The sequence below is a fragment of the Streptomyces sp. NPDC005728 genome, assembly GCF_040630895.1.
GTDB lineage: Bacteria > Actinomycetota > Actinomycetes > Streptomycetales > Streptomycetaceae > Streptomyces.
Genome location: NZ_JBEXYL010000011.1, coordinates 56,292 through 141,294, shown reverse-complemented (window position 1 = coordinate 141,294; position 85,003 = coordinate 56,292). Strand labels below are relative to the sequence as shown.

Annotated in this window: 68 protein-coding genes and 3 pseudogenes (1 of these 71 running past the window's edge); 18 read left to right on the top strand and 53 right to left on the bottom strand. The window is 70.5% G+C overall.

Features of this window, described 5'->3' with window-relative positions; genetic code table 11:
- Positions 1–346 precede the first annotated feature (346 nt).
- Both ABZ471_RS11150 and ABZ471_RS11145 read right to left on the bottom strand, forming a co-directional pair.
- The gene (locus ABZ471_RS11150) at positions 347–5,710 is read right to left on the bottom strand and encodes an amino acid adenylation domain-containing protein (protein ID WP_359064830.1); all 5,364 of its coding nucleotides are present in this window, start codon (positions 5,708–5,710) and stop codon (positions 347–349) included.
- A 39-nt stretch (positions 5,711–5,749) separates the two neighbouring features.
- The gene (locus ABZ471_RS11145; RefSeq protein WP_359064828.1) at positions 5,750–13,009 is read right to left on the bottom strand and encodes an amino acid adenylation domain-containing protein; all 7,260 of its coding nucleotides are present in this window, start codon (positions 13,007–13,009) and stop codon (positions 5,750–5,752) included.
- 139 nt (positions 13,010–13,148) lie between these two features.
- Here ABZ471_RS11145 and ABZ471_RS11140 point away from each other — a divergent pair, with 139 nt between their 5' ends.
- Together ABZ471_RS11140 and ABZ471_RS11135 are read left to right on the top strand one after the other, a co-directional pair.
- Positions 13,149–15,458, top strand: a complete 2,310-nt coding sequence (locus ABZ471_RS11140; protein ID WP_359064826.1) for a M20/M25/M40 family metallo-hydrolase — start codon at positions 13,149–13,151, stop codon at positions 15,456–15,458.
- Between the two features lie 10 nt (positions 15,459–15,468).
- Positions 15,469–16,200 (top strand): sulfotransferase family protein, encoded by a 732-nt coding sequence (locus ABZ471_RS11135; RefSeq protein WP_359064824.1) that lies wholly within the window; start codon positions 15,469–15,471, stop codon positions 16,198–16,200.
- A 7-nt stretch (positions 16,201–16,207) separates the two neighbouring features.
- On the opposite strand, the gene ABZ471_RS11130 is transcribed toward ABZ471_RS11135, so the two are convergent.
- Positions 16,208–17,794, bottom strand: a complete 1,587-nt coding sequence (locus ABZ471_RS11130; protein ID WP_359064822.1) for an amino acid adenylation domain-containing protein — start codon at positions 17,792–17,794, stop codon at positions 16,208–16,210.
- Between the two features lie 172 nt (positions 17,795–17,966).
- Between ABZ471_RS11130 and gntD the strand changes: the two genes are divergently transcribed.
- Together gntD and ABZ471_RS11120 are read left to right on the top strand one after the other, a co-directional pair.
- Positions 17,967–19,058 carry a guanitoxin biosynthesis L-enduracididine beta-hydroxylase GntD gene (gene gntD / locus ABZ471_RS11125; RefSeq protein WP_359064820.1) on the top strand — a complete coding sequence of 364 codons (1,092 nt, stop codon included), beginning with the start codon at positions 17,967–17,969 and terminating at the stop codon, positions 19,056–19,058.
- 183 nt (positions 19,059–19,241) lie between these two features.
- Entirely contained in the window at positions 19,242–20,483 is a 1,242-nt protein-coding gene (locus tag ABZ471_RS11120; RefSeq protein WP_359064818.1) for an MFS transporter, read from the top strand.
- Positions 20,484–20,543: 60 nt separating this feature from the next.
- On the opposite strand, the gene ABZ471_RS11115 is transcribed toward ABZ471_RS11120, so the two are convergent.
- Genes ABZ471_RS11115 through ABZ471_RS11070 form a run of 10 tightly spaced genes read right to left on the bottom strand, consistent with a single transcriptional unit; the run spans position 20,544 to position 32,724 of the window.
- The gene (locus ABZ471_RS11115; RefSeq protein ID WP_359064816.1) at positions 20,544–22,157 is read right to left on the bottom strand and encodes a condensation domain-containing protein; all 1,614 of its coding nucleotides are present in this window, start codon (positions 22,155–22,157) and stop codon (positions 20,544–20,546) included.
- 45 nt (positions 22,158–22,202) lie between these two features.
- Complete coding sequence (locus ABZ471_RS11110) at positions 22,203–23,537, bottom strand: M20/M25/M40 family metallo-hydrolase (protein ID WP_359064814.1); 1,335 nt, start codon at positions 23,535–23,537, stop codon at positions 22,203–22,205.
- 3 nt (positions 23,538–23,540) lie between these two features.
- Entirely contained in the window at positions 23,541–24,629 is a 1,089-nt protein-coding gene (locus ABZ471_RS11105; RefSeq protein ID WP_359064812.1) for an acyl-CoA dehydrogenase family protein, read from the bottom strand.
- On the bottom strand, positions 24,626–25,789 hold the full coding sequence (locus ABZ471_RS11100; RefSeq protein WP_359064810.1) for an acyl-CoA dehydrogenase family protein: 1,164 nt from the start codon (positions 25,787–25,789) through the stop codon (positions 24,626–24,628). Before ABZ471_RS11100 ends, ABZ471_RS11105 begins: the two co-directional genes overlap by 4 nt.
- Positions 25,786–29,061 (bottom strand): amino acid adenylation domain-containing protein, encoded by a 3,276-nt coding sequence (locus ABZ471_RS11095; RefSeq protein ID WP_359064808.1) that lies wholly within the window; start codon positions 29,059–29,061, stop codon positions 25,786–25,788. The genes ABZ471_RS11100 and ABZ471_RS11095 overlap by 4 nt, the downstream gene beginning before the upstream one ends.
- Before the next feature lies 1 nt (position 29,062).
- Positions 29,063–29,902 (bottom strand): [LysW]-aminoadipate kinase, encoded by an 840-nt coding sequence (locus ABZ471_RS11090; protein WP_359064806.1) that lies wholly within the window; start codon positions 29,900–29,902, stop codon positions 29,063–29,065.
- Between the two features lie 9 nt (positions 29,903–29,911).
- Positions 29,912–30,934, bottom strand: a complete 1,023-nt coding sequence (gene argC, locus ABZ471_RS11085) for an N-acetyl-gamma-glutamyl-phosphate reductase (RefSeq protein WP_359064804.1) — start codon at positions 30,932–30,934, stop codon at positions 29,912–29,914.
- Positions 30,931–31,098, bottom strand: a complete 168-nt coding sequence (gene lysW, locus ABZ471_RS11080) for a lysine biosynthesis protein LysW (protein WP_359064802.1) — start codon at positions 31,096–31,098, stop codon at positions 30,931–30,933. The genes argC and lysW overlap by 4 nt, the downstream gene beginning before the upstream one ends.
- A gap of 26 nt (positions 31,099–31,124) precedes the next feature.
- Positions 31,125–32,180 (bottom strand): BtrH N-terminal domain-containing protein, encoded by a 1,056-nt coding sequence (locus ABZ471_RS11075; RefSeq protein WP_359064800.1) that lies wholly within the window; start codon positions 32,178–32,180, stop codon positions 31,125–31,127.
- Positions 32,170–32,724: a hypothetical protein gene (locus ABZ471_RS11070; RefSeq protein ID WP_359064798.1), complete on the bottom strand. Its 555-nt coding sequence runs from the start codon at positions 32,722–32,724 to the stop codon at positions 32,170–32,172. Before ABZ471_RS11070 ends, ABZ471_RS11075 begins: the two co-directional genes overlap by 11 nt.
- A gap of 27 nt (positions 32,725–32,751) precedes the next feature.
- Here ABZ471_RS11070 and ABZ471_RS11065 point away from each other — a divergent pair, with 27 nt between their 5' ends.
- Positions 32,752–33,588 (top strand): GNAT family N-acetyltransferase, encoded by an 837-nt coding sequence (locus ABZ471_RS11065; RefSeq protein ID WP_359064796.1) that lies wholly within the window; start codon positions 32,752–32,754, stop codon positions 33,586–33,588.
- 5 nt (positions 33,589–33,593) lie between these two features.
- On the opposite strand, the gene ABZ471_RS11060 is transcribed toward ABZ471_RS11065, so the two are convergent.
- The 12 genes and pseudogenes from ABZ471_RS11060 to ABZ471_RS11005 form a co-directional block, all read right to left on the bottom strand.
- Positions 33,594–34,586, bottom strand: coding sequence for a transketolase C-terminal domain-containing protein (locus ABZ471_RS11060; RefSeq protein WP_359064794.1), 993 nt, complete (start codon positions 34,584–34,586; stop codon positions 33,594–33,596).
- Entirely contained in the window at positions 34,583–35,434 is an 852-nt protein-coding gene (locus ABZ471_RS11055; protein WP_359064792.1) for a transketolase, read from the bottom strand. The genes ABZ471_RS11060 and ABZ471_RS11055 overlap by 4 nt, the downstream gene beginning before the upstream one ends.
- Entirely contained in the window at positions 35,431–36,738 is a 1,308-nt protein-coding gene (locus ABZ471_RS11050; RefSeq protein WP_359064790.1) for a DegT/DnrJ/EryC1/StrS family aminotransferase, read from the bottom strand. Before ABZ471_RS11050 ends, ABZ471_RS11055 begins: the two co-directional genes overlap by 4 nt.
- Entirely contained in the window at positions 36,735–37,070 is a 336-nt protein-coding gene (locus ABZ471_RS11045) for a hypothetical protein (protein ID WP_359064788.1), read from the bottom strand. The genes ABZ471_RS11050 and ABZ471_RS11045 overlap by 4 nt, the downstream gene beginning before the upstream one ends.
- Positions 37,067–37,948: a lysine biosynthesis protein LysX gene (gene lysX / locus ABZ471_RS11040; protein ID WP_359064786.1), complete on the bottom strand. Its 882-nt coding sequence runs from the start codon at positions 37,946–37,948 to the stop codon at positions 37,067–37,069. Before lysX ends, ABZ471_RS11045 begins: the two co-directional genes overlap by 4 nt.
- The gene (locus ABZ471_RS11035) at positions 37,875–39,047 is read right to left on the bottom strand and encodes a M20/M25/M40 family metallo-hydrolase (protein ID WP_359064784.1); all 1,173 of its coding nucleotides are present in this window, start codon (positions 39,045–39,047) and stop codon (positions 37,875–37,877) included. The genes lysX and ABZ471_RS11035 overlap by 74 nt, the downstream gene beginning before the upstream one ends.
- Positions 39,044–39,850: a 2OG-Fe dioxygenase family protein gene (locus ABZ471_RS11030; RefSeq protein WP_359064782.1), complete on the bottom strand. Its 807-nt coding sequence runs from the start codon at positions 39,848–39,850 to the stop codon at positions 39,044–39,046. Before ABZ471_RS11030 ends, ABZ471_RS11035 begins: the two co-directional genes overlap by 4 nt.
- A 173-nt stretch (positions 39,851–40,023) precedes the next feature.
- Positions 40,024–42,747: a LuxR C-terminal-related transcriptional regulator gene (locus ABZ471_RS11025; protein ID WP_359064780.1), complete on the bottom strand. Its 2,724-nt coding sequence runs from the start codon at positions 42,745–42,747 to the stop codon at positions 40,024–40,026.
- 272 nt (positions 42,748–43,019) lie between these two features.
- Entirely contained in the window at positions 43,020–43,223 is a 204-nt protein-coding gene (locus ABZ471_RS11020) for an MbtH family NRPS accessory protein (protein ID WP_359064778.1), read from the bottom strand.
- 402 nt (positions 43,224–43,625) lie between these two features.
- The gene (locus tag ABZ471_RS11015; protein WP_359064775.1) at positions 43,626–44,018 is read right to left on the bottom strand and encodes a VOC family protein; all 393 of its coding nucleotides are present in this window, start codon (positions 44,016–44,018) and stop codon (positions 43,626–43,628) included.
- Between the two features lie 99 nt (positions 44,019–44,117).
- Positions 44,118–44,984, bottom strand: a complete 867-nt coding sequence (locus tag ABZ471_RS11010; RefSeq protein WP_359064773.1) for a GNAT family N-acetyltransferase — start codon at positions 44,982–44,984, stop codon at positions 44,118–44,120.
- 101 nt (positions 44,985–45,085) lie between these two features.
- A pseudogene (locus ABZ471_RS11005) lies at positions 45,086–45,694 on the bottom strand (DJ-1/PfpI family protein).
- A 117-nt stretch (positions 45,695–45,811) separates the two neighbouring features.
- Between ABZ471_RS11005 and ABZ471_RS11000 the strand changes: the two are divergent.
- Positions 45,812–46,531 (top strand): hypothetical protein, encoded by a 720-nt coding sequence (locus ABZ471_RS11000; protein WP_359064771.1) that lies wholly within the window; start codon positions 45,812–45,814, stop codon positions 46,529–46,531.
- 78 nt (positions 46,532–46,609) lie between these two features.
- The gene (locus tag ABZ471_RS10995) at positions 46,610–48,277 is read left to right on the top strand and encodes a hypothetical protein (RefSeq protein ID WP_359064769.1); all 1,668 of its coding nucleotides are present in this window, start codon (positions 46,610–46,612) and stop codon (positions 48,275–48,277) included.
- A 55-nt stretch (positions 48,278–48,332) separates the two neighbouring features.
- Here ABZ471_RS10995 and ABZ471_RS10990 read toward each other — a convergent pair whose 3' ends face one another.
- On the bottom strand, positions 48,333–50,291 hold the full coding sequence (locus tag ABZ471_RS10990; protein ID WP_359064767.1) for a glycoside hydrolase family 15 protein: 1,959 nt from the start codon (positions 50,289–50,291) through the stop codon (positions 48,333–48,335).
- A gap of 217 nt (positions 50,292–50,508) precedes the next feature.
- Here ABZ471_RS10990 and ABZ471_RS10985 point away from each other — a divergent pair.
- Positions 50,509–50,823: pseudogene (locus ABZ471_RS10985) on the top strand (FAD-dependent oxidoreductase); the annotation flags it as partial.
- Between the two features lie 16 nt (positions 50,824–50,839).
- Here ABZ471_RS10985 and ABZ471_RS10980 read toward each other — a convergent pair.
- The 5 genes from ABZ471_RS10980 to ABZ471_RS10960 form a co-directional block, all read right to left on the bottom strand.
- Positions 50,840–51,745, bottom strand: a complete 906-nt coding sequence (locus tag ABZ471_RS10980) for a 3-hydroxyacyl-CoA dehydrogenase (RefSeq protein ID WP_359064765.1) — start codon at positions 51,743–51,745, stop codon at positions 50,840–50,842.
- Positions 51,746–51,747: 2 nt separating this feature from the next.
- Positions 51,748–52,710, bottom strand: coding sequence for a 3-hydroxyacyl-CoA dehydrogenase NAD-binding domain-containing protein (locus ABZ471_RS10975; protein WP_359064763.1), 963 nt, complete (start codon positions 52,708–52,710; stop codon positions 51,748–51,750).
- Positions 52,711–52,777: 67 nt separating this feature from the next.
- Positions 52,778–53,548, bottom strand: a complete 771-nt coding sequence (locus ABZ471_RS10970; RefSeq protein WP_359064761.1) for a crotonase/enoyl-CoA hydratase family protein — start codon at positions 53,546–53,548, stop codon at positions 52,778–52,780.
- On the bottom strand, positions 53,545–54,777 hold the full coding sequence (locus ABZ471_RS10965) for a CoA transferase (RefSeq protein ID WP_359064759.1): 1,233 nt from the start codon (positions 54,775–54,777) through the stop codon (positions 53,545–53,547). The genes ABZ471_RS10970 and ABZ471_RS10965 overlap by 4 nt, the downstream gene beginning before the upstream one ends.
- A 5-nt stretch (positions 54,778–54,782) precedes the next feature.
- Complete coding sequence (locus ABZ471_RS10960) at positions 54,783–56,009, bottom strand: acyl-CoA dehydrogenase family protein (protein WP_359064757.1); 1,227 nt, start codon at positions 56,007–56,009, stop codon at positions 54,783–54,785.
- A gap of 357 nt (positions 56,010–56,366) precedes the next feature.
- Here ABZ471_RS10960 and ABZ471_RS10955 point away from each other — a divergent pair, with 357 nt between their 5' ends.
- Entirely contained in the window at positions 56,367–57,065 is a 699-nt protein-coding gene (locus ABZ471_RS10955) for a GAF and ANTAR domain-containing protein (protein ID WP_359064755.1), read from the top strand.
- Positions 57,066–57,088: 23 nt separating this feature from the next.
- On the opposite strand, the gene ABZ471_RS10950 is transcribed toward ABZ471_RS10955, so the two are convergent.
- Genes ABZ471_RS10950 through ABZ471_RS10915 form a run of 8 tightly spaced genes read right to left on the bottom strand, consistent with a single transcriptional unit; the run spans position 57,089 to position 60,865 of the window.
- Positions 57,089–57,499, bottom strand: coding sequence for a gas vesicle protein K (locus tag ABZ471_RS10950; RefSeq protein WP_359064753.1), 411 nt, complete (start codon positions 57,497–57,499; stop codon positions 57,089–57,091).
- Positions 57,489–57,728: a gas vesicle protein gene (locus ABZ471_RS10945; RefSeq protein ID WP_359064751.1), complete on the bottom strand. Its 240-nt coding sequence runs from the start codon at positions 57,726–57,728 to the stop codon at positions 57,489–57,491. The genes ABZ471_RS10950 and ABZ471_RS10945 overlap by 11 nt, the downstream gene beginning before the upstream one ends.
- Positions 57,725–58,537: a GvpL/GvpF family gas vesicle protein gene (locus ABZ471_RS10940; protein WP_359064749.1), complete on the bottom strand. Its 813-nt coding sequence runs from the start codon at positions 58,535–58,537 to the stop codon at positions 57,725–57,727. Before ABZ471_RS10940 ends, ABZ471_RS10945 begins: the two co-directional genes overlap by 4 nt.
- Positions 58,530–58,940, bottom strand: a complete 411-nt coding sequence (locus ABZ471_RS10935; protein WP_359064747.1) for a gas vesicle protein — start codon at positions 58,938–58,940, stop codon at positions 58,530–58,532. Before ABZ471_RS10935 ends, ABZ471_RS10940 begins: the two co-directional genes overlap by 8 nt.
- A 30-nt stretch (positions 58,941–58,970) precedes the next feature.
- A complete protein-coding gene (locus ABZ471_RS10930; RefSeq protein WP_359064745.1) occupies positions 58,971–59,231 on the bottom strand; it encodes a gas vesicle protein GvpG in 261 nt (86 codons plus the stop codon).
- 27 nt (positions 59,232–59,258) lie between these two features.
- The gene (locus ABZ471_RS10925) at positions 59,259–59,972 is read right to left on the bottom strand and encodes a GvpL/GvpF family gas vesicle protein (RefSeq protein ID WP_359064743.1); all 714 of its coding nucleotides are present in this window, start codon (positions 59,970–59,972) and stop codon (positions 59,259–59,261) included.
- Between the two features lie 3 nt (positions 59,973–59,975).
- Positions 59,976–60,485, bottom strand: coding sequence for a gas vesicle protein GvpJ (gene gvpJ, locus ABZ471_RS10920; RefSeq protein WP_359064741.1), 510 nt, complete (start codon positions 60,483–60,485; stop codon positions 59,976–59,978).
- Between the two features lie 29 nt (positions 60,486–60,514).
- Positions 60,515–60,865 (bottom strand): gas vesicle protein, encoded by a 351-nt coding sequence (locus ABZ471_RS10915; RefSeq protein WP_359064739.1) that lies wholly within the window; start codon positions 60,863–60,865, stop codon positions 60,515–60,517.
- 246 nt (positions 60,866–61,111) lie between these two features.
- Between ABZ471_RS10915 and ABZ471_RS10910 the strand changes: the two genes are divergently transcribed.
- From ABZ471_RS10910 to ABZ471_RS10880, 7 genes are all read left to right on the top strand, one after another.
- The gene (locus ABZ471_RS10910; RefSeq protein ID WP_359064737.1) at positions 61,112–61,879 is read left to right on the top strand and encodes a histone protein; all 768 of its coding nucleotides are present in this window, start codon (positions 61,112–61,114) and stop codon (positions 61,877–61,879) included.
- A gap of 3 nt (positions 61,880–61,882) precedes the next feature.
- Positions 61,883–62,827, top strand: a complete 945-nt coding sequence (locus ABZ471_RS10905; protein WP_359064735.1) for an SRPBCC family protein — start codon at positions 61,883–61,885, stop codon at positions 62,825–62,827.
- A 122-nt stretch (positions 62,828–62,949) separates the two neighbouring features.
- On the top strand, positions 62,950–63,144 hold the full coding sequence (locus ABZ471_RS10900; RefSeq protein ID WP_359064838.1) for a CsbD family protein: 195 nt from the start codon (positions 62,950–62,952) through the stop codon (positions 63,142–63,144).
- Positions 63,145–63,293: 149 nt separating this feature from the next.
- Positions 63,294–63,632 carry an acyl carrier protein gene (locus ABZ471_RS10895; protein WP_359064733.1) on the top strand — a complete coding sequence of 113 codons (339 nt, stop codon included), beginning with the start codon at positions 63,294–63,296 and terminating at the stop codon, positions 63,630–63,632.
- A 442-nt stretch (positions 63,633–64,074) separates the two neighbouring features.
- Entirely contained in the window at positions 64,075–65,934 is a 1,860-nt protein-coding gene (locus tag ABZ471_RS10890; RefSeq protein WP_359064731.1) for a SpoIIE family protein phosphatase, read from the top strand.
- 104 nt (positions 65,935–66,038) lie between these two features.
- Positions 66,039–66,596 (top strand): hypothetical protein, encoded by a 558-nt coding sequence (locus ABZ471_RS10885; protein ID WP_359064729.1) that lies wholly within the window; start codon positions 66,039–66,041, stop codon positions 66,594–66,596.
- A 31-nt stretch (positions 66,597–66,627) separates the two neighbouring features.
- Positions 66,628–67,170, top strand: coding sequence for a hypothetical protein (locus ABZ471_RS10880; RefSeq protein WP_359064727.1), 543 nt, complete (start codon positions 66,628–66,630; stop codon positions 67,168–67,170).
- Here ABZ471_RS10880 and ABZ471_RS10875 read toward each other — a convergent pair.
- The 12 genes from ABZ471_RS10875 to ABZ471_RS10820 all read right to left on the bottom strand — a co-directional run bounded on the left by ABZ471_RS10875 (position 67,126) and on the right by ABZ471_RS10820 (position 81,357).
- Entirely contained in the window at positions 67,126–67,944 is an 819-nt protein-coding gene (locus tag ABZ471_RS10875; RefSeq protein ID WP_359064725.1) for an ABC transporter ATP-binding protein, read from the bottom strand. The two genes, ABZ471_RS10880 and ABZ471_RS10875, sit on opposite strands and share 45 nt — an antisense overlap.
- Before the next feature lie 3 nt (positions 67,945–67,947).
- Positions 67,948–68,910, bottom strand: coding sequence for an iron ABC transporter permease (locus ABZ471_RS10870; RefSeq protein ID WP_359064723.1), 963 nt, complete (start codon positions 68,908–68,910; stop codon positions 67,948–67,950).
- Between the two features lie 65 nt (positions 68,911–68,975).
- Positions 68,976–70,016 carry an ABC transporter substrate-binding protein gene (locus tag ABZ471_RS10865; RefSeq protein WP_359064721.1) on the bottom strand — a complete coding sequence of 347 codons (1,041 nt, stop codon included), beginning with the start codon at positions 70,014–70,016 and terminating at the stop codon, positions 68,976–68,978.
- Between the two features lie 83 nt (positions 70,017–70,099).
- Positions 70,100–74,353, bottom strand: a complete 4,254-nt coding sequence (locus tag ABZ471_RS10860; protein WP_359064719.1) for an amino acid adenylation domain-containing protein — start codon at positions 74,351–74,353, stop codon at positions 70,100–70,102.
- Positions 74,340–74,597 (bottom strand): phosphopantetheine-binding protein, encoded by a 258-nt coding sequence (locus ABZ471_RS10855; RefSeq protein WP_359064716.1) that lies wholly within the window; start codon positions 74,595–74,597, stop codon positions 74,340–74,342. Before ABZ471_RS10855 ends, ABZ471_RS10860 begins: the two co-directional genes overlap by 14 nt.
- A 44-nt stretch (positions 74,598–74,641) precedes the next feature.
- Positions 74,642–76,174: a fatty acid--CoA ligase gene (locus tag ABZ471_RS10850; protein WP_359064714.1), complete on the bottom strand. Its 1,533-nt coding sequence runs from the start codon at positions 76,172–76,174 to the stop codon at positions 74,642–74,644.
- Positions 76,175–76,193: 19 nt separating this feature from the next.
- The gene (locus tag ABZ471_RS10845; RefSeq protein WP_359064712.1) at positions 76,194–76,718 is read right to left on the bottom strand and encodes an FcoT family thioesterase; all 525 of its coding nucleotides are present in this window, start codon (positions 76,716–76,718) and stop codon (positions 76,194–76,196) included.
- Entirely contained in the window at positions 76,715–77,605 is an 891-nt protein-coding gene (locus tag ABZ471_RS10840) for a TauD/TfdA family dioxygenase (RefSeq protein ID WP_359064710.1), read from the bottom strand. Before ABZ471_RS10840 ends, ABZ471_RS10845 begins: the two co-directional genes overlap by 4 nt.
- Positions 77,606–77,627: 22 nt before the next feature.
- On the bottom strand, positions 77,628–77,867 hold the full coding sequence (locus ABZ471_RS10835; RefSeq protein ID WP_359064708.1) for an acyl carrier protein: 240 nt from the start codon (positions 77,865–77,867) through the stop codon (positions 77,628–77,630).
- Positions 77,864–78,922: a beta-ketoacyl-ACP synthase III gene (locus ABZ471_RS10830; protein WP_359064706.1), complete on the bottom strand. Its 1,059-nt coding sequence runs from the start codon at positions 78,920–78,922 to the stop codon at positions 77,864–77,866. The genes ABZ471_RS10835 and ABZ471_RS10830 overlap by 4 nt, the downstream gene beginning before the upstream one ends.
- Before the next feature lie 67 nt (positions 78,923–78,989).
- Positions 78,990–80,396, bottom strand: coding sequence for an MFS transporter (locus ABZ471_RS10825; protein WP_359064704.1), 1,407 nt, complete (start codon positions 80,394–80,396; stop codon positions 78,990–78,992).
- Between the two features lie 208 nt (positions 80,397–80,604).
- A complete protein-coding gene (locus tag ABZ471_RS10820) occupies positions 80,605–81,357 on the bottom strand; it encodes an aspartyl/asparaginyl beta-hydroxylase domain-containing protein (RefSeq protein ID WP_359064702.1) in 753 nt (250 codons plus the stop codon).
- A gap of 253 nt (positions 81,358–81,610) precedes the next feature.
- Here ABZ471_RS10820 and ABZ471_RS10815 point away from each other — a divergent pair, with 253 nt between their 5' ends.
- Complete coding sequence (locus ABZ471_RS10815; protein WP_359064700.1) at positions 81,611–82,018, top strand: copper chaperone PCu(A)C; 408 nt, start codon at positions 81,611–81,613, stop codon at positions 82,016–82,018.
- A gap of 228 nt (positions 82,019–82,246) precedes the next feature.
- Here the strand turns inward: ABZ471_RS10815 and ABZ471_RS10810 are convergent, their stop codons facing one another.
- Positions 82,247–82,471 (bottom strand): hypothetical protein, encoded by a 225-nt coding sequence (locus tag ABZ471_RS10810; RefSeq protein WP_359064840.1) that lies wholly within the window; start codon positions 82,469–82,471, stop codon positions 82,247–82,249.
- Between the two features lie 36 nt (positions 82,472–82,507).
- On the opposite strand from ABZ471_RS10810, the pseudogene ABZ471_RS10805 reads away from it, so the two are divergent.
- Positions 82,508–82,879, top strand: a pseudogene (locus ABZ471_RS10805) (transposase family protein); the annotation flags it as partial.
- A gap of 588 nt (positions 82,880–83,467) precedes the next feature.
- Here ABZ471_RS10805 and ABZ471_RS10800 read toward each other — a convergent pair.
- Positions 83,468–85,003 carry the 3' portion of a hypothetical protein gene (locus ABZ471_RS10800; protein ID WP_359064698.1) on the bottom strand. 735 nt of this gene lie beyond the right edge of the window, so only the last 1,536 of its 2,271 coding nucleotides appear in the window; its start codon lies off the right edge, out of view — the gene reads right to left on this strand; it ends in the stop codon at positions 83,468–83,470.

Sequence of the window (85,003 nt, the reverse complement as noted above, 5' to 3'; positions counted from 1 at the left end):
CCCTCCGGCTGAGTGTGGACCCCCGCCCGGTGCGGGACACCGGGCGGCGGAACTGCGGTCAGGCGCAGGTGGGGATCAGACAGTGCTGCGGGGCCTCGTACTCGTCATCCACGAGGATTTCGAAGGCGAGGTCCTGTGTCTCGTTGCTCTGCATATTCACTCCTCAGATAAGTGCCCGAAACAGGGCACGGACCGAATTGCCCAGTCATCTAAACACGACGACCGCAGACATTCAAGAAGGAATTTCGGGTTGCTTCGATTCCTGTTTCAAGGCAGCACGAATTACGCCCACGCACTCCGCAAAATAGAGGCGTGCGACACAATTACCGCCCTCTGAACTGGTGATTTATGGTTCAGCGCGGCGCGTACGGCGACCTCCGACCGGAACTCTGGAAATCCGACCGATCGGCGTCTGAGGCCGCGACCTGGGTTTCGCCCGACGCACCACGTCGACGAATTCATTCAGCGTCGGATTGGTGAATATCGCTTCGATCTCCAGGTCGACCGAGAGCTTCTGGCCCACCTTGTCGATCATTCTCAGCGCAAGCAGCGAGTGGCCGCCGAGCAGGAAGAAGTTGTCCTGCCAGGCCACCCCCTCGTACTCGAGGAGTTCGCCCCAGATCGACCGGACCGCGGCGACCACCGGGTCTCTCAGCAACTCGGCGCTCACCTCGCCGGCGGAACCGACGGGCCGGTAGTCGAGAGCGCCGTAGTCGGTCTTCCCGTTGCTCAGTCGAGGCAGCTCCGTGCGGCGCACGAAGACCGTGGGGATCATGTGCCGTGGCAGCCGGTCGGCGAGCGTCCGCCTGATGTGCTCGTACTCGCCGGCCACGAGTTGCCGTGGTTCCCCCTCCCCCGCCATCACCAGATGGCCGACCAAGGACATGCCCTGCCGGGTGTGGTGCACCTTGGCCACCGCGTCGAGCACGTCCGGGATCTCGCGCAGGGCCTCCTCCACCTCGCCGGGCTCGATGCGCAGTCCGCGCATCTTCAACTGCCGGTCGACCCGGCCCATGTACTCGAGGTCGCCGTCGGCCGTGAACCGTACGAGATCCCCGGTGCGGTAGAGCCGCGCCCCCGGCTCGCCGAAGGGATCGGGGATGAAAGCCTCGGCGGTGCGGCCCGGGTTCCCCAGGTAGCCACGCCCGACGCCCATCCCGCCGACCCACAGGGCGCCCACCATGCCTCGGGGCACCCACTGCAACTCGGGGTCGAGCACATGGACCGTCATGTTGGCCAGCGGCTTGCCGATCGGCACCGGCCGGGACTGGTCGGACTCCTCGGTCACCCGGTGGATGCTGACGTCGTCGGCACACTCGGTGGGGCCGTAGGCGTTGTACAGCTCGACCCCGGGGCACTGCGCGAGCCAGTCCCGCGCGGTGTCCCAGCTCAGCGCCTCGCCACCGGAGATCATCGCCCGCAGGGCGTGCGGTCGCTGCTGGACACCGGCCTCCAGCAGTGCGGCCACCATGACGGGTACGACTTCCATGAGGGTCGTCCCGCTCTCCACGACGGCGTCCCGGAGCCTCGAGGGAGACATCGCGTGCGTGTCGTCGACGATCCTCAGCCGTCCACCCACCATGAGCGGCGTGAGGAACTGCCACAGCGAGACGTCGAAGGTGGCCGGAGCGGTCTGGCCGACGCAGTCCTCGGGCCCGACGCCGAAGTGCTCGATCATCTGCCACTGGTGGTTGGTCAGTCCGCCCATCGTCACGACCGCGGCCTTGGGCACACCGGTGGAGCCGGACGTGTGGATGATGTAGGCGCTGCCGGCCATCGGCGTCGGGCAGGGCGGGTTCTGCTCGACATGGCCGTCACCCACCTCGTCGATGTCGAACATCCGGGGGCGCGCGATGTCGTCCGCCGCGCCGAGCGCCCGGTCGAACAGTTCCCGGCCCGTCCGGTCCGCGATCACTGCGCGCGCGCCGAGCGTGGCCGCCATCTCCGCGACCCGTCGCGGTGCCTCCGTGGGGCTGATCGGCACATAGCAGGCACCCGCCTTGTGGATGCCCAGCAGGGCCACCAGGAAGCCGGTCGTGCGCGCGGCGCACACGACGACCTGGGTCTCGGGGCCGACGCCGGCCGCTCGCAGCCGCTGCGCCACGTGATTGGCGCGGCCGTTCAGCTCCGCGTACGTGAGCCGCTCGGTGCCGTCGTCGACGGCCTCGGCCCCGGGGGTGCGGGTCGCCTGCCGCTCGAACGTGGCCAGGTAGTGCTCCTCGCGTGGGACACGCGGCCCGGTTCCGGTCTCCAACAGGTCCCGTACGCCGTCGGCGTCCACGAGGGGCAGCCGGGTCACGTCGGTGCGCGGATCCGCCGCGACCGAGTCCAGCAGCGTCCGGTAGGCGTCCGCGATCCGCTCGGCCTGCTCCCGCGGCAGCAGCGCGGTGTCGTACTGCAGTCCGAACTGCAGCCGGTCCGGCAGCTCGACGACGTTCAGCGCGATGTCCGACTGCGCGGTCGGATCCTCGATGGCGAAGCCGCGCAGTACGGCCCCGCCCAGGTCCAGTTCGGCGGCGGGATCGCCGAGGACCACTCCGGCCACGGCACGGCCGCCGGGCAGTGCCGTGGAGTAGTGGCTGAACATCGCCTGGAAGACGGGCGGCGCGCCCGAGCTGCGGTCGGGGTTGAGCTGCTGTGTCAGCACCGGGAAGGGCAGCTCCTGGTGGTCCAGCGCATCCAGCATCCCGCGGTGCGCCGTCGCGGCGAACTCCATGAAGCCGGCGCCCCGGCCGAAGCGGGAGCGGATCGGCAGCACGTTGACCAGGTACCCCACGTGGGCGGCGAGTTCCTGGCGCGTCCGGCCGGCCACCGGGACGCCGGTCACCAGGTCCGGCTGTCCGGTCACACGGTGCAGCACCACCTGGAACCCGGCCAGGAGGACGTTGTGCAGGGTGTGGCCCTCCTGCCGCGCGACGCGTCGCAGGGCCCGCAGCAGTTCCGCGGAACCCTCGAAGGTCACGGTGCCGCCCGCATGGCCCCGCTGCCGGCCGGCGGAGGGAAGTTCCAGGACGGGCAGCTCTCCGGCGAGCTGTTCCTTCCAGAAGGCGGTGAGTTCGTCCCCCCGTTCGGCCAGCACCGTGCGCTCCCACACGGCCGGTACCAGAACGGGCGGCCGCTCCTGCCGGCCGTCCCGCGCAGGGCCGCCGGAGACGTAGGCCCGCTCCAGGTCGGCGACGACGAGGGCCAGTGACGTCAGGTCGCACACGATGTGGTGCAGGGACAGCACGAGCAGCAGGCGGTCCTCGCGACGCACGACCGCCGCCCGGATCAGCCGGTCCCGCTCCAGGTCGAAGGGCCGGGTGGCCAGCTCCCGGATCCACTCCCGTACTCGGCCGTCCGACCAGGACCGCGCGTCCACCGGTTCCGGCCGTACCTCGGCCGCGGGCTCGATGTGGGCACGCGGTTCGCCCTCGTGCGTGCGCAGAGCCAGTCGCAGCGTGGCGTGCCCGGCCACCACCGCGGTCAGTGCGGCGGACAGCCGCTCCACGTCGACGTCACCGGTCAGGCTGAAGGCCCGCGTGACGTTGTAGGCGTAACTCTCGGGCGAGGTCCGCTGCAGGAACCACAGGGCACGCTGTGTCTGCGTCAGTTCGTACTCCTGCGGCCCGTCGGCCGGGGCGGGTTCCGGTTCGAGGACGGCTCCGGCATCCGGTCCCCCCGTCTCCTCCGCGTGACCGAGCACGATCTCCGCCAGCTCCGCGAGCGATCCGGCCCGCAGCACGAGACTCGGCCGGAGCCTTATGTCGAGCAGGCTCTCCAACTCGTGCTGCAGCTGTACGGCTTTGAGCGAATCGAGTCCCAGCGAGGTGGGCGAGGCCGCGCTGTCCAGCAGCTCGTCCTCGCCGAGGGTCCGCTGGAGGTACCGGCACAGGGCGTCGGTGAGCAGGTCCCGGCGCTGCCGGCCGGTCGCCTCCCGCAGGCTCCGGGCGCTGACCAGGTCGGCCAGCCGCGCCGCCCCGGCCTGCCGGTCCCGGACCGTCCGCGACCACAGCACGGGCAGGTCACCGGAGAGGAACCGGGCGCGTGCCGCCTGGCGTTGCACCTTGCCGCTGGACGTCTTGGGGATCGCTCCCGGGGGCAGGAGTGCGATGGTCCGGGCGGCCACGCCGTACTGACGGGACAGCGCGTCCCTGATCCCCCGGGCCAGCTGCGGGTACCGGTCGTCCGTGAGGCCGGGGCGCACCTCCTGGCAGACGACGATCGCCTCCTCCCCGCCGTCGTCCACGCTGAAGACGGCACCGCAGCCGGGCCGCAGCGACGGGCTGCTCGCAGCCACGTCGATCTCCAGGTCCTCCGGGTGCAGGTTCCGGCCCCGGTGGATGACCAGGTCCTTCATCCGGCCGGTGACGTGCAGCCGGCCGGCGTGGACGAACCCGAGGTCTCCGGTGCGCACGTGGGAGGCCGCCACCGCACCCGGCGGTGTGGCGCCGAAGACGGCACGGGTGTCGTGGCCGCCGCCCCAGTAGCCCGCCCCGTTGCTCTCGCTGTGCACCTGGATCTCGCCGACGTGACCGTCGGACAGCGACCTTCCGTCGACCGGATCGACGATGCGCACGGCGGCGTGGTCGAGCAGCCGGTACGCGACCAGTTCCCGGACCGCGTCCCCGGTGCCGGGCGCGTCGTCGCCCGCCGCAGCGCTCCCTTCCACCGCCCGGCCCTGCTCCAGGGAGGCGACGGAGAAGGTGCGGCTCTCGCACTCGGCGTCCGCCTCGGCGCTCGCCACCAGCAGCGTGACCTCGGCGAGGCCGTAGCAGGGAGTGTGGGCCGAGGAACGGAAGCCCGTCCCCGCGAAGGCCTCGCTGAACGCGCGGAGGCTGCGCGGTGAGACCGGCGCCGCGCCGTTGAAGGCAAGCCGCCACGAGCTGAGGTCGAGGCGCGCCTTCTCCTCGTCGGTGACCTTGCGCACGCACAGGTCGTAGGCGAAGTTCGGGCCGCCGCTGATCTGCGCCCGCTCCCGTGAGATCTCCTCCAGCCAGGAGGCGGGGCGCTGCAGGAAGGAGAGCGGATCGAGGATGACGGCGCGGGCACCCGTGAACAGCGGTTGCAGCAGCCCGCCGATCAGCCCCATGTCGTGGTGGAGAGGAAGCCAGCTGACGCTCGTCGAGCCGGGCGTGACCTGGAAGGTCTTCCGGATGGCGATCTCGTTGTGCATCAGACTGCCGTGCGGGACGACGACGCCGCGAGGCGCCTTGGTCGAACCCGACGTGTACTGCAGGAACGCCGTGTCGTCCGCAGCGATGGGAACCGGGTGCCGGTCGCTGTCCTCGGCCTGCTCGACCAGGTCCACGTCGATCCACTCGACCGAGGCGCCGAGCTGCCGCACCACCGGGGCGTCGCCCAGGAAGCCGCGGACCAGGGACGTCGTCAGGACGGCGGCTGGAGAGCAGTCCTTGGCCACGTTCAGCACCCGCTGGGTGGCGGAGTCGTCGACCGGCACGGGCAGCGGAACGGCGACGACGCCGGCGGCGAGACAGCCGAGGAACGCCGCGGCGAACTCGGGCACCGTCGGCATGACGATCAGCACCCGGTCGCCGGGGCGCAGCCGTCGCTGCAGCATCCCCGCCACGGCGCGCGTGCGCAGGTCCACGTCCGCGTACGTCAGGTCGGTCCGCGGCGTCCCCAGCGTCGTCGCGGCGAAGGTCAGGGCCTGCCGGTCGCCTTGCTGCTCGGCGTGGCCGCGCACCAGGGCAGGAAGATCAGTGAACACGTACAACCCCGCTCCGTCCGTGGGTGAGGAATGCGATCGTCATGACATGAGCCGGGCGGCGAGCACCGGGCCGATCTCGGCCGCCGCGGCCGGGCCGGTCAGCGCCCCGTGGGCGGCGTCCACCGGGTGAACGTCGATGCCCCCGGTCACGTACGGCTGCCACTGGGCGGCGTCGGGCGCGCCGGGGAGGCGGTCCGCCGTGGCGGTGAAGAGGAGCACGTCGCCGTCGAACACCCCCGGAGCGAAGTGCCGTTGCACGTTCGCGTGGTCCGCGAAGACCTTGGCCATGGCGCGCAGGCCCGACGCCCCGAACTCGTCGAGCAGGTCGTCGTCGGCCGACGCATGACCGAGGGACTCGGCGACGGCGGTCAGGAGTCCCGGGTCGTCGTGGGCGAGGGGTCCGGCGTCGTCGGTGAAGGGGAAGCTGTCCAGCAGGGTGAGGGTGGCGACCTGCTGTCCCTCCTTCTGGAGCCGGGTCGCGATGTCGTGTGCGACGAGACCGCCGAAGGACCAGCCGAGCAGGTGGTACGGCCCCTCCGGCTGGACCCTGCGGATCTCCGTGAGGTACTCGGACGCCAGGTCGGCCGTGCTCGTCGGCTCGTGGTCCGGCTCGGTGAGCCCTCTGGACTGCAGCCCGTAGACGGCCTGGCCCGGTGGCAGGTGGGGCAGCAGTCCGCGATAGCCCCAGCTGATGCCGGCCGCCGGGTGGACGCAGAAGAGCGGTGTCCCCGTCTCGCTTTCGCGCAGCGGCAGAAGGACGGGAAAGCCCGCGCTCTCGCCGCCGGCCGACCGCTCCAGCAGCCCGGCGGCGGTCGGCGACTCGAACAGGTCGCGGATGGTGATCCGCAGGCCCAGCTCCCTGCGGGCCCGCCCGACCAGACGCGCTGCCAGCAGGGAGTGCCCGCCGAGGGCGAAGAAGTCGTCGTCGACGCCGGTCGCGGCGCGTCCCAGGACGTCCGCGTACAGGGCGCACAGGGCGCGCTCCGCCGCCGTGCGCGGAAGGCGGCCGCGCGAGGTGAACTCGGGTGCGGGCAGCGCCTTCCGGTCGATCTTGCGGTTGGGTGTCAGCGGCAGCTCGGGCAGGGGCACCAGGCTTGCCGGGACCATGTAGTCCGGCAGCTCCCGCCGGGCGTGGGCCCGCAGCCGGTCCAGGTCGATCTCGGCGCCGGGGGCCGCGACGACGTATCCCACCAGCTGGTGCAGGCCCGGTTGGTCCTCGCGCAGGATCACCGCGGCCTCGGCGACGCTCTCGTGGCGGCCGAGGACCGCCTCGATCTCGCCCGGTTCGATCCGGAAGCCGCGGAGCTTGACCTGCTGGTCGGCCCGGCCGGCGAAGCGCAGTTCGCCGTTCCTGGTCCAACTGGCCAGATCGCCGGTGTCGTACATCCGTGAACCGGCCGGTCCGAAGGGATCGGGCGCGAACCGCTCGGCGGTGAGGGCAGGTTGTCCGAGATAACCGAGGGCCACCCCGTCGCCCGCGATGTGCAGCCGCCCGGTGACGCCCACGGGCACCGGGCGCAGGGCCTCGTCGAGGACGTACATGCGGGTGTTGGCGAGGGGCCTGCCGATGGAGGGGATCCCCTCCTCGCCGGTCACCGTCTTGAGGGACGACCACACCGTCGTCTCGGTGGGGCCGTAGCAGTTGACGACACGCTCGGCCGTCTCCGCGAGACGGGTGGCCAGTTCGGCTCCCAGTGCCTCCCCGCCGACCAGCAGCGACAGCCCGCGCAGCGCGTCGGGGTCCGCGGACACCATCGCCCGGTAGAGCGAGGGAGTGGCCTGCATCATCGTGGCCTCACCGGTCACGAGGAGTCCGGAGAGGGCCGCCGGGTCCCTGACGGCCTCGGGCCCGGCGATGACGACGGTGGCGCCGGTCAGCAGCGGCAGGTACATCTCCACGGCTGCGATGTCGAAGGCGATGGTCGTCACCGCCACCAGGACGTCCTGCGGGCCGATCCGGGTCGCCTCCCCCATGGCGAGCAGCAGGTTCAGCAGTGCGCCGTGGGAGACCATCACGCCCTTGGGGCGGCCGGTCGATCCCGAGGTGAAGATGACGTACGCGGTGCGCCGGGGGTGCCGGGCGGCCGGGCGCTCCTCGTCCGTCAGGTCGCACGCCGGGAGCCGGGCGGCGTCGCGCTCCGCCTCGTCGATGCGGAGCACCGGCACGTCCGGTGGCAGCTGACCGGCGTACTCGGCCGTGGTCAGGACGAGCGCCGGCGTGGCATCGGTCAGCATGCGGTTGATGCGTTCCGCGGGGTACCCGGCGTCCAGCGGGATGTAGGCGGCCCCTGCCTTCAGCACGGCCAGCAGGGCGACCGGCAGGCTGGTGTCGCGCGGCAGGAGCAGGGCGATCATCGGGTCCGGGCCGGTCGCCGCCGTCGACAGCCTGCGCGCGAGCCGGTTGGCCCGGCTGTTCAGCTCCTCGTAGGTGAGGGAGGTGCCGTCGCTCCGGACGGCCGTCGCCGCCGGGGTCCGTGCGGCCTGCTCCTCGAACAGGTCGGTGAGCCACCGGGACGTCGGCCGGTCGGCCGCGGTGTCGTTCCACCGCACCAGCTGGGTCCGGCGCTCCTCGGGGTCGAGCAGGTCTACGGAGCCGATGGGCCGTCCGGGGTCGGCGGCCACCGCGTCCAGGAACCGGACCAGCCGTGCGGCCAGCGCCTCGATGCTCTCCCGGTCGAAGAGGTCGGTCGCGAAGTCGACCACGCCGGTGATGCCGCACGGGGCGCCCTCCAGGTCCCGGCGCTCGGACACGGAGAACGTCAGGTCGAACTTGGTGGTGCGCGTGCCGACCGGTGCGACATCGGCCCGCAGGCCCGGCAGGGCGAACTCCGGCTCCTCGTTGTTGTGCAGCATCAGGCTCACCTGGAACAGCGGGTGGCGGGCCAGCGACCGGGCCGGCTTGAGCAGTTCCACGAGCTGCTCGAAGGGCACGTCCTGATGCGCGTAGGCCTCCAGGTCGGTCTGCCGCACGCGGGCCAGCAGGTCGGCGAAGCTGGGGTCGGCCGAGGTGTCGGTGCGCAGCACCAGGGTGTTGAGGAAGAAGCCGACGAGATCGTCCAGCGCCTCGTCGGTCCGTCCGGCGACCGGAGTGCCGATGGGGATGTCGTCGCCCGCTCCCAGCCGGCTCAGCAGCGCCGCCACCGCCGCCTGCAGCACCATGAACAGGGTCACGTTGTGCGAGCGGGCCAGCTCCAGGAGCCTGCCGTGCAGTTGGGCGTCGAGGTCCAGGTCGACGAGCATGCCCTGGTAGCCGGTGGACGCGGGCCGGGGACGGTCGGTCGGCAGGTTCAGCTCGTCGGGCAGGCCGGCGAGCTGCCGGGACCAGTAGGCGAGTTGCCGGGCCGCCAGGGCGTCGTCGGGCAGGGTCCCTTCAGCGACGGCTTCCGCGGGTCCTGCCGCAGGCCCGGGAGCCGTCGCGGGCTCGGTCTCCTCCGTGCCGATCAGGCGGCGCTGCCACAGTGTGTAGTCGGCGTACTGCACCGGAAGCGGTGCCCGGTCCGGAGCCTCTCCGCCGAGGCGGGCCGCGTAGGCGGCCGAGAGATCACGGGCCAGCGGTACGGCCGACCAGGCGTCCCCCGCGATGTGGTGGAGCACGAGGAGCAGGACGTGCTCGTGCTCCCCGAGGCGGTACAGGTGCGCCCGCAGGGGCAGGTCGACGGTGAGGTCGAAGCCCTCGGCGGCGGCCTCCTCGAGCAGACCTGGAAGGTGCCCGGCGGTCGCCTCCCGTGTCCGCAGCAACGGTGCGCCCGTGTGCGCGTCCAGGATCCGCTGGTACGGCTCGCCGTCGGCCTGGGGCAGCACCGTGCGCAGCACCTCGTGCCGGGCCGTCAGGTCCGCGAGCGCGGCCCGCAGTGCGCGCTGGTCCAGTTCGCCGGAGAGCCGCAGCGCCGTCGGCATGTTGTAGACCGCGCTGCCGGTGTCCAGCTGGTTGAGCACCCACAGGCGCCGCTGCCCGTAGGAGAGCGGAACGCGCTCGGGGCGCGCCGTCCGGACGAGGGGGGCCCTGGCACCCGACGCGGCGTCGATCCGGGCGAGCAGACCGGACGGCGTCGAGGCTTCGAACAGGCTGCCCACCGGCAGTTCGACGCCGAACACCGAACGGACCTTGCTGACGAGCCGCGTGGCCAGCAGCGAGTGTCCGCCCAGCGCGAAGAAGTCGTCGTCCAGGCCCACGGCGGGCAGGCCGAGCAGGTCCGCGAACAGGTCGCAGAGCATGCGTTCCCGCTCGGTCCTCGGCGCCCGTGAGTGGGGTGCACGGGCGAAGTCCGGGGCCGGCAGGGCCTTGTGGTCCAGTTTGTCGTTGGCCGTCAGTGGCAGAGCGGCCAGTTCGACGAACGCGGCCGGGTGCATGTGGCCGGGGAGGATCCGTGCGATGTGGTCGCTCAGCGACTCCTGCGACAGATCCGCGTCCGGTCGCGGCACGACATAGGCGACCAGCCGCTCGCCGCCCGCGCCGGCCGCGGTGTACGGGATCACCACGGCCTGCGCGACGTCGGGGTGATCGGTCAACGCGCTCTCGATCTCGCCGGGTTCGATGCGGAATCCGCGGATCTTCACCTGGCTGTCGGTGCGGCCCAGGAACTCGAGGTGCCCGTCGGCGTTCCAGCGCGCCCGGTCCCCGGTGCGGTACATCCGTGCGCCGGGACCGCCCCAGGGGTCCGGCAGGAACCGGTCGGCGGTCAGGCCCGGCTGGTGCAGATAGCCGCGTGCCACCCCGGCCCCGGCCAGGCACAGTTCGCCCGGCACCCCGATGGGCGCCGGGTTCAGGTGCTCGTCGAGCACGTAGGTGCGTACGTTGTCGACGGGGCCGCCGATCACCGGGTGCTCGGAGTCCGTGAAGTCACCGATGGTGGCCAGTACGGTGGCCTCGGTGGGCCCGTACACGTTGCAGGCCCGTAGTCCCGGTGTCGTCCGCAGCCGCTGCCACATCCACTCGCTGATCTGCTCGCCGCCGAACGTGAGCACCGAGGGCCGGTACCGCTCGTCGTCCAGCACACCGCCGCTGATCAGCTGCTCGGCGAAGGACGGCGTACAGGTCATGGCGTCGATCCGCCGGTCGATCATCAGACGGGCCGTCGCCGCGGGATCGCGCCTGGTCTCGTCGTCCAGCAGGTGCAGCGCATGGCCGGCCAGCAGCCAGAGCAGGCCGTCCCACGATCCGTCGAAGGAGAGCGCGAGCACGTGCGCGACCCGCAGCGGACGGCCGAGGGCGGCCGCCGCCGGGTCGATGACCCGGCGGCGCTGGCTGTCCAGCAGGTTGACCAGGTTCCGGTGTTCGACGATCACGCCCTTGGGCTTGCCGCTGGAGCCCGACGTGTACAGCACGTAGGCGGGGTGCGCCGCGTCGAGCGGGGCGGTGCGGTCCGCGTCGGTGGGATCGGCGACAGGCCGCCCCGCCAGGTCCCGGAGCGTCTCCTCGCTGTCGAGCACGACGCGGTCGATGCCGCTGCCCGCGGGGAGGACCCGCTCGTCGGCTGCGGTGGTGAGGACGAGCACCGGGTCGGTGTCGGCCAGCATGAAGCCGATCCGCTCGGCCGGGTAGTCCGGATCCACGGGCATGTAGGCGGCACCGGCCTTGAGCACGGCCAGGATGCTCACCATCTGGTGGTCACTGCGCCGCATGGCGAGCGCGACCCGTCGTTCGGGGCCCGCGCCACGTGAGATGAGCAGATGGGCGAGGCGGTTCGCCCTGGCGTTCAGCTCGGTGAAGGACAGTTCCAGGTCGCCGAAGCCGAGGGCGGGCTCGTCGCGGCGCTCGGCCGCCGTGGCCTGGAAGGCGTCGCAGACGGTGCGTACCGGGGTCGCGCGCGCCGTGGCGTTCCAGCCCGCCACGACCTGCTCGCGCTCGGCGGGCGCCATGACGGCCAGCTCGCTGAGCGGGGTGTCCGGCTGTGCCACGGCGGACTGCAGGATGTGCCGGTAGTGGTCGAGGAGCCGGGTCATCCGGGGCCGGTCGAAGAGTTCGGTGGAGAACTCCATGCTCAGATGGAGGCCGCCGGACGGCGGCTCCGAGAAACCGAGCCCCACGTCGAAGCGGGAGGTGCCCAGCTCGATCGGCAGTTCCTCGACGAGTACATCGCCGAGCCGGGCTCCGCTGCGGTCCGTGTCCGCCTGGTAGAGGGCGAACTGGAAGAGCGGGTTGCGCGTCGGGTCCCGCTGCACGTCGAGCTTCTCGACCAGCTGGTCGAAGGGCAGATCCTGGTGCGAGTGCGCACCGAGCACCATGTCGTCGGCCCGGCCCAGCAGGGTCCGGAAGGAGGGGTCGCCGGAGGTGTCGGTGCGCAGGACCACGGTGTTGGCGAAGTAGCCGATCAGCGGTTCGATCTCCGGTCGGCTGCGTCCCGTGAACACCGAACCGAGCGCGATGTCGTGCTGCCCGGTGTAGCGGGACAGCAGCGCGGCGAAGCCCGCCACCATCACCGGCAGCAGCCGCACCCTGCTGCGGTCGGCGAGTTCGGCCAGACCGCGCTGCAGCTCGGCCGGGTACGTCGCGGTGAGGTTCTCGCCGAGCCAGGTGCGCTCGGCCGGGCGCGGCCGGTCGGTCGGGAACTCGAGGACGGTCAGGTCGGCGAGTGTCGTCCGCCAGTAGTCGAGATCGGCCGCCGGCCCCTCGCCCGCGAGGCGTTCACGCTGCCAGAGGGCATAGTCGGCGCACTGCACCGGCAGCGGCGCCAGGGCCGGCGCACGTCCGGCCCGGATCGCCTCGTAGCACTCGGCGAGCTCGCGCATCAGCAACGGAACCGACCACGAGTCGAGCACGATGTGGTGCATCGAGAGGACGAAGACATGGTCGTCGTCGGTGAACCTGGCCAGCAGGCCCCACACCAGCGGCCCGCGGGCGAGGTCGAAGGGGCGTGCGCTGGCGTCGGCGGCCACCCGCAGGGCACGCGAGCGGCGCTCGCCCTCGGCGCAGGGGCCCAGTTCGAGGGTCTCCAGGGCCAGCGGTCCCACCGGGTCGATCACCTGGCGCGGGCCGTCGTCGGTGCCCACGTACCGGGTGCGCAGCACTTCGTGCCGGGCCGCCACCATGTCGAGGGCCGCCGCCAGGGCCCGGCGGTCGAGCGGGCCGCGCAGGCGCATCGCGAGCGGCGTGTTGTACAGCGGCAGCCCCGGCGCCAGCTGGTCGAGGAACCACATGCGGGACTGGGCGAACGACAGCGGCAGCGGACGGTCCCGGCCGGCCGGGCGGATCGTGTCCTCGGCACGCCGTTGCAGCCGCTCGGTACGCATGGCCTCGAGCAGGCGTTCCCGCTGTGCGGGACTGAGCCGGGCAAGCCTCTGCCGAAGGTCCTCGCGCATACAGCTCCCTCCCACCGTGGCCGACAGTGCGCCGGTATCAGGGTGCGGACGCGCCGGATACACCCGGCAGTCGGGCAAATGACCGACAGCCCGCGCTCTGTCACAGGGGGCAGGATGGCCGGGACACCTGGGAGGGACCTTGTCTCGGTTCAAGAGCCTGCCGCCCGCCCGGCTCGGCACGCTGCTGCTGATGCTCGGGCTCGTCGTGCTCGGGGCGCTGGCCCTGCTGCCGTTGCGAGGTCCGAGCCCGGCCGGTTCCGGAGCACCCGCCGGTCAGTTCTCCGCGGGGCGCGCCGAGCCGTACATCAAGCGGATCGCGGCCGAGCCGCGGCCGATGGGCTCGGCCGCGAACGCCAAGGTCCGGGAGTATCTCGTAGAGCGGTTCCGCGCGCTGGGTCTGCGAGCCGAGGTCGAGCGGAGGACCGCGGCCGACAGCTATCCGGACCACGCCTCGGTCGCCGGGCGGGCCGGCAACATCCGCGCCACCCTCCCGGGTACCGAGGGAAAGGGGCGCGTGCTGATCGTCGCCCACTACGACTCGGTCTTCACCGGGCCCGGGGCGACGGACGACGGGATGGGCGTGGCGACCATCCTGGAGACGGCCCGTGCGCTGAAGTCCGGTCCCGCGCCCCGCAACACGGTGGAGTTCCTGCTCACCGACGGCGAGGAGCCGGGGTCCATCGGCGCCAAGGGCTTCACGGACTCCGCCTCGGCGGGCGATCCGAAGCACACGGTGATCCTGAACCTCGAGGCCCGCGGCACCACCGGGCCGGTGGTGATGTTCGAGACCGGCAAGGACAACTCGGCGTTCCTGCCTGCGCTGTCCGGCCACACACCGTTCGTCACGTCCATGTCCGACGAGATCTACCGGCTGCTACCGAACGACACCGACCTGACGGTCTTCAAGAAGGCCGGCTTCACCGGGATGAACTTCGCGGTGGTCGGCGGCTCCGCCCGCTACGACACCGAGCTGGACAACCTGTCCGCCCAGCGTCAGGGCACCCTGCAGGACATGGGGTCCACGGTGCTGGCTGCGGCCAGGAAGCTGGCCGGCCAGGACATCGACCCGGCGGGGGCCGGCTCCAGCACGTACTTCTCGGTGTTCGGGCTGCTGGTGAGCTATCCGCAGTGGCTCGGCCCGGTCCTCGCGGCGCTGGCCGCCGTCGCGATCGCGGTGGTGCTCTGGCGGGCCCGCCGGCGCGGGGTCCTGCGGCTGCGCGGGCTCACCCTGGTCGCCGGGACCCTGCCGCTGCCGTTGATCGGTTCGGCAGCCGTCGGCTATCTGGGCTGGACGGTCCTCGTGATGATCCGGCCGCACTATGCCGCCTTCACCTTCGGCGATCCGTACCGCCCGGGCCCTTCGGTCGCCGGTCTGGTGGTGCTGACGCTGGCGGCGTGTCTGTGCTGGCTGCTGTGGATGCGCAGGCGTACCGACGCCTTCGCCGTGAGCGCCGCGGTGCTGTGCTGGTTCGCCGCCCTGGCCCTGCTGACGGCCGTCGTGATGCCCGGCGCCTCCTATCTGTTCGTCTGGCCCGCCCTGTTCGGCGCGGCGGGTCTCGCCGCCGGACTGCGCCTGCCGGAGAAGTCGCCCTGGCTCGCGCCGGCGCTCTCCGCCGCCGCGCTGCCGGCGATCGTGCTCTTCGTACCGCTCCTCGCGATCCTGTTTCCCACCATCGGGCTCGCCTTCGACTCGGCGGCCCTCGTGGTCGTCGCCCTGCTGCTCCTGCCCGTGCTGCCCGGCCTGTTGCCGCTCCCCCGGCGCCGCGCGGTGCCGGTGACGGTGGCGGTCGTCGCGCTGCTCGGCGCCGCCCTGGTCGGTGTCGGCGGAGCGCGCGACGGCATCGACCGGCGCCATCCCGCACAGGTCGCGCTGTTCTACGTCCAGGACGCGGACACCGGGACCGCCTCCTGGTACAGCGGCGCCGACTCCGCCCAGCCATGGGTGTCCCGGTACACACACGGCGCCAAGTCCCCCGCCGAGAAGGACGTTCCCGCACTGATCGGTCCCGGTGGCTACCGGAAGGGACCGGCCCGGGGCGGCGGCACGTCCCTGCCCGAGGCCAAGGTGACCGGGCAGCGCAGCGTCGGCGGCGGTGTCCGCGAGGTGCGGCTCCGGCTCAGCTCGGACCGGACGGCGACCGCGCTGTCGTTCTACGCCGACACCCGCAGGACGAAGCTGGTCGACGTCACCGTGGAAGGCAGGCGACTGCCCGGCGGGCAGAACCGGCCGACCTCGACCCCGTGGAAGTGGGGCTGCCACCTGGTGGCTCCGGCGGACGGCTACGACGTGGTGCTGCGCCTGCGCGGTGACGCGCCGATGCCCCTGCGGCTGCTGGCCTACCGGGGCGACGTGCCGGCCGCGGCGCTCACGTCGCCCCGCCCCGACACGATCGTCTGGACCACCTCCGGGTTCGGCCAGAGCATCGGTATCCGCACCATCGACATATGAGGGAACCGCCGTGAACGACCGCCAGGACACCCCCCGCGTCATCGCCCTGTGGAGCGCCCCGAGGTCCAGGTCGACCGCCTTCTTCCGGTCCATCGTGGAACGCGGCGATCTGACCGCACTGCACGAACCGTTCTGCAACATCGTCGACTTCGGTGAGACCGTCGTGGACGGGGAGGCCGTGCACACCGAGGGCGAACTGATCGCGGCGATGCGGGCGCTGTCGGCACGGCGGCAGGTGTTCTTCAAGGACACCACCGACTATCGCTATCCCGCGGTCCTTGCGGATCCCCGCTTTCTGCGCGAGGTCCGGCACACCTTCCTGATCCGGCACCCCGACGAGATCGCCGCGTCGTACTACGCCCTCCGGCCGGAGATGTCCGCCAAGGACATCGGGCTGGAGCAGATGTACGAGCTGTACGAAGCGGTGTCCGCCACCGGGCAGCGTCCGGTGGTCCTCGACTCCGAGGACCTGGTGTCCAGGCCGGCCCGGACCATGGCCGCGTTCTGCGCCGCGGTGGGCCTGTCGCCGCGGCCCGAGGCACTGAACTGGCGCCCCGGCAGGCGCGAGGAGTGGCAGCGCTCCGACCGCTGGCACACCGACGTCAGCAACAGCTCGGGCTTCACCGCCCAGTCGACCGAGTACACCGTCACGGTCCACAACAACGAGCGGCTGGCCGAGTTCAGCGCCCGGCACGAGCCGTTCTACCGGGCGCTCTTCGACAGGCGGCTGATCGTGGCGTGACCGGAGCTCAGCCCCGGTCGGCCACGAGATCGCGCAGACGGGCCCGGTCGACCTTGCCGTTCGCGGTCAGCGGCACGGCGTCCAGCGTGAGGATCCGGCCGGGAATCATGTAGGAGGGCAGCAGCGGGCGCAGATGCGCGCGGATCTCCGCGATCGACGGCGCGTCGGCTCCGTCGGACGGCGCCAGGAAGGCGACGAGCGTACGGTCCGCGCCGTCACCGGTCAGGTCGACCACGGCGGCGCCGACGCGCGGGTGGCTCTCCAGCGCGGCCTCGATCTCGCCCGGCTCGACCCGGTGGCCGTTCACCTTGAGCTGGGTGTCGATCCGGTCGAGGAACTCGATGGTGCCGTCCGCCCGCCGGCGCACCAGGTCGCCCGTGCGGTAGAGCCGGGCTCCCGGCGGGCCGTACGGGTCGGGCACGAACTTCTCCGCCGTCAGCGCCGGGCGCCCGTGATAGCCGCGGGCCACCCCGACCCCGCCCATGAGCAGCTCGCCCGCCACGCCCACGGGGAGCTGCCGGCCGGCTTCGTCCACCACGTGGGCCTGGAGGTTGGCGATGGGGCTGCCGATCGGCGGCCTGCTCTCGCGCAGCCCGGGCGGGCACAGATAGTCCGTCGAGGTGACGGTGACCTCGGTGGGCCCGTAGGTGTTGTGGACCTGCCGGTGCGGTGCCTGGAATCGGTCGGCCAGCTCGCCGGGGAGCGCCTCGCCGCCGATGTTGGCCATCCGCAGATCGGGGAGTCCGGCGGGGTCGAGGAGGCGGGCCACGGCGGGCGGTATGTCCATCACGGTGACCCGTTCGTCGCGGATCAGCGCGGTGAGTGCCCGCGGGTCGAGCAGGGTCAGCCGCGCCCCCTGGACCAGGGTGATCCCGTTGCACAGCGCGGCGAAGAAGTCGAAGACGCTCACGTCGAAGCAGGGGTTCGCGAACTGCAGGATGCGGTCCGGCGGCTCGAGCCGGTAGGCGCGCCGGCAGTATTCGGTCATGTTGACCACCGAGCGGTGCTGGACGAGCGTCCCCTTGGGAGCGCCGGTCGATCCGGAGGTGTAGAGAAGATAGGCCAGGTTGTCGGGGAGGACCGGGTAGTGCGGGTCGTCGCCGGACTGTGCGGCCAGCGCGGCGGCGATGGCGGGGTCGTCCAGGCAGACCGGCAGGACGTCCTCGGGCAGCCGGGCGGCCGGCCCGCTCGTGGTGACCACGATCTGGCATCCGGCGTCCTCGGCCATGTACGCGAGGCGGCTGGCCGGGTGCTGTACGTCGAGCGGCAGATAGGCGGCGCCCGACTTGAGGATGCCCAGGAGGGTCACCGGAAGGTCGAGACCGCGGTCGAGCAGGACGCCCACCACCGTCTCGGGGCCGATACCGAGCCGGTGCAGGTGCCGGGCCAGACGGTTGGCGCGTCGGTCCAGTTCCAGGTAGCTGAGTTCCTCGCCCTCGAACCGGCAGGCCGCCGTTTCGGGCCGCAGGACCGCCCATCGTTCAAAGGCCTGGTGCACACAGAGTCCGGCCGTGTCGGCGTAGTCCTCGGTGGTGTCGTTCCAGCGGCTGTGCTCCGTGGCGCCGCCCCTGTCGCCCTGGATGACGTGGTCCACCGTCTTCGTCCCCCTGCGCTCTCGACACTGCCGGTGTGTCGACCCTGTCAGAACGAGGCGCCGCCGAGCCGTAGGGATTCCTCCTGACTGTGTCCGTCCCGGCCGATCGCACATTCTCGGTACGGACGTCGTTGCCCCAGATGCAGCATGACCCGCGGCCAGGGAGGAAATCGTGGGCGGGACCCGTACACAGAACTTCGAGGCCGCGCTGAGCCCGCAGGACGGCATGCCCTGCCTCCGGCTGACGTCGGCGGAGGCCGACGCACTACGCGCGCTCGCCGAGGACTTCGTCGAGGAGTACGGCGCGGCCGGGCCCGCCGACCTCGAGCACCTGCTGGCCGAGATCGCCGTCCATGCCCACCGCGTGCCGGAGCGGATGCGCTCGGTGCTGAACGGGTTCCGGCTGACCGGCCGTCCGAGCGGCGGCCTGGTGCTGTCCGGTCTGCCGTTGGACGAGCAGGCCGTGGGCACGACACCGCAGAGCTACACCGATGAGCCGGCCGGTGACGAGGTGACCACGGCGACGGCTCTCCTGCTGATGATCGGCTCTCTGCTCGGCGACCCCTTCTCCTACCTGTCGCAGCAGCGGGGCAAGCTGGTTCTCGACGTGTTCCCCATCGAGGGGCACGAGGGGGAGCAACTCGGCTCCAGCTCCACGACGTTGCTGGAGTGGCACAACGAGGACGCCTTCCATCCCCACCGGGCCGACTGGATCATGCTGCTCTGCCTGCGCAATCCGGACGCAGTGCCGACCATGTTCGCTTCGGCCCACGATCTGGAACTCGACGAGGAGCACCGCAAGGTCCTCTTCGAGGACCGGTTCGTGATCCTTCCGGACGAGTCGCACACGGCCCAGTTCAACGTCGCGACCACCGGTGTCGACGACGGCGACGGCCAGACGGCGGCCTTCGAGCGCATCCGGCGGATGAACCAGGAGCCGGAGCGGATCGCGATTCTGGGCGGCGACCCGGACATGCCCTACGTCCGGATCGACCCGGCGTTCATGCAGCGTGACCTGGGCGACGCCCTCGCCGAGCGGGCGCTGCAGGGCATCATCGACGCCTTCGAAGTGCGTATGCGGGACGTGGCGTTGGGCCCCGGTGAGCTGCTGATCATCGACAACAAGCGGGCCGTGCACGGGCGACGGCCCTTCAAGGCCCGCTACGACGGGTCGGACCGCTGGCTGCGGCGCATCAACGTGACCGCCGACCTGCGCAGCTCGGCTGGCCGCCGGTTCGGCGGCCATGGGCGCGCCCTGGTCTGACCACCATCTGCCACCTTCGGGAGAGTCCGGTTTGAGGCCCCGCATCCGCCCCGTCACGATCGACTGCGCACCCCCGTACGGGCCCGGTGAGCCGGCCCGGTGCCGGGGCCGGATGTCCGGCGGGCCGCGCCACGATCCGGCCCCCGAACCGTCGCGGACAGCGGCCCGCGCGGCGCGACCGTCATGACCCAGACCGCGCCCGCGCCGGGCGGCCTCCTGAAGCAGCGGGACTTCCGCCTGTTCTGGACCGGCGACGTCGTCTCGCAACTGGGCTCCGAGATGACGCTGTTCGCCCTCCCGCTGGTGATGGTGAGCACGCTGGACGCCTCCGGCACCCAGATCGGGCTGCTCGAGGCGATGTACACGCTGCCGTTCTTCCTGCTGCCGCTGTTCGTCGGCGTATGGCAGGAGCGCCGGGCCCGCCGGCCCGTGATGATCGCCACGGACCTCGCGCGGTGCGTGCTGGTCGTCACCGTCCCGGTGGGCGCCGCGCTCGACATGCTGTCCCTTGCGCACGTCTACGTGGTCGCCGTGCTGGTCGGGGCGCTCAGCGTGGTGTACGACATCGCCGCCAGGTCCTACCTCCCGCGCCTCGTCGCGCCGGAACACCTCGGCTCGGCCAACAGCAAACTCACCGCGGACCAGGCGGTGAGCGCGACGATGGGACCGGGCGGCGGCGGCTGGCTGGCGGGCGCGTTCGGGCCGGCCAGTGTGCTGTTCCTGGACGCGCTGAGCTATCTGGTCTCCGCGGTGGCGATGATCGCGGTCCGCACCCGGGAGAAGGCCGAGCCGCCGTCCGCCGAGCGGGATCTGCGCCGGGAACTCGCCGACGGACTGCGTTCGGTGTTCGGCAATCCGCCGGTGCGTGGCATCGCCCTCCACGCGGCCGTGTACAACGCCGGCGGATCGCTGGTCAACGTGGCCTTTCTGGTCTACTTCGTGCGCCGGCTCGACATGGGCACGTTCGCCTACGGACTGGTCACGGTGATCGGCGGGATCGGCGCGATCTGCGGGGCCGTCGGTGTGCCCTACCTGTTCGAGCGGATCGGATACGGCCCCAGTCTGCTGGTCGCCCTGTGCTTCTCCACCAACGCCTACTTCCTGCTGCCGCTGTACACCGGCCCGGACACGGCCGTCTTCTGGGCGTCCGCAGCCGGGCTCTTCCTCGGATACGCGGGTTCGGCCGCCGGCAGCGTCATCGCCGTGACGGTGCGTCAGAAGGTCACGCCGCCCGAGCTGCACGCACGCATGAACGCCACCTACCGGCTGATGAACTTCGGCACCATCCCGGTCGGTGCGGCGCTCGCCGGTGTGCTGGTGGACGGGCTCGGTGCGCGGACGACGCTGTGGCTGGCGCCCTTCGTCCTGCTGGCGTCGGTGCTCCCGGTCGCCAACCGCACCATCTGGCGGCTGCGGCACCTGTGAGGCCGGGCCGCCCACGCCTCGCACGGGGCGGCCCACGGCTGAGGACGGGCGGCCCACGGCTCAGACCGCGGCCGCCAGCTCCCGGATGGTGTGCTCCCCCAGCACCTTCTCCACCGGCAGTTCGACGCCGAGTTCCCGTGCACGCATCACCACGCGGACGGCCCTGAGGGAGTTGCCGCCGGCCGCGTAGAACTCGTCGTCGACGCCGACCGTCTCGACGTCGAGCACCTCGGCCCACAGTCGGCTGAGCAGTACCTCGGTCCGCGTGGTCGGCCGGTCCCCCGTCGCCTCCCGGTGCACCGGCTCCCCTGTCTCCGCCTCTTCGGCCGCCGGAACGGCCGGACTGCGGTCGGCCAGCGGGCAGGGCAGTTCCGAGACCGCCGCGCCGGGGTTCGCCGACGCACCGCGCAGCACGGTGACGACGGACCGGGCCAGCAGGTCCGCGGTCTCCTGACCGAACAGGTCCGACTGCAGCACCACGGATCCGCTGAGTGTGTCGTCCGCCCCGTCGAGATCGACGGTCACCTCGAAGTGGGCGCGCTCCTGGAGCAGCGGGACCGGTTCGATCCTCAGCCCGGCGGCCTCCGCCGTCCGGGGAAGCCGGGTGTTGTTCACGGCCAGCATGGTCTGCGCCAGCGGGGTGCGCCCCGGGCGCCGCTGCGGCTTCAGGGTGTCCACCAGGACCTCGAAGGGAACATCGGGGTGCTGGTAGGCGCCCAGGCAGCGTTCCCGTACCTGTCGGAGCAGGCTGAGGAAGTCCGGGTCGCCCGACAGGTCGAGGCGCAGCGGGAGGGTGTTGACGAAGAAGCCGACGAGCGGCTCCAGTTCGGTCTGGGTGCGGCCGGCGAAGGGAAGTCCGACGACCACGTCGTGCTGCCCGGTCCAGCGCGCGAGCACCGTGGCGTAGGCCGCGAGCACCACCATGAAAGGGGTGACGTCCCCGTCCGAGGCGACCGCCCGGAGCTGACGGATCATGAGGGCGGGCGGCGCCAGGGGCGCGTGCACCGTCCCGTAGTCCGGGGTCCCGCCGGGCAGCCGGTCGGCGGGCAGCCGGAGCGGTTCGCACTGGGCCAACTGGTGTTTCCAGTAGTCGAGTTGCTCGTCCAGCTCGCCCTCGTCCCAGCGTTGTTTCTGCCAGGCCGCGAAGTCCGCGTACTGCACCTGCAGTTCGGGCAGCACATCCAGCCGTTCACCTCGGGCTGCCGGCGGGTAGAGCGCCGTGAGCTCGCTCAGCAGGACGCCCAGGGACCAGCCGTCGGCGACCGCGTGGTGCACCACCACAGCGAACAGGTGCTCCTCGGGAGCCACCCGCAGCAGCCGGCAGCGGATCAACGGTCCCCGCCCCAGATCGAAAGGGGCCTGAGAGAGGCGGCGCGCCTCGGCGAGAGCCGCGTCATACCCGCCCTCGACGTCCTCGACCGTGAGCCGCACCGGCTCCGGCGCGCGCACCACCTGCACGACCTCGGCGCCCTCCAGCTCCAGCACCGTCCGCAGCACCTCGTGCCGGTTCACCACCTCGGTCATCGCCGCGGCGAGGGCGTCCGGGTCGAGGCTGCCGCGCAGCCGCAGTCCGACCGCCTCGTTGTACAGCGGGGTGTCCGGCTGGATCTGTTCCAGCAGCCACAGCCGTTGCTGGCCGAACGAGGCGGGCAGCACGAAAAGGTCTTCGGTCATCTTGGCTCCCGCGGGGTGAAGGAATACCTCGGCGGCCGGCTACGGCTACCGGTAGTCGCGCAGCAGCGCGGTCATGCACTGGGTGCCGAACTCCAGCGCCTCGACGGGGATCCGCTCGTCGGCGCGGTGCAGCAGCGTGCGGTACGGGCTCCCCGCCGGCACCTTCATGGGCAGCCAGCCGTAGCAGCGGATGCCCAACCGGGCGAAGAAGCCGGCGTCGGTGGAGGCCGGCGACATCATCGGCAGCGGCACGGCGTCCGCGTCGGCCTTGCGGGTGATGTCGGCCAGTGTCTCGTAGAAGCCGCCGAACTCGGGCTCCGGGATCCGGCTCTGGTCCACGGAGAAGCCTTCCACCAGCAGTTCCAGTGGCAGGTCGGGGCCGATCAGCGCCCGCAGTTCGGAGACGAACTCATCCCTGGTGTGGTCGCCGGGCAGGATGCGGCCGTCCAGGTCGACGGTGATCTCGCCCGGCACCACGTTGATCTTGTCGCCGGCCCGGACGATCGTGGGGTTCACCGTGTTGCGCAGCAGGGAGTCGATCTGCAGCGCCTGGTCCGCCGGCAGTCCGGCCGGGGGCGCGTCACCGTCGTCGTCCCGTACCGCGAGCAGCCGGCCGGCGAGCGGCTCGGGCAGGTGTCCGGCCAGTTCGGTCAGCATGCGGTGGGCGGCGGGCTCGAGGTGCCGTGGCAGCCGCACGCCGCTCAGGGCGGTCAGCAGATGTCCGAGCTGCCGCATCGGGGTCTGCGGCGGTGCCAGGCGGGAGGCGTGGCCACCGGGGCCCCGCAGCGTCACCCGGAACCAGCAGGCGCGTTTCTCCGCGACGACGATCGGATGGAAGCGCCGCCCGCCGAGTTCGATGCCCGCTCCGCCCTCCTCGCCCAGCGCGTACCGGATCCCGGTGAACAGCTCGGGATGCTCGCGGGTCAGCCACCTGGCTCCGGCGATGCTGCCGTGCTCCTCGTCGGCGACCACCGCGAGGACGACGTCTCCGGCCGGCCGCTGCCCCGCCTCGTGCAGGCGGGCCAGCGACGACACCATCATCGCCAGGCCGCCCTTCATGTCGACGGAACCGCGGCCCCACACCTCGCCGTCGACCAGCCTGGCTTCGAAGGGCGGATGCTGCCAGTCCTGGCCGGTGACCGGCACGACGTCGGAATGCCCGTGCAGGAGCAGCGGCGGGGCCGCGCCGCGCCCGGGGAACCGTACGATCAGATTCGCCCGGTCCCGACTCGGGCCCAGGACCTTGATGTCCAGGTCGTCCCGGTGGGCGAACCGGTTGATCAGGTACTCGACGCAGGCGATCTCGTTGCCGGGCGGGTTGGTGGTGTCGATGCGGATGAGGTCCTGGAGCAGCGGCACCGGGTTCGCGAGGGTGTTCATGGGTCACTCCGAGGTCGGGTCGTGCGCCGCGGCCAGCAACCGGGCCGCTTCCAGGCGCAGTTGGGTCGGGCTGCCGAGCCGCACGGAGTCCACGGCGGCGCACCGGTAGAACACGGAGACGTCGTACTCCTCCGTGAGTCCGGCGGCGCCGTGCAGGTGTACCGCCTCCGCCGTGGCCTCGCGGGCCAGGTCGGCGGCGAGGAAGAGGGCCTGCGCGGCGGTCAGCCGGATGTCCGCGCCGCTGTCCGCGTCGGAGGCCACCGCGTGCACCATGCTGCTCACGGCGGTGGCCTCGGCGGCCAGGGCGGCGAGCCGGAAGGCGGGCGCCTGCTGCTTGGCCAGCGGGCGGTCGAAGGCCGAGCGCTGCTGCAGCCTGTCGACCGTGAGTTCCAGCGCGCCGCGGGTCAGACCGGTCAGATAGGCGGCCTGCTGGAGCCGCCCGCGGGCCAGGGCGGCAGGGTAGTGCGGCCCCGCGGGGATCAGTCCGTCGGTGACCGCTGCCACGCCGTCGAGGGTGGCCCGGTAGAGGTCCCCGCGCCCGATGTCGTCCTGGCGGTGGAGGCGCACGCCGGGCTCGTCGGCGGGCACCAGCGCGTGTCCGTCCGCTCCGATCACCAGCAGGTGGTCCGCCTCGGCGGCGAAGGCGACGAAGCGCCGGGTACCGCTGACCAGGCCGCGTCCCCGGTCGAGCACGAGGGACACGGGCACACCCGGCTCGTCCGCGGCCTGTTCCCGGACGGCGAGCGCGCAGGTCCGCTCCCCCGACGCGATCGAGGCGAGCAGCGTGTCATGACGGCCGTCGGCCGCCAGCAGGTCGGCCGCGATCATCGTGTCCAGGTACGGGCTCTGATAGAGCGCGGGTCCCATCAGCTCGGCCGCGTGCACCCGGCGCGCCATGGCGTCGGCCGGTCCCCCGAGCCGGGGCGGCAGCGCCGGGCGCAGGCCGTCGAGTTCGGCGAGGGTGGACCACACGCCCCGGCGGACCTCGGTGTCCTCCTCGTCCGGCGGTACCGGCCCGGCTCCCTTGGCCCGGGCTCCGAGCCGACGCAGGACCGGGTTGAGTTCCTCGTGGAAGAGTTCGGCGACGTTCACAGCAGACCCAGTCCGTTGGTCGCGATGAGATAGAGCATGATCTCGGAGGTGCCCGACGCCAGGCGGTGGGCGGGTCCGAGGCGGTAGTTGGCTTCCAGCAGCCCCTGGGCGGGCGCTTCCCCGTCCCAGGCGGAGAGCACACCGCCGGCGCCCTCCAGCTCCATGCCGGCGCGCAGGATGGGCCGGAACTGCTCACTCGCGTACCACTTCGACATCGCCGAGGTGACCGGGTCGGCGCGGTCGGCGGCCAGGTTGCCGACCATCTCCCAGGCCAGGGAGCGGGCGGCCCGCAACCTGGCGTCCAGTTCGACCAGTTGCAGGGCGTACGCCGGATCGGTGAGCCGTCCCGTCTCGGCGGCCCGCCGGATGATCAGATCGAGCAGCCGTCGTGCCTTGCCGTGGAAGTCGATGCCGGTGCGCTCGAGCTGGAGCAGTTCGTTGAGCTGCCACCAGCCCTCGTCGACGGTGCCGACGACGTCCGCCGCGGTGAGCCGTACTCCGTCGATCACCACCAGGTTGAAGCGGTCGTTCTGGATGCTCGGCACCGGTTCGACGTGCACGCCGGGGGACCTTGCCGGCAGCAGGAACAGGGTGATCCCGTGCATGCCGACCGCCCCGTCGGTGGTGCGGGCGGCGCACAGCGAGAAGTCGGCGAACTGGGTCTTCATGTTGAAGACCTTGGTGCCGTACAGCCGCCAGCCGTCGCCGTCGCGCTCTGCCCGGGTACGCAGCGCGGACAGGTCGGAGCCCGCCTCGGGTTCCGTGAACAGCACGCTGGCGGTCTGCTCGCCGCGGGCGAGTCCGGGCAGATACCGGCGCTGCTGTTCCTCGGTGCCGGCCTTGAGCAGGAACATGCCGACGATGTCGATGCTCAGGACGTGTACGTCGTCGGGCACTCCGGCCAGCGTCATCTCCTCGGTGACCACCGCCGCCTCCGGCGCGCCGAGGCCGAGGCCGCCGTAGGCGACCGGCCAGTTCGGGGCCAGCCATCCGCGCTCGCCGAGCAGCCGGTAGAGGTCGAGACGCGCGGCCTCCTCGTCGGGCCGGTGTCCGGCGACGGCCGCGAGGGTGCGCCGGGCCTCGGGGCCGCGGAAGAACCGGCGCACCTCCTGCCGGAAGGTGTCGTGGTCGAGGGCGGCCGGTGGTGCGGAGCTCGTCACGGGGTCTCCTCCAGGTGGGCGAGCATCGCCGACAGTTCGTCGTCGGACGTCTCCTCCAGCTCGCTCGTCTCCACGAGTTCGGCGAGTTCGGCGATGGTGGTCCGGACGAACAGCTCCCGCAGCTCCACCTCCACACCGAACGCCGTGCGGATCCGGGAGGCCAGCTGGGTCACCTTGAGCGAGTTGCCGCCGACCGCGAAGAAGCTGTCGTTCACGTCGATCTCGAGCGTCCCGTCGAGCAGCTCACGCCAGATCTCGGCGAGCATCAGCTCGGTCCGGGTGCTGGGCGGTACGGCCCTGCGGACGGCGGCCGTACCGGGTTCGGGCAGCCGCGTGCGGTCCAGCTTCCCGCTGCTCGCCCGGGGCAGCTCGGGCAGTTCCACGAAGGTCGCGGGGACCAGGTGGGCGGGCAGCCGTCCGGTCAGATGCCGCCGCAACTCCTCGGGCGTGACCTGCCGGCCTGCGGTGACGGTCACGTAGCACACCAGGCGGGCGTCGGCACCGGATCCCGAGGCGATCACCACGGCCTCGTCGACGGCGTCGTGGCTCTGCACCGCGTGCTCGATCTCGCCGGGTTCGACGCGCAGTCCTCGGATCTTGATCTGGTTGTCCACCCGGCCGAGGAAGACGAGGTTGCCGTCGCTCCGCCGGACCACGAGGTCCCCGGTGCGGTACAGCCTGGCTCCCGGGGCGCCGAAGGGGTCGGGCACGAAGCGCTCGGCGGTGAGACCGGGTTGGTGGGCGTATCCGCGGGCGACTCCGACGCCGCCGACGAGCAGCTCGCCGGGGACGCCGTCCGGCACCGGGTTGCCGTACCGGTCCACGACGTGGGCCTGGTAGTTCGCCATGGGAGTGCCGATCGGCGGCATGGTGGCGTACGTGCCGTCGGGGCAGAGGTAGTCGATGCAGGCCACGGTGGCCTCGGTCGGGCCGTACCCGTTGTGGAACTCGCGCCCCGGGATGTTCCAGCGGTTCACCAGCTCGCCCGGGAACGCCTCGAGCCCCACGAACAGGGCGCGCAGGTCGGGGAAGGTGTCCTCGTCCAGCAGTCCGAGGACGGCCGGCGGCAGATCGGTGACCGTGACCCGCTCCGTGCGCATCAGCTCGGCCAGGCGGCCGGGATCCAGCAGGGTCGACTTGGGCGCCTGCACGAGCGCGGCTCCGGAACACAGGCAGCTGAAGAAGTCGAACAGGCTGACGTCGTAGGCCGGGTTGGCGAACTGCAGCACCCGGTCGCCCGCTCCGAGAGCGAACATGTCGATGCTCGCCCGGGTGAAGTTGACGATGCTCCGGTGCTCGACCTGGACGCCCTTGGGCTTCCCGGTGGAGCCGGACGTGAAGATCAGGTAGGCGAGGTTGTCCGGTCGCACGCCGACGTGCGGCCGCTCGGTGGGCTGCTCGTCGAGGGCGGGATCGTCCACGCAGACGGCGGTGACACCGGCCGGGAGCAGCCTGGCCAGGTCGCGCGTGGTCAGCACGGTCGTGCAGCGTGCCTCGGTCAGGACGCTCTCCCAGCGGGCGGCCGGGTGATCGGGGTCGAGAGGCAGGTAGGCGCCGCCCGCCTTCTGGATGCCGAGGAAGGCCGCGGGCAGCTCGGGGCCGCGGTCGAGCAGGACGGCCACCACGGTCTCGGGACCCGTGCCGGCCCGGCGCAGGGCCCACGCCAGCCGGTTGGCGTCCTGGTCCAGTTCACGGTAGGTGCGGCGGCGACCGGCGAAGGAGGTGGCTTCGGCGTCGGGCGACCGGTCCACCACCGACTCGAACAGTTCGTGCAGGCTTCCGCCCGGTTCGGGGGCGGGGTTGCCGCTCGTCCCGGTCAGTCGTTCGTGCTCCGGCTCGGTGAGCATGGGCAGCCGGCTCAGCGGAAGGTCCGGGTCGGCGGCCACGGCCGACAGGATCCGCTCGTAGTGCCCGAAGAGCCGCTCCACCCGGTCTGCGTCGTAGAGATCGGTGGAGTACTCCGCCCACAGCCGCAGGCCGTCGGGAACCTCGGTGAGCTGGACCGCGAGATCGAACCGGGCGGTGTCGCCGTCCGCGGGATATGCGGCGACCTCGACATCCGCGATCCGGGCCGACTCCACGCCCGCGTGCTGGAGTGTGAAGGACGTCTGGAACAGCGGGTTGCGGCTCGGATCACGTTCGGGGCGCAGCTCGTCGACCAGCCGGCCGAACGGCAGCTCCTGATGGAAGTGAGCGCCGAGGACGGCCTCGTTGGCCCGGGCGAGGAGTTCACGGAACGTCGGGTCGCCGGCCGTGGAGCAGCGCAGCACCACCGTGTTGGCGAAGAAGCCGATCAGCGGCTCGACCTCGGGGCGCTCGCGGCCCGAGAACACCGATCCGAGGACGATGTCGTCCTGGCCGGTGTAGCGATCGCACAGGGCCATGAACGCGGACAGCACCACGGTTAGCAGCGTCACCCGCTCGGTCCGGGCCAGCTGGTTGAGGGCGGTGCGCAGGTCCGGCGGCAGCAGCCGGTCCGTGGTGGCACCGGCCCCGGAGGGGACGGGCGGGCGGGGCCGGTCCGTCGGCAGGTCCAGGGTCGGCAGGCCGGCGAGCCTGCCCTTCCAGTACGCCAGGTGTTCGTCGAGGACGGCTCCGGTGATCCGGCCCCGTTGCCAGACGGCGTAGTCCGCGTACTGCACGGTCAGTTCGGGCAGCTGGGCCGGCGTCCCTGTGTGCTCCGCCTCGTAGAGGTGGAACAACTCGCCGACGAGGACGGGCAGGGACCATCCGTCGCTGGCGATGTGGTGCAGGGCCAGGACGAGCACGTACGCGCGCTCCGCGGTCCGCACCAGATGGGCGCGGAGCACCGGGCCCTTCTCCAGGTCGAACGGCTCCTGGACCAGGCCGAGCAGGAAACCCCTGACCTCTTCGTCGGCGGCGCCCGTCAGGTCCGTCACGGGGAACGGCACGGCGCCCTGGGGCTCTGCGATGTCCTGGTAGGGCACGCCGTCGCGCAGGGGGTAGCGGGTGCGCAGGATCTCGTGCCGGTCGACCAGCGCGTTCAGCGCCCTGCCCAGCGCCGGCTCGTCGAGGTCGGCACGGAGCGACAGGACGATCGGGGCGTTGTAGATCGCCTTTCCGGGGTCCAGCTGGTCGAGGAACCACAGTCGTTGCTGGGTGAACGACAGCGGCAGCTCACGGTCGCGGGCCACCGGGACCACGCGCTCGCCGGTCCCCCGCACGCCGGCGCGCTGGCGTGCGCGCAGGGCGAGCAGGTTCTTACGGGTCTCCGCGAGGCTCTTCCCGCCGTTGTTCGCTGGATTGGACATGTCACAGACTCCCGAGCGTTGCGGTGAACCTGACCGTGGTGCCGACGCCGTCGAGGGCGGCGCTCACCGGGTCGGGGACGCGGCCGTCGGCGATCACCACCGCGCCCACCCCGGCCTCCAGCGCCTCACGGGCGGCCTGCAGCTTCGCGGTCATGCCGCCGTGTACCGCCGCCTCGGTGACCGGCTCGTCCGACAGCTCGATCGCCGGCACCAGGGAACTCTCGTCCGCGGGATCGCGCAGCACGCCCGGCGCGCTGGTCAGCAGCACGAGCCGCACCGGACGGGTGCGGGCCAGCGCACCGGCGATCGCCGCCGCCACCCGGTCCGCGTCCACGTTGACCGGCCCGTCGGCGCCGAGGGCGGGCGGGGAGACGACGGGCAGACAGCCCGCCTCCAGCAGGGTGACCAGCACGGTGGGGTCGACGTCCCGGATACGGCCGCTGTGGTCGTCACGGACGACGACGGTGCGCCCGCCCAGGACGGCACGGTGCGCGGACGTGCGCTTGGCCGTCACCAACCGCGCGTCCATCCCGGTCAGTCCGACCGGCCGGGCGCCGTGCCGGGCCAGCGCGGCCACCAGCGCGGGCTTGACCTTTCCCACCAGCGCCATCAGCAGCACCTCGAGGGTGTCTGGGTCGGTGTAGCGGCTGGACGAGCCGCTCGGCGTGGTCAGCCGGCGCTGCGGTACGCCGAGCCGGTCGGCGAGCCGGTCGAGCTCGACCGCCCCGCCGTGCACCAGGACCGTGCGGCCGGCCGGAAGGCGTGCCAGGTCGCGGCAGATGGCCTCATGGGCGTGGGAGAGCCCGCCGCCGCACTTGACCACCGTGATCTCGTCAGTCATCGAACCACCTCATGCCGGGTGCAGTCCGGGGAAGTCGAGCCCCAGCGACTCGTCCCAGCCCATCCGGATGTTCAGGCACTGCACGGCGTTCCCGGCGCCGCCCTTGACCAGGTTGTCGAGTGCGCCGACCAGGAGCAGCTGGCCGTCGGCGGGATCCAGTGCGAAGCCGACGTCGCAGTAGTTGGAGCCGATCAGGATCTTCGGCTCGGGCAGCCGGTAGTTGCCGCGCTTGTAGGTGACGACGCGGACGAACGGCTCTGCCGCGTAGGCGGCCCGGTAGGCGGCACGTATGTCCGCCTCGGTGAGGTCACGGCTCGCGGTGGCCCGGCAGAGCACCTGGACTCCGCGCACGGCGTCCACCCCGGTGGCCGTCATCCGTACGTCCAGGCCCGTCGCCTGGGCGATCTCGGCCTGGTGCCGATGGTTGAGCGGGGCGAACACCCGCAGCACGCCGCTGCGTTCGGCGTGCAGGTTCATCTCGCCGGCCGAGGCGCCCGATCCGCTGGAGCCGACCCTGCCGTCCACCGTGACCCGCGGTGCCAGCAGCCCGGCGTCGGCCAGCGGCCGCAGGGCCAGGATGGCGGCGGTGGCCATGCAACCGGGCACGCTGACCGAGTCGGCGGTGCGCAGCGCCGACCGGTCGGCCTCGGGCAGCCCTCGGGCAGCCGTCCCGAGGAGTTCCGGGGCGGGATGCTCGCCGTAGAACTCCCGGTACCGGTCGGGGTCGGTGAGGCGCAGGTCCGGGCTGAGGTCGTAGACATGCTTGGCCCGGGCCACCAGCGCGTGACGCTGGTCCGCGTCGGTGCCCATCGAGCCGGTCAGGAACAGTACGTCGCACTCGGGCAGCCGCTCCGGAGCGACATAGGTGAGGTCGACGCGGCCCCGCAGGTTCGGGTGGCTTCCGTCCACCCTTCGGCCGGCCAGCCGGGCCGAGGTGACCGCGGTGACGTCCACCTCCGGGTGTCCGGAGAGGATCCGGAGCAGTTCTCCTCCGATGTAGCCGGCGCCGCCGACGACCCCGACACTGATCACTCGCCCCAGTCCTCCTCGACCTCCGGCGCCACGGCGACGAGCAGAGGATCGAGGGAAATGACCTCGAGTTCGCCCGCGCAATCACCGCATTCGATGATTTCGTTGAGTTCGGGCTTTTCCTTGAGCTCCACGTTCGCGACACATTCAGGGCAGGCCACGATCATTTATTCCTCCACCCATGGGAACGCATTCAACACCTAGAGGCTGTCGAAATCGGGGGCTCGGGGACAGTAGGGGAAACCCCTGACAGGTAGTCCGCCATGGCTTCCAGTGCGTGTTCGTGAGCGGCGACGAGCCGGTTCGAGCGAAGGCGCAGGCCGGCTACGGCACCGTCCCGGTCGGAGCGTGCGGTGGCGACCGCGATCCGCAGCGCCGACCAGTGGTGCGCGACCGCGTCGACGAGCCGGGAGAGTTCCAGCAGACGGCTGTCGCCGAAGCGCCGTCCGGCCAGCTCCAGGAAGGAGGCGTGCAGGCCGGTCACCGCGAGGGCCGGTCCGGCCACGATGAACACCTCGTCCACCACCTCCTCGGTGTCCGGCAGCCGCTCCCACGCGCCGGCGAGGAAGCCGCACAGTCCGGCCAGTCCCGAGGTCCCCGCGTCGTCCGGTGCGGTGAGGCCGCGCAGGTTCCCGGTGATCACCCGGCGGACGAAGCCCGGGTCGAACGGCGGCTGCGCGGACGGGAAGTCCACCTGCAGCCAGCGGTTGCCGATGGGATTGGCGGTGAAGAACATGTCGCGGTCGTGCCGCACCGGATTCCCGGAGTCGCGGGCGGCGGTGAGGGCGTCCAGCGGGATCGCACCCTGGAAGGCCGGCGGCACCGGGTCGGCCACGAGGACCTCCGCCCGTTCGTCGTCGAACCCGTGGACCACCAGCAGGTGGTTGGTGTGCACGTCCCGGTACGCGGGCCGGAACGGCAGGTGGTAGTTGTCCGCGGCGACGGCGACGGCCCGGCCCGCGACCAGCTCGGCGCGCACCTCCTGCCAGCCCTGCTCGGCGTCCGCCGGAGAGTGCCAGCGCGAGCGGATCCCGTGGTAGGGCGCCAGGCCGCTGAACAGCGAGTCGGCGAACCCCGGCAGGTAGTACTCCTCGCGCCGCAGATCGCCCGGGTAGTGGAACCCCCAGGCGGCACCGAGGACCACCACCGGGTCCAGCCCGCGCTGGGCGATCAGCACCCCGGCGGTGGTGTGCAGGCAGTGGCCGAGTTCGTGGCGCCAGGGACGGACCCCGTCCAGTTCAACCCGCACGGCGCACCTCCGTGTCCGTCACCGCGGTGACGGCGAACACGTGCATGGCGGGGTTGTCCGGCAGGCGCAGTGCGACCAGCTCCCCCGGCACGGTCACCGGGATGCGCTGCTGCCAGATGACGGGCCGGTGCCCGTGCTGGGTGTGCCGGGGGTAGCGCAGGCCCTGCGCACGGAACGCCTCCGGTTCACCGAACCAGGCCTCCGTTTCGGGCCAGAAGTCCGACATCCGCAGCCATGCGGTGCGCGCCGCACCGTCGGCGTAGTGCAGCTCCACCTCGTCCTCGGTGCGCCGTTCGGCCGCGCCGAGGAGGTAGAACCAGTCGTAGTGGCCCGGCGGCAGGCTGATCAGCTGCCCGCGGCAGCGGATGTTGTCCCCCTTGCCGGTCGCTCGCGGCGGGAACTCGAATTCCACGCCGCCGACCGTCACCGAGGATCCCGGAGCGGGGAGGTCCTCGGTGGGGAAGGTGTTGCGCCAGATATTGAAGCCGTATTCGTCGCCGGCTTCCGGCTTTCCGATACCGAGATTGTCACAGACAGCCGACACGTCTATGACGGTGCTTATTATTTGGGGATGCACGTGAACCTCATAAGTTCCGTTCCGGGAAAACTGGCCGAATCGGTGTCCCGGGTCATCAGGGACGCCTATGCGGCGGGCGATCTCGTGCCCGGTCTGCCGACCGCCGACGGGGCCCGGTCCCACACCGGCGAACTCCTGGACGACGTCGCCGCCGGACAACTGCTCTGGGTGGCCGAGGTTTCGGGCCGGGTGGTGGGCACCGTGCGGGCCGTGCGCAGCTCCCCGCGCGTCTGGGAGGTGCGGCGCCTGGCCGTCTCCCCGTCGTGCCGGCGCACCGGGGCGGCACGCGTGCTGCTGCGGCGTCTGGAGGCCGAGGCACGGGCGTGCGGCGTGTCCCGGGTGGCACTCGACGCGGTGGTGGAGCGGGGCAATCCGGCGTTCTACGCCCGCGTCGGATACCGCACCGTGCGGCACTTCCCGGCCGGCGACAAACCGCTGTCCGAGGTGCGGATGGAGCGGGAGCTGCGCGCGGAGCCGACGCCGGTCGCGCACGACACCGCTCCGGCCGGTCCCGGTCTGCTGGTCGAGTGGCGGGCGGCACCCGGGGGGACCGTCTGCCGCCCCCGGCTCCTGTCGGGCCACGAAGCCCCGGTCTCCGGCACCACCGGCTCGCTGGGAGCCGACTTCTGGCCGTCCGCCGGCGCCGCACCCCTGCGCCTCGTGCACAGCACCCTGGTGGGCGAGGGCGAGCCGGCCGGCAGCGGCGAGGTGTTCTTCGACCGGCCCGCGTCCCGCATCGCCGCCTTCCGCACACCGCGGCAGGCCCACCCCGAGCTGCTGGCCTGGTGGCGCAGTCCGGCCGTGCGCCACCAGGCCGAGGCCGGAAGGTGACGGGATCACCCCTGCCGCCGGGCGATGTCGCGAGCCGCCTCCGCGATCCGCTCCGGACTCACTCCGGCGTGCTCCAGCAGGCTCCGCTCGTCGGCGACGAAGTCGAGGTAGCCGTCCGGCACCCCGATGCGACGCACGGGGCACGGATGGTCCTCCGCGACCGCCTCGCACACGGCGGCTCCCAGCCCGCCGACCCGCACGTGGTCCTCCACCGTGACCAGGCCCCCGGTCTCCCGGGCCGCGCGCCCCAGTGCCGCCGTGTCGAGCGGCTTGATCGTGTGCATGTTCAACACACGGGCACTGAGGCCCTGTCGGGCCAGCAGGTCGGCGGCTTCCAGGGCCATCACCACGGGGTAGGGGCCGGCGGCGACCAGAGTGACGTCGTCGCCCTCCCGCAGCAGGCGTGCCTCGCCGACCCTGAACTCGTACGGCCCCGTGTTGACCAGGGGGGTGCGCGCCCGGCCGAGCCGGAGGAACAGCGGGCCCGGCAGATCGGCCGTGGCCCGCACGGCGGCCTCGGTCTCGGCCGCGTCGCACGGAACGACGACGGTCATGTGTGGCAACGGCCGTATCAGCGCGATGTCCTCGAGGGCGTGATGCGTGGGGCCGTAGTGTCCGGCGGACACCCCCGCGTGCGTCACGACGATGCGGACCGGCAGGTTGTTGCCGGCGACGTCGATCTTCACCTGCTCGGCCGCCCTGCTCGCGGCGAAGCTGGAGATGGTGTTGGCGTAGGGAAGCAGCCCGGAATGGGCCAGGCCCGCGGACACACTCATCAGGTTCGCCTCGGCGATGCCCACGTTGACGTACTGGTCGGGCAGTTCCTGTCCGAATCCGTCCTCCAGACCGCCCATGTCGGAGTCGACGCAGAAGATCCGCGGATCGAGACGGGCCAGGTCGAGCAGGGTGCGGCGGTAGACCTCCCTGCTGGGCACGGCATAGCGCTCGGCCCAGTCCGGCAGGGCCGCCGCGGGGACATCGGTGATCACTTCGCTCATGACTGCCTGCCTGCCCTCAGTCCCGCCCTCGCTCGCTGGTACAGCCGCGGTGTGAGCTGGACGGAGTGGCTCTTCTTCTTTCCTTCGAACAGGGCGACACCGCGCCCCTTGACCGTGCGGGCGATGACCACGGTCGGACGGTCCGGCACCGCGGGCAGAGTGGCGAACACCGCGCGCAGCGCCACGTGGTCGTGACCGTCCACCTCGACGGCGTGCCAGCCGAAGCTGCGCCATCGCTCGGCCAGCGGCTCCAGCGCGACGCAGTCCTCGGTGTCCCCGGTGATCTGCAGACCGTTGCGGTCCACCACCGCGACCAGGTTGTCCAGCCGGTACTGGGCGGCCAGCATCGCTGCCTCCCACACGGAACCTTCCTGCAGTTCACCGTCGCCGAGCAGCACGAAGGCGCGGCTGTCGCGCCCGAGCCGGCGCATCGCCAGCGCGACACCGGCGCCCAGCGAAAGCCCGTGGCCGAGCGACCCGGTGGGGAACTCCACCCCCGGCAGCCTGCCCAGGGGGTGGCCCGCCAGGCGGCTGCCGTGCTGGGTGTACGTCTCCAGTTCCTCGGGCTCGATGACGCCGGTCTCGGCCAGCACCGCGTACAGCGCGGGCGCGGCGTGTCCCTTGCTGAGCACGAACCGGTCGCGTCCGGGCCAGTCGGGCTCGTCGGGCCGCAGCCGCAGCACCTCCGTGTACAGGTGCACCAGGACGTCGGTGCAGGACAGGCTGCCGCCGATGTGCGCACCGTGCTCGGACGCGCCCATGCGCAGCACGTGCTCCCGCACCCGGTAGGCACGGTCGGCCAGTGCCTGGTCGGACGCGACGGCGGTCCGCTCCGTTCCGGCGCTCATCGGGCCGCTCCGCTCATCACCCGGTGCCACGGCGGCCGGTGGTCCATCGCGGCCGCCGCAGGGGCCAGTTCGTCCAGTCGGTCCCACACCTTCTCGAAGGCACGCACGACGAGATCGAGCACCGGCTCGCAGCGCGGGTTCAGATGCCAGCGCTGCAGGGTGACCGAGTCGTCGATCACCGCCAGGCTGACCTCGTAGGAGGTGATCGGTACCCCCAGGTCACGGAAGGCGGGCTGCCCCGGCAGCGGCACCACCTGGTAGGGCTGCACCGGAACGCCCTCGGCACGCAGCGCCCGCTGCACCGTCGCCCGGAACGCGCCGGCCGTCAGCACGGGGAAGCCCGCGGCGACCGGATCGAAGCGCAGCCGCAGGATGTGCCACGCGTGCGTGCGGTCCTCCGGACAGGTCGGCACCGTCACCCCGGGCAGTTCGCCGAGTCTGCCGAGAAAGCGCCGTACCACCCGGTCGCGGGCGGCCGAGTCGACGTCCAGGCGGCTCAGCTGGCACCGGGTGAAGGCGGCCTGCACCGCACTCATCTTCTCGTTGCCGGCCGGCAGCCGTGAGATGTAGTCGCGTTCCCTGCCGGACCGCAGGTCCTCGCCGAACTGGCGATACAGCACCACCCGTTCGTGCAGTTCCTCGTCGTCGGTGGTCACCAGGCCGCCCTCGCCGCAGGTCGGCAGGTTCTTCACGACGTTCAGGCTCACGGCGTTGATGTCGCCGATCGAGCCGGTCCGCCGCCCGCGGTAGGCGGCGCCCTGGGCCTGGGCCGCATCCTCGATCAGGTGCAGGCCGTGTCGCTCGGCCAGCGCGCGCAGCGCGGCCATGTCACAGGGCAGCCCGTGCAGATGTACCGCGATGACGGCCCTGGTCCGGCCGGTCACCGCCTTCTCCGCCGCGATCGGGTCCATGGTGTACGTGACCGGGTCGATGTCGACGAACACCGGTACGAGGCGACGCTGGATGACCGGCACCGCGGTGCCGATGAACGTCAGGGCGGGTACCAGGACTTCGGAACCCGGCTCGATGTCCAGTGCCGCCAGGGACAGTTCGAGCGCCGCGGTGCCGTTGGCGACCGCGGCACAGTGGGCGGTGCCGACGTACCGCGCCCATTCCTGCTGCAGTGCACTGACCTCGCCGCGGCCGGCGTCGTTGGAGGTGAACAGGCCCCGGTCCAGGACCCCGCGCAGCGCTTCGTGCTCCCGGTCCGTCACCACGGGCCAGCCGACCAGTTCCTTGGTCACGTCCTGTTTGCGGACCACGCGGCTGCCGCCGAACATGGCCAGCTTGACGGCGTCGGTCATGCCCTCGCCCTCGCTTTCCCAGTGCTGTGCCGCGAGACGACCGCGGCCATCGTGCGGACGGTGAGGGCCGGGGCGACCGGGAGCCGTACGGCCCGAAGTGCCTGTCGGCGCGGTATCGGCAGCCAGACCCGGGTGGGTCCGGCCGGCGGCAGCACGAAGTGCTCGGGGTCGACGCCGTGCTCGTAGTGCAGCCACGCCGTTTCGTCGGTGTCCGCCTCCGCCGGGGCGCTCATCTCGATGCACAGCCAGTCGTAGCGCCCCTCGGGCACCTCGACGAGCTGCCCGGCACAGGGCAGCGGCCCCTCGATCGGGACCGGTACGAACCGGTTCACCGGCCGCCCCACAACTTCAGCTGGCCCAGGACGTAGTCGACGTAGGCGCCGACCAGGTCCACGTCGAGCACCTCGATGGCACCGTGGAACTCCGGCGTGTGGTTGACCTCGTTGACGTAGTACCGGCCGTCGCGGTCCTCGATCACATCCACTCCGAGGACGCCCTCGCCGATCGCGTTGGCCGTGTCCTGCAGCAGCTTGACCAGCTCGTCGGTGAGGGGACAGACCTCAGCCCGGCCTCCGCGCGCGGTGTTGGTGCGCCAGTGGTCGTGCCGCACCTTGTAGATCGCGCCGATGACTTCGCCGCCGAACACGTAGGCCTTGATGTCCCGGTCGGGCTTGTCGACGTACTGCTGGACGAAGGTGATCTGGTGCTGCGGCCCGGACAGCGCGGCCCGGTGCTCCAGCAGCGCCTCGGCCTGCTCGTGATCGTGCATCCGTGCGGCCAGCCGGCCCCAGGACCCGGTGAGCGGCTTGACCACCGCCGGGTATCCGAAGTCGTCCAGCTCGTCGAGCACGGCGTCCGGTGTCAGTCCCGCCAGGGCGCGGATCGTGGGCAGCCCGCCGTCGCGCAGTGCCAGCGTGGTGAGCAGCTTGTCACCGCACAGACCGATGATCTGCGAGCTGTTGACGACCGGGACTCCGGCGTGCTCGAGGAGCCGGCCGGCGTAGAGGTTCCTGGTGTGGGAGATCTCCCTGCTGAGCGCTCCCCCGTACGGCAGCCGCAGCGGCTCCCCGTTGTCCAGGCGCACCACGAACTTCCGTACATCGATCTGGTCGAAGTCGATGTCCCGCTTGCGCAGCTCAGCGAGGAGCAGCCGCTCCTCCAGCCGCACTCTCGACGTGAGGACGGCCAGCTTCTTGGCTTCTGCGGTCACGATCTGACGCTCCCTTTCCCGTCTGCGCGGCGTCCTGGTGAGCCGGAGCAGAGCGCAGCGAATCGACGAGTCGTGGCAGCGCATCGGTCAGCACATCGATGGCAGCCAGGTACTCGGGTATCTCGATGTGTTCGTCGTCGCTGTGACAGAGCCGGGAGTTGCCGGGCCCGTAGGCGGCCGTCGGCACCGGCCAGTACTGCGCGACCACGTTCCAGTCGGAGGTGCCGAGCTTGAGCTTGGGCACGGGGCGTGCGCCCCTGCGGGACAGGGCCGCGCCCAGGGCCCGCACCACGGGGTTCGTACGGGAGGCACGCACGGCCGGCACCTCCTCGATCACGGTGACCCGGCTGCCGGGCACGGCCGCGAGCCAGGACGTCAGGGCGGGGGCGTCGAAGCCGAGCGGGGTCCGGCAGGAGATGTCGAGCGCGGCCCGCTCCAGGTCCGCGGTCATCCCCACGAGGGTGGGCAGGGCGCGTTCGAACAGCGGTGCGTCCTCGTGGTCCGGGGCGAGTTCCGCGCGCAGCATCTGCCAGAAGGCGAACGCCGCCTCGGCCGCGGTCGGCTGGTCGGAGCTGGTGTGGGCCGGCGGCTGGGTGAACTCCATCCGGAACCGGAAGACGCCCTTGTAGCCGATCCCGATGGAGTGCACGCCGCTGGGTTCGCCGATGATGAGGGCGTCGGGGGCGCTGCGGTGCAGGAGATGTCGGGCACCGTGCGAGGTGGCCTCCTCCCCGACCGCGCCGATCACGACCAGGCGTCCCTGGATCCGGTCCGCCAGCCGGGCCGCGGCACAGATCATCGTGGCCAGGGAGCCCTTGGCGTCGACCGAGCCCCGCCCGGTGAGCACGTCGTCGTCCAGTCGCACCGGCAGGGTGCCGGGGACCGTGTCGATGTGGCCGAGCATCAGGATCTCGGGTCCGTCCGGATCGCCGACCTCACCGTGCACGTTGCCGACCGCGTCGACGTGTGTGTCGAAGCCGGCCGCCGCCATCCGCTCGGTCAGCAGACCGGCCAGCTCCGCCTCCTGCCCCGAGAAGGACGGGACGGCCACCATGGCGCGCAGCAGCTCGATCTCGTCCGCGCCGGCCGGCCGGGTCATGCGTCGCTGCCGAAGGGGTTGATGTCGACCAGCAGCATGTCCCGGATTCCCGTCTCGCCCACCGCCTCGGTCGGGGAGACCTCGTGGGTGACGAGCCGGTCGTCGACGAAGATCGAGTCCATGGGTTCGGTCAGGGTCAGCCGCACCGCCTCACCGCTGTCCGGGTACACCGTCGACTCGCCGCCGACACAACCGTCCCGGCGGATCAGGTGCATGCCGATGTAGTTGTGCCCGTCCCGGTGCCGGCCCTCAGGTGTCGGCAGGCCGTGTTCACCGGCGTGGGCCACCATACGGATCTGGTGGATTCCCACTTCCCAGCTCCGTTGCCCCGTGATGCTGCGCGCCAGGTCGGTGTCGAAGCCCACCAGGGCGGTCATCGCCGGGTGCAGCAGGGCCTCTTCCGCGGCCGGTGCGAACTCCCGGTCCGCGCCTTTCCAGAGCGGGATCCCGTCCTGCCGGAAGGTCTTGTGGGGCAGGATCTCGAACTCGGTTCCGCCATCGCCGATCTCGACACGCAGCCGGCCGTATCGGCGGTGGCGGTACCGTCCGCCGTCGTGCAGGGTCGTGTCGAGCGGAAGGTCGGACCAGAACCGGGCGAACGCGATGAACTCGTTCTCCGGCAGCAGCGGGCGCAGCTGTGCGCCCGGCAGGATCGCGAAGCCTTCCTGGACCGTTTCCTCCGCGAGTCCCTTCATCCGTTCCTCCATGAAGTCGCTCGCGGCCGCGCCGAAGGCCCCCATACATCCCTCCGCTGGATCGAAACCTGTTGTGATGCCGGGCCCGTTGTGGGTCGTGACGGCCACCAGAGTCTGCGACCACCCTGTCATCGCCGGGGCCGCGGGACCTGTCGGTCATTACCCTGACTGTCACCCGGGACGGGAGCAGCAGTGGTGTGCGGTCGCCGCAAAACCCCTGGGTACGGGCATGACTGTGGCGGATGCCGGCGCAGGGTGCCGGCATCCGCCACAGACCCTGTTCAGCGGACGGCGGCCTTCCGTCGAGGCCGCGCGATCACCGAGGAACGGCCGACCATGCTCGCGATCTCGGCGCGCGACGAGACGTTGAGCTTGGTGAAGATCCTGCCGAGGTGGGTCTCCACGGTCTTGTGACTGACGTCGAGCTGACGGGCGATCTGCCGGTTGGTCCGGCCCTGACTGACCAGACGTGCGATCTCGAACTCCCGCTGGCTGAGCATGTACTGCTCGGCCTGAGGCTCTGCCGTCGCGGCGGAGGCGGCCTGCAACTCGGCCCGCAGTTCCCGCACCCGTGGAGCGAGGTCGCGCGCTCCGCAGCCGGTGACCGCCGCCTCCGCGGCATCGAGATGCTTCTCGGCCCCGGCGGGAGCGCCGAGGGCCAGCAGCGCCTGGGACGCCAGCAGGTGTCCTGTCCCGGCCTCCATCACCTGCTCGTTCGCCGTGCCTGCGTCGATGGCCTCCAGGGCGTGGGCGAGGGCCTCGGCCGGGTCGTCGGCCACCCGGGCCCGAGCCGTCGCGACCGGCCCGGCCCCGCCCGGAAGTCCCAGCGTCTCGGCCGCGGCCTGGAGCCGGTCCACCCAGGTGCGGGCTTCGGCCCTGTGGCCCAGGGCGAGTTCCGAGCGGCCCATCAGGTCGTAGGCGCGGGGGTGGTCCCACAACGGGAGTTCGGGCAGCGCGGGGCCGCCCCCGGCGTCCAGGACGGCTGCCAGGCAGCAGGCGGGATCGTCGTTCGCGAGCAGTGCGGCGGCCTGTGCCAGCCGGGCCTGGCGCCAGGTGGGGCTGTCCGGGGTGACCGCTTCGCACGCGGCGCGGCTGTCGGCGAGGGAGTTCAGAACGGCCCCCTCGGCCAGTGCCGTCTGCGCGCGCAGGGTCAGTGCCATCGCGAGCAGGTCCTCGCAGCCCGGGCTCTGAGCCAGCCGTATCGCCTGCTCGGCATGGCTCCGGGCACTCTCGAGGTGCCGTTGCCGCAGGTGGACGGAGCCGAGCCCGACGAGCAACGGGATCGTCGACTGCCACTGGCCGTAGGCCTTGCTGAGGGCGAGGCCACGGCTGAAGTGCCGCGCGGCCTGTGCACGGCGTTCGAGATGGAGTTCGGCGAAGCCGAGGTGCCACACCGCGTCGAGTTCGTGGGCCAGCTGGTCGTCGGTCTGGCGGTCGATCAGCTGTGCCGCCTCGCTGGCGCTGCGCCCGGCGGTCACCGAAGCGCCCTTGGCGAGGGCGGCCGTGGCGTGGATGGCGAGGGCGAGCGACTGCAGCATCTGGTCGCCGCTGCCGACGGCTCCGAGCAGGGCGTCTTCGGACCACTCCCATCGCGTGTCCCAGACGGTGGTGGCCGCCAGGGCCAGCCGCAGCCTTGTGGAGCCCACCGTGGAGTCGCTGTGGGTCAGTGCCCGGTGCAGCACGGCGCGCGCCTCGGTGTACCGGCCGGCGTACTGGGCGAGGACGGCGTGGCACTCGACCGCCATGGCCGCGTCGGCGCTGACGTCCGCCTTGCCCTCGGCGAGCATGTCGCGCCGGCTCAGCGCCTCCCAGCCGTCGCTGAGGCGTCCGGTCAGCACGGCGCCGCGGGCCAGCGCGGTGAGCAGTTCGCGTCGTCGCTCACGGTGCTCGGAACCGTCGCCGGTGAGCCGCAACGCCGTGCGGTACCAGGCGGCGGCGGTGTCCGGGTCGCTCAGCTCGATGGCACGGGCCGCGGCGATCAGTACCGCGCCCCGTTCCGGCCCCTCGCCGCCGACCCGTTCCACGTGCTCGGCGATGCGGACAGCCGGCTGGTTCCGGCTGCGCAGTGCGTCGATGGCCCGGGCGTGCGCACCGAGCCGCCAGCCGTCCGGCGCGGTGCGGTAGACGACGCCGCGGACGACGGGGTGGCGGAAGCCGAACCGGGCGGGCACCATGGCCGCCTGGATCAGGTCCCGTGCCAGGAGTTCGTCGAGGGCGACCAGTACGGTCGGGTGGTCCAGCTCCGCGACCGCCGAGGCCACTTCGAGTTCGAACGTGTCACCCACGACCGCCGCCGACTGGGCCACGAGCCGGGCCGTGTCGGAGAGCCGGTCCAGGTCCATCAGCATGGGGGCGGCGAGCTCGACGGGGATCTCCGCGTCGGTCCTGAGCAGGGACTCGCCACGGCAGCCCGGTCCTTGGCAGAGCGACATCAGGAGTTGCAGACAGCGTGGATTGCCGCCGCTCTCCTGATGCAGCGTCATCTGGTGTCGGCCGCAGAGGCGTTCCGGGAACAGCTCCTCGACGGCTTCGCTGCCGAGCCCGGCGAGCGGGAGTTCCTCGATGTCCCACTGCGACCGCGCGGCACCGAGCGCGGCGAGCAGCCGGTTCGCGATTCCCCGGGGCCGGTACGCCAGCACGACGGTGAGGTCTGTTCGTGGCGGATGACGGAGCAGTTGCTCCAGGGCGATGTTGATCTGATGCGTCGCGTCGTGCAGGTCGTCGACCAGCAGCACCAGCCCGCCGGGCCCCGCGAGTTCGTGCAGCGGCGGGAGCGAGGTGAGGTGGTCGAATGGACCGTGCTGACGCTCCGCGGCGGTGCTGGCCACCACGGTGACGTCCGGAATCTCCGTCGCGAGGTCCAGGAATTCCGTCAGCAGCCGCGTCTTCCCCACACCTGCTTCCCCCGGAATCCTGATGAGTCCGGGCCGGCCGTGCCGATTATGGAGGGCTTTCGCAAGAGTGGTCAGCTCTCGCTGCCGCCCGGTGAAACATGTGCCGTTCATTGTGCCGGACAATGCCGATCCCCCGTTGCCAATAATTGCTTCGGTTTCCCTCTTCTGGTCATGAGGTTGTCGAACCGCGCACAAATGGCCGGCCAGGTGTCTTTGAAGAACAACGGGCGGCATCGGTCTCCCCGTACACGGGAGACGGCGGTTCATCCTTGGAACGAGCAAGAAAACACGGGACCCGAGCCGCGGCCCGCCGCGGGGCCGCGGCTCAATCCCCTGGCCATTTCCCTGAACGGAAACGGCGAAGCGAAATCCGTACCGATTCCCTACTCGGCCATGGCGTTGCGGAGACTCAGCGGGCGCATGTCGGTCCACACCTCTTCGACGTGGGCCAGGCACTCCTGTTTCGTGCCCGTCACGCCGACCTCCCGCCAGCCGTCCGGCAGTTCACGACCCGCCGGCCAGATGGAGTACTGCTCCTCGTCGTTGACCACCACGGTGTACGTGATCTCGTTGCCCGTCTCTGCCACGACTTCTCCCCGTTTTGGCGATTGATCCATCCGCGCAATGCGACGGTTCTGCACCAGGTGAGCGATCCACCTGTGCGCACATCACATTCAGGTCAGCACATGGGGGCCACAGTAATGACTCCCAAAAGGATGTGCCATTACTTTCCCAGGAGGATATGTGTCGCCTTTCAGCCACGCATCGACCGATGCGAAAGTGAACCGAGCGGAACACGAACCCGGGGGCACACACCACCCAGTCACCTCACGCAACGTTCCCCAGAGCTGGTCAGGCCCCGCCGGTGACGCCGTCTTAGATCCTGAGATAGCGAGCACCCGTTGTCAACATCAAGGACGGAAGAGCTAGTTCAGGCCAATCTCGCGGCAATGGCCCCTGCTGTGAGGCAGGATCACCCCTTGTGGGGACTACGAGGACATCGGGGGCAGTGCGGCACGTTCGGATTCGGCCAGGAGGATACAGAACTCGTTGCCCTCCGGGTCGGCGAGCACGACCCACCCCCAGCCGTTGGGCTTCCGGTGGTCGGCGACCAGGGAGGCGCCCAGCGCCAGCAGCCGCTCGACCTCGGCGTCCCGCGAGTTGTCGGGACGCAGGCACAGATGGAGGCGGTTCTTCCCCGCCTTCGACTCCGGTACCTCGTTGAAGTGCAGGGCCAGACCGCCGGGCAGCATGATCTCCGTCTCGTCGCTGCCCGGTTCGTCCTCGGGATCGAGTGGACGCCCGGTCACCTCGCTCCAGAAGCGGGCCAGTCGGTATGCGTTCGCACAGTCCACTGTCATGTTCGTCACCGTTGAAACCATGCGGGTGATCCTCTCCGAGCGAAGGGGCGGACGCCACCGGAAGTGCCGAAGCGGCGTGATGTCGCAGGCCGGCTCACGGACTTCGCGGGAAAGCGGCGGTCAGGGTGCGAGACCGAGGATCTCGTGCCCGGCGTCCCGCAGGGCGGCACACGCCTCGTGCCGGAGCGACCTCGGCACCAGCACCATGTCCGCATGGTAGGTGGAGGCCACGAAGACCGGCACGGCCGCGCCGGCCAGGGGGCTCACCACGGCGGCCAGCAGCCCCGGTACATCCAGTCCGTGTCCGGCATCGGCGTCGTACAGGCCGATCCACCGTTCGGCCTCCGGCGTGCCCGGGCCCGCCTCCCCGATCACGGTGAGGCCCTCCGGCGCCTGCACCATGGCATGCCATGACTCGTCCCCGGGCTCCCGGCGATCTGCGCGGTGTTCCAGAGCAAAGACCGGCTCCAGGATTCTCAGGCGGAGCACGCACCCGGCACTCGGTGTGGCGTCCGGCCGCCCGATGCCGTTCCGCGGGTGGCTGTCGAGGTCGAGCACGACGGCCGTCGTGTCCGGCGACGGCACGAATCCGAGCCGCTCATGGAGCTTCGCGGTGGCGCCGGCGGCTGCGTCGCACCAGACCACGTGACGGCCGTGCGCCCGGACCGCGGCGAAGAACCTCTCGTACAGCACGGTCGCCACGCCCCGCCGGCGCACCTGGGGGGCCACGGCGGCGTGGTGGACGTATGCAGCGCGCCGGTCGCTCTGCGAGAGGGAGCCGATCAGGAACCCCGCGAGTTCGCCGTCGGCGTTCTCGGCCGCAAAGCCGGTCGCCAGGAAGTCCTCGAAGAGGAACCTCGGCAGCGGTACCTCAGCACGTGCGTCGTGCGGCCCGACGCGCCAGGCATCGAGCGCGGAGAACACCTGTGGGTAGTCCTCGGCACGGGCGGGGCGGATGGTCAGATCCGCGGGGGTCTCTCTGGTCACCAGCCGAATATGGCGGTACGCGGGGGCGCTCCGACAGTCGGGAACTTCCCCGGCGGAGCCGACCCGCTGGAGTCGCCCGCGGTGCGCCTTCCTGCGGCGCGTCAGGGAAGTGCGACCTCGCCCGCGTGGACGGCACGCAGGGCGCGCTCGACAGTCTCCTCGTTCTCGCCGACCGGAGCCACGTAGCCGATGACGTCGCGCGCGGCGTCCTCCCCGAACATCCGGGTGAGCACCCACGTGGCGAGATACTGGGACGCCAGGCAGCCGCCCGCCGTGGCGATGTTCCCCTCGGCGCGGAACGGCGCGTCCAGCACGGTGACGTCGAGGGCTTCGACAAAGGGCCGGCTCCTCATGTCCGTGCACGCCGGCATGCCGTCCAGCAGCCCGAGCCGGGCGAGCACCAGCGCGCCGGAGCACTGCGCACCGATCAGCTGTCGCGACGGGTCGAGGGGCAGCCTGGAGATCAGCCGGTCGTCGGCGACCACGTCCCGCGTCTTCACCCCGCTGCCGATGACCACGACGTCGGCTTCGGTCACGAACTCCATGGGGCGCTGCCCGGTCACCTAGACGCCGTTCATCGACGTGACCACCGGCGCCGACGTCGTGATGAAGGCTTCCAGGCCGTCCTTACGGCACCGGTTGATCAGCGCGGACGCGATGAAGCTGTCCAGCTCGTCGAACCCGTCGAAGGTGACCACGGCTACCTGCATCACAACTCCCTCGAGTCGGCGTGAGATCTCCCGTCTCCCTGGCGCGCCGCTCCCGGGCGAGGGCCGAAGAGCGGCTGGTGGCATGCCGACGGACGGATGGCACGGTAGGAAGCCATCATGAACGATCTGCTCACCGAGGTCATCGAGGCCCATGGCGGGATCGGACGCTGGCAGGAGCTGACCCGGGCGCAAGCCACCCTCGTCAGTGGTGGCGACCTGTTCGCCGTCAAGGGCCTGCCGCAGGATGCCACGCCCCGCACGATGACCGTCCGGCTGCACGAGGAACACGCCTCGGTACAGCCCTTCGGCGCACCCGACCAGAAGACCGACTTCACGCCCGGACGCGTGCGCATCGAAAAGCTCGACGGGCACGTGGTGGCCGAACGCAAGGACCCTCGGACGTCGTTCTCCGGGCACACGCTGGAGACACCCTGGGACCCGCTGGACCGCGCCTATTTCAACGGCTATGCGTTGTGGACCTACCTCACCACGCCCTTCCTGCTGGCCATGCCCGGCTTCACGGTCACCGACATCGAGCCGTGGGGGGAGGGAGACGAGGTCTGGCCGGGTCTGCGCGCCGCCTTCCCGCTCCGGATCGCCAGCCACAGCGCCCACCAGGACTTCTACTTCGGTCCCGACCGGCTCCTGCGGCGCCACGACTACCACGTCGACGTGGCCGGCGGATTCGCCACCGCACAGTACGTCCACGACTACACGGAGGCGGACGGCATCCTGCTGCCCACCAGACGCCGGGCCTACCGCCGCGACACCGACGGTCGCCCGCTCATGGACCAGGTCATGGTTTCCATCGACCTCAGCCACGTCCGCTTCAGCTGACAGCGAGTGGCAGCCGCGCCGGGGCCGGCAGACGATGAGAGGGCTGCTCCCGCGCCGTGCCGCCAAGGAGGCCCGGACATGCGCTGGTGGTCGTCGCTGATCACGATCGGCCGGGACGGGCTACGCATCCAGCGGGCCTTCGCCGCCCCGCCGGCGATCGCACGGGCCGTACTGGCCGTGCTGCTCGCCACGGTCCTCGGCCGGCTGCTGGACGACCCGGTCGCCGGGTCCATGGCCGGCGTCGGTGCGTTCATCTGCGGTATCGGCACCCTGCTGAGCCCGCTGCGCCACCCTGTGGTGAACGCGCTCGGGATGGCCGCGGCCTTCGGCACGATGGCGGTGCTGGGGGCCCTGGTGCACGGCACCACCTGGTTGTTCCTGCTGCTGCTCGCGGTTTCGGCGTTCGCCGCTGGGCTGTGGTGGACGCTGGGCGTCGCGCCCGGCATCCGGGGTTGCCTCGCGGTCATCGGGCTGATGATCACAGCTGATCTCGCGCCCGACGTGCACGGCGGGCTGGTGATGGCGGGGTGGATCGCGGTCGGGACCGGACTCGTCGTGGTGGTGCAGCTGCTCCCGCCGTACGGTCCGCGGTTCGCCGCCCAGCGCCGTGCCCTGGCGGCCCTGTACCAGTCGCTCGCCGAGGCCTCGCTCGCGGCCGGCTCCCCCGCCTTGGGCCGGTCCGCTCCGTTCACGGCGGCCCGGCAGGCACTGGAGCTGCTGCCGCAGTTCAGCCGGCCGGCGGCGGCAGCCATGTTCGGGCTGCTGGGAGAGGCGGAGCGCGTCCGCCGCGCGCTGCAGACCGTGCGGACGACGGCACCCGCCACGGCAGCAGCTGGCGGCCAGGAGTCACTGGCCGCCGCACAGGTGCTGGGCGACATCTCGCGTACGGTCGCCGCCGGCCGCCTGCACCGCACCCCCGAGGAGGTCTGGAACCTCCTGGAGTCGTGGGCGGCCGCCTCGCCCGTGCGCAGCCCGCGCGACCTGGCCGCGCGGCTGCGGCTGGCCGAGCAGTTGGCCGGGCGCTCGACCGAGGACCGCGTCGGCGATGTACTGGAACCCCACACCGAGGTCCCGGGGCCCGCGGCGTGGGCGCGCGCCGCCGACACGGTGGTCGGCGCCGCGCTCGCCGTTCTCGTCTTCCTGGTCTGGCCGACCTGGTCCACCCGTCGGCTGCCGGGCCTTCTCGCGGAGTGGCTGCGGGTGCAGGACCGGCTGCTCCCCGAGCTGCTGACCGGCTACGCCGACGTCGGGGCGACCGACCTGGGAGCCATCGACGAGCTGCGAGCGCGGTCACGCCAGGTCAGGGAGCACCTGGAGGCCGCGGTGGAACAGTCGCACGCCGAGCCGGCCGAGCACCGCGGCCCCTGGTCGAGTGCGCAGCTGGAGCAGATCAGGACCCAGGTGTCCACGGTCGCCGGACGTGCCACCCTGCTGCGTGAACACCTGCCGCAAGCCCCGCAGGACACCGTGCCGGAGCTGACCGAACTGGCCGATCCGCTGCACGAACACCTCGCCGCCCTGGCCCGCGCCGCCTCCGGAGCGGAGACCGTGGCCCCGGGAGCACTGCGATCGGTGTTCGACTCCTTCACCGCCCGCTCCGGCCTGCTGGCCGAGACGTACGACGGCTCCGGCAACGCCGCGACCAGCCGCGCCGTCGCCCTCAGCACCGCGACCGTCGACGCCGTCGAGGCCCTCACCGTCACCATCGCCTCCCGCCACCGCCACCGTCGCCACGCGGCAGCCTGAAGCTCCGCAGAGTCGCCGTCCGCCCCGAGCGTGGGGGGATGGCCGTCCCCTGCGCTCACCAGCGGATGATGTGGTCCGGCGGATACGGAGTGGTCAGCGTGACGGGTGGGCCTCCGCCCCCTGCTGCCATCGGTTGCGCGTAGAGGTACGGAACCGGACTCGGTGAGGTGGGAGGGAAGCCTGGCATGGCGGCGTCGAGATGGGCATCCAGGCTCAGCGCGGCACTGACGAGGGCGAGATGGGTCAGCGCTTGGGGGAAGTTGCCGAGTTGCTCGCCGGTGAGCCCGATCTCCTCGGAGTACAGACCGAGATGATTGGCGTAGGTCAGCATCTTCTCGAAGACGAGTCGCCCTTCACGCAGATGTCCGGCGCGAGCGAGAGCTTCGACGTACCAGAACGTACAGGCCGAGAAGGTGCCTTCGGAACCGAGCAGCCCGTCCGGCGAGGCAGCGGGGTCGTACCGGTATACGAGGCCGTCGGACACGAGGTCCTTCCTGATCGCGTCCAGGGTCGAGAGCCACCGCGGATCCTGCGGGGGGATGAACCCCACCGCGGGCATCCGAAGCAGCGCGGAGTCCAGGACGTCGCTGCCCAGGTACTGCGTGAACGCGGCACGCCCCGGACTCCAACCTCGCCGCTGGATCTGCCAGTAGATGGCATCGCGTTCCTTCGTCCAGCGCTGCATCTCGGCGGGGCGGCCGTTCCGGGTGGCCATGCGGATGGCCCGGTCCAACGCGGTCCAGCTCATGAGCCGTCCATAGGTGAAGTCCTTGTCACCGCCCCGCGTTTCCCAGATACCGGCTTCGGGACCGTCCCAGTTCTCGCACACCCAGTCCACCGTGTTGATCAGCGCCTGCCAGATGCGGCAGGTGGCCGGCAGCCCTCGCTGGTCGGCGAAATGAAGGCACTCCAGTGCCGATCCGTAGATGTCGAGCTGCAACTGGTCAGCGGCACCGTTGCCGACCCGCACCGGAGCGGAGGACCGGTAGCCTTCCCAGTGTCCCAGGGTCTCCTCCGCCAGGTCGGAGGAGCCGTCGACGCGGTACATGACCTTCAGTGGGTGCTCGCCCGGACCGGTGTATTCCTGAACGCGGTCGCCCAGCCACTCCGTGAACGCCACGGCTTCCTCGGTGAATCCCAGTCCGAGCAGCGCGTGCAGGGACAAGGAGGCATCGCGTACCCACGCGTAGCGGTAATCCCAGTTACGCTCGCCTCCGACCTGTTCCGGCAGACTGGTGGTCGGAGCCGCAACCATGGCTCCGGACGGGGCGTACGTCATGAGTTTGAGCGTCATGGCGGAGCGGTTGACCATCTCCCGCCACCGTCCGGTGTAGCGCGACCGCGCCAGCCAGTTGTGCCAGAAGGCGATGGTGTCTTCCAGGAGCCGCTCGCATTCCTCCGGCGAAACGATGTGCGGTGGACCGTCAGCGACCGTCTCCAGCACCAGTCCGCGGGTCATACCGGCTCGCAGCCCCACGGTCATGCACACGTCATCGGCGCGAATCCTCCGGTCACGCGCGCACTCGTCGTCGAGCGCGTCCACCACGTGTACGGCCACATCCGTGTCCCGGCCGACAAAACGCCAGCCACCCCTGTGGGAGGTGACCTCGTGCGGTTGCTGCGCGTAGTCGAACCGAGGGGCGATCTCGATGTCGAACGAGATCTCACCGCGTGTGCACCGCAACATACGGACCAGCCGGTGATTGCTCGTCGGACTGCGCGGCGAGGCAGGCGGCATGAAGTCCACGACCGATCCGACGCCTTGTTCGGTCATGAACCTGGTCAGCAGCACACAGGTGTCCGGGTAGTACAGCTGCTTCGTCGCGTACGTCCGTGCCTGGGGAGTGATCGTCCAGTGCCCGCCGTTCTCACCGTCGAGCAGTGCTCCGAAGACACTCGGCGAATCGAATCGCGGGCTGCAGAACCAGTCGATCGTTCCCTCGGTGGAGACCAGCGCGGCCGTCTGCAGGTCACCGATGAGTCCGTGGTCTTCGATCAGCGGGTGTTCTCTCATGGGGGCCTCTTCCCATTTCGCCTGGCGTCAGCGGTGACGTCGCTGCTACCGGCCATGCCGCTGGCGGACACACGATGCGCTCCCCCTTCCAGACTGCCCGGCGCGCCCGGGGTGCGCATCACTCCCGGAGGCGGACCACCAGCGCGCTACTGTCCGTGGCGGAGATGATGCGCGGGCACGTGCCGTCGGCAGCCCCGAGCCGGAAGGTCGATTGATCATGGGCACACACTTCGACGTCGTCGTCCTGGGCGCCGGGCCGCGCCGATACACGGCCGCTGTCCGATCGGCGCAGCTGGGCCTGCGCACGGCAGTCGTCTAGGAGCGCTACTGGGGCGGGGTCTGCCTCAACGTGGGCTGTATCCCCTCCAAGGCGCTGCTGCGCAACGCCGAGCTGGCGCACATCTTCACCCAGGAGGCCAAGACCTTCGGCATCGAGGTCGACGGCCAGGTCCGCTTCAACTACGCCGAGGCGTTCCGGCGCAGCCGGCGGGTCGCGGACGGCCGGGTCAGGGGTGTCCACTACCTGATGAAGTGTCCTCGTCGCCCGGTCACACCCTTGTTCCCGTCGGCAGCATCGCACGGGCGATGCCGGTGAGGTTGCCCTGCAGGACGAGGATCTCCCTGCGGTCGGAGCCGTCGAGACCGGCCGCGTAGACGTTGCCGGCCAGGTCGGTCACGTACATGCGGTCGTCGTCGGGGTCGAGGGTGAGGCCGATGCCTTCCATGAGGTGGGTCAGCAGGATCTCGGGCGTGCGCGGCCCGTCCGGCGGGTGCAGCGGCGCGCGGTTGACGGTGTTGCCTCGCGGCGGGTCTCCGCGGTCCGTCCAGTAGAGCATCTGCTGCAGGGGGTCGAGTTCCAGGTCGATCGGTTCCGGCAGTCCTTCGAACAGCACCTCGATGTCGCCGCGTTCGGCCGCGCTCTGTCCGGCGGGCAGGTCGATCCCGGCCCGCAGGATCTTCCCGAGGCCCGCGTCGCTGGGGCCCTTCTGGCTCCAGTAGAGGTGTCCGCCGACCGGGTCGACGGCGACTCCCACGCACCACCTGGTTTCGTCGCGGCGATCGTCCGCTCCCTGTCCGGCCTGCACGAGGGTCTCGACGTGCGAGCCGTCGAGGTCGCAGCGCATCACGCGCATGCCCTCGCGATCACCCCAGTACAGCTTCCGGCCGGCGGCCTCGAAGTGGAGCTGTTTCGGTGTGTGCGTGACACCGCTCGGGACGATCGTCGTCCGGTTGCCTCCGTCCAGGTCCACGCGCTCGATCGAGCCGTCGTTCTCCGGTGGAACCCCCATGTTCGTCCAGTAGACATGACCGGCCGCTGCATCGACGGCGACCCCGTCGGGGATCCTGCACCCGGTGACCAGGACTTTCTTGTCCGAGCCGTCGGGGTTCACCGAGAACAGGCGACCGCCGCTGCTGGCCTCGAGCACGAACAGTCTCTCCTGGTGCTGGGGCACGGTCACTCCTCCGCCTCGGGGCCGGACGGATCGTGCTCGGCGCGTACGGCGAGCAGAGCGGACAGCATCGCGTCGCGCCGGGCGGCCAGTTCGTCGACCGAGTGGCCGTCTGCCTCCTCCAGGACACCGGCCACGATCTTCTCCTTGAGCTCGGGTGTGAACTCGGGGGTGCCCAGTTCGTGCCAGGACGCCACCATCCGTGGCATGAGGGTGTCCATGAAGTGCTGGATGCCGCCCTCTCCTCCGCCCAGATGCCACAGCAGATGGGGGCCCATGACACCCCATCTCAGCCCCGGCCCCCAGGACACCGCGTCATCGGAGTCGGCGACGTCGAGCACCCCCTCCTGGACCAGGTACACGACCTCGCGGTACAGCGCGGCCTGGATGCGGTTGGCGACGTGCCCGGGCAGTTCCTTCTTCAGGTGGATCGGCTTCTTGCCGATCGCGGCGTAGAAGGCCATGGCGTCCCGGATCGTCTCCGGAGCGGTCCTCGTCCCGCCCACGACCTCGACCAGCGGGACGATGTGCGGCGGGTTGAACGGATGGCCGATGACGGTCCGCTCCGGGTGCCGGCACTCTGCCTGGATGACGCTCATCGTGATGCCCGACGAACTCGACGCGATGATCGCGTCCGCAGGTGTGGCGTCGTCGACGTCGGCGAACAGCCTGACCTTGAGCTCCGGGCGCTCCGGCGCGTTCTCCTGCACGAAATCGGCGTCCGCGACGGCCTGACGCAGGTCCGCGGTGAAGCTCAGACGATCGAGCGACGCTGACGGCGCGAGCCCGATCGAAGCGGCCGCGTCCCACGCCCCCTCCACGTACGACCGCAGGGCCGTCTCCGCGTCCGGTGCCGGATCGGTGGCCGTGACATCGAAGCCACGGACGAGAAAGTGCGTCGCCCAGCTCGCACCGATGGTGCCGGTGCCCACGATCGCCACACGGCGGACGGGTTGGTGCGCATTCATGGCTGATCACTGCTCCTGGGAGTCGGACACGGGCTGTCGACGGAGGTAGCCGGCATCAGCGGCCGTGTCAGACGGGAGCGCGCCTCTCGGCGAACGCCCGCGCGCCTTCCCGCGCGTCCTCGCCGGAGAACAGCCCGCTCGTGAGCGCGTCCTGGCGGGTGAAGGCGTCCCTCTCGTTCGGGCCCTGCGTTTCGCGCAGGACCTCCTTGACGGCCGCCAGCGCCAGCGGTGCGTTTCGCGCGAGGCGCCCCGCCAGCTCCCGGGCGACGTCCAGCGCGGCGCCCGGTGGGGTCAGCTCGTTGACGAGGCCGTACTCCTTGCCTTCGGCGGCGGTCAGCGGCTCGCCCGTGAGCAGTACGCGCGCGGCGACGTGGTACGGGAGGCGGCGCGGCAGCCTGACCAGTCCGCCCCCCGCCGCCACGAGACCGCGCGTGACCTCGGGAAGCCCGAACCGGGCGTCTTCCGCGGCGACGATCAGGTCGCAGGCGAGCACCATCTCGAAGCCGCCGCCGAGCGCCCAGCCCTCGACCGCGGCGATCAAGGGCTTGCGCACCGTCGTGCCGGTGAGCCCGCCGAATCCGCGGCCGGGGATCACGGGCATCTCGTCCTTGGCGCATGCCTTCAGGTCCATGTCGGCACTGAACACACCGCCCGCGCCCGTGAGGACGGCGACCGACAGCTCCCGGTCCACGTCGAGCAGATCCAGGGCCGCCGCGAGCTGTACCGCGGCCGCGTGGTCCATGGCGTTCTTCTGCGCCGGGCGGTTGAGGGTGATGGTCAGCACGCCGCCGTGGCGCTCGTGGAGCACCAGGTCGGACGCCTCGGACGCCGTGCTCATCGCGGCGCCTCCCCTGCCGTCGCGCCCGGGACGGCTCCCTTGGCGCGCAGCTCGGCGATCTCGGTGGGTCCGAATCCCAGCTCGGCGAGGATCTCGTCGTTGTGCTCGCCCAGGTCCGGCGCCCGCTTCGCCGGCACCTTCGGCACCCCTCTGAGGTTGACCGGGCTGCTGATCGTCTCCTCCAGCCCGCTGACTCCTTCCAGCGGCACGACGATGTCGTTCGCGCGCAGTTGCGGGTCCTGCGCCGCCTCCTCCGGCGTCTGGATGAGGCTGTAGGTGACGCGTTCTCGGCCCAGGGCGTCCTTCCAGTGGGCGAAGGGCCGCGTGCGGAACTCGGTGTCGAGCAGCTCGCTCAGCGCGGCGGAGTTCTTGACGAAGCCCTCGATGTCCGCGAAGCGGGGGTCTTCGAGCAGCTCGGGGTGCCCGATGGCCCGTGTCAGTCCCGGCCAGTGCGGGGGTGAGGCGACCAGCATGAACCACTCGTCGTCCGCGGTCCGGTAGGGGTTGATCAGCGGGTTCGCCGGCGCGTTGCGGTCGTGCAGTTCGAACGGCGTGCCGTCGGCGAGCGCGCCGGCCACGAGCGTGCCCGTGGCCCAGACGCCCATGGCGAGCAGCGACGTCCCGACACTGGCTCCTTGCCCCGTGCGCTCACGGCGGTACAGGGCGGTCACGATCGCCGCGTAGATGCCGATCGCCGACATGTAGTCGCCGCTGCCCCAGACCGGCACCGTCGGCGGGGCTCCCGCGTCCCGGGTGGAGGCCAGCAGCCCGCTGCGCGACCATGCGGCGGTCAGGTCGAAGCCCGGCTGCCCGGCGTCGGGGCCGGTGTCCCCGAAGCCGGTGATGTCGGCGTAGACGACCCTCGGGTTCCAGCCCGCGACCTCGTCGTAGCCGAGATGCAGCTTCTCGCGCGTGCCGTGCGGGAAGTTGGTGATCACCACGTCGGCCCACTCGACGAGGCGCTTGAGGACCTCGGTGGCCGCCGGTGACTTCAGGTCGATCACCATGCCCCGCTTGTTGCGGTTGGCGAGGTGCCAGCTGTAGTTGGCCCGTGCCCGGGGGCTGGGCGGCACGGAGCTGAGCCGTCGCTGGGGGTCGCCCTTCCCGGGCGGCTCGATCTTGATGACGTCCGCTCCGAAGTCGGAGAGCATGGTGGCCGCGGCCGGTGCGGCGATGAAGCTCGACGCGTCGAGGACCTTCAGACCGGTGAAGACGGATTCGGTGGTCATCTTCGTCACCTCACGAAGGCGCTCAGGCCGTCGGTCACGGCACGTCCGACGATGAGGGTCTGGATCTCCCGCGTGCCCTCGTACGAGTAGATGGCCTCGGCGTCGGCGACGAAGCGGCCGATCTTGTAGTCGAGGAGGATGCCGTTGGCGGCCAGCAGTTCCCGCGCCCATCCCACGTTCTCGCGCATCCGCATGGTGCAGTAGGCCTTCGCCAGGGCGGAGTGCTCGTCCCGGTACACCCCTGCGTCCTGCAGCTGGGCCAGGCGCGTCACCATCCCGCATGATGCCGTGGCGTTGCCGAGCATCCTCACCAGCAGGTCCTGCACGAGCTGGAAGCTGCCGATCGGGCGCTCGAACTGCTCGCGCTCCTTCGCGTACTGCAGGGCGATCTCGTAGGCGGCGAACATCACTCCCACGGCCTGCCACGCCACGCCGCTGCGTGTCTGGCGCAGGATCTTGGCGGTGTCCTTGAACGAATTCGCGTTCTGCAGCCGGTTGGCCTCCGGGACGCGGCAGCCGTCGAGGACGATGTCGGCGTTCTGCACGATCCGCAGGGCCATCTTGTTCTCGATCTTCGTCGCGGTGAACCCGGGAGTGTCCTTCTCCACGACGAAGCCGAGCACGTGGCGGGTCTCGACGTCGCGGGCCCAGATGACCACCAGGTCGGCGAACGTCGCGTTGCCGATCCACCGCTTGGCTCCGTCGAGGATCCAGTCGTCGCCGTCGCGGCGCGCGGTCGTCCGCAGACCGCCGGCCACGTCCGAGCCGCCGTGCGGTTCGGTCAGCCCGAAGGCGCCGATCTTCTCGAAGCGGCTCATCGCCGGCAGCCACCGCCGCTTCTGTTCGTCGGAGCCGCAGGTGACGATGGTGCCCATGGCCAGACCCGTGTGCACGCCGGCGAACGTCGCCACGGACGCGTCGACGTGCGCCAACTCCATTGCCATGAGGCCCGCGAGGAGGTTGCTCGGCCTTGATTCCGGGGAGTCCGGGTCGGCCCAGTCCACCAGACCGAGCCTCCCGAAGCCCTCGACCAGCTGGAAGGGGAACTCGGCCCGGGCCCAGTAGTCGTCGACGATCGGGGCGACCTGCGTGCGGAGGAACGCGCGGAGGGACTCGATCTTCGCCCGCTCGCTGTCCGACAGCAGTTCCTCGTAGGCGTAGAAGTCGGCGGGCAGCAGCCCTTCGTCCAGGTAGGGGCCGGACGGTGTCGGCAAGGTCGTCGTGCCGGTCATGGCATCTCCCTCAAGCACTGTGGGGCGTGGCCCGGCGATCCGCGCCCGGCGTTTCGGTTCCCGGCGCGATTAAATGCAGATCCGGGTCCCGGTCCCCAGGACCGGCACCGCCCAGGGGTGCCGTGTCGCCACGGACCACCCCATTGGCCCGTCGCGGCCGGTGCGGGAGAGGTCAGGCAGGGCTGGGGGACTGCCGGAACATCCGGTAGAACTCCCCTGCGGGCCTGACATTTCCCGCGGCCGCGAGGCCGGTCCTTGCAAGAAGGCCGCTCGGAGTGGCGGAATGAGGAGGTAATCGCAGCGTCGGACCACCCGGTGGTGACCGTCACGCGGTTCGCGGCATGGGCTGGAGGGCACATGGCGATCGATTGGCAGGACTTCGCGCAACGGATGGCGTCGATGGCCCGTGACCTGCTGCGGCAGGAGTCGGACACCGCGACACTGCAGCGGATCGCGTCGTCGACGGTGGACGCTGTCGAGGGTTGTGACTCGGCAGGCATCCTGCTCCGGCACGGCGACAAGGTGGAGACGCTGGCCTCCACGGGCCTGCTGGCGGCGGAGTCCGACCGCCTGCAGGAACGGCTCGCCGAGGGACCCTGTTTCGAGATCGCCCGCCCGGAGGGCAACGCCCACGTCTTCCGCATCGAGGATCTCACCGACCACGAGCAGCGATGGCCCCGCTATACGCCCGCGGCACGCAAGCTGGGCGTCGGAAGCATGATGGGCTTCCTGTTGTTCGCCGACGACGAGGAGTTCGGCGCACTGAATATGTATGCATTCCGACCGGGGGCTTTCAACGAAGTCAGTGAGACCGCCGGGGTACTGCTGGCCTCACATGCCGCTGTCGCGCTCGCCGGCGCACGCACGTACACACAGCTGCACAGCGCGCTCACCACGCGCCACACCATCGGCGAAGCCATGGGGATCGTCATGGAGCGTTATCACCTCGACGAGGACCGTGCCTTCGCCGTGCTGCGGGAGCTTTCGCAGAAACGCAATGTCAAGCTCCGGCTGATCGCTCAGCAGGTGTGCGAGAGCGGCGGCGTCGACGACTGACGCCGTCTCGCCCTGCGGGGGCTTCAGTCGGTGGGCGGGAGCAAGGTGCCCAGCGGTCCGAGGTCGAGGTTGAGGTCCGCCATGGTCAGTCCGTACTGGGCGCACAGGTCGCTCATCCGGTCGTGGAGGACCATGAGCGTCGCTCCCAGGCGTTCCTCCTGTTCCTCGGTGAGATCGCCTTGGTCGACACGGTGCAACGCCTGGCGTTCCATGAGCTGGCGCAGCAGCTCGACGAGAGTGAGGACCAGCTTGATGAGGTCGCGTTCCACCGTGTCCGGGTCGGAGCTGATCCGCTGGGCCGGGGACCGCGCGCGCCCACCGGGTTGCGGGGTGAGGTCGTGGGGTGCTGCAGGCAGCAGACGGAAGGCTCGCACGGCGGCATCCGCGACCTCGTCGTATCGCCGCGCCGGCTCGTTCTCGCCCTCACTCTTCATGGTCGCCGCCTGGGAGCGGGGCTGTCCGCGGCCATGGTGAGGGATTCTCAGCACTGATCGAAACAATCAGAGCGCGCAGCGAAACACGTACCAGGTCGATATCCGCGATGGACAACACGACGTCACCGGTGAGCACGACTCCACCGCTGAGAAGTCGGTCCAGGAGATCGATGAGCGCGACCTGCCGCTCAGGCAGCCGCTCCTCCGGTGGCGAGCCGGGCGTGATCACGGGGGCACGCTCTCCGCGGCGGCGTCGGACGCACCAGGTGGCGCGGCGAAGGAGTACGGCGCCCACGGCCCGGTGATCTCGACCCGGACCCCGTACAGTCCGTCGGCGGCACGTTTCACATCCGCCTGGAACTCCTCGCACCGCTCCAGCGACACGAGGTACGCGTCATTGACGACGTTCTCGCCGGTCCCCTTGGCGAGAACGCCCTGCTGTACCCGGTGCCGGACCCGTTCGGCGGCGTGCTCGCTCCCCGCGGCCTCCACCCGCTCGGCGGCCGTCCGCGCCGCCTGGTACACGCTGTCGCGCACGCCCCGTTGTTGCCTGCGGTCGCGGAGGTAGGCGCGCCCCGGGCTCAGGCCTGTCGCGGGAGCGGTCGGGGCGGCGGGGACCGCGGAGGGCTCGACATAGATCTTGACCCCCCACTCGACGTGGCCGGCGAGTCCGGCCAGCCGCCCCGCGAACATCGCCCGCCTGGATTCCAGCATGTCCCGAGCCCTGCCGTCGTCGAGGTAGACGGTTGCCAGGCGCAACGGAAGAACGGTGGTGCGGGCGGCGACGGCCTCTATGACACCGTGGTGCGCGCGGGCCACCACCTCCAGCCAGTCCAGGTCCTCCAGGTGTTGCTTGAGGACCTCCTCCTGGAAGTCGAGTGCGGGCACGTGGCTCGCGACGAGCGCCAACTGATCGTCGTGGGCGTCGTGGACGAGATGGACGGGGGCGCCCGTGACACCGCGGAGCGCGGCGGACGGCTCCTCCAGCCCTTCGGCGTTGCGTGCCACGGCGTACACGTAGGTCATGAAGTCACTCATCACGCGTGCTTCCTCGACGACGGCCGTCGGTCTTCTCCTGCGGCGCCTCTTCGTGCGCGGTCAGTGACCTGTCCTGGCGGAGAGCATCGATCTCGGCGCGCAACCGGCGGTTCTCCTCGGCGAGGGAACGCTCGTCCCTGGCCCGGGACGACAGCGCGGGATCGTGCTCCCACCAGTCGATGCCCATTTCCTTCGCCTTGTCGACCGAGGCGACCAGGAGGCGGAGTTTGATCGTCAACAGCTCGATGTCGAGGAGATTGATCTGGATGTCGCCCGCGATGACGATGCCTTTGTCGAGCACGCGTTCAAGGATGTCGGCAAGGTTGGCGGAGGAGCCCTGCCCGTACGGCGGTGCTGCTCTGGACGGGTAGGACCCGAGCCTGTTGGCCAGGGGTTCAGTCACGATGGCGGCCTCATGTTTCCTCGTACCGGATCAGGTCTGTCCGCCCTGTCGGTCGGCTCGGAAGGCTCGGATCTCCTCCAGCCGGTCGAGCAGTTCGTCCTCCTGCCGGTCGAACGTCTCCTCGTCGATGTCGCCTGCGAGAAGCCGCCGCTCCAGCTCTGCGAGTTCGCGGTGCACCGGTGCCGGGTCGTAGTACTCGTCCTCGGCCGCCTCCAGGACGCGGTCCACCACCCACACGACGCCGCGCACCGGCGCCAGGGGAAAGGTGACGATCTGCGTGAGCAGGCCCATGAGGACCTCCTTCAGACGAAGCTGTCTTCAGACGAAGCTGTAGGGCGGGAGAGGGCCGTGCAGCCGAAAGTCGAAGTCGTCGCCCCATTGGTCGGCAACGCTCGTCTCCGTGCTGAGGAATGCCTCTTCCTGGCCCTCGGTCACCAGGAACGACGCGCTGACGAAGTCCGAACCGGTCGGCTGGGAGGCCTCGATCTCCCGGGCGAACGGCCGCAGTGTTCCCACGACCTCCTCGGCCAGTACCTCTTGTCGTGCCTGCACCTCCTGGGCCACCAACTCACCCAGTCGGAGCGGCGCGTCAGGGCCCGCGGTACCGCCGCGGATCTCGTCGTTGAGCTCTCGCGCCACGCTCGACTCCTGAAGGATCTGATGCAGCAGCGCGTCCTCCTCCTGCGACACCTTCAGGTGGTACTCCGCGCACCCCTCCAGTGCTTGAAGCCGCTGGACGTACTCCTCGCCATACTGCTCCAGGGCGAGCCGGACGGCTTCGTCGTCCGCGGCCATGAGGCCGAACCTCATCGGCAGCACGGTGCCGTCCGCCATGAGGCGCTCCTGCACCTCCTGGTGGGCGGTGATGTCACGGCGTTTGGGGCGCAGGTCCTCGGAGGCGTCGCTGACGACAGCACTCAGCGGGCCAGCCGTCACTGTCCGCAGGGCGGCCGGCGACTCTCCGACGCCCCTGAGGTCGCCGATACGGAGAGGGTGCTGCTTGCCCGTGATCGAGTAGATGTATACGGCCATGGCTCAGTCCTTCTCGCGGGTCGAGCCCCTTTCCCGCTCATGTCGCGCGCTGCGCCGAACCGGCCGCCGGCGCCTCTCCACGGGTTCCCTTTCCTCGCGCTCGTCTTCCCCTTCCGCGTCTTCTTCTTCCTCCTCGTCGCCGCTGTCACGGTCGGTGACGCCTTTGAGGGAATCGGTGACCGCTTCCACGGCGCCGGTGAGGGCGCCTTTCGACTTGCCTTTCGCTCCGCTCTCCAGCGACTCCCCGACGATGTCGGTCAGCTGGCTCGGTGCCTTCCTCCCGGCTTCGAGATCAAGACGGTTGCATGCCTCGGCGAAGCGCAGATAGGTGTCGACGCTGGCCACGACGACACGGGCGTCGATCTTGAGGATCTCGATCCCCACCAGCGAGACGCGGACGAAGACATCGATCACAAGCCCGCGATCAAGAATGAGTTCCAGAACGTCATAGAGGTTGCCGGTGCCACCGCCCCGGGCGACACCACCACCTCCTCCTTGCGGCACCACCGTCATGGTGCCTCCCTTCACCGGCTGTGCCTTCCTCAGCACCGCCGGTCGATCTGCCCACGGGTGTAACGACGCGTCCGTTCGTACCCCACGAGATCACCCTCCTTGTCGAGGGTGACTCGGTACGTGGCCATCACGCTGGTGGTGTCGGGTACGCGTTCCAGTTCGAGTACCTCCACGTGGGCCTCCCAACCATCCTCGGTCGGTTTCAGCGCCGAGACGGACTCGGGGGCCCGCCCGAGCAACTCGGCCAGCTGCTCAGCGGCGGAACGCATGGCCCAGGCCGCGTTGGCCTTGCCGGAGCGGCGTCGGGAGTCACCCGTGGCCCCGCGGTCGGTGCGGCGGCTACCGCTGGACCGCCGCCTGGCGGGATCTGCTTCGGCCATGACCTCTCCGAGGATCGCAGCGGACGCCACATTCCACGCGTGAACATACAATTTCATCATATAGGGGCGTATGCCGCGTTGTGTGGACGACCGCACAGGAATCCGCCCGATGGGCTTGTGCGGCCGGGGCGCAGCAGGCTCCGTGACGCGTCACGGGCGATCCCGCCTCTTCAATCGCGGGCTGGGCAGGGGGTGTTGGCCCGGATACGGGCGTGACCATCTGCCCTTTCCGAAGGGAACCGGCTCATGAATGAATCGACGAAGATCGCCCTCGCCGCCGCGGTCGCAGGTGGCTACGTACTCGGACGAGCGAAGAAAGGCCGTCTCGCCTTCGCGGTGGCAACCTATCTCGCCGGCCGTCGCTTTGGGCTCGACCCTCAGCAGCTTGTCACGGACGGTCTGCGCAAACTCGGGGATGTGCCCGGGGTCGCCGAGCTGAACGAGCAGGTGCGCGGCGAGCTGCTGGATGCCGGACGCAAGGCCCTGGCCGCCACCGCCGACCGACGCCTGGCCGACCTCGCCGATTCCCTTCATGAGCGGACCCTTCGCATGGGCGAGAAGGAGGAGAGCGGGTACGAGGAGGGGGAGGAACCTGAGGAGGGCGAGGGCGAGGAGCAGTACGAAGACGAGGAGGAGGAGCCGGAAGAAGAAGAGCCGGAGGAAGAAGAGGAAGAGGGGGAACCCGAGGAGGAGGCGGAGGAAGAGCCGCCACGGCGCCGTAGCCGCACGGCGAGGACCGCTGCGAGGAAGCGGGCGGCCAAGCCCCCTCCCCGTAGGCCGGCCGCCAAGAAGGCTGCTCCCGCCAGGAAGAGGGCACCGGCGAAGAAGACCACGGCGCAGAGGCCCGCGGCCAAGAAGACGGCGGTGAAACGAGCGGCGAAAAAGGCCCCGGCGAAAAAGGCGGCAGCCAAGAAGACGACGGCCAGGAAAGCACCCGCGAAGAAGGCCCCGGCCAAGAAGGCGGCGCGGGCGAAGAAGACGACCGCCAAGAAGACTGCCACGCGGCGGAGGTAGGCCATGGCCAGCAAAGTTCGTGACACCGACCAGGAAGCGGGCTCCGGTCTGGAACTCCTGCGCGATGAGCTCGCCGACTACCTCGGTGCTCAGGTGGAGCATCTGGTGGACAGGGCCGGGGAGAAGCTGGCAGATGTCACCGACCAACTCCTCGACGTGGCCGAGAACGGCGGACCCCTTCTGGGTCTCGGCGGACGCATCCTCCAAGGCGACTCCCCGGTGAAGGCTCTCGTCGGAGAGAAAGCCAAAGGCCTCAAGGACAGCGTGCTCGGAACCATTCGGAATGCGTTCGGTGGTGGAGGCGGACACAAAGCCGGAAGCACCAAGGTGATGAACATCATTGAAGTCCTCGACGTGGGTGTGCCCCTCCGCACGACCTACAACCACTGGACCCAGTACGAGGAGTTCAGCGGCTTCACCAAGGGGGTGCGCAGTGTGTCGCAGCACGACGAGACCAGCAGCGACTGGAAACTGAAGGTCGGGCCCTCGACTCGCGGCTGGAAGGCGACAGTTCAGGAACAGGTTCCGGACGATCGGATCCTGTGGACCTCCGAGGGCGCGAAGGGAAGCACCCGCGGCTGCGTGAGTTTCCACGAACTCACGCCCACCTTGACCCGCATCGTGCTCGTCGTCGAGTACTACCCCTCGGGTCTGTTCGAGAAGACCGGAAACCTGTGGCGTGCACAAGGGCGCCGACTTCGGCTGGACTTCAAGAACTTCCAGCGGTACGTCACGTTCGCGGACGAGGAAGTCGAGGGCTGGCGGGGAGAAATCCGCGACGGCGAGGTGGTCCGGAGCCACGAGGAGGCGCTGGAAGAGGAGGAAGCGGAAGACGGAGAAGCGGGAGAGGAGGAAGAAGGCTACGACGACGAAGAGGCCCCCGACGACGAAGAGGGGTACGACGAGGGTGAGGAGGACGAGGAGGAGTACGACGAGGAAGAGCGATGACGGGGCGCAGCGGAAGGACGGCAGGTGAGAGTGTCCCGGGATTCCCGGCGTCTACCTGGCTCGCTGCAGAGGATCAGAGGAGAATAGGGAACATCAGGGATTCGATGAAGAGGCGAACCGAGATGGGCACGAACAAGAGGATCAAGGCGAAGGCCGAGCAGACCAAGGGACGGGTCGAGGAAGTCGCGGGGCGGGCCGTCGGGAATGAGTCGATGGCAGCGAAGGGGCACGCCGAGAAATCCAAGGGAGATCTCCGCGAGGCCAAGGAAAGGGCGAAAGGTAGCGCGCGCAAGGCGAAGGACACCTTGGAGCCGTAGCCGGAAAGTGTAGGCCGATCGCTCGGCACCCGGTCCCCAGAAAAGTCAGCCGCCCGTCCTGGGGGCCGGGTGCCGTCCGTACGTCGGTTTGCCCTCCGAGGTGCGGGTACGCGGGCGTAGGGGCAGCTTGTCAGAAGGGAGGCCGGACGATGGCCACCGGAGCGACAGGGTTCAGCGACCTTGCCTACGACCTGATCTCTGTTCAGTACCACGGGTTGAAGGACGGGCACGACCTGGACCGGTACGTCAAGGACGCGGAGACTGCCGGTGAGGAGGACATCGCCGACTTCTTCCGCGCCGTCATGCAAGAGGATGCCGCGCGCGCCAGGCGGTGCCATGAGTTCCTGAGCCGGCTCACCCACGACGGCGCAGGCGGGCCGGCGATCGGCGGCGAGTCCGCAGCCGGCGGCCGGGACACCGGCACGGACGAGGGCAGCCCGATCGTGGCAGGGCCGGAGAGCAGGGAGCGCTCTGCCGTCACGAGGTAGGTGTGCGGGGCGGCACTCGAAGTCCAGCCGCGCAGGCGGGCCGCCTCAGGCGGTGGCTGTGGTGCGGACCAGATCGCTCACCACGTCGCTCAGACGCCCCCTCCGCAGGCAGGCCGCGCACTGGCGGGAGGCCCCACCGCCGGAGCGCCGCGTCCGCTGCACCAACTCCTCCTCGCCCCCCACCGTCAGCCCACGGGCGCGCCGTCGACGCCGTCCACCAGGGTGATCACCTGGGAAGACGTGCAAAGTCCGTGCACCGGCGGACGGGGGAAGCCAGAGCCGGGTGCTCGTGTCACACCTCACGACCGCCCACTGGCGCTCCGGCCAGTCGGTGCACCGGCGGCTTTGTCACTGCCGGTGCCGGGCGAGCACCGGTCATCGCGCCCGCGCTGTTCTACGATGCCGTTGAGGAATGCCTCGGGGTGGTAGTACCGGAGGGCAGATGGCGGAGCAGATCCGGAAACCCGACGCGGAGACGGGCCCGGGCGCCGCACGGCAGCGGGTGTTGCGGCTGACCGGTCTGTCGGCCGCCTCCAACACCGACATGGACCGGTTCGCCCGGCTGGTGACACGAATACTCCGAGCGCCCGTGGCCTTCGTGTCGCTCATGGAGCAGGACAGGCTGGTCCTGCCCGGCATGAAGGGTCTGTGCGAGCCCTGGGCGGGCAGGCGCGCGCTGCCGCTGTCGCATGCGCTGTGCCGGTACGTCGTGGACTCCGGGCAGCCTCTGATCGTGTCCGATGCCCGCGCCGACGACCGGCTGCGCACCCACCCGACGATCGCGGCACTCGGGATGATCGCGTACGCCGGAATGCCGCTGACCGACGGCGACGGGCTCGTCCTGGGATCCCTGTGCGCCATCGACCACGAGCCCCGGGCCTGGTCCGACGGGGAACGGGCCGACCTCGAGGATCTGGCAGCAGCCTGCTCCGCCGAACTGTGCCTGCGCATCCTGTCGGCCCAGCGCCGGTCCGCGCAGAAGGCACTGGAGACCGCGCGGGTCGCCGCCGAGCGGGCCCGGAGCGACGCGGAGCGCCTGGAGCGCGAGGCCCAGGCCGGCCTTGACCATGCAGAGCTGTTGCTGAGGGCCTCGGAGGAGCTGGCCCAGACCTCCGGTCTCGAGGATGTCCGGCGGCGGCTGCGGGACCTGTTCAGCGGCGTCGGCAAGCCCACGTACGTCGGCTTGCTGGTCGCCGGCAGGGAAGAACTGCACCGGGTCCCCGACCCGGACATCGCGTACCCGATCGAACAGCAGGTCTCCTCCCTGCCCGCGGACGCGGCCTTCCCGAGCGCCCAGGCCTGGCGAGAACGCCGGACGGTGTTCGTGCCCGACCGCGAGGCACTCGTTGCCGACTACGGCCCCGAGGCAGTCGGCTTCTTCGACCGCATGGGCTTCACCACGGTGCTGTGTCTGCCGCTCTGGGGCAGTCACAGCCTGCTCGGGATCCTCTTGATCTGCTGGGCCAAGCGGCACGAGGTGAGCATCACCGAGCGGGCCGCGCTCACCGCCGCGTCCAGCTACATCGCACAGGCGGTGGAGCGTGCCCTGTACCTGGACGAGCGGATCTCGGTCGCCCGGCAGCTCCAGGAAGCCCTGCTCACCGAGCTCCCCCTGGCCGAGCACGTCGAGATCAGCGCCCTGTACCAACCGGCCGCGAACGACAACATGATCGGCGGAGACTGGTACGACGCGTACCACCTGCCGGCCGCTCAACCCGGCGGAGCCGCATCCCTCATGATCACGGTGGGTGACGTCACCGGCCACGACATGCACGCCGCCACCGTGATGGGTCAGATCCGCAGCATGCTGAGACAGGCCACCCTCGACCATCCCCCCTACAGCCCCGCCGCCGCGGTGAGCGCCCTCGAAGCGGCGTGCTCCGTCCTGCCCATCGGGGCCAGTGGCACGCTGATCCACGCCCGTCTCGACCCCGCCCGCGACGGTCCGGGCCGGATGCTGACCTGGTCCAACGCCGGACACCCACCGCTGCTCCTGCGTACCCCCGACGCCCGCGTCACCTTCCTCACGGAACACGACGTCCTCCTCCACCAAGGCCTCGGGCCGTTCCCACGCACCGAGCACCGGCGCGAACTCCCTCCGGGCTCGACCCTGCTGCTCCATACCGACGGGCTCATCGAGCGCCCCGGCCTCACCGTCGACTCCGCCCTCGCGAAACTCGTCGACCTGCTGGCCCGCCACGGGGACGGCCCGCTGCCCGACCTGATCCTCCGGATCAGCAAGCGGCTGACGGATCCTCCTCCGGGAGACGACGTCGTGATGCTCGCCCTGCGCATGACCTGACGTCGGCCGCCACGAAAAGGCCGGTCGCCCCAGGAAGGATGAACAGCAGGCAACCGGGAACTCGGACGGGGTACATCACTACTCCGACGAGGAGCGTGTCATCCATGTCCACGGGAACTCTTCTGGCGATCATCATTCCGATCGTGGTGGTGCTCGCCCTGGCCGCTGTTGCGGTCTCACTCATGATGCGACGCCGTCATCTCCGTGAACGCTTCGGCCCGGAGTACGAACGGACCGTCGAGGAATCCGACGGCCGGCGCGCCGCCGAGCGTGAACTCAGGGAGCGCGAGAAGCGGCACGACTCACTGGACATCAAACCGCTGCCCCCGGTCTCGCGTGACCGCTACACGCGGGAGTGGAGCAGCGTCCAGCAGGAGTTCGTGGACCGGCCTCAGGACGCGGTGCACGACGCGGACCGGCTGGTGACCTCCCTGATGCACGACCGCGGCTACCCGACCGAAGGGTTCGACCAGCAGATGAAGGACCTCTCGGTGGAGCACGGGCGCACCCTCGAGCACTACCGCGCCGCGCACGAGGTGGAGTCCCTCAGCACGCGCAGCCGGGCGACGACCGAGCAACTGCGGGGTGCCATGGTGCACTACCGCGCACTGTTCGACGAGTTGCTCTCCGACGGCGGCCGGGCCCAGCCCGCCCGGTCCTGACGCCGGCCCCGACTCGGCACGAAGGAACACCATGGACCGCAACGACGAGACGCACCGCACCACCGGCGACCTGACCACCGAGGACCTCGCGGAGCCCTCCGGTACCACCGAGAGGCAGGAGGCAACGGAGGAGGCCTCCGCAGGAGCCCCGGTCTACCCCGGCGAGGCCACCGCGACGCCCCGGACACGGAGCCCGGCCGACGAGGCCGACGACGACCGGTCCGCCGCCGGCTCCGACACCCGGGCCGCCCCCACGGGCGCCGCCGCGGGCACCCCCGACGCCTCGGACACCTCGGACGACGAGGCACCCCAACTCCTCACGGAGGACGAGGACCAGGACTTCCGCGACCGCTGGCAGAAGATCCAGAACAAGTTCGTGGACGACCCCCGCGAGGCCGTGCACGACGCCGACGCCCTCGTCGCAGAGGTCATGCAGAACCTGGCCACCACGTTCGCCCAGCACAAGAAAGACCTGGAGGACCAGTGGGGGCAGGGCGAGCAGGTGGACACGGAGGAACTGCGCAGGGCGCTACGGCGCTACCGCTCCTTCTTCAACAGACTGCTCAGCACGTGAGAGGGCGAGTGGCTGAGCCGCGTAGGTGATGCGGACGACGCCGTCGGTGTGCCGTTCGGCGTGCGCGCGTACGCCGAAGACCTCGGCCAGCAGCTGCGGGGACAGCACGTCCAGGACCGGTCCCGCCGACACCACGGCTCCCTCGTGCAGGACGACCAGGTGGTCGCAGAGGCGGGCGGCCAGGTCGAGGTCGTGCAGGACCGCCAGCGTGGTGACACCGGTGGCGCGGATCAGGTCCAGCAGCGCGAACCGGGCGCGGATGTCCAGGTGGTTGGTCAGCTCGTCGAGAACGAGCAGCTGCGGGTCCTGCGCCAGGGCCCGGGCCAGCAGCACGCGTTGGCGCTCGCCGCCGGACAGGGAGGCGTAGTCCCGGTCGGCGTACGGTCGTACCCCGCAGCGGTCGATGGCGTCCGCCACGGCCCGGTGGTCCTCGGCACCGTCACGCCCCAGCAGGCCGTGGTGCGGCGCGCGGCCGAGCGCGACGATCTCGGTGACGGTCAGGCCGGTGGTGTTGCCGGTGGCGTCCTGCAGGACGGCGGCGGTGCGGCGGGCCGCGGTGCGCGCGGACAGGGCCCATACGTCGTCGTCGCCGACCCTGACCACGCCCTGCGCCGGGCGCAGCGAGCGGTAGACGGCGCGCAGCAGGGTTGACTTGCCGCTGCCGTTGGGGCCGACGAGGCCGACGATGTCGCCCTTGCGGGCCTCCAGGCTCACGTCGTGGAGGATCGGACAGCGGTCCAGGGTGATGTGGAGCTGGTCGACGGTGAGTTTCATGCTTCAGTCCAGGCCCTTGTTGCGGCGCAGCAGCCACAGGAAGAAGGGAGCGCCGAGCAGGGCGGTGAGGATGCCCAGCGGGAGTTCGTTGGGGCGGTTGAGGGTGCGGGAGAGCAGGTCGACGAGGACCAGGTAGAGGGCGCCCAGCAGGGCGGTGAGGGGCAGGAGCCGGCGGTGGTCGGCGCCGAGGGTGAGGCGGACCAGGTGCGGGATCATCAGGCCGACGAAGCCGATGCTGCCGGCGACGGCGATGACGGTTCCGGTCAGCAGCGCGCTGAGCACCAGGAGCACCGCGCGCAGGCGGTTGACGTCGACGCCGAGCGCGGTGGCGGAGTCGTCGCCGGCCAGGAGAACGTTGAGCCGGCGACCGAAGAGGGTGAGGAGGGCGGTGCAGGCGAGCACCACCACCGTCACCGTGGGCAGTTGGTCCCACTGGGCGCCGGCCACGCTGCCCAGCATCCAGAACATCACCGTCCGCAGCTCGGTCGGTGTCGCCTGCAACTGGACGTAGCTCGTCGCCGAAAGGAAGACGTATCCGACCGCCACCCCGGCCAGGACCAGCCGGGTGGGGGCCATCCGGCCGCGCCGCTGCCCGAGGGCGAAGACCAGTGCGCCCGCCGTCACCGCCCCGAGGAAGGCGGCCGCCGACACGCCGAGCCCGGCGAGCGCCGCGCCTGAGCCCAGGGTGATGACCAGTACAGCGCCGAGCGTGGCGCCGTAGGAGAAGCCGAGGACGATGGGGTCGGCGAGCGGGTTGGAGACCACGGTCTGCAGCACCGCGCCGGAGACGGCCAGGCCCGCGCCGACCAGGGCCGCCAGAACCACCCGGGGTGTGCGGAAGTTCCAGACGATCTGATCGGTCGCGAGGTCACCGGAGGCGCCCTGCCCGGTGACGTGGTGCCAGACGATGCCCCACACGTCGCCGAGCGGGACGGTGACCGCGCCGATGCTGATCGCCACGATCATGGTGGCGATCAGTGCGACGGGCAGGAGGGTGAAGGCCAGGGTGACCCGCAGTCGATTCTGTCGGCTCAGAAGGCGTCCGGGTGCAGCATCTTCGCGATCTTCTCCACGGCCAGGTCGTTGCTCGGGCCGAGGTACATCGAGTCGGACAGGACCACGTACTTGTTCTGCTTCGCGGCCGGCCACTGGGGGAACTCCTTCAGCAGTTTCTTGGCGTAGGCCGCCGGGTTGGGGTCGTTGTAGCCGATGACGACGAGTGCGTCGACGTCGGTGGCGGCCACCTTCTCCTTGCTCAGGTCGGCGAAGGAGGTCTTGGAGGCCGACGCGAAGGCGTTGGAGCCGCCCGCCTCGGTGAGGATGTCGTTGTAGATGCCCTGGGCGACGACGGAGCTGAAGTCGTTGCCGCCCATGGACATGTTGGAGAAGAGCACCATCACCTTGGGTGCCTTATTGCCCTTGACCTTGGCGGCGACCTCGGCGATGTGCTTCTCGGAGGCGGTGATCAGCTTCTCCGCCCGGTCGGAGACGTTGAAGATCTTCCCCATGTCGCGCAGCAGCGTGTAGCTGTCGGCGACGGTCATCTTCGAGGTGTCCTGCTTGCAGCCCTGCGGGGACACGTAGGTGTTGGCCGCCACCTGCTGCAGCTGGTCGCGGGTGGCGAAGCCGTTCTTCTCGTCGAAGCCGTACGACGTCGTGGACAGCACCAGGTCCGGGCGCAGGCCGAGCATCGCCTCGCGGGGGATGTCGTAGGCGTCGTTGAGTTTGATGTTCCCGGTGGGCAGTGCCTTGATGGCCTTGGCCCGGTCCGGCACCTCGCTCATTCCGTAGGACTGCTCGTTGGCGACGATCTTGTCACCGAGGCCGAGGGCGAGCAGCGTGGAGACCTCGGCGACCGAGGCGCCGTTCATGACGACCACGCGGCTGGGTGCCTTCTTGAAGGTCTCGGTCCGACCGCAGTTCTCGAGGGTCACCGGGTATCCGGTCGTCGAGGCGGCGGCCTCGGCCGGTTTGCCGCTCGCCTTCTCGTCCGTCGAGGAGTCGGCGCATGCCGCCGTGACCAGACACAGGGCTGCGGCCAGGGCTGTGGCGACCGGCCGTTTGATGGACATGCTGGCTCCTTGCTTGCAGGACTCGGTGGTGTTCCGTTGCAGTAGTCGTGACGTACCGGCCGTGAGTTCCCGGCAGAGCCCAACTACTTCGCGGGAGGCGCCGGATGGGGTTCTCGTCCGGCGGGTACGGGCAGTTCCCCCGCGGCCACACACCGGTCGAGGTACCGGAACACCAGGTCCCGGCCGACCGGCGGGCAGGTGATGCCGCTGCCTCGCAGTCCCTCGCGGACGTTGTCGGCGTGGACGTGCCCGAGGCGCAGGTCGGGGGCGTCGCTCCCGGTTGCCGCACGTGAGTCGAAGAAGGCGAGTGTGGTCGCGGCGACGTCGGCCGAGCGGGGCAGCTGATCGCGCCACTGGGGCAGCGGCGTTCGTCGAACGGGGAAGCCGTAGTCCTCGACCCAGTCGTAGAGATCGCTCAGCCGCACTCTCGGTACGGCCGCGTGATTGAAGACGGGCCCGGACGCGTTGAGGCTGAGATGGACGAGGGACTTGGCGACGTAGTCCACCGGCGTCCAGATCTCGTCCTCGAACAGCTCCGGGACGATCCCTGCCGGGATGCCCGCCCGCAGCACGCTCCACAGGAAGTCGTGTGCGTTGACGTATCCGGTGCCGACCGGTCCGACCACGCGGCCCAGGCGGTGCACGGTGACCGGCAGACCGCGCTCGGCGGCCTGTTCGAGGAGCCGTTCGGAGGCCCACTTCGACTGCTGGTAGCCGTACCGCAGACCGGCGTGCGGCGGCAGGAACGCCTCCGGTACCTCCGGGCTGTGGCCGGCGGGCGGAGCCACGGACAGCGTGGAGACGTAGTGGAGCGGGACGGCCCGTGCGGTGGCCAGGCCCAGCAGGTGCCGGGTGGACTCGGTGTTGACGGCGCGCAGGGTGCCGTACTCACGCATGATGCTGACGGTCGCCGCGTTGTGGAAGATCGCGTCGCAGGTCTCGGCCAGTTCGCCGAGGTTCTGCGGTGTCAGACCGAGGCCGGGGCGGGCGAGGTCGGCGGGGAGGGCGGCGATGCGCCGCTTCGCCGCTTCGGCCAGCGGGAGGCCGTGGTGCTCCAGTGCCCGGGTGACGCGGTCCGTGGCCTCGCCGGTGGTGTGCGCGCGGACGGTGCAGACGATCTCGGCCTCGGTGGTGGCCAGGAGTTCTGCCAGCAGATGCGCGCCCACGAAGCCGGTGGCGCCGGTCAGCAGGATGCGCCGGAGCACGTCCGGGCGGCGGCCGGCACCGGGTCGGATGCCCGGGTCGAGGGCCGTGTCGGTGAGCAGGGCCGCCGGGAGACCGGTGGTGGCGGGCGACCGGTCGTCGAGGAAGCGGGCGAGTTCGGCGGCGGTGGGGTACTGGAAGAGCCACGCGACCCGTATGTCGCGGTCCAGTTCGACGCCGAGCCGGTTGGCGACCTGGATGGCCTGGAGGGACTGGGCGCCCAGGTCGAAGACGTCGTCATCGGCGGTGACGGCGTCGGCGCCCAGAATCTGCTGCCAGATGCCGGTGATCGTCCGCTCCAGCGCGCTGCCGGCGGTGGTGGCCCGAACGGCGGCGGGTGTGCTCAGCGCGGGTCGGTCGATCTTGCCGGATCCCGTGCGGGGCAGGCGGTCGTGGAGTTCGACGGCGGAGGGGATCACCGCCGCGGGCAGCTTGGCCCGCAGGTGGTCCCTCACCTCGGAGGCGGTCGGAGCCGGAGAGTCCGCGACCAGATGGGCCGCGAGGCGCCGGGTGCCGTCCGGGAGGGTCTGTCCGACCACTGCCGCCTCACGGATCCGTGGGTGGGTCAGCAGGGCGGTCTCGACCTCGGCGGGGTGCACACGGTGGCCGCTGATCTTGAACTCCTCGTCCGCCCGGCCGAGGAACCGCAGTTGCCCGTCCTCGCCGATGCGCACCAGGTCGCCCGTGCGGTAGGCACGGGGGCTTCCGGGAAGTGCGGCAAGGGGCGCGAACCGGGCGGCGTCGGAAGCGCCGGCTCCTCGGTAGCCGAGGGCCAGGTTGTCGCCCAGGAGGTACAGCTCCCCGCCGACGACCGCGGCTCGGGTGCCGGGCAGCGGCAGCCCGATCGGCACGTCGCCGGGGGCGAGCGCGGGATCGTGCAGGTCGGCGACGGTGGCGACGACGGTCGCCTCGGTCGGCCCGTAGGTGTTGAACAGCTCGACCGCCGTGCCCACAGCCTTGCGCCAGCGCTCCACCCGTTCGGGGAGCGCCGCCTCGCCACCGATGACGACGGCCCGCACTGCCTCGGGAAGGACGTTCGTGCCCGTGGAGAGCGTGTAGGCCAGTTCGTGCCAGTAGGCGGTGGGCAGATCCAGCACGCTGACGTGCAGGCGTGCGCAGGCGTCCAGGAACCGCGGGACCGACTGGGTCATCTCGTCGGTGCGGATGACGAGGGTGGCCCCCGCGCACAGGGTGAGGAACAGCTCCTCCACGCTGGCGTCGAAGTGCAGCGGCGCGAACTGCAGGACCCGGTCCTCGCGACGCAGCCCGTAGCGACGGGTGGCGCCCGTCACGAAGTGCGCCAGGGAGCCGTGGCTGATGTCGACGCCCTTGGGCCGACCGGTGGAGCCGGAGGTGTGGATGACGTAGGCGGGGTCCTCGGGTGACGGCGGCGGTGGGGGCGGCCCCAGGGGCGGGTCCGGCTGGTCGACCGTGACCACGGGCGTGTCCGCGAAGGTGCCGGCGCGGGTGGTGGTCGTGAGGACCAGGGCCGGCGCGGCCTCGCGCAGCAGCTGCGCCGTCCGGTCGGCGGGGGCGGTCGGGTCGAGAGGGCAGTAGGCCGCGCCCGACAGCAGCACGCCGAGGACGGCGGTGACGGCGTCGATCCCCCGGGGCAGCGCCACGGCCACCAGGTCGCCCCGGCCGATGCCCCGGTGGGCGAGGCGTCGGGCCATGTCCCGTGCGTTGCCGAAGAGTTGGGCATAGGTGATGCTGTCCCCGGCGTGCTCCACGGCGACCGCTCCGCCCCGGCGGGCGGCGTGGTCGGCGATGAGGCTCAGCACCGGGCGGGCGGGGACCGGCAGCGGCCCGCCGTCCAGGACCTGTACGGAAGCCGGACGCAGGGGCCGGTCGGGGGCGGTGACCGCCTCGGCGAGCAGCGCGAGCAGTCCCTCCTGGAAGGCGGTGACTTCCGCCGCCTCGTACAGGTCGGGGTTGGCGTCGACCGCGATCCGCAGTCCGGTGCCGTCGGAGCGGTCGTACACGTTGACCGCCAGGTCGTCCACGGGACCGGCGGAGACGTTGTGCACGGTGCTGCCGTGTCCGGCGAACCGCAGGTCGTACGCGAACGGCATGATGTTGACGCCCGGCCCGGAGAGCCTTCGCCGACCGCCCACCAGCTTCAGGTCGCGGCGCAGTTGTTCGTAGCGGTAGCGCTGGTGCGGCAGACCGGCGCGCAGTTCGCGGGAGACGCGGACCGCGAGGTCGCGCAGGCTGTCGTCGGCACGGACGGCGACACGCAGCGGCAGGATGTTGCGCACCATGGCCGGGACGCGCAGCGACACGGATCCGAGTCGGCCCATGGCGGGCAGGCTCAGGACGATCTCGGGCGCACCGGTGACCCGGTGCAGGTGCGCCACGGTCGCCGCGAGCAGTACCTCAGACCAGGTCACCGACAGCTCACGGGCGACCGTGCGCAGGACGTCCGCCTGGGCGGTGTCGAGGTCCGTGACGCGGCGGTGGAAGGTGCGGGCGGGCAGCGCCGAACGGCCGGCCGGGGTGGCCACCGGGGGGCGGTCGGCGTACCGGTCGGTCCAGTAGGCGCGGTCCTCCGCGTGGCGGGCGGACTCCCGGTAGGCGCCTTCCTCGGCGCGCACGGACTCCAGGGTGCCGAAGCCGCTGCCGGGGACGGGTTCGCCGGCCATGAGGGCCGTGTAGACCTGGGCCACCCGGCGGGCCACCAGGGAGAGGCCGAAGCCGTCGAGGGCGATGTGGTGGACGCGGTGGTACCAGAGGTACCTCGCGCTCCCGGTCCTCAGCAGGGCGTGGCCGAACACGGGACCGCGGGCGAGGTCCACCGGGCGGGCCATGTCCGCGGCCATCCAGGCGAGCGCGGCGGCATGCGGGTCCGGTTCGGCGGTGAGGTCGGCCGTGTGCAACTGCCAGTCGTCCGCGGGGGTTTCGACCTCCCTGGGACGGCCTTCGCCGTCCACGACGTAGGTGACGTTGAGGGCTTCGGTCTCGGCGATGACGTGGCGGAGCGCGGTGTCGAAGACGGCGGCGTCCACCGGGCCGTCGATGCGCACGTACTCGGCCGTGTTGTAGGCAGGGCTGTCCGGGTCGAGCTGCTGCCCGGTCCAGATGCCTTCCTGAGCGGCCAGCAGCGGGTGGCGGCGTGCGGGCTCAGGTGTCGGCACGTGCCGTACCTCCCTGTCGCTCGGCCAGCAACTGCCACCACTGGGCGAAGGAGGTGCGTTCGGCGAGGTCCACGAAGCTGACGTCCGCGCCCGCGGCCTGCCACCGTTCGAGCAGGGTGACGATGCGCAGCGAGTCGAGGCCGGCGTCCAGCGGGCTCTCCTCCAGGTCGACTTCGTCGGGCCGCAGGAAAAGGAGCTCCGCGAGGTCGGCGCGGAAGCTCTCCGGGGTGAGGGATTCAGGCATGGGTTCTCTCTACGACGGTGTTGTTCACGGCGTTGCCGGCGGCGTCAGTTGACCTTGCGGGCGGAGTCGCCCCAGAAGCGGTCGCGCAGTTCGCGGCGGAGGATCTTGCCGCTGGGGTTGCGCGGTATGTGGTCGATGAACTCGTAGCGCGAGGGCAGCTTGAAGGCGGCGAGGCGCGGGACCAGGAAGGTGTGCAGGTCCCGTGGGCTCGGCTGCTCCCCGGGGACGGGGACGACGAACGCGTGCACCCGTTCGCCCCAGCGCTCGTCGGGGGCTCCGACGATCACCGCCTCGGCCACACCCGGGTGGCTCTCCAGCGCGTTCTCGATCTCGGCCGGGTAGACGTTCTCGCCGGCGACGAGGATGGCGTCCTTGATCCGGTCCCGGATGAAGATGTAGCCGTCCTGGTCGACGTACCCGGCGTCGCCGGTGTGGATCCATCCCTCGACCAGGGTCTCCGCGGTCTTGTCGGGCAGGCCCCAGTACTCCACCATCCGGGCCGGGGTGTGCAGACACACCTCGCCGATCTCGCCCGGCGGCAGTTCCGTGCCCTCGTCGTCGATCACCTTGGCGCGGACGCCCGGATAGGGATGGCCCGCGGCCTGCATGCGCGGTCCGCCGGGGACGTGGTCGGCCGGCGGCAGGCAGACGGCGGTGTTGCCGGTCTCGGTGAGCCCGTAGATCTGGGCGAACTCGCAGTCCAGTACGGCGAGGCTCTCCTCCAGCAGGCTCTCGGAGATCGGCGAGCCGCCGTAGACGGTCTTGCGGAGCGTGGTGAAGTCCTTGGCGCCGATCCCTGGTTCGGTGAGCATCATGCGGAGCATGGCGGGGACCACGCAGGCCGTGGTGATGCCGAGGTCGCGGATCAGGTCGACGGCCCGGCGGGCGGCGAAGGCACGCATCGCCACGATCGTCGTGCCCGCGTTGAGGTTCTGCGTGGCCCACCACAGGCCGCCGATGTGGAAGCCGGGGATGCCGACGAGGGCGATGTCGCCGGGCTGCCAGTCGATCCAGTCGAGCCCCTCGCTCGCGAGGGCCGCACGGATGGCGAAGAAGCTGCGGTGGGCGAGCACGACACCCTTGGGAAGTCCGGTGGTGCCGCTGGTGTAGAGCTGGGCGACGGGGGTGTCGGCGGTGGCGTCCACCGTCGTCTCGGTGTCCGGAGCCTTGGCCTTCCACTCCGCGAAGCCCGGGCCGAGGGGGACGACCGTCTCGGGCGGCGCGGTCGGCATGCGCTCCACGATCGGCGTGAACTCCTCCTCCAGGAAGAGGAGTCGGGTGCCCGAGTCCTGGAGGATGTGGCTCACCTCGGGTGCGGTGAGCCGCCAGTTGACCGGCACCAGGACGGTGCCGCTCTTGGCGCAGCCGAAGAGGATCTCGTAGTAGTGCTCGGACTCCTTGCCCAGGTACGCCACTCGGTCGCCCTCGGTGAGTCCGGCGGCCCGGAGGGCGTGGGCGATGCGGTTGCTCTCGCGGTGCAGTGCGCCGTACGACAGGCTGCGGCCCTCGCAGAGCACGGCGGGGGTGTCGGGCCGGCGTTCGGCGTGGAAGCGGGTGGTCTGGACGAGCGTTTCCATGGGCGGTCCCTTCGCCGGCTCAGCGGACGTTGACGAATGCGAGCGTCGCCTCGCCGTCGCACCGGCCGCCGTCGGCGTCCCAGTAGCGGTACGAGGTCTCGGCGTGCAGGAACGGCTTGCCGCCGCCGGCACGCCGGGTGACGGACAGGAACGTCATCTCACCGGAGAATGAACGGGGGTCGACGGGGCGCCGGAACGTGCCTGCGAAGCGTGCGATGAGGATGTCCGGGAGCTGGTGTCGCCAGAAGTCGTCCAGGGTCCAGTTCTCGAACCCGGTCAGGAGTCCTTCCTGCACGGACTTCGCGACGAGGTAGTACATCATCTGGTTGTAGGCGATGTTGACCTCGGCCGAGTTCAGATGACCGGTGTCGTCGATGTAGCAGGACTGGGGGATCGCGAACTCGCAGCGAACCGAGGTGTGTTCGGGGCCTGCGGTGACCTCGGCGGACTTCAGGTATTTGCAGTGCTCCTTGTACGGCACCAGGACGCGCGCGAGGAGTTGCGTGTCGGTGGCGTACGAGCGGTCGACGGCCGGTGTGGTCATGGCACCCGTATCCCGTCGTGCAGCGTGCGCTCGTCGTGGACGGTGACGCGGTGGGAGACGGTCGGTTCCGGGGTGGTCGTGTGCCGGGCGCGGTGGATGAGGCTGCGGTTGTCCCAGACCAGCAGGTCGCCCTGCTCGAAACTCTGCAGGTGGATGTTGTCGTGTTCGAAGGTGTCGTCGAGCTGGCCGGTGGCCTCGAAGAGGCGGTGCAGCAGGCTGTCGTCGAGCGGTGTGCCGTCCGCGTCCTCGATGCCGACGGTGAAGCCCTCGCTGATGTACAGGACCGTTTCGCCGGTGAGGGGGTGGGCGAAGGTGGTGGGCTGCCGGACGGCCGGGGTCTTGCGCTCGACCTCGTCGATGATCTCGGAGAGGGGCCGGTAGACGTCGTGCGGGCGGATCTTGAAGTACTTGCGGACGGAGTGACGGCAGTACGTGCCGGCGATCTCCTTCTTCAGGTCCTGGGGGAGCCTCTCGTGGGCCCGGCCCATGTCGATGAAGTAGGTGCCGCGGTTCTCCCGGGGAATCACCTGAGGGTAGATCAGGGTGATGCCGAAGGGGTCGGGCATGAACTGGTAGTCGGCGTGCCAGAACTTGCCCGTCTTCGGCACGCCTATCTGCCTGCCGTTCTCCGGGACGTTGGAGGAGACGAAGATCTCCTTGATCTCGGGGTGGTGGTACATCGGTTCGTAGTAGGTCTCGGGGCGGCCGAGGCGCTTGCCGAGGTCCAGGAACTGCTGGGGCGAGAGGTGCTGCCCCTTCAGGACGGCGATCTTCTTCGTGTAGACGGTCTGCTTGAGCGTCTCGATGTCCGCGTCGGAGGCGCTGGTGTGGTCGAAGTCCTCGACCGTGACGCCGAGGGCCGAGCCGAGCTGTTCGGTGATCTTCACGGGTGTCTTCTTTCCTGGGAGGTCAGCGGGCCTTCTTGGCGTCGATCAGTGCCGCGGTGCCGCCGAGGGTGAGGGTGGGCCGCAGCTCGCTGTCGTGCACCGTGACGCCGAGGTCGCGCTCGATGCGGATGCTGATCTCGACCATCGTGAGCGAGTCGACGTCCAGGTCGGCGAAGGTGGCTTCGGGGGTGAGGCGGTCGACCGACGCGTCATGCAACTTCGCGAGGATCCCGACGAGTTGCTCGTAGGTGGTGGTGCTCATGAGGCGGTTTCGTCTCCTGGGTCGTACGGGTCAGCGGGCAGGGGAGGTAGTTCGGGCCAGGTCAGCAGGCAGGAGCCCCAGGTGAGGCCGCCGCCGAAGGCGGTGAGCAGGAGCCGGTCGCCGGGGCGGAGCGCCTGCCGGGCGACCGCGTCGGCCAGGGCGAGCGGGATGGAGGCGGCACCCGTGTTGCCGACGGCGTCGACGTTGGTCACGCAGCGCTCCCGGGGCAGGCCCAGGTCGTCGGCGACGGAGTGCAGGATGCGCAGGTTGGCCTGGTGGGGTACGAAGTGGTCGACGTCATCGGTCTTCCAGCCCGCCGCGCCCAGGACGGTGCGCGCGGACTCGGCCATGCGGATCACGGCGTGCCGGTAGACCTCGTTGCCGCGCATCGCGAAGTGCCGGTCGCGGCGCTGCACTTCACCGCCGGTCGAACGCTGGCGCGAACCGCCCGCGGTGATGGTGATCAGGTCCTCGTGCGCGCCGTCGCTGCCGAGGTCGAAGTGGCCGACGGCGCCGGGGTCGTCGGCCTGTCCGGCGCGCAGGACCACGGCTCCCGCACCGTCGCCGAAGATGATCGCGTTGGCCCGGTCCAGCGGGTCCACGATCGTGGAGTAGGCGTCCGCGCCGATGAGCAGGACCCGTTCGGCGACGCCGGCCGTGATCAGGCCGGCGGCAGTGGCAAGGCCGTACACGAAGCCCGTGCACACCGCTCCGACGTCGAAGGCTGCGGCCCCGGCCAGGCCCAGCCGCGCGGCTACGGCGGGGGCGGTGGCGGGGCAGGGGCGGTCCGGTGTGGTCGTGGTGACGATCACCGCGTCCACGGTGTCGACGCCGGCGTGGCGCAGGGCCCGGCGCCCGGCCTCCACGGCCAGGTCCGAGGTGGCCTGGCCGGGCTCGATGACATGGCGGCGGCGGATTCCCGTGCGGGTGCGGATCCAGGCGTCGTCGGTGTCGAGCCGCTCGGCGAGTTCGTCGTTGGTGACCACGCGGGGCGGCACCCATCCGGACAGGCCGCACAGGACGGCGGCCGGTGGACCGGGAGCGCTACTGGGCACGGCTCTTCTCCAGGTGTGAGGAGTTCCGGGGGGCGGCCCGGACGGGACAGGGGGCGGCAGGAGTGGACTAGGGACCCGTGGTCGTTCTGCGCAGGGCGAGGGTCAGCGGCACGCCACAGGCGATTCCGGCCGCTATCGCGAACACGGCGGCCCTGATGCCGGCCAGCGGGGTGCCGTCCGCCGGGTGCGGGCCGGCAGCACCGGCCAGCGCCACCAGCACCGCGAGACCCACCGCGCCACCGACCTGGAGGCTGGTGGAGGCGAGCCCCGAGGCCACGCCCTGGTCGTCGGGCGCGACACCGGCGGCAGCAGTGATCCACATGCCGGTCCAGGCGGCCCCTTGGCCCAGGCCCAGCAGCACGATGCCCGGCAGCAGCAGGGGGTACGAGCCGTGCTCGGTGAGCGCCAGACCGAGGGCGGCGGCTCCGGCGGCGCCGAGGGTCATGCCGCCGACCAGCATCCGGCGTACGCCGACGACGGCAACGGCCCGCTCCCCCGCCTGGGTTCCGGCAGCGACCACCAGAGCCGGGACGAGGAAGGCGAGACCGGTCGCGAACGCGCTGTAGCCGCGGACGGTCTGGAAGTACAGGGTCAGGAAGTACGGCAGGGAGCTGAAGGTGGCGCTGTACACGGCGGTCACCGCCATCGCGGCGACGAGCCCGCGGTGCCTGAACAGCCGGGTCGGCACGAGCGGATCGCGCGCACGCGTCTCGACAAGGGCGAAGAGCGCCAGCAGCGTCAGCGAGAGCACCGCGCTCACCAGGGCGGACGGGCTGCTCCAGCCGGCCTCGGGTGCGTGTACCAGCAGGAACACCAGGAGAGTGATGCCTCCGGTCCCGGTCAGCGCGCCCGTCATGTCGAATCTCCGCGCTCCGGTACGCGCTCCGGTACGCGCTCCGGTACGCGCTCCGGTACGCGGCACGTCCGCGGGGAACAGCACCCGGCCCGCCCACGCGATCGCCACCGCCACGGGGACGTTGACGAAGAACACCGACGGCCAGCCGAACGCCTCCACCAGCACCCCGCCGAGCAGGGAGCCGAAGCAGAGACCGCCGGCCCCCGCGGCCCCCCACACCGCCAGAGCCCGGTTCCGCTCGGGTCCTTCGGCGTAGATCGTGTTGATCAGGGACAGGGTGGCCGGGAACAGCAGGGATCCGCCGACGCCTTGGGCCGCCCGCACGGCGACCAGCGCTCCCGGGGTCTGCGCGAACCCTCCCACCAGCGAGGAACCCGCGTAGACCAGTGCCGCGGCGACGAACGTCCGGCGCCGGCCCAGCAGGTCCGCGGCCCGGCCGCCCAGCAGCAGGAAGCCGCCCGTCGTCACGACGTAGGCGCTCACCACCCACTGCAGGTCGTGCTGCGAGAATCCGAGGCCGGCGCCTATGTCGGGGAGCGCGACGTAGACGATGTTGTAGTCGAGCGCGATGACCAGCTGAGCCAGCGCCAGGACGACAAGGGGCAGTCGTGCCGACATCGTCCGGTCCCCCCTCACCGACAGCAAAGAAATAGAAATCGATACGAATGTCGAATCCGTCGATCATTTTCGGTCACGATAGCACCCCGAAGAGAACTTGAGAATGGACGTCCTGCGAATCGCTCAGGCTTGGATATTCGCCTTTTCGGGCAGCACTGAAAACCGACAGTGCAAAACTGCCGGTTCTTTTTCCAGGAGTTTCAGGCGGTCAGCCGTCTCCCATCAGTCGCCTGATTTCCGAGATGAGCGCCACCAGCGCACGCCGTTCCGGAACGGTCGTTTCCGGGTGCCAGAGGTCCACGAGGAGACAGGTGCGCGGACGATCGCCGCCGTTGCGCGCCTCATGTTCGAAGGAGTAGTCGAAGAGCAGGCAGTGGCCTTCCTGCCAGGAACGGGTCTCACCTGCGACGGTGATGGTGCATCCGGCGGGGATGTCCACGGCGAGATGCAGGTTGATGCTGAAGTTCCACAGGTCGCAATGCGGGGCGATGGACGCCCCGGGGAGCAGGGTGGAAAAGTGACATTCCAGGAGAGGGCATATCGCCTCCGTGTCGACGGCGAACTCCTGGAGCACCTTGTAGGCGGTGGGCACGGTCGCAGCCGATTCCTCCACCAGTGCCCCGCCGCGGTAAAGATGGAGAGCCTGCCAGTCCTCCTGGCGGGCCAGATAGTGCTCGTAATCGGAAAATGCCTCCCGATGCACCGCCCAGGCCGAGTTCAGCTCGTCCTTGATGACCGGATGAGCGGATTCCAGCGCTTCGACGACGGGGGTCAGTTCCGGATAGGCGTAGGGATCGTGCCACGGGGTGGGAGACAGTCCCGGCAGGATCCACCTGGCTCCCTTCTGGAGCGGATGCCGCCCTCCCCTTCCGGGTTCCAGCATCCGTTCCACCCTGCTGAGCGACTCCGCACCGTGATCGCTTCTGATCGCCGCGAACGCGTTCTCTATCTCGGGTGTCATGAGGCCCTCCTGACTGATGCCGCGGCCGTGCGCCGTGCCGCGTCGTCGCATCAGTAGTCGGACAGGAGACCGACTGAGTTCCCGCGACTTCCGGCCAAGCTGCCGCGACCTCAGCGGAATTGACGCTTCCGCGGCCCCGGGGTGCCGAGCCGGCGACGAGCCGGGCAACGGACGTCACGCAGCCGCATGCCGTTCCCGGCTTCACGGCAACCGGACCGGGAACTCACGACCACCGGCTTCCGACTCCTTATGTGTGACCTGGAACACGAGATACGTCGCCGCAACCCTCAGAAGAGCCGCCGGTCCGGTTCTGGCTCCCCTCGGTGCGTGCGTCGGAGCACTGACTCTGCTGGTCGCCTACACGGGCAGCGGAGCGGCCGGGGATCCGCCGCCGAGGATCTCCGTGGTGGATTCACGGCTCGTCGCTCCGGCCGGGGCCGCCTCCACCGTCGCCTACTTCGAGATCCGGAACACCGGTGCCGTCGGCGACACGCTGCTCTACGCCGACTCCCCGGAGGCGGGCATCAGCATGCTCCGTACGACCGGCCCCGGACGGACCGAGCGGGTGCGGTCCGTCCGGGTTCCGGCCGGCGGCAGCGTACTGCTGGATTCCGCTTTCGGTAGGTGTAGTAGTCACAGCCGGGGAGGCACTTCCACATGAGGTGCTCGGACGGGATCGTGCCGCGCAGGTAGACGAGGGCAGCGACGCGGCAGCGGACTTGATCGCACGGGTCGCTATCGAACCGCAGATCGCGCCCCTGCCGGAGCAGCTCCTGCAGCGCGGTCAGTTGCACCTCACTCAGCTCCATGCTCCGCGCAGCGACTGGGCAGCCCGAAGGGCACCACGGATCAGCCGCTGGTGGGTACATCTCACCCCCGGATAGCGCGGTCACCGCCAGGACGGCGGAACAGCCCGTGCTTTGATCTCGGTGAGGCGGAGTGGCACGGTGATGACGAACTGGCGGCAGAAGTCGAACTCTTCCTGGTTGGGGGCGTATCCGGGCTCTGCGGAGATGCTGGGTGTCGTCGCATTGCCGTAGTAGCCCACGCCCGGGGTGAGCCGGGTGAATCGCTGGTATTGGTGGAAGTCCACGCCCAAGGCCAGGAGGCGCATGCCCTCCTGCAGAGCCCGGGTGACGTCGCGTGTCCTCGTGTACTCCTTGGCGAGGAGACCCGCCTCGTGGTGGCGGCAGCCCGGCCTGTGCCCGGCAACACCGCGGATGCCAGGGCATGGAGGGACTCCGGACTGGCCGGGCAGTGCCACGGCGTGACCGTGCTCGGCGACGGCGCCTACATCAACACCGGGCTGATCGTGCCGCATCGCAAACGGCCTGGCAGGGCGCTGCTGAAGGGCGAGGAAGAAGACAACGCCGCCCACCGCAAAGTCCGCGCACGCGTCGAGCACGTCTTCTCCCGCATGAAGAACTACAAGATCCTCCGCGACTGCCGGCAGCGCGGCGACGGCCTCCATCACGCGGTCCAGGCCGTGGCCCGCATGCACAATCTCGCCCTTGCCGCATGACCCGCCAAACCCAGCCTCCCGCCCCAGGCTGCTTGCTCACAGCCTTGTGCAACACCCTTTAGTCAGTGCAGTGGAATTTCTTTGTTTCGCGAGGGACGAAGTCGTTGACAAAGCGTTGGAGTTTCTTATAGCCAGTGGGAGTATCCTCGACGCGATCGCCCCAGAAGTCCACCACGATGGACACGTACGCGTTCCTGGTGTTACACGTTGCCTCGACCACGGCACGGCCACTTCCGATCGACGCATGTCCCGGGAACGTGACTTTTCGCTGGGCAGCGTACTTGTACGGCGACCCCACTTTGTTCCAGTCTGTCGGGTCCGGCGCCCGATCCCATCGCCTGACAGCGACGGACAGGACACCACGGCCGTCCACGCTCAGGTCACACTGTGCGCCGGGGTGTGACTCGAAGGGCGTGTATTTCTGCTCCAGGCTGTCCCCATTCGGAACCAGCGGCGCCAGGACCGAATTATCAACGGGGACATGGCAGAAATTAGCTGGAACGTTAGGTTGCGTTTTACTGCAACCCGCCACCATGAGTACAACAGCCCCACAAAAGGCCAACTGCGCAGTGCGCCACGCTTTCGCCATCAGTGAATTCCCGCCATACCGCGGAACTGGGCACCGCCATCATTGGCCCAGCCTTCGATTTGCTTGTACACGCCGTCATTGGGTGAATATCCGGGGTGATCGTGACTGGACGCCCAGTCGGAGTTGACTGAGTACCACTGATCGGCGATGGAATTGAGCTGATTGCGACGCAGGTGGTAGGTCTGCTGGCTATCGCTGGTCAGCTTGTCGGCCTGGTGCTGTTGCTCATCTATGATCCAGGCACTGGTGAGCACGTCCGCTCCACGCTGGGCAGCATCTCCGTAAACCGGGATGAAGTTCAGCGCACCTCCCAAAGTGTGATAACTCCACGCCTTGTCCCAGGTGTAGTCGTGTTGATCACTCTTGAGCGCGGCGTACCGGCCATCCTCCATGAACCCGACGGCGTATCCGGCCGAACTGAGGGTGTCCTCCGGCCGTCGCGATCTGTCGTGGATGTCGTCCATGATGGCGTAGTTCATACCCTCATGAAGCAGACCATAGGAGTGCTCGCTCCGGGAGATCTGCTTGGTCATTTCCATGACCTGATTCTGATCCAATGTGGGGCCGACATCGGGGTGGCGCCTACCGCTCGGGTCGCTCATCGCTACATAGGTCTCGTGACCGTGGTTGGTCATGATCTTTGCCATGTCGTCGCGCAGGGATGACGGCATGTCGTCTCCCTGCTTGGACAGGACATCCAGCGCATGTACGAACACCCTGTTGTTGGCGTCCGTGTGCGAGGTCGGTCCCACCGGGCGGGGCCCGTGGGGGTCGATACCGGTGGCTGCCGCGGTCAGGGCGTCGCCCAGTCCCCTGCGATCATCCGTGTCTTGTGCATCGGGCCCGTTGATTTCCCGCTCACCCCGCCATTCGGTGGTATTGACGACGTCCCAGTCTCGGTCCTTGAGGAGGTAGTGGAGACGGTCGTTGCTGCCATCGGCGTGCGGATCGAGGTAGCCGGCGGACGCCTCCGGGGCACGGGCCATGATGCCCAGGGCGCCGTCAACGGGGTCATTGGCGAACCAGCCGTCGCCGTTCTTGCCGTCGAAGTTGCCGTAGAGGTCCCAGGCGTTCGGGTGGTCCTTCTCCGCGGCGATCGCGCCGTCGGTGACGTCGGAGAGGAACTGCGGTGAGTAGCCACTATGTCCCTGCTGCATCAGCGTGACCAGGCTCTGGTAGCCGCGCACCTGTTGGCCGTGTCCCTTGGCGACCGTGTTGACCTTGTCCCCGGCAGCCTTGAGGTCGTACTCGTCAGTGCCGTGTTCCCGCAGGTCGTTGCCGAACTTGATGTAGAACTGGGCGTCGTCGGTCCGCAGCCAGTTGTTGAAGGCATCGTTGTACCCCTTTGACCCGAAGGGCAGATGTCTTCCGTTCGCGTCCTTGAAGTCGGGGACACTTGTGGCAGTCGCCAGCGAGTCGGCTATGCCTCCGTTGATCTGCAGGTAGGCGCTCTTGTCCTTGGTGTCGTCGAAGTACGCCAGGTCGTCGATCTTGTTGGTGAGCTTGAGAGTCTTGTCCGCGCCGAGAGAGCTGAA

What these genes read in the sequence shown, in the direction of transcription:
- ABZ471_RS10965 (WP_359064759.1), bottom strand. Translation starts at nt 54,777, where the DNA reads ATGACCACCGAATCCGTCTTCACCGGTCTGAAGGTCCTCGACGCGTCG.
- ABZ471_RS11050 (WP_359064790.1), bottom strand. Translation starts at nt 36,738, where the DNA reads ATGACCGACGCCGTCAAGCTGGCCATGTTCGGCGGCAGCCGCGTGGTC.
- ABZ471_RS10835 (WP_359064708.1), bottom strand. Translation starts at nt 77,867, where the DNA reads ATGAGCACCACCACCTACGAGCAACTCGTCGGGATCCTCGCGAAGTTG.
- ABZ471_RS11015 (WP_359064775.1), bottom strand. Translation starts at nt 44,018, where the DNA reads ATGGTTTCAACGGTGACGAACATGACAGTGGACTGTGCGAACGCATAC.
- ABZ471_RS10905 (WP_359064735.1), top strand. Translation starts at nt 61,883, where the DNA reads ATGGCCAGCAAAGTTCGTGACACCGACCAGGAAGCGGGCTCCGGTCTG.
- ABZ471_RS10845 (WP_359064712.1), bottom strand. Translation starts at nt 76,718, where the DNA reads ATGACCACACCGGCCGTCGACCGCTCGTACGCCACCGACACGCAACTC.
- ABZ471_RS10925 (WP_359064743.1), bottom strand. Translation starts at nt 59,972, where the DNA reads ATGGCCGTATACATCTACTCGATCACGGGCAAGCAGCACCCTCTCCGT.
- ABZ471_RS10900 (WP_359064838.1), top strand. Translation starts at nt 62,950, where the DNA reads ATGGGCACGAACAAGAGGATCAAGGCGAAGGCCGAGCAGACCAAGGGA.
- ABZ471_RS10950 (WP_359064753.1), bottom strand. Translation starts at nt 57,499, where the DNA reads ATGAAGAGTGAGGGCGAGAACGAGCCGGCGCGGCGATACGACGAGGTC.
- ABZ471_RS11095 (WP_359064808.1), bottom strand. Translation starts at nt 29,061, where the DNA reads ATGTCCAATCCAGCGAACAACGGCGGGAAGAGCCTCGCGGAGACCCGT.
- ABZ471_RS10880 (WP_359064727.1), top strand. Translation starts at nt 66,628, where the DNA reads ATGGACCGCAACGACGAGACGCACCGCACCACCGGCGACCTGACCACC.
- ABZ471_RS10895 (WP_359064733.1), top strand. Translation starts at nt 63,294, where the DNA reads ATGGCCACCGGAGCGACAGGGTTCAGCGACCTTGCCTACGACCTGATC.
- ABZ471_RS11120 (WP_359064818.1), top strand. Translation starts at nt 19,242, where the DNA reads ATGACCCAGACCGCGCCCGCGCCGGGCGGCCTCCTGAAGCAGCGGGAC.
- gvpJ (WP_359064741.1), bottom strand. Translation starts at nt 60,485, where the DNA reads ATGACGGTGGTGCCGCAAGGAGGAGGTGGTGGTGTCGCCCGGGGCGGT.
- ABZ471_RS10870 (WP_359064723.1), bottom strand. Translation starts at nt 68,910, where the DNA reads ATGATCGTGGCGATCAGCATCGGCGCGGTCACCGTCCCGCTCGGCGAC.
- ABZ471_RS10940 (WP_359064749.1), bottom strand. Translation starts at nt 58,537, where the DNA reads ATGAGTGACTTCATGACCTACGTGTACGCCGTGGCACGCAACGCCGAA.
- ABZ471_RS10930 (WP_359064745.1), bottom strand. Translation starts at nt 59,231, where the DNA reads ATGGGCCTGCTCACGCAGATCGTCACCTTTCCCCTGGCGCCGGTGCGC.
- ABZ471_RS11115 (WP_359064816.1), bottom strand. Translation starts at nt 22,157, where the DNA reads ATGACCGAAGACCTTTTCGTGCTGCCCGCCTCGTTCGGCCAGCAACGG.
- ABZ471_RS11055 (WP_359064792.1), bottom strand. Translation starts at nt 35,434, where the DNA reads ATGAGCGCCGGAACGGAGCGGACCGCCGTCGCGTCCGACCAGGCACTG.
- ABZ471_RS10995 (WP_359064769.1), top strand. Translation starts at nt 46,610, where the DNA reads ATGCGCTGGTGGTCGTCGCTGATCACGATCGGCCGGGACGGGCTACGC.
- ABZ471_RS11025 (WP_359064780.1), bottom strand. Translation starts at nt 42,747, where the DNA reads ATGAACGGCACATGTTTCACCGGGCGGCAGCGAGAGCTGACCACTCTT.
- ABZ471_RS10810 (WP_359064840.1), bottom strand. Translation starts at nt 82,471, where the DNA reads ATGCGCCTCCTGGCCTTGGGCGTGGACTTCCACCAATACCAGCGATTC.
- ABZ471_RS10820 (WP_359064702.1), bottom strand. Translation starts at nt 81,357, where the DNA reads ATGACACCCGAGATAGAGAACGCGTTCGCGGCGATCAGAAGCGATCAC.
- ABZ471_RS10975 (WP_359064763.1), bottom strand. Translation starts at nt 52,710, where the DNA reads ATGAATGCGCACCAACCCGTCCGCCGTGTGGCGATCGTGGGCACCGGC.
- ABZ471_RS11000 (WP_359064771.1), top strand. Translation starts at nt 45,812, where the DNA reads ATGAACGATCTGCTCACCGAGGTCATCGAGGCCCATGGCGGGATCGGA.
- ABZ471_RS10825 (WP_359064704.1), bottom strand. Translation starts at nt 80,396, where the DNA reads ATGTCGGCACGACTGCCCCTTGTCGTCCTGGCGCTGGCTCAGCTGGTC.
- ABZ471_RS10910 (WP_359064737.1), top strand. Translation starts at nt 61,112, where the DNA reads ATGAATGAATCGACGAAGATCGCCCTCGCCGCCGCGGTCGCAGGTGGC.
- ABZ471_RS11090 (WP_359064806.1), bottom strand. Translation starts at nt 29,902, where the DNA reads ATGACTGACGAGATCACGGTGGTCAAGTGCGGCGGCGGGCTCTCCCAC.
- ABZ471_RS11060 (WP_359064794.1), bottom strand. Translation starts at nt 34,586, where the DNA reads ATGAGCGAAGTGATCACCGATGTCCCCGCGGCGGCCCTGCCGGACTGG.
- ABZ471_RS11065 (WP_359064796.1), top strand. Translation starts at nt 32,752, where the DNA reads ATGCACGTGAACCTCATAAGTTCCGTTCCGGGAAAACTGGCCGAATCG.
- ABZ471_RS10970 (WP_359064761.1), bottom strand. Translation starts at nt 53,548, where the DNA reads ATGAGCACGGCGTCCGAGGCGTCCGACCTGGTGCTCCACGAGCGCCAC.
- lysW (WP_359064802.1), bottom strand. Translation starts at nt 31,098, where the DNA reads ATGATCGTGGCCTGCCCTGAATGTGTCGCGAACGTGGAGCTCAAGGAA.
- ABZ471_RS10855 (WP_359064716.1), bottom strand. Translation starts at nt 74,597, where the DNA reads ATGCCTGAATCCCTCACCCCGGAGAGCTTCCGCGCCGACCTCGCGGAG.
- ABZ471_RS10960 (WP_359064757.1), bottom strand. Translation starts at nt 56,009, where the DNA reads ATGACCGGCACGACGACCTTGCCGACACCGTCCGGCCCCTACCTGGAC.
- ABZ471_RS10875 (WP_359064725.1), bottom strand. Translation starts at nt 67,944, where the DNA reads ATGAAACTCACCGTCGACCAGCTCCACATCACCCTGGACCGCTGTCCG.
- ABZ471_RS10915 (WP_359064739.1), bottom strand. Translation starts at nt 60,865, where the DNA reads ATGGCCGAAGCAGATCCCGCCAGGCGGCGGTCCAGCGGTAGCCGCCGC.
- ABZ471_RS10955 (WP_359064755.1), top strand. Translation starts at nt 56,367, where the DNA reads ATGGCGATCGATTGGCAGGACTTCGCGCAACGGATGGCGTCGATGGCC.
- ABZ471_RS10885 (WP_359064729.1), top strand. Translation starts at nt 66,039, where the DNA reads ATGTCCACGGGAACTCTTCTGGCGATCATCATTCCGATCGTGGTGGTG.
- ABZ471_RS11035 (WP_359064784.1), bottom strand. Translation starts at nt 39,047, where the DNA reads ATGACCCGGCCGGCCGGCGCGGACGAGATCGAGCTGCTGCGCGCCATG.
- ABZ471_RS10990 (WP_359064767.1), bottom strand. Translation starts at nt 50,291, where the DNA reads ATGAGAGAACACCCGCTGATCGAAGACCACGGACTCATCGGTGACCTG.
- ABZ471_RS11145 (WP_359064828.1), bottom strand. Translation starts at nt 13,009, where the DNA reads ATGCGCGAGGACCTTCGGCAGAGGCTTGCCCGGCTCAGTCCCGCACAG.
- ABZ471_RS10890 (WP_359064731.1), top strand. Translation starts at nt 64,075, where the DNA reads ATGGCGGAGCAGATCCGGAAACCCGACGCGGAGACGGGCCCGGGCGCC.
- ABZ471_RS10850 (WP_359064714.1), bottom strand. Translation starts at nt 76,174, where the DNA reads ATGGAAACGCTCGTCCAGACCACCCGCTTCCACGCCGAACGCCGGCCC.
- ABZ471_RS10865 (WP_359064721.1), bottom strand. Translation starts at nt 70,016, where the DNA reads ATGTCCATCAAACGGCCGGTCGCCACAGCCCTGGCCGCAGCCCTGTGT.
- ABZ471_RS11110 (WP_359064814.1), bottom strand. Translation starts at nt 23,537, where the DNA reads ATGAACACCCTCGCGAACCCGGTGCCGCTGCTCCAGGACCTCATCCGC.